121 protein-coding genes, 4 tRNA genes and 1 pseudogene (1 of these 126 running past the window's edge) are annotated in these 109686 nt (G+C 69.1%); 94 read left to right on the top strand and 32 right to left on the bottom strand.

Translation table 11 applies throughout. From position 1 onward, the window contains the following. Window positions 1-572 (bottom strand): annotated as a pseudogene (locus tag ACFT4A_RS09580) (hypothetical protein); the annotation flags it as partial. A gap of 51 nt (window positions 573-623) precedes the next feature. Here ACFT4A_RS09580 and ACFT4A_RS09585 point away from each other — a divergent pair. The 9 genes from ACFT4A_RS09585 (at window position 624) to ACFT4A_RS09625 (ending at window position 9767) form a co-directional block, all read left to right on the top strand. Then, window positions 624-1592 (top strand): NADH-quinone oxidoreductase subunit H, encoded by a 969-nt coding sequence (locus ACFT4A_RS09585; protein WP_382827495.1) that lies wholly within the window; start codon window positions 624-626, stop codon window positions 1590-1592. A 2-nt stretch (window positions 1593-1594) separates the two neighbouring features. After that, the gene (locus ACFT4A_RS09590; protein WP_382827497.1) at window positions 1595-2146 is read left to right on the top strand and encodes a NuoI/complex I 23 kDa subunit family protein; all 552 of its coding nucleotides are present in this window, start codon (window positions 1595-1597) and stop codon (window positions 2144-2146) included. Next, window positions 2143-2757, top strand: coding sequence for an NADH-quinone oxidoreductase subunit J (locus ACFT4A_RS09595; RefSeq protein WP_382827499.1), 615 nt, complete (start codon window positions 2143-2145; stop codon window positions 2755-2757). The genes ACFT4A_RS09590 and ACFT4A_RS09595 overlap by 4 nt, the downstream gene beginning before the upstream one ends. Continuing rightward, window positions 2757-3170, top strand: coding sequence for an NADH-quinone oxidoreductase subunit NuoK (gene nuoK / locus ACFT4A_RS09600; RefSeq protein WP_382827501.1), 414 nt, complete (start codon window positions 2757-2759; stop codon window positions 3168-3170). Before ACFT4A_RS09595 ends, nuoK begins: the two co-directional genes overlap by 1 nt. After that, complete coding sequence (locus tag ACFT4A_RS09605) at window positions 3167-5161, top strand: NADH-quinone oxidoreductase subunit L (RefSeq protein ID WP_382827502.1); 1995 nt, start codon at window positions 3167-3169, stop codon at window positions 5159-5161. Before nuoK ends, ACFT4A_RS09605 begins: the two co-directional genes overlap by 4 nt. Window positions 5162-5167: 6 nt before the next feature. Beyond that, window positions 5168-6742 (top strand): NuoM family protein, encoded by a 1575-nt coding sequence (locus ACFT4A_RS09610; protein WP_382827504.1) that lies wholly within the window; start codon window positions 5168-5170, stop codon window positions 6740-6742. Next, entirely contained in the window at window positions 6739-8262 is a 1524-nt protein-coding gene (locus ACFT4A_RS09615) for an NADH-quinone oxidoreductase subunit N (RefSeq protein WP_382827506.1), read from the top strand. Before ACFT4A_RS09610 ends, ACFT4A_RS09615 begins: the two co-directional genes overlap by 4 nt. A 252-nt stretch (window positions 8263-8514) precedes the next feature. Next, complete coding sequence (htpX, locus tag ACFT4A_RS09620; RefSeq protein WP_382827507.1) at window positions 8515-9378, top strand: zinc metalloprotease HtpX; 864 nt, start codon at window positions 8515-8517, stop codon at window positions 9376-9378. Next, a complete protein-coding gene (locus ACFT4A_RS09625; RefSeq protein WP_376386682.1) occupies window positions 9375-9767 on the top strand; it encodes a YccF domain-containing protein in 393 nt (130 codons plus the stop codon). Before htpX ends, ACFT4A_RS09625 begins: the two co-directional genes overlap by 4 nt. Window positions 9768-9938: 171 nt before the next feature. On the opposite strand, the gene ACFT4A_RS09630 is transcribed toward ACFT4A_RS09625, so the two are convergent. Next, entirely contained in the window at window positions 9939-11216 is a 1278-nt protein-coding gene (locus ACFT4A_RS09630) for an APC family permease (protein WP_382827509.1), read from the bottom strand. Window positions 11217-11409: 193 nt separating this feature from the next. Here ACFT4A_RS09630 and ACFT4A_RS09635 point away from each other — a divergent pair, with 193 nt between their 5' ends. Beyond that, complete coding sequence (locus tag ACFT4A_RS09635; RefSeq protein WP_189728674.1) at window positions 11410-11676, top strand: GlsB/YeaQ/YmgE family stress response membrane protein; 267 nt, start codon at window positions 11410-11412, stop codon at window positions 11674-11676. A gap of 105 nt (window positions 11677-11781) precedes the next feature. On the opposite strand, the gene ACFT4A_RS09640 is transcribed toward ACFT4A_RS09635, so the two are convergent. Beyond that, window positions 11782-12270, bottom strand: coding sequence for a YajQ family cyclic di-GMP-binding protein (locus ACFT4A_RS09640; protein ID WP_215119503.1), 489 nt, complete (start codon window positions 12268-12270; stop codon window positions 11782-11784). A 222-nt stretch (window positions 12271-12492) separates the two neighbouring features. Here ACFT4A_RS09640 and ACFT4A_RS09645 point away from each other — a divergent pair. Together ACFT4A_RS09645 and rox are read left to right on the top strand one after the other, a co-directional pair. Next, window positions 12493-12574: transfer RNA gene (locus ACFT4A_RS09645), tRNA-Tyr, on the top strand. Window positions 12575-12893: 319 nt separating this feature from the next. Further along, window positions 12894-14321: a rifampin monooxygenase gene (gene rox, locus ACFT4A_RS09650; RefSeq protein ID WP_382827511.1), complete on the top strand. Its 1428-nt coding sequence runs from the start codon at window positions 12894-12896 to the stop codon at window positions 14319-14321. A 141-nt stretch (window positions 14322-14462) separates the two neighbouring features. Here the strand turns inward: rox and ACFT4A_RS09655 are convergent, their stop codons facing one another. Beyond that, window positions 14463-16772: an MFS transporter gene (locus ACFT4A_RS09655; protein WP_382827513.1), complete on the bottom strand. Its 2310-nt coding sequence runs from the start codon at window positions 16770-16772 to the stop codon at window positions 14463-14465. A gap of 182 nt (window positions 16773-16954) precedes the next feature. Between ACFT4A_RS09655 and ACFT4A_RS09660 the strand changes: the two genes are divergently transcribed. Beyond that, the gene (locus ACFT4A_RS09660; protein WP_382827514.1) at window positions 16955-17167 is read left to right on the top strand and encodes a hypothetical protein; all 213 of its coding nucleotides are present in this window, start codon (window positions 16955-16957) and stop codon (window positions 17165-17167) included. A gap of 22 nt (window positions 17168-17189) precedes the next feature. Here ACFT4A_RS09660 and ACFT4A_RS09665 read toward each other — a convergent pair whose 3' ends face one another. Then, a complete protein-coding gene (locus tag ACFT4A_RS09665; RefSeq protein WP_382827516.1) occupies window positions 17190-17846 on the bottom strand; it encodes an NAD(P)H-binding protein in 657 nt (218 codons plus the stop codon). A 158-nt stretch (window positions 17847-18004) separates the two neighbouring features. Next, window positions 18005-19267 carry an amidohydrolase family protein gene (locus tag ACFT4A_RS09670; RefSeq protein ID WP_382827517.1) on the bottom strand — a complete coding sequence of 421 codons (1263 nt, stop codon included), beginning with the start codon at window positions 19265-19267 and terminating at the stop codon, window positions 18005-18007. A gap of 239 nt (window positions 19268-19506) precedes the next feature. Between ACFT4A_RS09670 and ACFT4A_RS09675 the strand changes: the two genes are divergently transcribed. The 9 genes from ACFT4A_RS09675 to ACFT4A_RS09715 all read left to right on the top strand — a co-directional run bounded on the left by ACFT4A_RS09675 (window position 19507) and on the right by ACFT4A_RS09715 (window position 24723). Beyond that, a tRNA-Thr gene (locus tag ACFT4A_RS09675) sits at window positions 19507-19579 on the top strand. 46 nt (window positions 19580-19625) lie between these two features. Further along, window positions 19626-19698 (top strand) — tRNA-Met (locus ACFT4A_RS09680). A gap of 89 nt (window positions 19699-19787) precedes the next feature. Further along, entirely contained in the window at window positions 19788-19952 is a 165-nt protein-coding gene (rpmG, locus tag ACFT4A_RS09685) for a 50S ribosomal protein L33 (protein ID WP_003948671.1), read from the top strand. A 100-nt stretch (window positions 19953-20052) separates the two neighbouring features. After that, window positions 20053-20505, top strand: a complete 453-nt coding sequence (locus ACFT4A_RS09690; RefSeq protein ID WP_382827519.1) for a MaoC family dehydratase N-terminal domain-containing protein — start codon at window positions 20053-20055, stop codon at window positions 20503-20505. Between the two features lie 8 nt (window positions 20506-20513). Beyond that, window positions 20514-20942 carry a MaoC family dehydratase gene (locus tag ACFT4A_RS09695; RefSeq protein ID WP_382827726.1) on the top strand — a complete coding sequence of 143 codons (429 nt, stop codon included), beginning with the start codon at window positions 20514-20516 and terminating at the stop codon, window positions 20940-20942. Between the two features lie 116 nt (window positions 20943-21058). Continuing rightward, complete coding sequence (locus ACFT4A_RS09700) at window positions 21059-21613, top strand: TetR/AcrR family transcriptional regulator (protein WP_382827521.1); 555 nt, start codon at window positions 21059-21061, stop codon at window positions 21611-21613. Window positions 21614-21705: 92 nt separating this feature from the next. Further along, the gene (locus ACFT4A_RS09705; RefSeq protein ID WP_382827522.1) at window positions 21706-23142 is read left to right on the top strand and encodes an MFS transporter; all 1437 of its coding nucleotides are present in this window, start codon (window positions 21706-21708) and stop codon (window positions 23140-23142) included. Window positions 23143-23191: 49 nt separating this feature from the next. Beyond that, a complete protein-coding gene (locus ACFT4A_RS09710; protein WP_382827524.1) occupies window positions 23192-23572 on the top strand; it encodes a DUF3291 domain-containing protein in 381 nt (126 codons plus the stop codon). 92 nt (window positions 23573-23664) lie between these two features. Then, window positions 23665-24723: a UDP-N-acetylmuramate dehydrogenase gene (locus tag ACFT4A_RS09715; protein WP_382827526.1), complete on the top strand. Its 1059-nt coding sequence runs from the start codon at window positions 23665-23667 to the stop codon at window positions 24721-24723. Window positions 24724-24736: 13 nt separating this feature from the next. On the opposite strand, the gene ACFT4A_RS09720 is transcribed toward ACFT4A_RS09715, so the two are convergent. After that, window positions 24737-25768, bottom strand: coding sequence for an adenosine deaminase (locus ACFT4A_RS09720; protein ID WP_382827527.1), 1032 nt, complete (start codon window positions 25766-25768; stop codon window positions 24737-24739). A 144-nt stretch (window positions 25769-25912) separates the two neighbouring features. Then, complete coding sequence (locus ACFT4A_RS09725; RefSeq protein ID WP_382827529.1) at window positions 25913-27139, bottom strand: pyridoxal phosphate-dependent aminotransferase; 1227 nt, start codon at window positions 27137-27139, stop codon at window positions 25913-25915. Window positions 27140-27445: 306 nt separating this feature from the next. Between ACFT4A_RS09725 and ACFT4A_RS09730 the strand changes: the two genes are divergently transcribed. The 11 genes from ACFT4A_RS09730 to ACFT4A_RS09780 all read left to right on the top strand — a co-directional run bounded on the left by ACFT4A_RS09730 (window position 27446) and on the right by ACFT4A_RS09780 (window position 41531). Further along, window positions 27446-27518: transfer RNA gene (locus tag ACFT4A_RS09730), tRNA-Trp, on the top strand. Window positions 27519-27626: 108 nt separating this feature from the next. Then, complete coding sequence (secE, locus tag ACFT4A_RS09735) at window positions 27627-27911, top strand: preprotein translocase subunit SecE (protein WP_215119482.1); 285 nt, start codon at window positions 27627-27629, stop codon at window positions 27909-27911. 80 nt (window positions 27912-27991) lie between these two features. Next, the gene (nusG, locus tag ACFT4A_RS09740) at window positions 27992-28819 is read left to right on the top strand and encodes a transcription termination/antitermination protein NusG (RefSeq protein WP_382827531.1); all 828 of its coding nucleotides are present in this window, start codon (window positions 27992-27994) and stop codon (window positions 28817-28819) included. A gap of 161 nt (window positions 28820-28980) precedes the next feature. After that, on the top strand, window positions 28981-29415 hold the full coding sequence (gene rplK, locus ACFT4A_RS09745) for a 50S ribosomal protein L11 (RefSeq protein ID WP_031141270.1): 435 nt from the start codon (window positions 28981-28983) through the stop codon (window positions 29413-29415). Window positions 29416-29491: 76 nt separating this feature from the next. After that, a complete protein-coding gene (gene rplA, locus ACFT4A_RS09750; protein ID WP_382827533.1) occupies window positions 29492-30217 on the top strand; it encodes a 50S ribosomal protein L1 in 726 nt (241 codons plus the stop codon). A 128-nt stretch (window positions 30218-30345) separates the two neighbouring features. Beyond that, window positions 30346-31194, top strand: coding sequence for a hypothetical protein (locus ACFT4A_RS09755; RefSeq protein ID WP_382827535.1), 849 nt, complete (start codon window positions 30346-30348; stop codon window positions 31192-31194). Window positions 31195-31287: 93 nt separating this feature from the next. Continuing rightward, entirely contained in the window at window positions 31288-32121 is an 834-nt protein-coding gene (locus ACFT4A_RS09760) for a DUF1396 domain-containing protein (RefSeq protein ID WP_382827537.1), read from the top strand. Window positions 32122-32442: 321 nt separating this feature from the next. Further along, window positions 32443-32973, top strand: a complete 531-nt coding sequence (gene rplJ / locus ACFT4A_RS09765) for a 50S ribosomal protein L10 (protein ID WP_215119470.1) — start codon at window positions 32443-32445, stop codon at window positions 32971-32973. 114 nt (window positions 32974-33087) lie between these two features. Then, window positions 33088-33477 (top strand): 50S ribosomal protein L7/L12, encoded by a 390-nt coding sequence (rplL, locus tag ACFT4A_RS09770; protein WP_215119469.1) that lies wholly within the window; start codon window positions 33088-33090, stop codon window positions 33475-33477. 574 nt (window positions 33478-34051) lie between these two features. Next, window positions 34052-37537: a DNA-directed RNA polymerase subunit beta gene (gene rpoB, locus ACFT4A_RS09775; protein ID WP_382827538.1), complete on the top strand. Its 3486-nt coding sequence runs from the start codon at window positions 34052-34054 to the stop codon at window positions 37535-37537. Window positions 37538-37631: 94 nt separating this feature from the next. Next, entirely contained in the window at window positions 37632-41531 is a 3900-nt protein-coding gene (locus ACFT4A_RS09780; protein ID WP_382827540.1) for a DNA-directed RNA polymerase subunit beta', read from the top strand. 53 nt (window positions 41532-41584) lie between these two features. Here ACFT4A_RS09780 and ACFT4A_RS09785 read toward each other — a convergent pair whose 3' ends face one another. The 6 genes from ACFT4A_RS09785 to ACFT4A_RS09810 form a co-directional block, all read right to left on the bottom strand. After that, window positions 41585-42535, bottom strand: coding sequence for a M48 family metalloprotease (locus ACFT4A_RS09785; RefSeq protein ID WP_382827542.1), 951 nt, complete (start codon window positions 42533-42535; stop codon window positions 41585-41587). A 56-nt stretch (window positions 42536-42591) separates the two neighbouring features. Then, window positions 42592-43098 carry a Pycsar system effector family protein gene (locus ACFT4A_RS09790; RefSeq protein WP_382827544.1) on the bottom strand — a complete coding sequence of 169 codons (507 nt, stop codon included), beginning with the start codon at window positions 43096-43098 and terminating at the stop codon, window positions 42592-42594. Further along, a complete protein-coding gene (locus ACFT4A_RS09795) occupies window positions 43095-44003 on the bottom strand; it encodes a hypothetical protein (protein ID WP_382827545.1) in 909 nt (302 codons plus the stop codon). The genes ACFT4A_RS09790 and ACFT4A_RS09795 overlap by 4 nt, the downstream gene beginning before the upstream one ends. 20 nt (window positions 44004-44023) lie before the next feature. After that, the gene (locus ACFT4A_RS09800) at window positions 44024-46129 is read right to left on the bottom strand and encodes a hypothetical protein (RefSeq protein WP_382827546.1); all 2106 of its coding nucleotides are present in this window, start codon (window positions 46127-46129) and stop codon (window positions 44024-44026) included. Continuing rightward, window positions 46126-46869, bottom strand: a complete 744-nt coding sequence (locus ACFT4A_RS09805; RefSeq protein ID WP_382827548.1) for a hypothetical protein — start codon at window positions 46867-46869, stop codon at window positions 46126-46128. Before ACFT4A_RS09805 ends, ACFT4A_RS09800 begins: the two co-directional genes overlap by 4 nt. A gap of 123 nt (window positions 46870-46992) precedes the next feature. Further along, the gene (locus tag ACFT4A_RS09810) at window positions 46993-47697 is read right to left on the bottom strand and encodes a Crp/Fnr family transcriptional regulator (protein WP_382827549.1); all 705 of its coding nucleotides are present in this window, start codon (window positions 47695-47697) and stop codon (window positions 46993-46995) included. Between the two features lie 203 nt (window positions 47698-47900). Between ACFT4A_RS09810 and ACFT4A_RS09815 the strand changes: the two genes are divergently transcribed. The 5 genes from ACFT4A_RS09815 to tuf all read left to right on the top strand — a co-directional run bounded on the left by ACFT4A_RS09815 (window position 47901) and on the right by tuf (window position 53085). Continuing rightward, entirely contained in the window at window positions 47901-48422 is a 522-nt protein-coding gene (locus ACFT4A_RS09815) for a DUF1707 and DUF4190 domain-containing protein (protein ID WP_382827551.1), read from the top strand. Between the two features lie 301 nt (window positions 48423-48723). After that, the gene (gene rpsL, locus ACFT4A_RS09820) at window positions 48724-49095 is read left to right on the top strand and encodes a 30S ribosomal protein S12 (protein ID WP_003948652.1); all 372 of its coding nucleotides are present in this window, start codon (window positions 48724-48726) and stop codon (window positions 49093-49095) included. A 2-nt stretch (window positions 49096-49097) separates the two neighbouring features. Next, on the top strand, window positions 49098-49568 hold the full coding sequence (gene rpsG / locus ACFT4A_RS09825) for a 30S ribosomal protein S7 (RefSeq protein ID WP_003992340.1): 471 nt from the start codon (window positions 49098-49100) through the stop codon (window positions 49566-49568). Between the two features lie 39 nt (window positions 49569-49607). Next, window positions 49608-51734, top strand: a complete 2127-nt coding sequence (gene fusA, locus ACFT4A_RS09830) for an elongation factor G (RefSeq protein ID WP_189728729.1) — start codon at window positions 49608-49610, stop codon at window positions 51732-51734. 157 nt (window positions 51735-51891) lie between these two features. Then, entirely contained in the window at window positions 51892-53085 is a 1194-nt protein-coding gene (gene tuf, locus ACFT4A_RS09835) for an elongation factor Tu (protein ID WP_193482362.1), read from the top strand. Here tuf and ACFT4A_RS09840 read toward each other — a convergent pair. The 3 genes from ACFT4A_RS09840 to ACFT4A_RS09850 form a co-directional block, all read right to left on the bottom strand. Next, window positions 53075-53521 (bottom strand): hypothetical protein, encoded by a 447-nt coding sequence (locus ACFT4A_RS09840; protein ID WP_382827552.1) that lies wholly within the window; start codon window positions 53519-53521, stop codon window positions 53075-53077. The genes tuf and ACFT4A_RS09840 overlap by 11 nt on opposite strands. An 86-nt stretch (window positions 53522-53607) precedes the next feature. Next, a complete protein-coding gene (locus ACFT4A_RS09845; protein ID WP_382827729.1) occupies window positions 53608-54474 on the bottom strand; it encodes a helix-turn-helix domain-containing protein in 867 nt (288 codons plus the stop codon). A gap of 202 nt (window positions 54475-54676) precedes the next feature. Next, a complete protein-coding gene (locus ACFT4A_RS09850; RefSeq protein WP_382827731.1) occupies window positions 54677-55141 on the bottom strand; it encodes an ATP-binding protein in 465 nt (154 codons plus the stop codon). A 145-nt stretch (window positions 55142-55286) separates the two neighbouring features. On the opposite strand from ACFT4A_RS09850, the gene ACFT4A_RS09855 reads away from it, so the two are divergent. Next, window positions 55287-56165 (top strand): helix-turn-helix domain-containing protein, encoded by an 879-nt coding sequence (locus ACFT4A_RS09855; protein ID WP_382827553.1) that lies wholly within the window; start codon window positions 55287-55289, stop codon window positions 56163-56165. After that, window positions 56162-56377: a DUF397 domain-containing protein gene (locus tag ACFT4A_RS09860; RefSeq protein WP_382827554.1), complete on the top strand. Its 216-nt coding sequence runs from the start codon at window positions 56162-56164 to the stop codon at window positions 56375-56377. Before ACFT4A_RS09855 ends, ACFT4A_RS09860 begins: the two co-directional genes overlap by 4 nt. 310 nt (window positions 56378-56687) lie before the next feature. Here ACFT4A_RS09860 and ACFT4A_RS09865 read toward each other — a convergent pair whose 3' ends face one another. Further along, window positions 56688-58076 (bottom strand): S41 family peptidase, encoded by a 1389-nt coding sequence (locus tag ACFT4A_RS09865; protein ID WP_382827556.1) that lies wholly within the window; start codon window positions 58074-58076, stop codon window positions 56688-56690. A gap of 142 nt (window positions 58077-58218) precedes the next feature. Here ACFT4A_RS09865 and ACFT4A_RS09870 point away from each other — a divergent pair, with 142 nt between their 5' ends. The 36 genes from ACFT4A_RS09870 to truA all read left to right on the top strand — a co-directional run bounded on the left by ACFT4A_RS09870 (window position 58219) and on the right by truA (window position 83005). Further along, window positions 58219-58740, top strand: a complete 522-nt coding sequence (locus tag ACFT4A_RS09870) for a hypothetical protein (protein ID WP_382827557.1) — start codon at window positions 58219-58221, stop codon at window positions 58738-58740. A 56-nt stretch (window positions 58741-58796) separates the two neighbouring features. Next, window positions 58797-59447, top strand: coding sequence for a hypothetical protein (locus ACFT4A_RS09875; RefSeq protein WP_382827734.1), 651 nt, complete (start codon window positions 58797-58799; stop codon window positions 59445-59447). Between the two features lie 75 nt (window positions 59448-59522). Beyond that, the gene (locus ACFT4A_RS09880; protein WP_382827559.1) at window positions 59523-59996 is read left to right on the top strand and encodes a barstar family protein; all 474 of its coding nucleotides are present in this window, start codon (window positions 59523-59525) and stop codon (window positions 59994-59996) included. 210 nt (window positions 59997-60206) lie between these two features. Further along, on the top strand, window positions 60207-64667 hold the full coding sequence (locus tag ACFT4A_RS09885) for an RHS repeat-associated core domain-containing protein (protein WP_382827561.1): 4461 nt from the start codon (window positions 60207-60209) through the stop codon (window positions 64665-64667). Between the two features lie 4 nt (window positions 64668-64671). Beyond that, a complete protein-coding gene (locus ACFT4A_RS09890; protein WP_382827563.1) occupies window positions 64672-65211 on the top strand; it encodes a hypothetical protein in 540 nt (179 codons plus the stop codon). 507 nt (window positions 65212-65718) lie between these two features. After that, window positions 65719-66027 (top strand): 30S ribosomal protein S10, encoded by a 309-nt coding sequence (rpsJ, locus tag ACFT4A_RS09895; protein WP_003948644.1) that lies wholly within the window; start codon window positions 65719-65721, stop codon window positions 66025-66027. A 17-nt stretch (window positions 66028-66044) separates the two neighbouring features. Beyond that, window positions 66045-66689, top strand: a complete 645-nt coding sequence (rplC, locus tag ACFT4A_RS09900; RefSeq protein ID WP_030839681.1) for a 50S ribosomal protein L3 — start codon at window positions 66045-66047, stop codon at window positions 66687-66689. 7 nt (window positions 66690-66696) lie between these two features. Further along, window positions 66697-67353: a 50S ribosomal protein L4 gene (gene rplD / locus ACFT4A_RS09905; RefSeq protein ID WP_189728748.1), complete on the top strand. Its 657-nt coding sequence runs from the start codon at window positions 66697-66699 to the stop codon at window positions 67351-67353. Then, window positions 67353-67772, top strand: coding sequence for a 50S ribosomal protein L23 (rplW, locus tag ACFT4A_RS09910; RefSeq protein WP_382489362.1), 420 nt, complete (start codon window positions 67353-67355; stop codon window positions 67770-67772). The genes rplD and rplW overlap by 1 nt, the downstream gene beginning before the upstream one ends. Window positions 67773-67810: 38 nt before the next feature. Further along, the gene (rplB, locus tag ACFT4A_RS09915; RefSeq protein WP_030839671.1) at window positions 67811-68647 is read left to right on the top strand and encodes a 50S ribosomal protein L2; all 837 of its coding nucleotides are present in this window, start codon (window positions 67811-67813) and stop codon (window positions 68645-68647) included. A gap of 12 nt (window positions 68648-68659) precedes the next feature. Further along, a complete protein-coding gene (rpsS, locus tag ACFT4A_RS09920; protein ID WP_057607913.1) occupies window positions 68660-68941 on the top strand; it encodes a 30S ribosomal protein S19 in 282 nt (93 codons plus the stop codon). 42 nt (window positions 68942-68983) lie between these two features. Beyond that, a complete protein-coding gene (rplV, locus tag ACFT4A_RS09925; RefSeq protein WP_184591450.1) occupies window positions 68984-69331 on the top strand; it encodes a 50S ribosomal protein L22 in 348 nt (115 codons plus the stop codon). Next, window positions 69331-70155: a 30S ribosomal protein S3 gene (gene rpsC / locus ACFT4A_RS09930; RefSeq protein ID WP_184591448.1), complete on the top strand. Its 825-nt coding sequence runs from the start codon at window positions 69331-69333 to the stop codon at window positions 70153-70155. The genes rplV and rpsC overlap by 1 nt, the downstream gene beginning before the upstream one ends. Before the next feature lie 5 nt (window positions 70156-70160). Then, window positions 70161-70580 carry a 50S ribosomal protein L16 gene (rplP, locus tag ACFT4A_RS09935; RefSeq protein ID WP_382584709.1) on the top strand — a complete coding sequence of 140 codons (420 nt, stop codon included), beginning with the start codon at window positions 70161-70163 and terminating at the stop codon, window positions 70578-70580. Then, entirely contained in the window at window positions 70580-70804 is a 225-nt protein-coding gene (rpmC, locus tag ACFT4A_RS09940; RefSeq protein ID WP_010036720.1) for a 50S ribosomal protein L29, read from the top strand. The genes rplP and rpmC overlap by 1 nt, the downstream gene beginning before the upstream one ends. After that, complete coding sequence (rpsQ, locus tag ACFT4A_RS09945) at window positions 70804-71091, top strand: 30S ribosomal protein S17 (RefSeq protein ID WP_003992363.1); 288 nt, start codon at window positions 70804-70806, stop codon at window positions 71089-71091. The genes rpmC and rpsQ overlap by 1 nt, the downstream gene beginning before the upstream one ends. A 107-nt stretch (window positions 71092-71198) precedes the next feature. Next, on the top strand, window positions 71199-71567 hold the full coding sequence (gene rplN / locus ACFT4A_RS09950; RefSeq protein WP_003992364.1) for a 50S ribosomal protein L14: 369 nt from the start codon (window positions 71199-71201) through the stop codon (window positions 71565-71567). Between the two features lie 2 nt (window positions 71568-71569). Beyond that, window positions 71570-71893: a 50S ribosomal protein L24 gene (gene rplX, locus ACFT4A_RS09955; protein WP_053674523.1), complete on the top strand. Its 324-nt coding sequence runs from the start codon at window positions 71570-71572 to the stop codon at window positions 71891-71893. Next, window positions 71893-72450, top strand: a complete 558-nt coding sequence (gene rplE, locus ACFT4A_RS09960) for a 50S ribosomal protein L5 (RefSeq protein ID WP_003992366.1) — start codon at window positions 71893-71895, stop codon at window positions 72448-72450. The genes rplX and rplE overlap by 1 nt, the downstream gene beginning before the upstream one ends. A gap of 5 nt (window positions 72451-72455) precedes the next feature. After that, window positions 72456-72641 (top strand): type Z 30S ribosomal protein S14, encoded by a 186-nt coding sequence (locus ACFT4A_RS09965; protein ID WP_003948630.1) that lies wholly within the window; start codon window positions 72456-72458, stop codon window positions 72639-72641. A 213-nt stretch (window positions 72642-72854) separates the two neighbouring features. Continuing rightward, on the top strand, window positions 72855-73253 hold the full coding sequence (gene rpsH / locus ACFT4A_RS09970; protein ID WP_030839654.1) for a 30S ribosomal protein S8: 399 nt from the start codon (window positions 72855-72857) through the stop codon (window positions 73251-73253). 24 nt (window positions 73254-73277) lie between these two features. Next, window positions 73278-73817: a 50S ribosomal protein L6 gene (gene rplF / locus ACFT4A_RS09975; protein ID WP_010036705.1), complete on the top strand. Its 540-nt coding sequence runs from the start codon at window positions 73278-73280 to the stop codon at window positions 73815-73817. A 3-nt stretch (window positions 73818-73820) separates the two neighbouring features. Continuing rightward, window positions 73821-74204 (top strand): 50S ribosomal protein L18, encoded by a 384-nt coding sequence (gene rplR / locus ACFT4A_RS09980; protein ID WP_030930487.1) that lies wholly within the window; start codon window positions 73821-73823, stop codon window positions 74202-74204. Between the two features lie 41 nt (window positions 74205-74245). Next, the gene (gene rpsE / locus ACFT4A_RS09985) at window positions 74246-74851 is read left to right on the top strand and encodes a 30S ribosomal protein S5 (RefSeq protein ID WP_164332815.1); all 606 of its coding nucleotides are present in this window, start codon (window positions 74246-74248) and stop codon (window positions 74849-74851) included. Window positions 74852-74853: 2 nt separating this feature from the next. Further along, complete coding sequence (rpmD, locus tag ACFT4A_RS09990; RefSeq protein ID WP_003974250.1) at window positions 74854-75036, top strand: 50S ribosomal protein L30; 183 nt, start codon at window positions 74854-74856, stop codon at window positions 75034-75036. Between the two features lie 2 nt (window positions 75037-75038). Continuing rightward, entirely contained in the window at window positions 75039-75494 is a 456-nt protein-coding gene (gene rplO, locus ACFT4A_RS09995) for a 50S ribosomal protein L15 (protein ID WP_193482350.1), read from the top strand. A 245-nt stretch (window positions 75495-75739) separates the two neighbouring features. Then, on the top strand, window positions 75740-77053 hold the full coding sequence (gene secY, locus ACFT4A_RS10000) for a preprotein translocase subunit SecY (RefSeq protein ID WP_382827566.1): 1314 nt from the start codon (window positions 75740-75742) through the stop codon (window positions 77051-77053). Next, the gene (locus tag ACFT4A_RS10005) at window positions 77053-77715 is read left to right on the top strand and encodes an adenylate kinase (RefSeq protein ID WP_382827568.1); all 663 of its coding nucleotides are present in this window, start codon (window positions 77053-77055) and stop codon (window positions 77713-77715) included. Before secY ends, ACFT4A_RS10005 begins: the two co-directional genes overlap by 1 nt. 132 nt (window positions 77716-77847) lie before the next feature. Next, window positions 77848-78684 carry a type I methionyl aminopeptidase gene (gene map / locus ACFT4A_RS10010; RefSeq protein ID WP_382827570.1) on the top strand — a complete coding sequence of 279 codons (837 nt, stop codon included), beginning with the start codon at window positions 77848-77850 and terminating at the stop codon, window positions 78682-78684. Between the two features lie 169 nt (window positions 78685-78853). Continuing rightward, the gene (gene infA, locus ACFT4A_RS10015) at window positions 78854-79075 is read left to right on the top strand and encodes a translation initiation factor IF-1 (protein WP_003948620.1); all 222 of its coding nucleotides are present in this window, start codon (window positions 78854-78856) and stop codon (window positions 79073-79075) included. Between the two features lie 58 nt (window positions 79076-79133). Beyond that, window positions 79134-79247, top strand: a complete 114-nt coding sequence (gene rpmJ, locus ACFT4A_RS10020; RefSeq protein ID WP_003948619.1) for a 50S ribosomal protein L36 — start codon at window positions 79134-79136, stop codon at window positions 79245-79247. A gap of 197 nt (window positions 79248-79444) precedes the next feature. Beyond that, window positions 79445-79825 carry a 30S ribosomal protein S13 gene (rpsM, locus tag ACFT4A_RS10025; protein WP_189728755.1) on the top strand — a complete coding sequence of 127 codons (381 nt, stop codon included), beginning with the start codon at window positions 79445-79447 and terminating at the stop codon, window positions 79823-79825. A gap of 65 nt (window positions 79826-79890) precedes the next feature. Next, on the top strand, window positions 79891-80295 hold the full coding sequence (rpsK, locus tag ACFT4A_RS10030; RefSeq protein ID WP_003956432.1) for a 30S ribosomal protein S11: 405 nt from the start codon (window positions 79891-79893) through the stop codon (window positions 80293-80295). A gap of 136 nt (window positions 80296-80431) precedes the next feature. Beyond that, window positions 80432-81454: a DNA-directed RNA polymerase subunit alpha gene (locus tag ACFT4A_RS10035; RefSeq protein ID WP_003966937.1), complete on the top strand. Its 1023-nt coding sequence runs from the start codon at window positions 80432-80434 to the stop codon at window positions 81452-81454. A gap of 115 nt (window positions 81455-81569) precedes the next feature. Next, window positions 81570-82070: a 50S ribosomal protein L17 gene (rplQ, locus tag ACFT4A_RS10040; protein ID WP_382827572.1), complete on the top strand. Its 501-nt coding sequence runs from the start codon at window positions 81570-81572 to the stop codon at window positions 82068-82070. Between the two features lie 80 nt (window positions 82071-82150). Further along, window positions 82151-83005 carry a tRNA pseudouridine(38-40) synthase TruA gene (gene truA, locus ACFT4A_RS10045; protein ID WP_382827574.1) on the top strand — a complete coding sequence of 285 codons (855 nt, stop codon included), beginning with the start codon at window positions 82151-82153 and terminating at the stop codon, window positions 83003-83005. 21 nt (window positions 83006-83026) lie between these two features. Here truA and ACFT4A_RS10050 read toward each other — a convergent pair whose 3' ends face one another. After that, window positions 83027-83899 carry a hypothetical protein gene (locus ACFT4A_RS10050; protein ID WP_382827576.1) on the bottom strand — a complete coding sequence of 291 codons (873 nt, stop codon included), beginning with the start codon at window positions 83897-83899 and terminating at the stop codon, window positions 83027-83029. 74 nt (window positions 83900-83973) lie between these two features. On the opposite strand from ACFT4A_RS10050, the gene ACFT4A_RS10055 reads away from it, so the two are divergent. The 4 genes from ACFT4A_RS10055 (at window position 83974) to glmM (ending at window position 87071) form a co-directional block, all read left to right on the top strand. After that, window positions 83974-84321 carry a hypothetical protein gene (locus tag ACFT4A_RS10055; RefSeq protein ID WP_382827577.1) on the top strand — a complete coding sequence of 116 codons (348 nt, stop codon included), beginning with the start codon at window positions 83974-83976 and terminating at the stop codon, window positions 84319-84321. A 214-nt stretch (window positions 84322-84535) separates the two neighbouring features. Beyond that, window positions 84536-84979, top strand: a complete 444-nt coding sequence (gene rplM / locus ACFT4A_RS10060) for a 50S ribosomal protein L13 (RefSeq protein ID WP_215119410.1) — start codon at window positions 84536-84538, stop codon at window positions 84977-84979. 44 nt (window positions 84980-85023) lie between these two features. Beyond that, entirely contained in the window at window positions 85024-85536 is a 513-nt protein-coding gene (gene rpsI, locus ACFT4A_RS10065) for a 30S ribosomal protein S9 (RefSeq protein ID WP_184591418.1), read from the top strand. A 176-nt stretch (window positions 85537-85712) separates the two neighbouring features. Then, a complete protein-coding gene (glmM, locus tag ACFT4A_RS10070; RefSeq protein WP_382827578.1) occupies window positions 85713-87071 on the top strand; it encodes a phosphoglucosamine mutase in 1359 nt (452 codons plus the stop codon). Between the two features lie 98 nt (window positions 87072-87169). Here the strand turns inward: glmM and ACFT4A_RS10075 are convergent, their stop codons facing one another. After that, the gene (locus ACFT4A_RS10075; protein ID WP_382827579.1) at window positions 87170-88093 is read right to left on the bottom strand and encodes a DUF389 domain-containing protein; all 924 of its coding nucleotides are present in this window, start codon (window positions 88091-88093) and stop codon (window positions 87170-87172) included. 32 nt (window positions 88094-88125) lie between these two features. After that, window positions 88126-89094: a type I pantothenate kinase gene (gene coaA, locus ACFT4A_RS10080; RefSeq protein ID WP_359887783.1), complete on the bottom strand. Its 969-nt coding sequence runs from the start codon at window positions 89092-89094 to the stop codon at window positions 88126-88128. A 201-nt stretch (window positions 89095-89295) separates the two neighbouring features. Between coaA and ACFT4A_RS10085 the strand changes: the two genes are divergently transcribed. The 3 genes from ACFT4A_RS10085 (at window position 89296) to glmS (ending at window position 93084) form a co-directional block, all read left to right on the top strand. Next, window positions 89296-90324, top strand: a complete 1029-nt coding sequence (locus ACFT4A_RS10085) for an ATP-binding cassette domain-containing protein (RefSeq protein ID WP_382827581.1) — start codon at window positions 89296-89298, stop codon at window positions 90322-90324. After that, window positions 90321-91130, top strand: coding sequence for an ABC transporter permease (locus tag ACFT4A_RS10090; protein ID WP_382827583.1), 810 nt, complete (start codon window positions 90321-90323; stop codon window positions 91128-91130). The genes ACFT4A_RS10085 and ACFT4A_RS10090 overlap by 4 nt, the downstream gene beginning before the upstream one ends. A gap of 106 nt (window positions 91131-91236) precedes the next feature. Next, on the top strand, window positions 91237-93084 hold the full coding sequence (gene glmS / locus ACFT4A_RS10095) for a glutamine--fructose-6-phosphate transaminase (isomerizing) (protein WP_382827585.1): 1848 nt from the start codon (window positions 91237-91239) through the stop codon (window positions 93082-93084). A 68-nt stretch (window positions 93085-93152) separates the two neighbouring features. On the opposite strand, the gene ACFT4A_RS10100 is transcribed toward glmS, so the two are convergent. Together ACFT4A_RS10100 and ACFT4A_RS10105 are read right to left on the bottom strand one after the other, a co-directional pair. After that, on the bottom strand, window positions 93153-93413 hold the full coding sequence (locus ACFT4A_RS10100) for a hypothetical protein (RefSeq protein WP_382827587.1): 261 nt from the start codon (window positions 93411-93413) through the stop codon (window positions 93153-93155). Window positions 93414-93524: 111 nt separating this feature from the next. Further along, entirely contained in the window at window positions 93525-94199 is a 675-nt protein-coding gene (locus tag ACFT4A_RS10105) for an ankyrin repeat domain-containing protein (RefSeq protein WP_382827589.1), read from the bottom strand. 48 nt (window positions 94200-94247) lie between these two features. Between ACFT4A_RS10105 and ACFT4A_RS10110 the strand changes: the two genes are divergently transcribed. Next, entirely contained in the window at window positions 94248-94619 is a 372-nt protein-coding gene (locus tag ACFT4A_RS10110) for a holo-ACP synthase (RefSeq protein WP_382827591.1), read from the top strand. A 14-nt stretch (window positions 94620-94633) separates the two neighbouring features. Here ACFT4A_RS10110 and ACFT4A_RS10115 read toward each other — a convergent pair whose 3' ends face one another. Beyond that, on the bottom strand, window positions 94634-94906 hold the full coding sequence (locus ACFT4A_RS10115; RefSeq protein WP_382827593.1) for a hypothetical protein: 273 nt from the start codon (window positions 94904-94906) through the stop codon (window positions 94634-94636). 82 nt (window positions 94907-94988) lie between these two features. Here ACFT4A_RS10115 and ACFT4A_RS10120 point away from each other — a divergent pair, with 82 nt between their 5' ends. Next, on the top strand, window positions 94989-95993 hold the full coding sequence (locus ACFT4A_RS10120; RefSeq protein WP_382827595.1) for a BtrH N-terminal domain-containing protein: 1005 nt from the start codon (window positions 94989-94991) through the stop codon (window positions 95991-95993). A 50-nt stretch (window positions 95994-96043) separates the two neighbouring features. Here ACFT4A_RS10120 and ACFT4A_RS10125 read toward each other — a convergent pair whose 3' ends face one another. Then, window positions 96044-97213, bottom strand: a complete 1170-nt coding sequence (locus ACFT4A_RS10125; protein ID WP_382827597.1) for a hypothetical protein — start codon at window positions 97211-97213, stop codon at window positions 96044-96046. Between the two features lie 218 nt (window positions 97214-97431). On the opposite strand from ACFT4A_RS10125, the gene ACFT4A_RS10130 reads away from it, so the two are divergent. The 5 genes from ACFT4A_RS10130 to ACFT4A_RS10150 all read left to right on the top strand — a co-directional run bounded on the left by ACFT4A_RS10130 (window position 97432) and on the right by ACFT4A_RS10150 (window position 102393). Continuing rightward, a complete protein-coding gene (locus ACFT4A_RS10130; protein WP_382827599.1) occupies window positions 97432-98868 on the top strand; it encodes an NAD(P)H-hydrate dehydratase in 1437 nt (478 codons plus the stop codon). 141 nt (window positions 98869-99009) lie between these two features. Continuing rightward, window positions 99010-100179, top strand: coding sequence for an alanine racemase (gene alr / locus ACFT4A_RS10135; protein ID WP_382827601.1), 1170 nt, complete (start codon window positions 99010-99012; stop codon window positions 100177-100179). 122 nt (window positions 100180-100301) lie between these two features. Continuing rightward, complete coding sequence (locus ACFT4A_RS10140) at window positions 100302-101561, top strand: alpha/beta fold hydrolase (RefSeq protein WP_382827602.1); 1260 nt, start codon at window positions 100302-100304, stop codon at window positions 101559-101561. Next, window positions 101530-102048 carry a tRNA (adenosine(37)-N6)-threonylcarbamoyltransferase complex ATPase subunit type 1 TsaE gene (tsaE, locus tag ACFT4A_RS10145; RefSeq protein WP_184591390.1) on the top strand — a complete coding sequence of 173 codons (519 nt, stop codon included), beginning with the start codon at window positions 101530-101532 and terminating at the stop codon, window positions 102046-102048. The genes ACFT4A_RS10140 and tsaE overlap by 32 nt, the downstream gene beginning before the upstream one ends. 177 nt (window positions 102049-102225) lie before the next feature. Continuing rightward, window positions 102226-102393: a hypothetical protein gene (locus ACFT4A_RS10150; protein WP_382827603.1), complete on the top strand. Its 168-nt coding sequence runs from the start codon at window positions 102226-102228 to the stop codon at window positions 102391-102393. Window positions 102394-102415: 22 nt separating this feature from the next. On the opposite strand, the gene ACFT4A_RS10155 is transcribed toward ACFT4A_RS10150, so the two are convergent. The 6 genes from ACFT4A_RS10155 to ACFT4A_RS10180 all read right to left on the bottom strand — a co-directional run bounded on the left by ACFT4A_RS10155 (window position 102416) and on the right by ACFT4A_RS10180 (window position 106827). Then, window positions 102416-102769, bottom strand: coding sequence for a MerR family transcriptional regulator (locus ACFT4A_RS10155; protein ID WP_382827605.1), 354 nt, complete (start codon window positions 102767-102769; stop codon window positions 102416-102418). A 523-nt stretch (window positions 102770-103292) separates the two neighbouring features. After that, on the bottom strand, window positions 103293-103604 hold the full coding sequence (locus ACFT4A_RS10160; protein ID WP_382827607.1) for an SCO5918 family protein: 312 nt from the start codon (window positions 103602-103604) through the stop codon (window positions 103293-103295). A gap of 48 nt (window positions 103605-103652) precedes the next feature. Then, a complete protein-coding gene (locus ACFT4A_RS10165) occupies window positions 103653-103886 on the bottom strand; it encodes a hypothetical protein (RefSeq protein ID WP_382827737.1) in 234 nt (77 codons plus the stop codon). An 87-nt stretch (window positions 103887-103973) separates the two neighbouring features. Further along, window positions 103974-105476: a DEAD/DEAH box helicase gene (locus ACFT4A_RS10170; protein ID WP_382827609.1), complete on the bottom strand. Its 1503-nt coding sequence runs from the start codon at window positions 105474-105476 to the stop codon at window positions 103974-103976. Window positions 105477-105665: 189 nt separating this feature from the next. Next, complete coding sequence (locus ACFT4A_RS10175) at window positions 105666-105869, bottom strand: cold-shock protein (RefSeq protein WP_189725621.1); 204 nt, start codon at window positions 105867-105869, stop codon at window positions 105666-105668. Window positions 105870-106272: 403 nt separating this feature from the next. Continuing rightward, the gene (locus ACFT4A_RS10180; protein WP_382827611.1) at window positions 106273-106827 is read right to left on the bottom strand and encodes a hypothetical protein; all 555 of its coding nucleotides are present in this window, start codon (window positions 106825-106827) and stop codon (window positions 106273-106275) included. A 214-nt stretch (window positions 106828-107041) separates the two neighbouring features. On the opposite strand from ACFT4A_RS10180, the gene tsaB reads away from it, so the two are divergent. The 4 genes from tsaB to ACFT4A_RS10200 are packed head-to-tail and all read left to right on the top strand — an operon-like array spanning window position 107042 to window position 109554. Beyond that, window positions 107042-107695, top strand: a complete 654-nt coding sequence (tsaB, locus tag ACFT4A_RS10185; protein ID WP_382827613.1) for a tRNA (adenosine(37)-N6)-threonylcarbamoyltransferase complex dimerization subunit type 1 TsaB — start codon at window positions 107042-107044, stop codon at window positions 107693-107695. Between the two features lie 11 nt (window positions 107696-107706). Continuing rightward, the gene (gene rimI, locus ACFT4A_RS10190; RefSeq protein WP_382827739.1) at window positions 107707-108198 is read left to right on the top strand and encodes a ribosomal protein S18-alanine N-acetyltransferase; all 492 of its coding nucleotides are present in this window, start codon (window positions 107707-107709) and stop codon (window positions 108196-108198) included. After that, entirely contained in the window at window positions 108191-109300 is a 1110-nt protein-coding gene (gene tsaD, locus ACFT4A_RS10195; RefSeq protein WP_382827615.1) for a tRNA (adenosine(37)-N6)-threonylcarbamoyltransferase complex transferase subunit TsaD, read from the top strand. Before rimI ends, tsaD begins: the two co-directional genes overlap by 8 nt. After that, the gene (locus ACFT4A_RS10200) at window positions 109297-109554 is read left to right on the top strand and encodes a hypothetical protein (RefSeq protein ID WP_382827617.1); all 258 of its coding nucleotides are present in this window, start codon (window positions 109297-109299) and stop codon (window positions 109552-109554) included. Before tsaD ends, ACFT4A_RS10200 begins: the two co-directional genes overlap by 4 nt. A 9-nt stretch (window positions 109555-109563) precedes the next feature. Here ACFT4A_RS10200 and ACFT4A_RS10205 read toward each other — a convergent pair whose 3' ends face one another. Further along, window positions 109564-109686, bottom strand: partial view of a glycoside hydrolase family 3 N-terminal domain-containing protein gene (locus tag ACFT4A_RS10205; protein WP_382827619.1) — the final stretch only. 2184 nt of this gene lie beyond the right edge of the window; the window shows 123 of its 2307 coding nt (coding positions 2185-2307); the start codon falls outside the window, past its right edge; the stop codon is at window positions 109564-109566.

Here is a 109686-nt window from a genome sequence, read left to right on the forward strand (position 1 = left end):
CGTCGTAACCGCACGGCGGGGGAGGGTTCGGCGAGCCAGGCGGCTGCCGGTGCCTCGGAAGCTCCGGCTCCGGCTGGTCCGCGCCGTGCGCGCACTGCGGCCGAGGGCTCGGCGAGCCAGACGACGCCCGGCGACACCTCTCCCTCGTCCCCGGCCACCCCGCGCCGTACCCGTACCGCCGCGGACGGCTCGGCGACCCAGACACCCAGCGGAACGGAATCCCCGGCGACCGGTTCCGAAGCAGCGGCTCCCGGCGCCGAGACGCCGACCACCGGGCAGCCGGAATCTCCCGCCGCCGAGGCCGAATCCCCGGCCCCGTCGGCCGGACCGCGCCGTGCGCGCAGCGCGTCGGAGGGCAGCTCGAGCCAACGCGCCGCGTCCGACCGAGGCGACAGCCAGCCGGGCACGTCTGCCCGCACTCCGCGCAGCTCGGACGCCCCCTGGCACCACGCTCGCCCGGCCTTCGACGAGCCGGAACCGGCACCGGAACCCGAACCGTCGCCCGAGACCGCGCAGGCGCCGGCCTCCGAGTCCTCGGGCGACTCGGAGACCCCCGAGCCCTCAGAGACCACAGAGACCCCAGAGCCCACGGACAACCCCGAAGACCCCGCAGGAGGCACGCGGTGAACGACGCACTCGACGTCACCCTGCGACTCCTGATCGTCTTCGTCGTCTTCCTCACCTTCCCCCTGATCATCGGCCAGACGGAACACAAGGTCATGGCCCACATGCAGGGCCGCCTCGGCCCCATGTACGCCGGCGGCTTCCACGGCTGGGCCCAGCTGGTCGCCGACGGCGTGAAGTTCGCGCAGAAGGAGGACATCGTCCCCGCGGGCGCGGACCGCCGTATCTTCCAACTGGCCCCCGCCGTCGCCCTGCTGCCGTACCTCCTCGTCCTGCTCGCCATCCCCATCGGCCCGGGCGAGGGAGCCGTCGGCCAGGTCATCGACGCGGGCGTCTTCTTCGTCCTGGCCGTCATGGGCGTCGGCGTCCTCGGCTCGCTCATGGCCGGCTGGGCGTCCGCGAACAAGTTCTCCCTCCTCGGCGGCCTCCGCACCGCCGCCCAGCTCCTCGCCTACGAACTGCCGATGCTCCTGACCGCCGCCTCGGTAGCGATGGCCGCCGGCACGGTCTCCCTCCCCGGCATCCTCGACGCCTTCGAGTGGTGGTGGCTGCCCTGGCAGATCGTCGGCGCGGTCGTCTTCTTCGTGGCCGGCCTCGCCGAACTCCAGCGCCCTCCCTTCGACATGCCCGTCGCCGACTCGGAGATCATCTTCGGCGCGTACACCGAGTACACCGGCCTCCGCTTCGCCCTCTTCCTCCTCGCCGAGTACGCCGGAATCGTCGTCCTGTGCGGTCTGACCACCGTCCTCTTCCTGGGCGGCTGGCACGGCCCCTGGGGCGCCGACGGCCTCGGCTGGGTCTGGACCCTGCTGAAGACCGCCGTCCTCGCCTTCCTCGTGATCTGGCTGCGCGTCACCTACCCGCGCCTGCGCGAGGACCAGCTCCAGAAGCTCGCCTGGACCCTCCTCGTCCCCCTGTCCCTCGCCCAGATCGCCCTCACCGGCGTCGTCAAGGTGGTGATCAACTAACCATGGCCCCCATCCCCGGCTCCGGCCTGGCCAAGGGCCTGGCCGTCACCCTCCGCACGATGACGAAGAAGTCCGTCACCGCGCAGTACCCGGACGCCCAGCCCGACCTCCCGCCCCGCACCCGCGGTGTGATCGGCCTGTTCGAGGAGAACTGCACGGTCTGCATGCTCTGCGCCCGCGAGTGCCCGGACTGGTGCATCTACATCGACTCCCACAAGGAGACGGTCCCGGCGGCGACCCCCGGCGGCCGCGAACGCAGCCGCAACGTCCTCGACCGCTTCGCCATCGACTTCGCCCTGTGCATGTACTGCGGTATCTGCATCGAGGTCTGTCCTTTCGACGCCCTGTTCTGGTCCCCGGAGTTCGAGTACGCCGAGACCGACATCCACGACCTCACCCACGAGCGCGACAAGCTCCGCGAGTGGATGTGGACCGTCCCGGCCCCGCCGGCCCTCGACCCCGCCGCGGAGGAGCCGAAGGAAGTCGCCACCGCCCGCAAGACCGCCGAGAAACTGGCGGCCGCCCAGGCGGAACCGCAGGAGGGAGAGTCGTGAGCCTTGCCGCCGAGAGCCACGGCTTCCTTTCCCCGACCGGCGTCGAGATCGCCTTCCTCCTCGTCGGCCTGGTCACCTTCGGCGCCGCGATCGTCACCGTCACCACCCGGCAGCTGGTGCACGCCGCCCTGTGGCTGGTGGTGACCCTCGGCGGCCTGGCCGTCGAGTACCTCCTGCTCACCGCCGAGTTCATCGCCTGGGTGCAGGTCCTCATCTACGTCGGTTCCGTCGTCGTCCTCCTCCTGTTCGGACTGATGCTCACCAGGGCCCCGATCGGCCGCTCCCCCGACGCCGACTCCGGCAACCGCTGGGCCGCCCTCACCGTGGCCCTCGCCGCGGCCGCCGCCCTGGTCTGGGTCGTCGTCGACGCCTTCCGCACGACCTGGATCGACCTGAACGGCCCCGCCGCCGGTTCCACCGAGGCCACCGGCGCGAGCCTCTTCCAGAACTGGGTCCTCCCCTTCGAGGCCCTCTCCGTCCTCCTCCTCGCCGCCCTGGTCGGCGCGATCGTCCTGTCCCGCAAGGCGAAGGCCGACGCGGCGACAGCGCCCGGGACCGCCCCAGCCGATCGCATCCCGGCCGACGGCAGCGACAAGGAAGGCGCCCGCTGATGCACCTCGCCTATCCCGCCGTCCTCTCCGCCCTCCTCTTCTGCACGGGCCTGTACGGCGTCCTCGCCCGCCGCAACGCGATCCTGGTCCTGATGTCGGTCGAGCTGATGCTCAACGCCGTCAACCTCAACCTGGTCGCCTTCGACGTCTGGCTCAGCAAGACCGCCGAGGAGACCCTGCACTCCGGTCAGGCCCTCACCCTCTTCACCATCGCCATCGCCGCCGCCGAGATCGGCATCGGCCTGGCGATCGTCCTCGCCGTCCACCGCAACCGCGGCACCGCGGACATCGACAGGCTCCGCGACACCGCCGAGGGGCACGACCCGGACGATCACGACCCCGACGGCCCCGGCCACGACGCCCTCACGGCCGAGCAGTCCGACGAGGCCCAGAAGGCTGAGGCCACCGCGTGACCACGACCACCCTCGCCGTCCTCGTCCCCCTCCTTCCGTTCCTCGGCGCCGCCGCCGGCCTGCTCCTGGGCCGCGCGGCACCCGGCTTCGTGCGCCCGCTCGCCGTCCTGCCGACCCTCGCCTCCCTGGTGCTCGCCGCGCTGGTCGCCGCACGCCAGGGCGGTGACACGGCCGTCAACGCGGCCACGGAACTCACCCCGACCGGCTCGGTCCCGATCGAACTCGCCCTGCACATCGACGGCTTCGCCGCCCTCGTCGCCGTCGTGGTCGGCCTCGTCGCCTCCTGTGTGCAGATCTACTCGACGGGCTATCTGCGCGGCGACCCGCGCTACCCCTCGTACGCCGCTCTCGTCTCCCTGTTCACCTCCGCGATGTTCCTGGTCGTCTACTCCGGCGACCTGATCGTGCTGCTGGTCGGCTGGGAAGTCATGGGCATCTGCTCCTACTTCCTGGTCGGCCACTACTGGGAGACCCCGGAGGCCCGCGCCGCCTCCCTCAAGGCCTTCCTGGTCACCAAGCTCGGCGACGTCCCCTTCCTCATCGGCCTGTTCGCCCTCGCCACCGACGCCGGCTCCTTCCGCATCACGAAGGTCCTCGGCGCCGTCGCGAGCGGCTCACTCGACCACCCGACGCTGATCGCCCTGCTGCTCCTCGCGGGCGTGGCGGGCAAGTCGGCGCAGTTCCCGCTGCACACCTGGCTCCCCGACGCGATGGCGGGCCCCACCCCCGTATCCGCGCTGATCCACGCCGCGACGATGGTCGCCGCCGGTGTCTACTTCATCGCCCGTCTCCTCCCGGTCTTCGAGGCATCCCAGGCCGCGATGGTCGTCCTCGCCGTCATGGCCGCCGTCACGATGGCCGGCTCGGGGCTCGCCGCGCTCGCCCAGGACGACATCAAGCGCGTCCTCGCGTACTCGACGATCGGCCAGCTCGGCTACATGACCGGTGCCCTCGCCGTCGGCGACCGCGGAGCCGCCGTCTTCCACCTCCTGTCCCACGGCGCCTTCAAGGCGCTGCTGTTCCTCGCGGCCGGCGTGATCATCCACGCCGCCGGCACCAACTCGCTCGCCGCCATGTCCCGCATGCGGAACCTGCGCGACCGCGTCCCCGACGCCTACTGGACGATGACCGTGGCGCTGCTCGCGCTCGCCGCGATCCCGCCCTTCAGCGGCTTCTTCTCCAAGGAGGCCGTCCTCGGCGTCGCCGAGCACGTCGTCACCGGGCCCACCGAGCACGCCCCCGCCGCCGCGGGCTGGATCGTCCTCGTCGCCGGCCTGCTCACGGCCCTGCTCACCGCCGCCTACGCGATGCGCCTGTGGCTGCTCGCCTTCCGGGGCCGGGGCACCGAAGCCCCTGACCACGGCAAGGAGCCGCTGACGATGACCGTCGTGCTGTGGGTGCTGGCCGTCCCGTCCCTGGCCCTCGGCGGATTCGCGTTCCGCGTGCTGCCCGACTGGTTCGACGGCCGTGACCTCGGCCCGACCCTCACCACCTCCGTGCTCGGCACCGGCGTCGCCCTGGTCGGCGGCATCGTCACCTACGGCGCCTGGCGGCACACCACCGCGCTCGCGGCCCGTGTCCCGCTCGGCGCGGTCGCCGCGCACCCCGAGGGCGACGCCGCCCGGGTCGAGGCGGAAGCCATCGCCACCCACGAGCCGGCCTACGGGGACATCGCCTACGCGCCCGACCCCGCCGACCCGGGACGGCTCCTGCTCGGCCCCCTGCACCGGCACGCGGCCGCCGGATTCCACCTGGACGCCGTGTACACGGCGCTCTTCGTCCGCCCGGTCCAGGCCGGAGCGAGCCTCGTCCGGTTCCTCGACCGCGAGGTCGTCGAGACCTATGTACGCGGTGCGGGTGCGCTGCCCCGCTGGCTGGGCGCCGCCGTACGACGCGCCCAGACCGGCAACGTCCAGACCTATGTGAGCGCGCTGCTCGCCGGCACCGTCGTCCTCGCGGTCGCCGCCGTCCTCGTCGCCACGGGAGCGTGAGCAGGCGTGATCGATATCAACGAGTCCGTGATGCAGGTCCTTCTGGCGTTCATCGTCGTCGGCCCGCTCCTCGGCGCCGCCGCGGCTCTCCTGCCGGCTCCGCCCGGGCTGAAGGGGAAGTCACCCGAGCAGGCGGTCCTCCGGCACGGCGTCACCGTCACCGGCGCGGTCCTCATCGCGGCGATCGTCCTCGCGCTCGGCTTCGACCACGACCAGCCGTCGAAGATGCAGGCCAGCACGGACATCAGCTGGATCCCCGCACTCGACGTACGCATCCACCTCGGCATCGACGGCATCTCCCTCCCCCTTCTGGTCCTGAGCGCGCTGCTGACCTTCCTCTGCGCGCTCTACTCGTACTTCAAGAAGCCGGAAGGCCCGCCCCCGAAGGCCTTCGTCGCCCTGCTGCTCGTCCTCGAGTCCGGCACCCTCGCGACCTTCGCCGTCCTCGACCTGCTGCTGTTCTTCCTCGCCTTCGAGATGGTCCTCATCCCGATGTACTTCCTCATCGCCCGCTGGGGCGGTGAGGGCCGGAGCCAGGCCGCCTGGCGGTTCATCCTCTACACGCTGCTCGGCTCCGTGGTCATGCTGCTCGGCCTGCTCCTGATCGGGCTCAAGGCGGGCACGTTCGACATGATGGCACTCGCCACTGACAACGGCCGGTCGCTGACCGCATCCGTGCAGGTCATCGCCGTTTTGTCGATCGGGATCGGGCTCGCGGTCAAGACGCCGATGTGGCCGCTGCACAGCTGGCTGCCCGACGCCCACACCGCCGCGCCGACCGTCGGCTCGGTCCTGCTGGCCGGTGTCCTGCTGAAGATGGGTACATACGGATTCGTCCGGATCCTGCTGCCCATCGCGCCCGACGGCTTCCGCACCTTCGCGCCCTACCTCGCGGCATTCGCCGTCGTCGGCATCATCTACGGATCCCTGGCCTGCCTGGCCCTGGCCAAGCAGGGCGCGAAGGGCGACCTCAAGCGCCTCATCGCCTACTCGTCCGTCGGTCACATGGGCTTCGTCCTGCTCGGCATCGCCACCATGACCCCGACCGGCGTGAACGGCGCCCTCTTCGCCAACATCGCCCACGGCCTCATCACCGGCCTGCTCTTCTTCCTGGTCGGCGCACTGAAGGACCGCACCGGCACCACCGACCTCGACGCCCTCGCCGAGGAGACCGGAGCCGCGCTCTACGGCAAGGCGCCGCGCCTCGGCGGCCTGCTCGCCTTCGCCGCGGTCGCCTCGCTCGGCCTGCCGGGCCTGGCCGGCTTCTGGGGCGAGATGCTGGCACTGTTCGGCGCGTTCCAGCCCGCCGAGGGCCTCAGCCGGCCCGCCTTCCTCACCTTCATGGCGATCGCCGCGTTCGGCACCCTGCTGACGGCCGCGTACCTGCTGATCGTGGTCCGCCGCGTCTGCATGGGCGCCCTGCCCCAGGACGCCCCGAAGCTGGCCGACGTGCGCTCGTACGAGTTCGCGGCCTGGACGCCGCTCGTCGCCCTCACCGTCGTCGCGGGCCTGTGGCCCAAGGCCCTCCTCGGCCTGAGCGACCCGGCCGTCCAGCAGCTCCTCGCAGGAGGCACCCGATGAGCTCCCCGGCCCAGCCCCTGGCCGCGTCGCTGGTCCAGTCCGTCGACTGGCTCGCCATCGCGCCGCCCACCCTCGCGGCGGTCGTCGGACTCCTCGTCCTGGTCGCCGACCTGTTCGTCGCCGAGCACCGCAAGGCGCTGCTCGGCTGGACGTCCGTGGCGGGTCTGGCCGCCGCCACCCTGATGCTGCTGCCCCTCCTGGACGGCGACCGCAGCACCTTCTGCCTGACCGGCGACGCCGGCGTCTGCAGCTACACGGCCGACCGCTTCACCCTGGTCATCCAGTTCCTGGTCCTCGGCGGAGCCCTGCTCACCGCCCTTCTGTCGGTCACCGCCCTGAAGGACGGCCGCAAGGAGCTGCCCGAAGGGGAGTACTGGTTCCTGCTGCTGTCCTCCGCGGCCGGCGCCGCCCTCCTGCCCGCCTCCCGCGACCTCGCGACCCTGATCGTCGCCCTGGAGGTCGCCTCCCTGCCCGCCTTCGCGCTGGTCGGCCTCAAGTACGGCGACCGGAAGTCCTCCGAAGCGGCCCTGAAGTTCTTCCTGTCCTCGGTCACCGCGACCGCGGTCAGCCTCATGGGCATCAGCTTCGTGTACGCCTCCACGGGCACCCTGTACCTCACCCAGGTCGCCGACCGCATCCAGAACGTCGACGGACAGCTCCACACGCTCGCCCAGACCGGCGTCGTCCTCACCCTCGTCGGCTTCGCCTTCAAGACGGCCGCCGTGCCCTTCCACTTCTGGGTGCCCGACACCTACGTGGGGGCGCCCCTGCCCATCGCCGCCTACCTGTCGGTCATCGGCAAGGCGGTCGGCTTCAGCGGCCTGATCCTCGTCACGGTCGTGGCGCTCCCGTCGTACGCCGACCTCTGGGGCCCGGCCCTGGCGGTCCTGGCCGCGCTCACCATGACCGTGGGCAATGTCGGAGCCCTGCGCCAGCAGGCCACGCGCGCGTACAGCGCGGTCCGCCTGCTCGCCTGGTCGTCTGTCGGCCAGGCCGGCTACCTGCTCGTACCGATCGCCGCCGCCGGGTACTCCGGGGACGCCGAGAAGTCCGTCGGCTCCACCGTCGCCTACGCCCTGATGTACGGCGCCGTGAACCTCGGCGCCTTCGCCGTGGCCGCCCTCGTCGGCCGTACGAACTCCCTCAACCGCGTCGCCGACTACCGAGGCCTGTACGCGTCGAACCCGCTGTCCGCCCTGCTCCTGGCGTTCTTCCTGCTCTGCCTCGCCGGACTGCCCCCGGGCATCATCGGCCTCTTCGCCAAGGTCACCGTCTTCGCGGCGGCCGTCGACGCGGGCCTCGGCTGGCTCGCCGTGATCATGGCCGTCAACGTCGTCATCGCGCTGTTCTACTACCTCCAGTGGACGACCCTGCTCTTCCGCGCCCCCGAGGGCGAGCCCGTGCAGCACCGCGTCCCCGCCCCTCTCACCGCCGCGATCGCCCTGACCGGCGTCCTCGGCGTCGTCCTGTCGGGGGCACCCCAGCTCGTCCTGCGCTTCACCGACACCGCCCTCTTCTGAACGACAGCCACTGAACGACAGCCGCTTTCGCCACGCGCGCGTGGGGCACCCGCCTCCCCACGCGCGCGTGCCGCTTCCCGGCGCCGTTCACCCGGACGGCCCATACCCGCCGCCGCACGCACAAGGGAACTAGTGCCCCCCGCCTGGCGTTGACCAGTACGGGAGGGTCCACTGGACGTGACACCACGGCACCAGTGGCACCGCAGATCACCGAGCAAGGGTCCCCCTGCCGCACCACTTGGAGGGCGTACCGTGCACCGCCGGCACAACGGGCTCAGGACCGCAGTCCTCCTCGGGGGACTGTCCGCCCTCATCATCGTCATCGGCAGCTTTTTCGGCCGCATGGGGCTCGTCATCGCCGTCCTGGTAGCGCTGGCCACCAACGCGTACGCCTACTGGAACAGCGACAAGCTGGCACTGCGCGCGATGCGGGCCCGCCCGGTGAGCGAGTTCGAGGCCCCGGGGCTCTACCGCATGGTCCGCGAGCTCTCCACCCAGGCCCGCCAGCCCATGCCGCGTCTGTACATCTCCCCGACGGAGGCGCCCAACGCCTTCGCCACGGGCCGCAACCCGCGCAACGCCGCCGTGTGTTGCACCGAAGGAATCCTGCGCCTCCTGGACGAGCGCGAGCTGCGCGGTGTCATCGGCCACGAGCTCAGCCACGTCTACAACCGCGACATCCTCATCTCGTCGGTCGCCGGTGCCCTCGCCTCCGTGATCATGTTCCTGGTCAACTTCGCCTGGCTGATCCCGATCGGGCGCTCGGACGACGATGACGGCCCCGGCCTGCTCGGCATGCTGCTGATCATGATCCTGGGCCCGCTCGCCGCCTCGCTCATCCAACTGGCCATCAGCCGCTCCCGGGAGTACCAGGCGGACGCCACCGGCGCCCAGCTCACCGGCGACCCACTCGCCCTGGCCAACGCCCTGCGCAAGCTCGAACTCGGCACGAAGCAGCTCCCGCTGCCCCCCGAGCCGCGTATCGAGACCGCCAGTCACATGATGATCGCGAACCCGTTTCGCCCCGGCCAGGGCCTCTCGAAGATGTTCTCCACGCACCCGCCGATGGCGGAACGCATCGCCCGGCTAGAGAAGATGGCAGGTGGGAACCAATGAGGACCATTCTCAACGTCATATGGCTCGTCCTGAGCGGCTTCTGGCTGTTCCTCGCCTACATGCTCGCGGGCCTGCTCCTCTGTATCACCATCATCGGGATCCCGTTCGGCATAGCGGCCTTCCGCATCGGCGTCTACGCCCTGTGGCCCTTCGGGTACACGACGGTCGAGCGCCATGACGCGGGCGCGCCGTCCTGCGTGGGCAACGTGCTGTGGCTGGTGCTCGCGGGCTGGTGGCTGACCCTGGGCCACATCGCCACCGGCATCGCCCTGTGCGTCACGATCATCGGCATCCCGCTCGGCATCGCCAACTTCAAGCTCATCCCGGTCTCGCTGCTCCCGCTCGGCCGCGACATCGTCCGCACGGACGAGCCCTTCACGGCACGCTGACGGCGGGGCGACGCAGCCCGGTTTCCACAGGCCAGGGGTTATCCACAGGCCCGCCCGGCTGTCAGCGGCGGCCCGCATGATGAACCCATGACCGCGATCGAGCAGTTGCCAGGGGAGAGGAGAGCCTGACCAGCACCGGTGGCGGAGTCCTGTCCCCACCGCCTCGCGGTCCTAGGCCCTCCCCGCCCTGGTCCCAGCCCACCGCCGCACTCCATACACAACGGCGCCCACCACCAGCACACCCGCTCCCACGACCACCGAAACCGCCGGCAGCGAGAACGCCAGCACCACGCACCCGGCCAGCCCGACTCCCGCGACCACCCGAGCCACCGGCACCGCCCATGCCGATACGGACGCCGAATCCAGCGTCCACGCCGACGCGTTGGCCACGGCGTAGTACGCCAGCACACCGAAGGAGGAGAACCCGATCGCGCCCCGGACGTCCACCGTGGCGGCCAGGACCGCGACCACCGCACCCACCGCCAGCTCCGCCCGGTGCGGCACCTGGAACCGAGGATGCACGACCGCCAGCGCCCCCGGCAGATGCCGGTCCCGGGCCATGGCCAGCGTCGTCCGCGAGACCCCGAGGATCAGAGCCAGCAGTGAGCCCAGCGCGGCCACGGCCGCACCGACCCGCACCACCGGCACGAGCCAGGGGACCCCGGCCGCCCGCACCGCGTCGGCCAATGGCGCCGCCGCGTCCACGAGACCGTCCGGCCCGAGCACCGAAAGGACAGCCACCGCCACACACGCGTACACCACCAGCGTGATGCCCAACGCCAGCAGAATCGCGCGCGGAATGGTGCGCGCCGGGTCGCGTACCTCCTCACCGAGGGTCGCGATACGGGCGTACCCGGCGAACGCGAAGAACAGCAGCCCTGCCGCCTGAAGCACTCCGCCCGCACCGCCCGAGACCCCGACATCCAGCCGCCCGGCGTCCGCCGCACCGGACACCAGACACCCGACCACCACGGAAGCGAGGACAGCCAGGACCACCGCCACGATCACCCGCGTCAGCCACGCGGACTTCTGGATCCCGCCGTAGTTCACCGCGGTCAGCGCCACCACGGCCGCGACCGCCACCGCATGCGCCTGTCCCGGCCAGACGTACGTGCCCACGGTGAGCGCCATCGCCGCACAGGAGGCCGTCTTCCCGACCACGAACGACCAGCCCGCGAGATACCCCCAGAACTCCCCGAGCCGCTCACGCCCGTAGACGTACGTGCCGCCCGAGGCGGGATACAGGGCGGCGAGGCGAGCCGACGACGTGGCGTTGCAGTAGGCGACGACGGCGGCGACGGCGAGCCCGAGGAGTAACCCGGACCCGGCCGCGTGCGCCGCCGGCGCGAGGGCGGCGAAGATCCCGGCTCCGATCATCGAGCCGAGTCCGATGACGACGGCGTCCCCCACGCCGAGGGTACGGCGCAGTCCGGAACCGGAGGCGTTCATGCGTCGCACCCTACTGATCAGTGCAACCGGCGGTCGTCGCCAGGACGTCCTCCTGACCAAGACGGCGTGACAGCGCGCGGCAAGGACGACGCGCGCGGTGCGCCCGACGTACGACGCACGAGCCCAGCCTGTCGGGAGCAAGATCACATGGCCGGGACAGTGCGAGCACAGTGTGAAAGGGCAGGTTCACGGCATGACCATTATCAGCTGGATCATCCTGGGACTGTTGGCCGGAGCCATCGCGAAGTTCCTGCTGCCGGGGCGCGACCCGGGCGGCCTCATCGGCACGACCCTGATCGGGGTCGCGGGCGCGTTCATCGGCGGCTGGATATCGGCCCGCTGGATGGACCACCCGATCACCAAGGACTTCTACGACGGCACGACCTGGGCCGCGGCGATCGGCGGATCGCTCGTCCTCCTGGTCGCCTACCGCCTCCTGTTCGGCAACTCGCGCAACTGAACGCGCACACCGGATGCGGCCGGCGGACGAGAAGGGTGGACACCGGCAGGTGCCCACCCTTCGTCGTACCTGTGCAGACCGTGAGCCCCGAGGACCCGACCGGACCTACCGGTAGTTCACGAACTGCAGGGCGAAGTCGTAGTCCTTCTCCTTCAGCAGGGCGATGACGGCCTGCAGATCGTCACGGCTCTTGGAGCTGACCCGCAGCTCCTCGCCCTGCACCTGCGCCTTCACGCCCTTCGGGCCCTCGTCGCGGATGGCCTTCGCCACCTTCTTCGCGTTGTCCTGGGAGATGCCCTCCTTGATCGAAGCGAAGATCTTGTACTCCTTGCCGGAGAGCTGGGGCTCGCCCGCGTCCAGAGCCTTCAGCGAGATGCCGCGCTTGATCAGCTTGGACTGGAAGACGTCGAGGATCGCCTTCACCCGGTCCTCGGAGTTCGCCTCCATGAGGATCTGCTCACCGGACCACGAGATCGAGGCGCCCACGCCCTTGAAGTCGTAGCGCTGCGAGATCTCCTTGGCGGCCTGGTTGAGTGCGTTGTCGACCTCCTGCCGCTCGACCTTCGAGACGATGTCGAAACTGGAGTCGGCCATGTCCTGTGGCTCCTTGTATCGGGGTGCGTATCGTGCGTACCGGCGTACGTGGGCGGCCGCCGGTCCCGTTCAGGTCCCGGGCCGCATCCGGACAAGCCTAGCCACCCCCCGCCCTCCGGGCGCCGATCAATCGGGTGGCGAAGCACCCCTCCACATCAGGTATTGTTTACGTCGTTGCCACGGAGCGCCGCCGAAAAGCGGCTCGACGGGCAGCGAACCCCCGGCGGTGTGCCCGAGCGGCCAAAGGGAGCAGACTGTAAATCTGCCGGCTCAGCCTTCCCAGGTTCGAATCCTGGCGCCGCCACACTGGGGAGAACCCCCTTCCTCTGCGGAAACGCAGCGGAAGGGGGTTTTCGTATGTGGTGCCGCAGAGGCGGCGCCCTCGCAGCAGGGTGATGCGTCTCTCACTCGGCGGCTACGGCACGGAGGGCAGTGAACGCCTGTGGCGGCTGCGGGAGTTCGGGCGGCGAGCGGCGTGGCCCGTCAGGCAAACGAAAGGCAAGGAGTCACGTACTCCTTGCCACTCTCAACGTATAGCGCGCGGGGGGCCTTGCGGCAAGCCCCCGGCTCTGTCGCAGAATCTTCGGCCTGGAGCCAGAAACAGGCGAAAAATGGGGTTCTCCGTGATTGATGTGATCATTGTCGGCGGTGGACCGACCGGCATGATGCTGGCCGCCGAGCTGCGGCTGCACGGCGTGCACGTGGTCGTGCTGGAGAGGCTGGCGGAGCCGACCGGGCAGTCTCGCGCGCTCGGCATCCATGTGCGCAGCATCGAGCTGATGGACCAGCGCGGTCTGCTGGAGCGGTTCCTCCCGCTCGGCCGGAAGCACGTGACCGGAGGGTTCTTCGCCGGTATCGGCACGTCGTGGCCCGACCGGCTGGACACCGCGCATTCGTACGTGCTCGGCATCCCGCAGAGCGTCACCGAGCGCCTGCTGACCGAGCACGCCATCGAGATCGGCGCCGAGATCCGGCGGGGCCGCGAGCTGGTCGGGCTGAGTCAGAACGACGACGGTGTGACAGCCGAACTGGCCGACGGCACCCTGCTGCGCTCGCGCTACCTCGTCGGCTGTGACGGCGGACGTAGCACCGTGCGCAGGCTGCTCGGCGTGGGCTTCCCCGGAGAGCCCGCCCGGCACGAGACGCTGCTGGGCGAGATGGAGACGGCGATGCCGCCGGAGGAACTGGCGGCCGCGGTGGCCGAAGTCCGCAAGACCCAGTGGAGGTTCGGCGCCATGCCCCTCGAAGGCGGGGCGTACCGCGTCATCGTGCCGGCCGCGGGGGTGGCCGAGGACCGCACGGTTGCGCCGACCCTGGAAGAGTTCAAGGAGCGGCTGCGGCATTTCGCGGGCACCGACTTCGGTGTGCACTCGCCGCGTTGGCTGTCCCGGTTCGGCGACGCCACGCGGCTGGCCGAGCGCTACCGCGTCGGCCGGGTGCTGCTGGCCGGCGACGCGGCGCACATCCACCCGCCGACCGGCGGGCAGGGGCTCAACCTCGGGATCCAGGACGCGTTCAACCTCGGCTGGAAACTGGCCGCCGAGGTGCGTGGCTGGGCACCGGACGGGCTGTTGGACAGCTACCAGACCGAACGGCGTCCGGTGGCCGCGAACGTGCTGGACAACACCCGTGCGCAGATGGAGCTGTTGCTCTCCGAGCCGGGGCCCCGGGCCGTGCGCCGGCTGATCGAGGAACTGATGGGCTTCGAGGAGGTGAACCGGTACCTGATCGAGAAGATCACCGCGATCGCGGTCCGCTACGACTTCGGCGACGGCCATGAACTCCTCGGCCGGCGGCTGCGGGACGTGACGCTGAAGCGGGGTCGCCTCTACGAGCTGATGCGCGGCGGCCGAGGGCTGCTGCTCGACCAGACCGGCCGGCTGTCGGTGGCGGGCTGGGCGGATCGGGTCGACCACGTCGTCGACCTCAGCGAGGAACTGGACGCGCCCGCGGTACTGCTGCGACCGGACGGCCATGTGGCCTGGGTCGGCGAGGACCAGCAGGAGCTCCTCGCCCGACTGCCGAGGTGGTTCGGCGCGGCGACGGCCTGAGCGCGTCCTGATTGCCTGGACACGGGCGGCGGCTCACTCACATGAACTGAGCGACCTCAGAGGGCGGCGGCCCACCCGGCACTACGGCAACCGGCCGAGCACGCCCCGCGTCCCCCAAAAAAAGAGCCACCACCCCGCCCCCTACTCGCTCCCGTCCCCGTGGACCAACTCGATGTCATGGTCGTCCACACCGGCCCCCGAGACCGACACCGACGCCGCCTGCGGCGGATACCCCGTCGCGATGACCGTGTACGCACCGGTGTCCAGGTCGGAGAACGCGTACGCCCCGTCGACGCCGGTCCGGGTCGTGGCGACGACGTTGCCCGCGGCGTCCACCAGCGTCACCCGCGCGTCGCTCAACGGCGCGCCCCCTCCGCGCACCGTGCCCCGCACCTGCGCGCCGGGCCGCAGTTCGAGCTCGACCCGCGTGGTCCCGGCTCCGCCGATCTCGACGATCCGGGCCAGCGGCCGGTGCTTGGGGGAGTTGACCGCGAGGGTCACCGGGCCCGGCACCAGGTCGGTGACGGTGAACTCGCCCAGCGCATCGGTCCGTCCGGTGGCCCGTACGTCCCCACGCACGTCCGTCACGATGACCACGGCCTCGGCGACCGGAGTCCCGCTGTCCGCCGACCGCACCACACCGGCGAGCCCGCTGGTGCCGCTCAGCAGCACGTCGTACGCCACCGGCTCACCGGCCACGACGATCGTGGAGACCTGCGGCTGGTAGCCCTCCGACGAGGCGATCAGGACGTAGGAACCGGCGTCGGGAGCGTCCACGCCGTACGAACCGTCACCCCGCGAGACCGACCGCCCGAGCTGCTTGCCGCCGAGCGAGATCAACGTCACCGCGGCCCCGCCGACCGGCACCCGCTCGGCACCCAGAACACGCCCCTGCACGGGAATCCCAGCCCTGCCACCGGAAGACCCGACCACCTCGACGTCTGCGACGGCCGGCTCACCCGAAGCCACCTCCTCGGCCCCCGGCACTTCCGAAGCCACCCCCGCGCCCCCCGGCACCTCCACTGCCCCCACCTCCACCCGCTGCCGCGGAATGAACGACGCCACCACGAAGGCGAGCAGCGCGGCCCCGGCCCCGATGGCCAGGACGACCTTGAACCCGTTCTGGGACGGCAGGGCGGTCTGCCCGAAGGGCGTCGTCATCTGGGCCAGCATCACCCCGGCCACCGCGCTGGCCGTCGACGTACCGATGGACCGCATCAGCGTGTTGAGACTGTTCGCCGCGCCCGTCTCCGACGCCGGTACCGCGCTCATGATGAGCGCGGGCATCGAACCGTACGTGAAGCCGATACCGGCACCGATGACGCAGGTGACGAGCACGAAGTGCCACAGTTGCGACATCAGCACGATGTTCAGCCCGTACCCGGCGGCCACGATCAGCGCGCCGACCATCAGGGTGATCTTCGGGCCCTTGGCCTTGGACAGAGCTGCGGAGACCGGGGCCGTGGCCATCATGACCAGGCCTGACGGGGCCATCGTCAGGCCGGCGACGAGCAGCGACTCGCCCAGCCCGTACCCGGTCGCCTCAGGCAACTGCAGGAGCTGCGGAATGACGAGGGACATCGCGAACATCGCGAACCCGACGGCGATCGAGGCGAGGTTGGTGACCAGGACCTGACGGCGTGCGGTGGTGCGCAGGTCGACCAGCGGCTGCCCGACGCGCAACTCCCACCAGCCCCACACCAGCAGCACGACCACGGCCGCCGCGAACAGACCCAGGGTGGTGCCGCTGCTCCAGCCCCAGTCGGCGCCCTTGGAGATCGCCAGCAGCAGGCACACCAGCCCCACGGCCATGCCGACGCCGCCGACCAGGTCGAAGCGCCCGCCGGTGCGCACCTCCGACTCCGGCACGATGGCCGGCACCAGCACGAGGGCGACGGCGCCCAGTCCGGCCGAGGCCCAGAACAGCACGTGCCAGTCGAAGTTGTCCGCGATCAGTGCGGCGGCCGGCAGTCCGAGGGCACCGCCGACGCCGAGGGAGGCGCTCATCAACGCCGTGGCGGAGCCGAGCCGTTCGGCGGGCAGCTCGTCCCGCATGATGCTGATGCCGAGCGGGATCACGCCGGACGCGAGGCCCTGCAGCGCCCGTCCCACGATCATCGGGGCGAGCGCGTCGCTGAGCGCGGCGGTCACCGAGCCGGCCACCAGCATGACGAGGCTGATCAGGAGCATCCGGCGCTTGCCGTACATGTCGCCGAGCCGGCCCGTCATCGGGGTGGCGACGGCCGCGGCGAGCAACGTGGCGGTGACGGCCCAGGCGGCGTCCGACGCCGAGGCGTTCAGCAGCCGGGGGAGCTCCGGGACGATCGGGATGACCAGGGTCTGCATCAGCGAGACCACGATCCCGCCGAAGGCCAGGACCACGACGACGGAGTTGGCCCGTGGCGCCGCGGGCTTCCCGACGTCGGCGGGTCGGGGAAGGGCAGGGGACATGGCCGGGCCTCCGTAGGGGGCGTCAGGGGCAGCGCGACCCGCCAAAACTAAGTCAATTGATTGACTTAAGCAACCGGAATCAGGGTGAGGGCCCAGTAGAGAGTGAGGGCCCGCTAGAGGAAGGAGCAGGCACGGGGCAGGGGACAGGCATACTCGCGCCGCCCACGCGGCACACTGGCCCCATGTCCTCCCGCCGCAGAATCTGCCCCGAGTGCCGCCGCGAGATCGCCGTCGTCGCGGGGCGGTACGCGCGCCACGACCCGCCGGGCGCCCGGGAACACGGCGAACTCACCTCGTGCCCGGGCTCCCGGCGGCAGGCCCTGGTCGGCGCGGAGCAGCCGTCCCTGGACGGCTACGCGGTGCCGGACTTCCCGGGCCAACTTCCCCTGTTCTAGGGAGACTCCGCCCCGGAAGGCGTCAGTTCCCGGCCACCGACTTCACCGCCACGGACACCGGCGCCGGTCCGCTGATCAGCTCCAGGGTGAGCCCGGCCGTCGCGGCGGTGTCCACCAACTCCGCCAGTACGGCGGCCACGTCGTCACGCGGAATCGGCCCGCGACCCGTACGCGCCTCAAGCCGGACGAGACCGGTGCCGGCGTCGTCGGTGAGCCGCCCCGGCCGCAGGATCGTCCAGTCCAGGGCCTTCAGGCCACGCACGTACGCGTCCGCCTCGCCCTTGGCGCGCAGATACACGTCGAAGATCTCGTCACCCTCGTGCCGCGGGTCGGCACCCATGGACGACACGACCACGAGACGCCGTACGCCCGCCTTCACCGCCGCGTCCGCGAAGAGGACCGCCGCGGCCTTGTCCACCGTGTCCTTGCGGGCCGTCCCGCTGCCCGGACCCGCGCCGGCCGCGAAGACCGCCGCGTCGGCACCCCGCAGCCGGTCCGCGACCTCGTCCACGGACGCCGACTCCAGGTCGAGCACGACCGGTTCGGCACCGGCCTCCCGCAGATCGTCGGACTGTTCGGCCTTGCGGATGATCCCCGCGACCTCGTCCCCGCGCGCGGCGAGCAACCGCTCCAGCCGCAACGCGATCTGACCATGACCACCAGCGATGACAATGCGCATGCCTTCGACCGTACGCCCGGACGCCCGCGTCCGCCCCACGACTTCGCCCACGCCCCCACCGACCCACGCCCTACGACAAGCCCTCAAGGCCCCCGGCCTCACGACAGGGCCCCGGCCCCACGACAAGGCCCCGGCCCTACGACGACAGGCCCCCGCCCCTACGACACCTCCCCCCGCCCCTGCCGCGGCAGCCCCAGTTCCGCCGAAGCCGCCGAATCGCAGTACTCCCGGACCGCGCTGGTCCGCGCCACCACGCGCCCCCGGTGCACCACCACCCGGCTGTACGCCAGCGAGAGCGCCCCCGCCAGCCGGTCGCCGCGCACCGCGAGCAACTCGGCCGGGAAGCCCGCCTCCACGCGCACCTCGGGCAGCCCCAGCACCGCCCGCGCCGACCCGCTCACCGCGTCGTACGCCTCCTCGGGCGCCAGCCCGTAGCGCGAGGCCAGCAGGAACGCCGCCTCCAGCGGGTCGCCGCGCCCCACGGGGTTCGACACGTCCCGCAGTGCCCCGCTCCCGGCGGCCACCCGCACCCCGGCCGCGCGCAGCAGCCGTACCGGAGCCGCGCCCCGCCGGTCCACGCCGCCGCAGCCGCCCTGCGGCAGGCACACCACCGCCACCCCGGCCGCCGCGAGCTGGTCGGCGGTCCGCGAGGCCACCTCGGTGGGCAGCCGTCCCAGGTCGCCGCACGGGCTCAGGGTCACGCCGGGACGCAGCCCGCCCGCCATCGCCGCGAGCCGGGCCAGCCGCGCCGGATCCCCGGCGTCCGTGTGCAGGTCGACGGGGCAGCCGTGCTCGGAGGCCACCTCCAGGACCGCCTCCACGTAGCCCGTCGGGTCCGGGTCGAGATCGGGCCGCCCTCCTACCACCGAGGCGCCCATCTTCACCGCGTCCCGCAGCACCGCCAGCCCGTCCGCCCCGGCCACTCCGGTCAGTACCCGGGGCATCGCCACCGTCGTCAGCTCGGCCAGCCCCCGCAGGGCCCGCCGCGCCTGCAACACCGCCTCCAGCGCGCCCAGTCCCTGGACATCCCCCACGCGCACATGGGCCCGCAACGCCGTCGCCCCGTGCCCGAGCTGGAGCAGCGCGGCCTCGGTCGCCCGGCGCTGCACGTCCTGCGGCTCGTCGGAGACAGGGCCCTCGGCGTCGGCCGACAGGGCCGTGTCGGCGTGGGCGTGCGGTTCGGCCGGGGCCGGCAGGAGCAGATAGCCGCCGAGGTCCACCCGCGCCCCGCACGCGCGCGTGCCGCCCGCCGCCAGGCTGCCGGCCGTCCCGACCGCCTCGATGTGCCCGCCGCCCAGCCGTACGTCCACGGTCCGGCCGTCGGTGAGCCGCGCTCCGCACAGCAGCAGCGACGACGGGTCGGCCGGACCCGGCGAGGACGACGACGGGGGCGGTGGCGGCTGCGGCCGGCTGTCGGGCATCGCACTCCAGGGGCTCGGGCTTGCGCACGGGAGGACGCATGATCACGCAGAGTGAGTCGAGCCTAGGACGGCCTCCCGCCCATGGCGCGGAGGAGCGCAATAGTCGTACCGGTGTGGCCCGCTGTGCGGAGGGGAAGGCGCGCGCGAGGCCGTCGGCGGGACGGTCGCGGCGCCCGCGGCGGGTACCCCGAAACGGATTTGGGTGAACGGCTGCAGACCGTGTAATGTCTTCATCGCTCGCCCCAATAGCTCAGTCGGCAGAGCGTCTCCATGGTAAGGAGAAGGTCAACGGTTCGATTCCGTTTTGGGGCTCTGGTGTGTGAGGTTCCCGTCGCGAGGCGGGATCCGATCGCATCACAGCGGTGTAGCTCAGTCGGTAGAGCAAGCGGCTCATAATCGCTGTGTCACCGGTTCAAGTCCGGTCACCGCTACTGACAGTAGCCGATTGCGGGGTCGGTCCTTCGATCGGCTACTCTTCTATGCGTTAAACCATCCCATCCGTTCGTCAAGGAGCACTCACGTGGCTGCCACCGACGTCCGCCCGAAGATCACGCTGGCCTGCGTGGAGTGCAAGGAGCGGAACTACATCACCAAGAAGAACCGGCGTAACAACCCGGACCGTCTTGAGATGAAGAAGCACTGCCCGCGTTGCAACGCGCACACCGCGCACCGCGAAACGCGATAAAACAGGCTCGTACACGAGGCCGCTCCCGAGTGATCGGGGGCGGCCTCGCGTCGTTGAAGGACCCGTACCGGTCAGTAGAGCAACCAGGAGGTGCCGAGCCATGGCGCTCGACCAGTCCTTCGTGGGGCGGACGTACCCGCCCACCGCGCCCTACGAGGTGGGCCGGGAGAAGATCCGTGAGTTCGCCGAGGCGGTCGGGGACGCCAACCCGGCGTACACGGACGTGGAGGCGGCCAAGGAGCTCGGCCACCCCGATGTGATCGCGCCGCCGACCTTCGTCTTCTCGATCACCTTCAAGGCCGCCGGCCAGGTCGTCCAGGACCCCCAGCTCGGCCTGGACTACAGCCGGGTGGTGCACGGCGACCAGAAGTTCGCCTACCGCCGCCCCGTCCGCGCCGGCGACCGGCTCACGGTCACCTCGACCATCGAGGCCGTCAAGTCCCTCGCGGGCAACGACATCCTGGACATCCGCGGCGAGGTCCACGACGAGGCCGGCGAGCACGTCGTGACCGCCTGGACCAAGCTCGTGGCCCGCGCGGCCGAGGAGGCGTGAGCGATCCCATGACGGCGAAGATCTCCTACTCCGACGTCGAGGTCGGCACCGAACTGCCCGCGCAGACCTTTCCCGTGACCCGCGCGGACCTCGTCCAGTACGCGGGCGCCTCCGGCGACTTCAATCCGATCCACTGGAACGAGAAGTTCGCCAAGGAGGTCGGCCTGCCGGACGTCATCGCGCACGGCATGTTCACCATGGCCGAGGCGATCCGCGTGGTCACCGACTGGGCCGGCGACCCGGGCGCGGTCGTCGAGTACGGCGTCCGCTTCACCAAGCCGGTCGTCGTCCCGAACGACGACGAGGGGGCCGTGATCGAGGTCGCCGCCAAGGTCGCGGCCAAGCTCGACGACAACACCGTCCGAGTGGACCTGACGGCGACCAGCGCGGGACAGAAGGTGCTGGGCATGTCTCGGGCGGTCGTGCGGCTGGCCTGAGCCGGCGAGACGAGTGACGGGTAAGGGGCGCTCTCCATTGCGGGGCGCCCCTTGCGCGCGTACGGAGTCGGCGATGTGCCCTTGCGTAGTTAGTGATTGAGTACTAACTTAATTCCATGGCCAGGATGAGTGCGGAGGAGAGGCGCGAGAGTGTCATTCGCGCGGCGATGACCGAGTTCGCCCGCGGCGGCTATCACGGCACGTCGACCGAGGCGATCGCCCGGCGGGTCGGTGTCTCGCAGCCGTATCTCTTCCGGCTCTTCCCCGGCAAGAAGGCGATCTTCCTGGCGGCGGCCGAGCGGTGCGTCGAGGACACCATCCGGATGTTCGCGGAGGCGGCCGACGGGGTGGAGGGTGATGAGGCCCGCCACGCCATGGGTGGTGCGTACATCAAGGCCATTTCCGAACAGCCCGAGCGGCTGATGATGCAGATGCAGATGTACCTCGCCGTGGCGGCCGCCGAGGAAGAGGGGGACCGTGAATTCGGCGAGGCCGTGCGCACGGGCTGGATGCGGCTGTGGGACACCGTCCACCTGCCGCTGGGTGCCGACGCCAGCGAGACGACGACCTTCCTGGCCCAGGGCATGCTCATCAACTGCCTGGCGGCCATGGGCTTCCCGGCTGATCACCGGGTCTGGGCGGGGTTGAACCCGCCGGCGCCCGACAGCTGACAAGGAAGGGCGAGGATGCCGGGCCTTTTCATGACCCAGAAAGTTAGTAATCAATAACTAATCGATCAAGCGAACCATCCCTTGGGGGAGCGATGTCACAGCAGACCGCACGCCGCGGGGGAGCCGCCTGGGCCCTCGTCATCACCAGCGTCGCCGGATTCATGGCGGCCCTCGACAACCTCGTCGTCACGACCGCCCTGCCCTCCATCCGCGAGGACCTCGGGGGCGGCCTGCACGACCTGGAATGGACCGTGAGCGCGTACACGCTCACCTTCGCCGTCCTGCTGATGTTCGGCGCGGCCCTCGGCGACCGCTTCGGCCGCCGCCGGCTCTTCATAGCGGGACTCGCCGTCTTCACCGGGGCCTCCGCCGCCGCGGCCATGGCACCCGGCATCGACTCCCTCATCGCTGCCCGCGCGGTCCAGGGCGCCGGCGCGGCCGTCATGATGCCGCTCACGCTCACCCTGCTGACGGCCGCCGTACCCGCGGCCAAGCGCGGTATGGCGTACGGCATCTGGGGCGCCGTCAACGGGCTGGCCGTCGCCTCCGGACCGCTGGTCGGCGGCACCCTCACCGAACACATCTCCTGGCAGTGGATCTTCTGGCTGAACGTCCCGCTGGGCCTGGCCCTGCTGCCGCTCGCCCGGCTGCGCCTCGCCGAGTCCCGCGGCACCGGAGCCCCGCTGGACATCCCCGGCACGCTGCTCGCCAGCGGCGGTCTCTTCGGCATCGTCTACGGCCTGGTCCGCGGCCCCGTGGACGGCTGGACCGGCTCGCTGGTCCTGACGGGCCTGTTCGCGGGCACCGCACTGCTCGCGGGCTTCGTCCTCTACAGCACCCGCGCCAAGAACCCCATGCTCCCGATGCGGCTCTTCCGCTCCCGGGCGTTCTCCGGCATCAACGCGGCGAGCCTGCTGATGTTCCTCGGCATGTTCGGCTCGATCTTCCTGCTCAGCCAGTACATGCAGGGAGTCCTCGGCTACTCGCCCACCGAGGCGGGCCTGCGGATGCTGCCCTGGACCGGTATGCCGATGCTGGTCGCCCCGATCGCCGGCATCCTCGCCGACCGCATCGGAGGCCGCCCGGTCGTCGCCGCCGGTCTGTTCCTGCAGGCCCTGGGCCTCGGCTACATGTCGGTCGTGGCCACGGCGGACGCCTCCTATACCGCGCAGCTGCCCGCCCTGATCGTCAGCGGCATCGGCATGGCCCTGTACTTCGCCCCCGCCGCGCACCTGGTGATGTCCAGCGTCCGGCCCCAGGAGCAGGGCATCGCCTCCGGCGCGAACAACGCCCTGCGCGAGGTGGGCGGAGCGCTCGGCATCGCCGTCATGGCGTCGATCTTCGCGGCCCAGGGCGGCTACGAATCCGGCCAGGCCTTCGTCGACGGCATGCGGCCCGCCCTGGTGACGGGCTCGGCGGTGGTCGGCCTCGCGGGCATCGCGGCCCTGCTCATCCCGACCCGGCGGCGCACCGAGCGACAGGAGGCCGCCGCCGAACCGGCGCCCGTCCTGGAGACCGCTTCCCACTGACACCCATGGATCCGACGACCAGATCCGACGACCCGAAGGAGGAACGGCCGTGCCCACCCTTCCCTGGACCGTCCCGAACACCCCGCCCGACGACACCGAGGTGCTCGTCTTCGCCTCCCGCTTCGAGACCCGGACCCTGTGGGGAGCGCTGAAGTTCCTCGCCGGCACGCCCGCCGTCTGGCGGCAGGTGAGCCGGAGCCCGGGCGCCTACGGGGCCACCCTGAAGGCGCAGCCCCTCAAGCGGACCTTCTGGACGCTGTCCGCCTGGGAGTCGAAGGCCGCGCTCAACGACTTCGTCCGCTCGGGCGCCCACGGGCCGGCCTCCCGGGGCCTCGCCCCGCAGATGGCCGACGCGGCGTTCACCACCTGGAAGGCGAAGAGCGGCGAGCTCCCGCTCTCCTGGTCCGAGGCGATGCGACGCCTGTCCTGACAGCCACGCGCGCGTGCGGCCGACTTCCTCGCGAAGGCGGTCGCACGTACGCGTGCCCGAGCCCGTCAGTGCCGTCTCGTACTCTTGAGCCCGTGCAGGAACTCCACGACGCCCCCCTCGCCCCGCTGACCACCTTCCGGCTGGGCGGTCCCGCGACCCGGCTGATCACCGCGACGACGGACGACGAGGTGATCGCCGCCGTCCGCGAAGCCGACGAGGCGGGCACCCCCCTGCTGCTCATCGGCGGCGGCTCGAACCTGGTCATCGGCGACAAGGGCTTCGAAGGCACCGCCCTCGTCATCGCCACCCGGGGCTTCTCCCTCGACGGCACCCGGCTGGAGCTGGCGGCCGGCGAGGTGTGGACCGACGCCGTCGCCCGCACGGTGGAGGCGGGCCTCGCCGGCATCGAGTGCCTGGCCGGCATCCCCGGCTCGGCGGGCGCGACCCCCATCCAGAACGTCGGGGCGTACGGCCAGGAGGTCTCCTCGACGATCACCGAGGTCGTCGCGTACGACCGCCGGACCGGCGAGACGGTCACCCTGGCCGACGAGGACTGCGCCTTCTCCTACCGCCACAGCCGCTTCAAGTCCGACCCGGAGCGCTTCGTGGTGCTGCGCGTGCGCTTCTCCCTGGAGGACGCCGGCGGCCTCTCCGCCCCCCTCAGGTACGCCGAGACGGCCCGCGCCCTCGGCGTCGAAGCCGGCGACCGCGTCCCGCTCGCGTCGGCGCGGGACACGGTGCTCAAGCTGCGCGCCGGCAAGGGCATGGTCCTGGACGCCGACGACCACGACACCTGGTCGGCCGGCTCCTTCTTCACCAACCCGATCCTCACGGACACCGACTTCGCGACGTTCCGCGCGCGCGTGAAGCAGCGCCTGGGCGACGACGCCGAGCCGCCCGCCTACCCGGCGGGTGAGGGCCACACCAAGACGTCCGCCGCCTGGCTGATCGACAAGGCGGGCTTCACCAAGGGCTACGGCGACGGCCCCGCCCGCATCTCCACCAAGCACACCCTGGCGCTCACCAACCGGGGGAGTGCGACCACGGAGGACCTCCTCACCCTGGCCCGCGAGGTCGTGGCCGGAGTCCACGAGGCCTTCGGCATCACGCTGGTCAACGAGCCGGTGACGGTCGGGGTCAGCCTCCAGTAGGAGCGGCCGGGCGCTAGGACAGCAGCCAGTCGTCCACGCCCGCCAGGAGCTTCTCCTTCACGTCCTCCGGTGCGGCAGACCCCCGGACCGACTGCCGGGCCACCTCCGCCAGCTCCGCGTCCGTGAACCCGTTATGCTGCCGCGCGATCTCGTACTGTGCCGCCAGCCGGGACCCGAACAGCAGCGGGTCGTCCGCGCCCAGAGCCATCGGGACACCCGCCTCGAACAGAGTCCGCAGGGGGACGTCCTCCGGCTTCTCGTAGACACCGAGCGCCACGTTCGACGCCGGGCACACCTCACACGTCACACCCCGGTCGGCCAGCCGCTTCAGCAGCCGCGGGTCCTCCGCCGCCCGGACCCCGTGCCCCAGCCGGTTCGCGCCCAGGTCGTCCAGACAGTCCCGCACCGACGACGGGCCCGTCAGCTCACCCCCGTGCGGCGCCGACAACAGGCCGGCCTCCCGCGCGATAGCGAACGCCCGGTCGAAGTCCCGCGCCATCCCCCGTCGTTCGTCGTTCGAGAGCCCGAAACCGACCACGCCCCGGTCCGCGTACCGCACCGCCAGCCGGGCCAGGGTGCGCGCGTCCAGCGGGTGCTTCATCCGGTTCGCCGCGACCAGCACCCGCATACCGAGCCCCGTGTCACGCGACGTCGTCTCCACCGCGTCGAGGATGACCTCCAGCGCCGGGATCAGACCCCCCAGCAGCGGTGCGTACGACGTCGGGTCGACCTGGATCTCCAGCCACCCCGAGCCGTCCCGCAGATCCTCCTCCGCGGCCTCCCGCACCAGCCGCTGGATGTCCTCCGGCTCCCGCAGGCACGAGCGCGCCGCGTCGTACAGCCGCTGAAAGCGGAACCAGCCCCGCTCGTCCGTCGCCCGCAGTCTCGGCGGCTCCCCGCTGACCAGCGCCTCGCTCAGCGCGTCGGGCAGTCGCACCCCGTACTTGTCGGCCAGTTCCAGCACGGTCGAGGGCCGCATCGAGCCGGTGAAGTGCAGGTGCAGATGGGCCTTCGGCAGTTCAGAGACATCACGTACACGCTCCATCCCAGGATCCTGCCGTATGCCTCAGCCGTCCCGACAGCGTTTTCCCCGAACGTGGTCTTGCTCGCACGCCCACACGACAAAGCGGGCCGCTCCCCAGCACAAGGGGAACGGCCCGCTACCAGCTACTCACGTGAGTAGCTGGTGTCAGTCCCTGGCCTCCGCCAGCAGCTTCTGGATCCGGCTCACGCCCTCGACGAGATCCTCGTCACCCAGCGCGTACGACAGCCGCAGGTACCCGGGCGTGCCGAACGCCTCGCCGGGCACCACCGCGACCTCGGACTCCTCCAGGATCAGCGCGGCCAGCTCGACCGTGTCCTTGGGCCGGCGCCCGCGGATCTCCTTGCCGACCAGACCCTTCACCGACGGGTACGCGTAGAACGCGCCCTCGGGCTCCGGGCACACCACGCCGTCGATCTCGTTCAGCATCCGCACGATCGTCTTGCGGCGCCGGTCGAAGGCCTCACGCATCTTCGCGACCGCGTCCAGGTCGCCGGAGACGGCGGCCAGCGCCGCCACCTGCGCCACGTTGGACACGTTCGACGTGGCGTGGGACTGCAGGTTCGTCGCGGCCTTGACCACGTCCTTCGGGCCGATGATCCACCCGACCCGCCAGCCGGTCATCGCGTACGTCTTCGCGACACCGTTGACCACGACGCACTTGTCGCGCAGCTCGGGCACCACGGCCGGCAGCGACACGGCGGACGCGTCGCCGTAGACCAGGTGCTCGTAGATCTCGTCGGTCAGCACCCACAGGCCGTGCTCGGCGGCCCAGCGGCCGATCGCCTCGGTCTCGGTCTCGCTGTACACCGCGCCCGTCGGGTTGGAGGGCGACACGAAGAGGACCACCTTGGTCTTCTCCGTACGGGCCGCCTCCAGCTGCTCCACGGACACCCGGTAGCCGGTCGTCTCGTCGGCGACGACCTCCACCGGGACACCCCCGGCCAGCCGGATCGACTCCGGGTACGTCGTCCAGTACGGCGCGGGCACGATGACCTCGTCGCCCGGGTCGAGGATCGCGGCGAAGGCCTCGTAGATGGCCTGCTTGCCACCGTTGGTGACGAGGATCTGCGACGCGTCGACCTCGTAGCCCGAGTCGCGCAGCGTCTTCGCGGCGATCGCGGCCTTCAGCTCCGGCAGACCGCCGGCCGGCGTGTAGCGGTGGTACTTCGGGTTCTTGCAGGCCTCGATCGCGGCCTCGACGATGTAGTCCGGGGTGGGGAAGTCGGGCTCACCGGCGCCGAAGCCGATCACCGGCCGCCCGGCGGCCTTGAGGGCCTTGGCCTTGGCGTCCACGGCGAGGGTGGCGGATTCGGAGATCGCGCCGACTCGGGCGGAGACCCGGCGCTCGGTGGGAGGGGTTGCAGGGCTCATGGGCCCCATCGTTTCAGACCGGAAACGCTCGCGGCACGGGGGTTTCACAGACTGAACAACGTCGGGCAAACCCCTGAACAACAGTACGGATCGGCCGCCCGGCCTGGGCGATCTTCAGCCTCGGGCCCGCCGCCCGCCCCCCGTCCCGGGGGCGATCTTGCGCCAACAAGGCCTGCCGCGGGCCCTTTCTGTTCGACGACCGGCCGCGGAGCACGTACACTCTCACCTCGTTGGCCTTCAGCAGGCCGCGCCCGTTCGGTGCACACCAGGCATCCGGATGGATGCGGTACGTTGGGGGACACACAAAGGGTCGTAGCTCAATTGGTAGAGCACTGGTCTCCAAAACCAGCGGTTGGGGGTTCAAGTCCCTCCGGCCCTGCTACACACACCTTCGCCAGGATGTGTGCGCATGTACGTACAGCAATGCACCGCCGTGCGGCTCAGACCGGGCGCGGCACGGCCACGACCCGGAATCAGGTGAGGACGAGTGACGGACGCCGTGGGCTCCATCGACATGCCTGATGCCCAGGATGAGGCGCCGGAGTCCAAGAAGGGCCGCAAGGGCGGCAAGCGCGGCAAGAAGGGCCCGCTGAAGCGCCTGGCCCTCTTCTACCGCCAGATCGTCGCGGAGCTGCGCAAGGTCGTCTGGCCGACGCGCAACCAGCTCACGACGTACACGACCGTGGTGATCATCTTTGTCGTCATCATGATCGGCCTGGTCACCGTGATTGACTATGGACTCAGCAACGCCGCCAAGTACGTGTTCGGCTGAGCAGCCCGCGAAGAGCGCCGAGGTACCCGGCGCTCCTTTCGCATGTTCCACCCCTATGTATCCAGGAAGAAGCAGCCACCGTGTCTGACCCGAACGTGAACGACGCCATCGAGCCTGTCGAGTCCGTCGAGGACGAGCTCGACACCGTCGAGGGCGCGGACAGCGAGGACACCGAGACCTCCGCCGAGGTCGAGGCTGCCGACGCCGTCGCGGACGACGCCGCCGAGGCGGAGACCGAGGACGACGAAGAGGCCGCGGAAGAACTCGTCGAGGAAGAGCCCGAGGACGACCGCGACCCGATCGAGAAGCTCCGCGAGGAACTGCGGGTCCTGCCCGGCGAGTGGTACGTCATCCACACGTACGCCGGTTACGAGAACCGCGTGAAGACCAACCTCGAGCAGCGCGCCGTCTCCCTGAACGTCGAGGACTACATCTTCCAGGCCGAGGTGCCGCAGGAAGAGGTCGTCCAGATCAAGAACGGCGACCGCAAGACGATCAAGCAGAACAAGCTCCCGGGCTACGTCCTCGTCCGCATGGACCTGACGAACGAGTCCTGGGGCGTCGTCCGCAACACCCCCGGCGTCACCGGCTTCGTGGGCAACGCCTACGACCCGTACCCGCTGACCCTGGACGAGATCGTCAAGATGCTCGCCCCGGAGGCCGAGGAGAAGGCCGCCCGCGAGGCCGCCGAGGCCGAGGGCAAGCCGGCCCCGCAGCGCAAGGTCGAGGTCCAGGTGCTGGACTTCGAGGTCGGCGACGCGGTCACCGTCACCGACGGCCCGTTCGCCACGCTGCAGGCGACCATCAACGAGATCAACCCGGACTCGAAGAAGGTCAAGGGCCTCGTCGAGATCTTCGGCCGCGAGACGCCGGTCGAGCTCTCCTTCGACCAGATCCAGAAGAACTAGCGGACACCAGCTTCCGAGCAGGTCAGGCAGGCTCCAGAAGCCTGCCTGACCTGCTCGGTTTTTGGCCGCACATGGATACCCGTTATCGTTGTGCGGTATGCCTCCAGCCGGATGATCCGGTTCGGAGGCTGGAAAACTCTCACTAGGACCCGGAGAGAGCAATGCCTCCCAAGAAGAAGAAGGTCACGGGGCTCATCAAGCTCCAGATCCAGGCCGGTGCCGCCAACCCGGCCCCGCCGGTCGGCCCCGCGCTGGGCCAGCACGGCGTCAACATCATGGAGTTCTGCAAGGCCTACAACGCCGCGACCGAGTCGCAGCGTGGCTGGGTCATCCCGGTGGAGATCACGGTCTACGAGGACCGTTCCTTCACCTTCATCACCAAGACCCCGCCGGCCGCCAAGATGATCCTGAAGGCCGCGGGCATCGAGAAGGGCTCGGGCGAGCCGCACAAGACCAAGGTCGCGAAGATCACGCGTGACCAGGTCCGTGAGATCGCCACGACCAAGATGCCCGACCTCAACGCCAACGACCTGGACGCCGCCGCGAAGATCATCGCCGGCACCGCCCGTTCCATGGGCGTCACGGTCGAGGACTGAGCCCCAACTCCATCAGCAGAAGTGGCAGGGCCCGCTCGGCCCGGACCACGACTCCTAAGAATCCACAGGAGCAGTAGTGAGCAAGCGCAGCAAGTCCCTTCGCGCTGCGGACGCCAAGATCGACCGGGAGAAGCTCTACGCCCCGCTCGAGGCCGTCCGTCTCGCCAAGGAGACCTCCACGACCAAGTTCGACGGCACCGTCGAGGTCGCCTTCCGTCTGGGTGTCGACCCGCGCAAGGCCGACCAGATGGTCCGTGGCACCGTGAACCTCCCGCACGGCACCGGTAAGACCGCCCGGGTCCTGGTCTTCGCGACCGGTGACCGTGCCGAGGCCGCACTCGCCGCGGGCGCCGACATCGTCGGCTCCGACGAGCTGATCGACGAGGTGTCGAAGGGCCGTCTGGACTTCGACGCCGTCGTCGCCACCCCGGACCTCATGGGCAAGGTCGGCCGCCTCGGCCGCGTGCTCGGCCCGCGTGGTCTGATGCCGAACCCGAAGACCGGCACCGTCACCCCCGATGTCACCAAGGCTGTCAACGACATCAAGGGCGGCAAGATCGAGTTCCGCGTCGACAAGCACTCGAACCTGCACTTCATCATCGGCAAGACGTCGTTCGACGACACCAAGCTGGTGGAGAACTACGGCGCGGCGCTGGAGGAGATCCTCCGTCTGAAGCCGTCCGCCGCCAAGGGTCGCTACATCAAGAAGGCCGCCATCAGCACCACGATGGGCCCCGGCATTCCGGTCGACTCCAACCGCACCCGCAACCTCCTCGTCGAGGAGGACCCGGCCGCGGTCTGAGCCTGACGGCTCGCCCAACCGGTCACGGGCCCCGCACCTCTTACAGGTGCGGGGCCCGTTCCCTTTTCCGGTACGTACGCCGGTGGCCTGGGTTAACGTGCGGGAACCGGATACGAACGGGGGGACGTATGCAGGGCACGACCGTGCGCCGCGTGGGCCTGGTGCTCGCGGTGGCGACCGCGCTGACGGGTTGTACCTTCTCGGACTCCTCCGACCGCCCCGGCAAGGACGACCGTGCCGCGCGCTCCACCTCCCTGGCGGCCCTGCGCTCCGCCGAACGGGCCACCGCACGGGCCGAGTCCGCCCGGGTCGAGTCCACGACGAGCATGGGCTCGCTGATGTCCATGACCGCCGACGGCACCCTCGGCTGGGGCGACGGCATCACCGGCACCCTCACCATCACCTACACCGGCGGCACGATCGCCGACACCATGCGCAGGCTCGGCACCACCTCCATGGAGGCCCGCTACCTGCCCGACGCCTACTACGCGCGCATGGGCGACAAGTTCGCCGAGCAGACCGACGGCAGACACTGGATCCGGTACGCGTACGACGACCTCGAAGCACTCGCCGGCGGCTCCGGCGCCCACCTCGGCGACCAGATGCGCGCCACCACGCCCAACCAGTCCGTGAAGCTCCTGCTGGCCTCCGGGGACGTCAGAAAGGCCGGCGAGGAGACCGTGCGCGGCCGGGCCGCCACGCACTACTCCGGCACCGTGGCCGCGGCGGACGTCACCGACGACGGCCTCAGGAAGCAGCTGACCGAGGCCGGCGTCACCACCGAGACCGTCGACATCTGGATCGACGAGCGGAATCTTCTCGTCAAGAAGGTGGAGAAGGCGCGGATGACCTCCGGCCGGATGACCCAGACCGCGCACTACCGCGACTACGGCGTACGGGTCCGGGCCCAGCGCCCTCCGCTGTCCGACACCGGGGACTTCGAGGACCTGATGCGGAAGAAGACCGGTACGCCCTGAGGCGGCCGTGAATTCGGATAGATCACTTGTGCCCCTCTGGGATAGGCTCACCGCCTTGCTGTGAAGCAATCATGTATTCCTTGGGGGGAATCAATGAGGACATCCATACCCGCCGCCGGGCTGGGCGCGCTGCTTCTCGCCGCCGGTGCGGTCGGCTGCGGATCCGAGCAGTCGCCGGAGATGACGCCCGCGGCCGCCGTCGCCAAGGCCGCGAAGAACACGGAGGACATCACCTCCCTCCGGTACCGCCTGAGCGGCACGACCCCGGGCGAGGGCCGGGTCAAGGGCGAGGCGTCGATGCGCATGAAGCCCACCATCGCCATGAGCATGAAGATGACGGCGCCCGACAAGGGAGCCACCGAGGCCGTGGAGATCCGCCTCGTCGACAAGGCCATGTATCTCGGTGGGGGAGCCGAGATGGCCAAGGAGATGGACGGCAAGAAGTGGCTCAAGTTCGACCTGTCCGGGTCCGAGGCCGGCAAGGAACTGGACCAGATGGGCAGCAGCGGCACCAGCCAGGCCGAGCAGAACCCGGCGGCCGAGTCCGCCTTCCTCACGGGCGCCGAGGACGTGAAGAAGGTCGGCTCCGAGAAGGTCGACGGCGTCGAGACGACCCACTATTCGGGCACGGTCACCCTCACCGACCTGCGCGCCTCGCTCAAGGACGCCAAGGCGGACACCCGCAAGCAGCGTGAGAAGAGCATCAAGCAGTACGAGAAGCTCGGCGTCGACAAGCTCACGATGGACATGTGGATCGACGGCGACGACCACACCAAGCAGTTCCGCATGAAGGGCGACGCCGACAAGGGCCCGCTCGACATGACCATCACCTTCCTCGACTACAACAAGCCGGTGGACGTCCAGGCGCCGCCCGCCAAGGAGGTCGCGGACCTCGCCGGCATGTTCAAGGAGCTGGAGCAGGGCTGATCCGCCCCGCTCCGACCGTCGTACGGACGGAGCCGTACGGGCGGATTTGCTTGACGGCGATCCGTTCCCGTACCCTCCTGTAGAAGCCAAAGACCGCTGGTCGTTACCGCGTGCTCGGAAGAGGGCGCGGTGGCCGAAGGATCCGCTGAACGGCGGACGACCCGCGCAGGTGACACTGGAAGAGCTCCTGGAGTTCGCCGCCGAGTGCGGAGGGACAACCGGTTGAGCTACGCCCCGTGCGCTTGCGCCGGGGCGTTTCGTTTTCCCCAGTCCTCCTTCGGGTCCGCGCGGTCCGAATCACCCGGAAGGAGGCCGAGGCTCATGGCGAGGCCTGACAAGGTCGATGCCGTCGAGGAGATGCGGGACAAGTTCCGCAACTCCAACGGTGCCGTCGTTACCGCGTACACCGGTCTCACCGTGGCGCAGCTGCAGCAGCTGCGTCGTTCACTCGGTGAGAACGCTAACTACCGTGTGGCGAAGAACACGCTGACCAAGATTGCGGCCAATGAGGCCGGGATCAACACGATCGACGACCTCTTCACGGGTTCGTCGGCCGTCGCCTTCGTGACCGGTGACCCGGTCGAGGCGGCGAAGGGTCTCCGTGACTTCGCCAAGGACAACCCGAACCTCGTCATCAAGGGCGGTGTCCTTGACGGCAAGGCGCTGTCCGCCGACGACATCAAGAAGCTTGCGGACCTCGAGTCCCGCGAGGTTCTGCTCTCCAAGCTGGCCGGTGCCATGAAGGGCAAGCAGTCGCAGGCTGCCTCTGTCTTCCAGGCGCTGCCGTCGAAGCTCGTCCGCACCGTGGACGCGCTCCGTGCCAAGCAGGACGAGCAGGGCGGTGCCGAGTAACTCGGCTCGCATCCCGGCCCCCGCTGCCTGAACGCGGAGGCCGTCGCGGGCCAGACGTACGCCCGCCTCACATGTACATCCGGCACCTGCCGATTTAGTGGAAGGACCGCCATCATGGCGAAGCTCAGCCAGGACGACCTGCTCGCCCAGTTCGAAGAGATGACCCTCATCGAGCTCTCCGAGTTCGTGAAGGCCTTCGAGGAGAAGTTCGACGTCACCGCCGCCGCTGCCGCGCCGGTCGTCGTCGCCGGTGGTGCCGCTGGTGGCGCCGCCGCCGAGGCCGTCGAGGAGCAGGACGAGTTCGACGTCGTCCTCACCGGCGCCGGCGACAAGAAGATCCAGGTCATCAAGGTCGTGCGTGAGCTGACCTCCCTCGGCCTGAAGGAGGCCAAGGACCTGGTCGACGGTGCGCCGAAGCCGGTTCTGGAGAAGGTCACCAAGGAGGCCGCCGAGAAGGCGAAGGAGTCCCTCGAGGGCGCCGGTGCCTCCGTCGAGGTCAAGTAAGACCTCTCGGATCCGCCAGGATCCACGACACGTCCTCCTGGGCGTGTAACGCGTAAGCGCGGAAGAGCGATCATCCATCCGGGTGGTCGCTCTTCGGCGTTCCCGGGGTCCGGCCACGGTTGCCTTGCACCCTCAGTGACGGGGGGTATGGTGATCTTCGTTGTGTCTCCGGGCGGCTCCGGTTCGGGCAGGGGGGGCCTTGACGAACCGCACGCAGCGCGCAATTCTCAGGACGCGTCGTCACAACGATCCGTATCCGAGGCATGGATCGACGACGAAGAGGGCAGTATCAACGTGCGTTGAGGGCAGCGCCTTGTCGCAGGAGTGGAACAACGAGGGTCAACACGGGCGTGAAAACCCGGACTGGACATCAGTGTGCCAAGTGGCTACACTGACCCTTTGCGCTGCCTGTTAGCTGTCCCCTGCCCGTCACCAGGGGTCTGCCCTCGCCCGAGCATCGACGACAAGACCTGTCTGACCTGGCCTTTCGGCCGGACCGACTCAGCTTGTCTCTGTGTACGGGAGAGGGGCCGGTACGCGCGTAGTGAGTCCGAGCCCTCGGAAGGACCCCCTCTTGGCCGCCTCGCGCAACGCCTCGACCGCGAATACGAACAACGGCGCCAGCACCGCCCCGCTGCGCATTTCCTTTGCAAAGATCAAGGAGCCTCTCGAGGTTCCGAACCTGCTCGCGCTGCAGACCGAGAGCTTCGACTGGCTGCTCGGCAACACCGCTTGGCAGAGTCGGGTCGAGGAGGCTCTGGACAACGGTCAGGACGTCCCCACCAAGTCCGGTCTGGAGGAGATCTTCGAGGAGATCTCCCCGATCGAGGACTTCAGCGGGTCGATGTCGCTGACCTTCCGTGACCACCGCTTCGAGCCGCCGAAGAACTCGATCGACGAGTGCAAGGAGCGCGACTTCACGTTCGCGGCCCCGCTCTTCGTCACCGCCGAGTTCACGAACAACGAGACCGGCGAGATCAAGTCCCAGACCGTCTTCATGGGCGACTTCCCGCTCATGACGAACAAGGGCACCTTCGTCATCAACGGCACCGAGCGTGTCGTGGTGTCGCAGCTGGTCCGTTCGCCGGGTGTCTACTTCGACTCCTCCATCGACAAGACGTCCGACAAGGACATCTTCTCCGCCAAGATCATCCCGTCCCGGGGTGCCTGGCTGGAGATGGAGATCGACAAGCGCGACATGGTCGGTGTCCGCATCGACCGCAAGCGCAAGCAGTCCGTCACCGTCCTGCTCAAGGCTCTCGGTTGGACGACCGAGCAGATCCTCGAGGAGTTCGGCGAGTACGAGTCCATGCGCGCCACCCTGGAGAAGGACCACACCCAGGGTCAGGACGACGCGCTGCTCGACATCTACCGCAAGCTGCGTCCGGGCGAGCCCCCGACCCGTGAGGCCGCGCAGACGCTGCTCGAGAACCTCTACTTCAACCCGAAGCGCTACGACCTCGCCAAGGTCGGCCGCTACAAGGTCAACAAGAAGCTGGGCGCGGACGCTCCGCTCGACGCCGGCATCCTGACCGTCGAGGACGTCATCTCGACGATCAAGTACCTGGTGAAGCTGCACGCGGGCGAGACCGAGACGGTCGGCGACAGTGGCACCTCGATCGTCGTCGAGACCGACGACATCGACCACTTCGGCAACCGCCGTCTGCGCAGCGTCGGCGAGCTCATCCAGAACCAGGTCCGTACGGGTCTGGCGCGTATGGAGCGTGTCGTCCGCGAGCGGATGACGACCCAGGACGTCGAGGCGATCACGCCGCAGACCCTGATCAACATCCGGCCGGTCGTCGCCTCCATCAAGGAGTTCTTCGGCACCAGCCAGCTGTCGCAGTTCATGGACCAGAACAACCCGCTGTCGGGTCTGACGCACAAGCGTCGTCTCTCGGCTCTGGGTCCCGGTGGTCTGTCCCGTGAGCGGGCCGGCTTCGAGGTCCGTGACGTGCACCCCTCGCACTACGGCCGCATGTGCCCGATCGAGACGCCCGAAGGCCCGAACATCGGTCTGATCGGCTCGCTCGCCTCCTACGGCCGGGTCAACGCGTTCGGTTTCGTCGAGACCCCCTACCGCAAGGTGTTCGAGGGCCAGGTCACCGACGAGGTCGACTACCTGACCGCCGACGAGGAAGACCGCTTCGTCATCGCGCAGGCCAACGCGCCGCTCACCGACGAGCTCCGCTTCGCCGAGGCCCGCGTGCTGGTCCGCCGTAAGGGCGGCGAGGTCGACTACGTCACCGGCGAAGACGTGGACTACATGGACGTCTCGCCGCGCCAGATGGTGTCGGTCGCGACCGCCATGATCCCCTTCCTGGAGCACGACGACGCCAACCGTGCCCTCATGGGCGCGAACATGATGCGTCAGGCCGTGCCGCTGATTAAGTCCGAGGCCCCGCTCGTCGGTACCGGCATGGAGTACCGCTCCGCGGCCGACGCCGGCGACGTGGTCAAGGCCGAGAAGCCGGGTGTGGTCCAGGAGGTCTCCGCGGACTACATCACCACCGCCAACGACGACGGCACGTACATCACGTACCGCCTGGCCAAGTTCGCCCGCTCCAACCAGGGCACCTCGGTCAACCAGAAGGTCATCGTCGGCGAGGGCGACCGGATCATCGAGGGCCAGATCCTCGCGGACGGTCCGGCCACCCAGCAGGGCGAGATGGCGCTGGGCAAGAACCTGCTCGTGGCGTTCATGCCGTGGGAGGGTCACAACTACGAGGACGCGATCATCCTGTCGCAGCGCCTCGTGCAGGACGACGTCCTCTCCTCGATCCACATCGAGGAGCACGAGGTCGACGCCCGTGACACCAAGCTCGGCCCCGAGGAGATCACCCGGGACATCCCGAACGTCTCCGAGGAGGTCCTCGCCGACCTCGACGAGCGCGGCATCATCCGCATCGGTGCCGAGGTCATCGCCGGCGACATCCTCGTCGGCAAGGTCACGCCCAAGGGCGAGACCGAGCTGACGCCCGAGGAGCGCCTGCTGCGCGCGATCTTCGGTGAGAAGGCCCGTGAGGTCCGTGACACCTCGCTGAAGGTGCCGCACGGCGAGACCGGCAAGGTCATCGGCGTCCGCGTCTTCGACCGCGAGGAGGGCGACGAGCTTCCCCCCGGTGTGAACCAGCTGGTGCGCGTCTACGTCGCGCAGAAGCGCAAGATCACCGACGGTGACAAGCTCGCCGGCCGTCACGGCAACAAGGGCGTCATCTCGAAGATCCTGCCGATCGAGGACATGCCGTTCCTGGAGGACGGCACCCCGGTCGACATCATCCTCAACCCGCTCGGTGTGCCGTCCCGAATGAACCCGGGTCAGGTCCTGGAGATCCACCTCGGCTGGCTCGCCAGCCGCGGCTGGGACGTCTCCGGTCTCGCGGACGACTGGGCGCAGCGCCTCCAGGCCATCGAGGCCGACAAGGTCGAGCCCGGCACCAACGTCGCCACCCCCGTCTTCGACGGTGCGCGTGAGGACGAGCTGGCGGGTCTGCTGAACCACACGATCCCGAACCGCGACGGCGAGCGCATGGTGCTCCCGACCGGTAAGGCGCCGCTGTTCGACGGCCGCTCCGGCGAGCCGTTCCCGGAGCCGATCTCGGTCGGCTACATGTACATCCTGAAGCTGCACCACCTGGTCGACGACAAGCTGCACGCCCGTTCGACCGGTCCGTACTCGATGATCACCCAGCAGCCGCTGGGTGGTAAGGCCCAGTTCGGTGGCCAGCGCTTCGGTGAGATGGAGGTGTGGGCGCTGGAGGCTTACGGCGCCGCGTACGCCCTCCAGGAGCTGCTGACCATCAAGTCCGACGACGTCACCGGTCGCGTGAAGGTCTACGAGGCCATCGTCAAGGGCGAGAACATTCCCGAGCCCGGCATCCCCGAGTCCTTCAAGGTGCTCATCAAGGAGATGCAGTCCCTGTGCCTCAACGTGGAGGTGCTGTCCTCGGACGGCATGTCCATCGAGATGCGCGACACCGACGAGGACGTCTTCCGCGCTGCGGAGGAGCTTGGCATCGACCTGTCCCGGCGCGAGCCGAGCAGCGTCGAAGAGGTCTGACGGGAGTTCGGAGGCCTTCGTCATGAAGGCCTCCGGCCCCAGGACCCCCGTATCAGACCCCATGACTTACAACCCTGAGAGGGATTGACGCATAGTGCTCGACGTCAACTTCTTCGACGAGCTCCGGATCGGTCTGGCTACCGCTGACGACATCCGTCAGTGGAGCCACGGCGAGGTCAAGAAGCCCGAGACGATCAACTACCGCACGCTCAAGCCCGAAAAGGACGGACTCTTCTGCGAGAAGATCTTCGGTCCGACCCGGGACTGGGAGTGCTACTGCGGCAAGTACAAGCGTGTCCGCTTCAAGGGCATCATCTGTGAGCGCTGTGGCGTCGAGGTCACCCGCGCCAAGGTGCGTCGTGAGCGGATGGGCCACATCGAGCTGGCCGCGCCCGTCACGCACATCTGGTACTTCAAGGGCGTCCCGAGCCGGCTGGGCTACCTGCTCGACCTGGCTCCCAAGGACCTCGAGAAGGTCATCTACTTCGCGGCGTACATGATCACGTACGTCGACGAGGAGCGCCGTACGCGCGACCTGCCCTCGCTGGAGGCTCACGTCTCCGTCGAGCGCCAGCAGATCGAGCAGCGCCGCGACGCCGACCTGGAGGCCCGCGCCAAGAAGCTCGAGACCGACCTGGCCGAGCTGGAGGCCGAGGGCGCCAAGGCCGACGTGCGCCGCAAGGTGCGCGAGGGTGCCGAGCGCGAGATGAAGCAGCTGCGTGACCGTGCGCAGCGCGAGATCGACCGTCTCGACGAGGTGTGGAACCGCTTCAAGAACCTCAAGGTCCAGGACCTCGAGGGCGACGAGCTGCTCTACCGCGAGCTGCGTGACCGCTTCGGCACGTACTTCGACGGCTCGATGGGTGCCGCGGCGCTGCAGAAGCGCCTGGAGTCCTTCGACCTCGACGAGGAGGCCGAGAAGCTCCGCGAGATCATCCGCACCGGCAAGGGCCAGAAGAAGACCCGTGCGCTCAAGCGCCTGAAGGTCGTCTCCGCGTTCCTGCAGACCAGCAACAGCCCCAAGGGCATGGTGCTCGACTGCGTGCCGGTCATCCCGCCGGACCTTCGCCCGATGGTGCAGCTGGACGGTGGCCGCTTCGCGACCTCCGACCTGAACGACCTGTACCGCCGTGTGATCAACCGGAACAACCGACTGAAGCGCCTTCTCGACCTCGGTGCGCCCGAGATCATCGTGAACAACGAGAAGCGCATGCTCCAGGAGGCCGTCGACGCGCTGTTCGACAACGGCCGTCGTGGCCGTCCGGTCACCGGTCCCGGTAACCGCCCGCTGAAGTCCCTCAGCGACATGCTGAAGGGTAAGCAGGGCCGCTTCCGTCAGAACCTGCTCGGTAAGCGTGTGGACTACTCCGCGCGTTCCGTGATCGTCGTCGGTCCGCAGCTGAAGCTGCACCAGTGCGGTCTGCCGAAGGCGATGGCGCTGGAGCTCTTCAAGCCGTTCGTGATGAAGCGCCTGGTCGACCTGAACCACGCGCAGAACATCAAGAGCGCCAAGCGCATGGTCGAGCGCGGCCGCACGGTCGTGTACGACGTGCTGGAAGAGGTCATCGCGGAGCACCCGGTTCTACTGAACCGTGCGCCCACGCTGCACCGCCTCGGCATCCAGGCCTTCGAGCCGCAGCTGGTCGAGGGCAAGGCCATTCAGATCCACCCGCTCGTCTGCACCGCGTTCAACGCGGACTTCGACGGTGACCAGATGGCCGTGCACCTGCCGCTCTCCGCGGAGGCGCAGGCCGAGGCCCGCATCCTGATGCTGTCCTCGAACAACATCCTCAAGCCCGCCGACGGCCGTCCGGTGACGATGCCGACCCAGGACATGGTCCTCGGTCTGTTCTTCCTCACCACCGACGGCGAGATGCGCGACCTCAAGGGCGAGGGCCGTTCCTTCGCCTCGGTCGCCGAGGCGATCATGGCCTTCGACGCGGGCGAGCTGTCGCTCCAGTCGAAGATCGACGTCCGCTTCCCGGTGGGCACCATCCCGCCGCGTGGCTGGATGCCGCCGGCGCGTGAGGAGGGCGAGCCCGAGTGGCAGCAGGGTGACAGCTTCCGGCTGAACACCACCCTGGGCCGCGCGCTCTTCAACGAGCTGCTGCCCGAGGACTACCCGTTCGTCGACTACGAGGTCGGCAAGAAGCAGCTCTCCGAGATCGTCAACGACCTCGCCGAGCGCTACCCCAAGGTCATCGTGGCGGCGACGCTCGACAACCTGAAGGCGGCCGGCTTCTTCTGGGCGACCCGTTCCGGCGTCACCGTGGCCATCTCCGACGTCGTCGTTCCCGAGGCGAAGAAGGAGATCGTCCGCGGGTACGAGGCGCAGGACGAGAAGGTCCAGAAGCAGTACGAGCGCGGTCTGATCACCAAGGACGAGCGCACGCAGGAGCTCATCGCGATCTGGACCAAGGCGACCAACGAGGTCGCCGAGGCGATGAACGACAACTTCCCGAAGACCAACCCGATCTTCATGATGGTGAACTCGGGCGCACGAGGCAACATGATGCAGATGCGTCAGATCGCCGGTATGCGTGGTCTGGTGTCGAACGCGAAGAACGAGACGATCCCGCGTCCGATCAAGGCGTCGTTCCGTGAGGGTCTGTCCGTGCTGGAGTACTTCATCTCCACGCACGGTGCCCGTAAGGGTCTGGCGGACACCGCTCTGCGTACCGCCGACTCGGGTTACCTGACCCGTCGTCTGGTCGACGTCTCCCAGGACGTCATCATCCGCGAGGAGGACTGCGGCACCGAGCGCGGTCTGAAGCTGCGGATCGCCTCGAAGGACGAGGCCGGTGTCCTGCGCAAGGCCGAGGACGTCGAGACCAGCGTCTACGCCCGCATGCTCGCCCAGGACGTCGTCATCGACGGCAAGGTGATCGCGCCGGCCAACGTGGACCTGGGCGATGTGCTCATCGACCAGCTCGTGCACCACGGTGTCGAGGAGGTCAAGACCCGCTCGATCCTGACCTGCGAGTCGCACGTCGGCACCTGTGCCATGTGCTACGGCCGTTCGCTGGCCACCGGCAAGCTGGTCGACATCGGTGAGGCGGTCGGCATCATCGCCGCCCAGTCCATCGGTGAGCCCGGTACCCAGCTGACGATGCGTACCTTCCACACCGGTGGTGTGGCCGGTGACGACATCACCCAGGGTCTGCCGCGTGTCGTCGAGCTCTTCGAGGCCCGTACCCCGAAGGGTGTCGCCCCGATCTCCGAGGCCTCCGGCCGCGTGCGGATCGAGGAGACCGAGAAGACGAAGAAGCTCGTCGTCACCCCGGACGACGGCAGCGACGAGACGGCGTTCCCGATCTCGAAGCGTGCCCGTCTCCTGGTCAGCGAGGGCGAGCACGTCGAGGTGGGCCAGAAGCTCACCGTGGGTGCCACCAACCCGCACGACGTGCTGCGCATCCTGGGTCAGCGTGCCGTCCAGGTCCACCTGGTCGGCGAGGTCCAGAAGGTCTACAACTCGCAGGGTGTGTCGATCCACGACAAGCACATCGAGATCATCATCCGGCAGATGCTCCGCCGCGTGACGATCATCGAGTCGGGCGACGCCGAGCTGCTGCCCGGCGAGCTGGTCGAGCGCTCGAAGTTCGAGACCGAGAACCGTCGTGTGGTCCAGGAGGGCGGTCACCCGGCCTCCGGTCGTCCGCAGCTGATGGGTATCACCAAGGCCTCGCTGGCGACGGAATCCTGGCTGTCGGCCGCCTCCTTCCAGGAGACGACCCGAGTTCTGACGGACGCGGCGATCAACGCCAAGTCCGACAGCCTCATCGGCCTCAAGGAGAACGTCATCATCGGTAAGCTCATCCCGGCCGGTACGGGTCTGTCCCGCTACCGCAACATCCGGGTCGAGCCGACCGAGGAGGCCAAGGCCGCGATGTACTCGGCCGTCGGCTACGACGACATCGACTACTCGCCGTTCGGCACGGGCTCCGGCCAGGCCGTTCCGCTGGAGGACTACGACTACGGTCCGTACAACCAGTAAGCGAGTCGCTTGAGTCGAGGGCGGTCACCTTGGGGTGGCCGCCCTTCGGCGTGTCAACGCCGGCTGTCGAGATGGGCCTGCAGGCGGTGGAGCCTGGTGTGCACATCGGGGTGGGAGTCGAGCAGTCGCGCGATCATTCCGCCCTTCGAGAAGGCGGGGCCCGGGACGCCGGCCGTGACCTCCCGGTCGCGCTCCTGGTGCAGTACGGCCATCAGCTGGGGCGCGAAGCCGAGCCCCGCCGCGTGCTCGTCGGCCCGCAGTTCGGACCGCCGGGAGACCGCGGCCACCAGGTAGGGCGTCGCCAGCGGCAGGAAGATCAGCCCGTACGTGGCAGTCGCCAGCGCGATCAGGAGGGCCCCGGCGACGCCGATCACCACGGCGGCAGCGCCCGTCGGGAGCAGGCCCAGCCGGGTGCACAGCAGGCGCAGCAGCCGCCAGGCGAGCCGGGCCGGCAGCGCGTACCAGAGGGACAGCAGCGAGGCCCACGCGTGTCCCCGCGTGTGATGCCCCAGTTCGTGGGCGAGGACCCCGGCGAGCTGGGCGGGTGTCAGGGTCCGCAGCGAATGACTGGTCACGCCGACGATGTGCCCGGCCGCCGCCAAGGCGTTGATCTCGTCGCTCTCCTCCATCCAGAGCTGATAGGCGTTCGCCTCCACTCCGGCCCGGGCGGTCACCTCGTGCCAGACGGGCCGCAGTCGCCTGTCCTCCTCCGGTGTGGGGTAGCGCAGGCCGAACAGCCACCGGGCCAGGAGCCGCTCGCACGGCCGGTGGAAGACCAGGGCCCCGCTCAGCACCCAGCTGCCGAAGAGCAGCCACCAAGGCAGATGGATCAGGTGGCTCAGGGCGTACGACACGACGAAGACGACGGTCAGGCTGGCGGCGACGTGGGGGAGGTGCAGCGCCAGCGAGCCGAGAGCGGTGAGGTCCGCCCCGCGTCGGCGGGCGGCTATGTGGATCCGGCCGGGGCGACGGGTGAGGTCGTCGTCGGGGACCGGTGCGGACATGGGCATGGGCCTTCCTTCCCGTGTGGGGGGGGAGGGGGGGATAGAGGGGGCGTGGGTCAGGCGAGGAGCATCGATCCGGGCAGCAGGGCCGCCGAGCAGCCGAACGAGAGCAGTCCGGTCCGGATCCAGAAGTGCTTGCGTGCGGCGATGGCACTCGTGTCGGCGAGGGCGAGCAGAAGGCCCCGAGCGGGATCGCGGCCGGTGTCCGCGAGGGCTGCGGTGAGCAGCCCCTCGCGTGCGGCTCGTCGTACGTCGCCGAAGTAGGTGAGCGGGCTGCCGGGTGTCCAGCGGCTGCCCTGGTAGCGGGGCATGACGGCCAGCAGCAGGGCGAACAGCGCGACGACCAGCGACGCCGCCCCGGCCCACCACAGCAGGGCGGCGGGCGCCGGGAGCCGGTCGGGAGTCCAGCCGCGGTTGGCGAGGAGTGCGGCGAGCATGCCCCCCGAGATGCCGAGCGCGCCGACGAGCACGGTGGCCTTGGCGTCGGCACGGGCGATCTCGCCGCGGAGGTCGGCGAGCAGTTGGGCGCCCGCCCGCACATCGGGATCGTCCGGGGGGTTCATGTGCCGGAATCCGGATCGTCCTCGGGTGTAGCGGACGGGTCGGTGGTCTTCAGGATGGCCTTCATCCGCTCGGCGATGAGCTTGTGGGGCTCGTCGAGCTGGTAGCCCTCCAGCTGTTTGTTGTCCAGGGCCTGGTTGATCAGGTTCACCTGGGTGTCCAGCAGCCTGTTCTGGCCCGACTGGAGGTGTTCCAGGACGAGCCGGGTCTCATCGGGGTGCGCCGCCAGGTGCAGGGCGAGCGCGGCGGCGCCGCCCTTGGCCAAGGTGCGTTCGTAGAACCTGATCTGTTCGGCCCTGCGCTCGGCCTCGTACGTGTCGCGGAGCCGGGTCGCCTCGTGCTCCGGCTGCGCGGCCTCCACCTCGTGCCGGGCGGTCCGCAGGCGGTCCTGGTGGGATCGCTCGGTGGCGTCGCGGCGCAGGCGTACGGAGCAGGTGACGTGCAGGCCCTGGGCCCGGCCGAGCGAGGGCTCGTCCCGCACCGCCCGCTGCACGGCCCGTTCCGCCTCGGCACTCGCGTCGATGGGGTGACGGCGGCCGGCGTCCCGCATCAGCGGCAGCAGCTCCCGTGTGAGCAGGCCGGGTACGTCCCGCTCCTGGCTGCGGACGAAGAGCGCCGGGTGGGTGACCCGCCAGCCGACGTCGGCCGTGACCTCGAACTCGAAGCTGTCGACCAGGCTGGGCAGGGGCACGGTCAGCTCGAAGGCGTGCGGGTCGGTGTCCACCTCGTACACGGCGACGTACCGCCGCGTGGACGCGGGACGGTCGGGCGGTGGGAAGGTCTCGTACGCGCCCTTGCGGGTCACACACACCAGGGCGTGGTCGATGCGGCCCATGAAGCGCCGGCCGCCGATGTGGAAGCGCGGTAGCTGCCAGACGGTGCGGACGGGGTCGGTCTCGTGTTCCATGGTCGGCCTCCGAAGGCAGGTCAGTCGAGGGCGAGGCGTTTGCTCAGCCGGTCCGCGGCCGGGGTGACGGCTCCTCTGGAGTCGCGGACCGTGCCCAGCAGATGGCCGACGCGCCGCCGGTTGGTGGGCGTGGTGACGAGGGCGCCGAGCAGCGAGGCGAGGGCCGACTCGGTCTCCGGGGCGTCGTCGGCCGCGCGCACCCAGCCGCGCAGGACGCCGAGGGCCTTCGGGTTGTGCGTCCGGTCGGCGAGCAGCGCGTCCCAGAAGTCGGCCAGCTGCCGGGCGGCCGTGGGATCCTCGGCCGCCGCGGCCCGCGCGTACCAGGACAGGACGGGCGCGCGGTCGCTGTCGTCGTCCTTCGTCTGCTTGCAGGCCTGGAAGAAGGCGAGCAGGGCATGCGGGCGGACCATCCGGTCGGTGCGGCGGAGTTCGGTCAGGGCGGCCAGTACGGGGTCCCGTACGGCGAGGAGGAGGAGTTCGAGGGCGTCGGCGAGCTGCCGGGCCTCCTCCGGTGGCTCCCCGTCCTCCTCGGCGCTCGCGGCCTCGGCGGGCGGTGGCCTGTGCATGGCGTCCACGAGTGCCGCCAGAGTCTCCTCGTGGTGCACCGGCCCGAGGAGGCCGTAGGCACGGATGGCCGTCCAGCGGCGGCTCTCGACGTCCCCGATGCACCAGTCGCGCAGGATCCGGGAGACGGCCGGCACCTCCAGGAGCTGGGTCATGGTGAGGGCGTTGGCCGCGGTCAGCCAGGCATGCGGCTTGCGGCTGTCCGCCCATGGCTCGATGAGGTGGGCCATGGCGGACGACAGATCGGCCTTGGCCAGCAGCGCGGCGGCCGACGCCGCCCGGGTCCGCACGAGGGGACGGCGGTCGTCGGCCAGCTTGCGGATCCACTCCGCGAAGGCCGGGCGCGCGGACGGGTGGAGGTTCCACACCTCCTCCAGCAGCATCGGAGCCGTCCGCTCGTCCTGGAAGGCGGCGCAGAAGCTGCCCTTCAGAGGACCCCACTCGGTGACCTCCGCGGTCACATAGCCGTCGGCGTGCGCGAGCCGGAGCCGCTCCTTGCGGGAGCTGCCGAAGACGGGGATGGGCGGTCGGGTGTTCGGATTCTGAATGTCGTGCAGGCGTACGAAGAGGCCGTCGGCGAGCTCGGCCGTCACCGCGTACGGCGCCTTGTCGAAGACGGCGAGGGAGACGAGGAACGCCTTGTCGATCAGCTCTGGCTTCTCCTCGGTGAGCCAGCGGGTCACCTGGGTCGCCACAGCCGTCTCGCCGAACGCGGCGAGCTCCACCTCGTCTATCTCACCGCGATGGTGTGCGACGAGCCGCAGCGCGAACTGCCTGATCTCCTCGGGCCGGTGGTGCCGAGTGAGGAACTCCTTCACCGCTGTCAGTCCGCACAGCTCCGGCCAGGCGGACTCACCGGTCGCCGGCGTGACATGGGCGTGCAGCAGGTCTTCGGCCGACGGCGGCTCCCACCGTACGGAGGGCAGGTCGCCCAGCGCCGCCGAGGGCTCGACGGTGATCACCAGACGGGCACGGGCGCGCTCCAACCGTTCCCGAAGAGAGTGCAGTTGGGCCTCGCGCAGGGGCCGGTTCCGACTGACCGGCAGATCGCACAGGACGTATCCGGCCGAGGGGTCCACCTGGTCGGCCAGCTCCGGGAACGACGCGGGGGGATCGAGGGAACGCAGCCGCTCGGCGCCCAGCCGGTGCAGCAGCATCAGCGCGGCGGTACGGCGGCCTGTCTCGCGTCCGCCGGACAGGATGACGAGCCTGTCGTCCCGCAGGCGTTTCAAGGCCTCGTCGAAGCTCTGGCAGCCCCGGAAGACGACCTGTAGTTCTTCGATCTCCCCGTGCGGTACCGGCCCGGACAGCGGGAGGGGCGTCTCGGCCCGGCCTCCGAAGTGGAAGTGCTGGTCACCGAAGTGCGTGCCGCCCGCCTGGCCGAACTGGTCCCGGGCGACGAGGGTGGAGACGAAGTCCGGGGCGTGCGCGATCAGGTCCCGGCGCGCGGCCCACGCCTCCTGCCTCGGCTGTTCCTCGGCAGCCTCGTCCCGCTCCTTCTTCTCGCCGTCCTGCCCTTCGGCCGGATTCGCCGCGTCGGCCGGATTCTCCTCCTGGCTCATCGGCGCTCGTCCCGGGCCCGGCCGGTGAAGTCGAAGTGCTGTCCGCCGTGGAGTGTGCCGCCTGCCTGACCGTACTGATCGCCGTAGATCTGGACGTCGGAACGCCGGGAGGCGGGCGCGTCCGGGCCCTCGGCGTCGGACGGAGCTTCCGGGGGGTTCGGCGTGCTGTTGCCCGCCTCCCCGTGCACCCAGGCCACCGTCGGCCCCTCCTTCGTCCCCACCGTCACCCGGTGGAACTCCTCCGGACGCACGCCCAGTGGGCCGTGCCGTACCACCCCCTGGTAGATCCCTTCCGACACGCACAGCACGCAGTCGGACTCGCGCTGCTTCAGGGCGTCGCGCAGGGGGTCGGAGTTCAGCAGGCGGACCGCGTGATTGAGGTCGGAGCCGACCCAGCCGTCGAGTTCGTCGACCGCGACGTAGCCGGAGGACAGGACGATGCGCAGCCGCATGCGGGCGCTGGTCGCCAGGAGGCGGTTCTTGTTGTGGAGGAGGGCGGGGGTCTCGGTCAGAAGTGTCTTGATCAGGGCGGGTACGGGGACAGCGGTATCGATCAGCTCCATCACGGAGTCGCCGCGGTCGGCGCGCAGCCGGGCCGTCTCGTCGACGGCGGCGTCGAGCAGGGTCGTGTCGACGACGTCGTACAGGACGCGGCGCAGGAACGCCTGCTCCACGTCGTCGCGTGAGCCGTACTGCTCGATGTCGAAGAGGAGGATCGTGCGGTACACGGGGTCGGTCATGGCTGCCTCTCGCGCGTCGGTGTCCGTCGTCCAGCACGATGGCGGGTCGCGGGCGAGCGTCGGAGGGCCGATGACACGGACGGAATGTGACCGTGTGCATGGAACGGTGGCCAGGGATGTGCGTCAGGCGGAGGCGTCGCCGGCGATGCGGCGCAGCACGTCGGGGCGGAGTACGACGATGCGGCGGCGCCGGGTGGCGACGACCTGCCGGTCCCGCAGCTCTTTGAGGAGCCGGGCCACCGCCTCGCGCGAGGAGCCCACGGAACCGGCGAACTCCTGCTGGCTGAGCCCGATGGTGAGTTCGATGCCCTCGTCCGTCCGGCTACCGTGTGTGCGCACCAGTTCGAGAAGCAGGACGGCCAGCCGCTCGCGCACGCTCAGCGCGGCCCATTCCAGCCGGCGGCGGTCGGTCGAGCGCTGCCGGTCCGTGGACAGGCTCAGCAGGCGCAGCGCCACCCGGGGGTTGTCCGAGACGAACACGGTGAAACGGTTCTGGTCGATGACGACCGCCTCGACCGGCTCCAGGGCCGTCACGGTCGCCGAACGGCCGCGACCGCTGAGGGCCGCGCCCTCGCCGATGATGTCGCCGGGGCCGCGCAGGGCGAGCAGAGCCTCGTAGCCGTTGGCCGCGATCGCTGTGACCTTGGTCCAGCCGTGCAACAAGAGCAGGACGTGGGCCGAGGGCTCGTCCTGGTGCAGGATCACGCCGCGGGCCCGGTAGCCGAGGGGGCGGCCGATGGCGAGCAGGGCGGCGCGGTCCTCCCGCTCCAGCCGGGCGAGGAACGGGACACTGTCGTCGTCCCACGCGCGTGTCTGCCCCCCGGTCATTCCGCCGCCCCCCGCGTGCACCTGTGCCGATACCTGCCCTGTACAGGCGTCGTACTGGCGTCAACGTACTGGAAACGACCATGGAGGAAACGGGCGTGATTCGGCCGCGTGGCTGACGAGCGGCGCCTTGCCCCGGTGCACCGATGCCGGAAGCGTCCCTTCGGCGCATCATGGAAGAACTCAGCCTCCCGCGGAGGTACTCCGTGTCGCAGCCGCCCTACCCCTCCTGGCCCCCCTGGCAAGGCCCCGCCGCCCCGTCGATGCTCGCGTCGCACGCCGATCGGGAGCGGGCCGTGGACGTGCTCAGGGCCGGGTACGGCGAGGGGCGGATGGAGCGGGACGAGTTCGAGAAGCGGGTGGCGCGGGCGTACGGGGCCCGGACCGTGGGGGAGCTGGCGCTGCTGGTGGCGGATCTGCCGCAGGGGCCGGTGCCGCACTCGACGGGCGCCGTGCCCGTGGCGCGGACGTTTCTGCCGGTGCCGCGGCCGCCGACGAACGGGAAGGCGGTCGCGGCGGGCGTGTGCGGTCTGCTGTGTGTGCCGACGATGGGGCTGACGGGGATCCCGGCCGTCGTGCTGGGGCATGTGGCGCGGGCCGAGATCCGCAGCCGGGGCGAGCTGGGGGACGGGCTCGCGCTGACCGGGCTGGTGCTCGGATGGTTGTCCACGGCAGGCTGGGCACTCGTCCTGGTGTTGCTGACGGTGGTGTCCATCGCGGCGGGCTGAAGGGTGGGCTGACCGGCGGGTGAACGGCCTGGGGTCTTGACATGCTCCGCATAACCATGCGGGCGGTTCCCATTTGTTTTGACCGCAGCGAATGCGATAGGTACGCTCAGACCTTGTGCCTGGGGTGTGCCCTGGCTCTCGTGCGTGCCATCAACCGCATCGCGAGCTGTTACCGGCCACCGCAATCTGCGCTTCTTTCTGCCTCGCGGCGGGAGTCCGCGGGATTCGACACACCCGACCGCGTGGGTCGGCGACGTTCCAGGTTAGCTTCACCATTCGGCACACAGAAACCGGAGAAGTAGTGCCTACGATCCAGCAGCTGGTCCGTAAGGGCCGGCAGGACAAGGTCGAGAAGAACAAGACGCCCGCACTCGAGGGTTCCCCTCAGCGTCGCGGCGTCTGCACGCGTGTGTTCACGACCACCCCGAAGAAGCCGAACTCGGCCCTGCGTAAGGTCGCGCGTGTGCGTCTGACCAGCGGGATCGAGGTCACCGCTTACATTCCGGGTGAGGGACACAACCTGCAGGAGCACTCCATCGTGCTCGTGCGCGGCGGCCGTGTGAAGGACCTGCCGGGTGTTCGCTACAAGATCATCCGCGGCTCGCTCGACACCCAGGGTGTCAAGAACCGCAAGCAGGCCCGCAGCCGCTACGGCGCCAAGAAGGAGAAGTAAGAATGCCTCGTAAGGGCCCCGCCCCGAAGCGCCCGGTCATCATCGACCCGGTCTACGGTTCTCCTCTGGTGACCTCCCTCATCAACAAGGTGCTGCTGAACGGCAAGCGCTCCACCGCCGAGCGCATCGTCTACGGCGCCATGGAGGGTCTGCGTGAGAAGACGGGCAACGACCCGATCATCACGCTGAAGCGCGCACTGGAAAACATCAAGCCGACCCTCGAGGTCAAGTCCCGCCGTGTCGGTGGTGCGACGTACCAGGTTCCGATCGAGGTCAAGCCCGGTCGTGCCAACACGCTCGCGCTGCGCTGGCTCGTCGGTTACTCCCGCGCCCGTCGCGAGAAGACCATGACCGAGCGTCTGCTCAACGAGCTTCTCGACGCCTCCAACGGCCTCGGTGCCGCTGTGAAGAAGCGCGAGGACACCCACAAGATGGCCGAGTCCAACAAGGCCTTCGCGCACTACCGCTGGTAGTCGCTACCCACATCGAGACCGAGAGAAGACTGAAGCCTTATGGCTACCACTTCACTTGACCTGGCCAAGGTCCGCAACATCGGGATCATGGCCCACATCGACGCGGGCAAGACGACCACCACCGAGCGGATCCTGTTCTACACCGGCGTTTCGTACAAGATCGGTGAGGTCCACGACGGCGCCGCCACGATGGACTGGATGGAGCAGGAGCAGGAGCGTGGCATCACGATCACGTCTGCTGCGACCACCTGTCACTGGCCGCTCGAGGACAACGACTACACCATCAACATCATCGACACCCCGGGTCACGTCGACTTCACCGTCGAGGTGGAGCGCTCCCTGCGCGTGCTCGACGGTGCCGTGACGGTGTTCGACGGTGTCGCCGGCGTTGAGCCGCAGTCCGAGACGGTGTGGCGTCAGGCGGACCGCTACGGCGTTCCGCGTATCTGCTTCGTCAACAAGCTCGACCGCACGGGTGCCGAGTTCCACCGCTGCGTCGACATGATCACCGACCGCCTGGGCGCGCAGCCGCTGGTCATGCAGCTGCCGATCGGTGCCGAGGCGGACTTCAAGGGCGTCATCGACCTCGTGACGATGAAGGCCCTGGTCTGGTCGGCCGAGGCGACCAAGGGCGAGATGTACGACACCGTCGACATCCCGGACACCCACGCCGAGGCTGCCGAGGAGTACCGCGGCAAGCTGCTCGAGGCCGTCGCCGAGAACGACGAAGAGCTGATGGAGCTGTACCTGGAGGGCACCGAGCCCACCGTGGAGCAGCTCTACGCCGCGATCCGTCGTATCACCATCGCGTCCGGCAAGAGCGACGGCACCACCGTCACCCCCGTGTTCTGCGGCACCGCGTTCAAGAACAAGGGCGTTCAGCCCCTGCTCGACGCGGTCGTGCGCTACCTGCCCACCCCGCTCGACGTCGAGGCCATCGAGGGCCACGACGTCAAGGACCCGGAGCAGGTCATCGCGCGCAAGCCGTCGGAGGACGAGCCCCTCGCCGCGCTGGCGTTCAAGATCATGAGCGACCCGCACCTCGGCAAGCTCACCTTCGTCCGCGTGTACTCCGGCCGCCTGGTGTCCGGCACCGCCGTGCTGAACTCCGTGAAGGGCAAGAAGGAGCGCATCGGCAAGATCTACCGCATGCACGCGAACAAGCGTGAGGAGATCGAGTCGGTGGGCGCCGGTGACATCGTCGCCGTCATGGGCCTGAAGCAGACCACCACCGGTGAGACGCTGTCCGACGACAAGAACCCGGTCATCCTGGAGTCCATGGACTTCCCGGCGCCGGTCATCCAGGTCGCCATCGAGCCCAAGTCGAAGGGTGACCAGGAGAAGCTGGGCGTCGCGATCCAGCGCCTGGCCGAGGAGGACCCGTCCTTCCAGGTCCACACCAACGAGGAGACCGGCCAGACCATCATCGGTGGTATGGGCGAGCTTCACCTCGAGGTGCTGGTCGACCGCATGAAGCGCGAGTTCAAGGTCGAGGCCAACGTCGGCAAGCCGCAGGTCGCCTACCGTGAGACGATCCGCAAGGCCGTCGAGCGCGTCGACTACACGCACAAGAAGCAGACTGGTGGTACCGGCCAGTTCGCCAAGGTGCAGATCGCGATCGAGCCGATCGAGGGCGGCGACGCCGCGTACGAGTTCGTGAACAAGGTCACCGGTGGCCGCATCCCGAAGGAGTACATCCCTTCGGTGGACGCCGGTGCGCAGGAGGCCATGCAGTTCGGCATCCTCGCCGGCTACGAGATGACGGGCGTCCGCGTCACGCTCATCGACGGTGGCTACCACGAGGTCGACTCCTCCGAGCTCGCGTTCAAGATCGCCGGTTCGCAGGCCTTCAAGGAGGCCGCGCGCAAGGCCAGCCCCGTGCTGCTCGAGCCGATGATGGCCGTCGAGGTCACCACGCCCGAGGACTACATGGGTGAGGTCATCGGCGACATCAACTCCCGCCGTGGCCAGATCCAGGCCATGGAGGAGCGGGCCGGTGCCCGCCTCGTGAAGGGCCTGGTGCCCCTCTCGGAGATGTTCGGCTACGTCGGAGACCTCCGCAGCAAGACGTCGGGTCGCGCAAGCTACTCGATGCAGTTCGACTCCTACGCCGAGGTTCCCCGGAACGTCGCCGAGGAGATCATCGCGAAGGCCAAGGGCGAGTAACGCACCGCGTCTACACGCCGTAGGCTTGACTCCGGAGCCTTGAGGGGCATTCCGTCACAATCATGGCGAGAATGCCCCGGGGCCCGGGCTTTCCAGCAAAGATCATCCTGGCGCCGATGAGTAAGGCGTACCAGAACCACTCCACAGGAGGACCCCAGTGGCGAAGGCGAAGTTCGAGCGGACTAAGCCGCACGTCAACATCGGCACCATCGGTCACATCGACCACGGTAAGACGACCCTCACGGCCGCCATTACCAAGGTGCTGCACGACGCGTACCCCGAGCTGAACGAGGCCTCGGCCTTCGACCAGATCGACAAGGCTCCCGAGGAGCGCCAGCGCGGTATCACGATCTCGATCGCGCACGTCGAGTACCAGACCGAGACGCGTCACTACGCCCACGTCGACTGCCCCGGTCACGCGGACTACATCAAGAACATGATCACGGGTGCGGCGCAGATGGACGGCGCCATCCTCGTGGTCGCCGCCACCGACGGCCCGATGCCGCAGACCAAGGAGCACGTGCTCTTGGCCCGCCAGGTCGGCGTTCCGTACATCGTCGTCGCCCTGAACAAGGCCGACATGGTGGACGACGAGGAGATCCTGGAGCTCGTCGAGCTCGAGGTCCGTGAGCTGCTCTCCGAGTACGAGTTCCCGGGCGACGACGTTCCCGTCGTCAAGGTCTCCGCTCTGAAGGCCCTCGAGGGCGACAAGGAGTGGGGCAACTCGGTCCTGGAGCTCATGAGCGCCGTCGACACCGCGATTCCGGAGCCGGAGCGCGACGTCGACAAGCCGTTCCTGATGCCGATCGAGGACGTCTTCACGATCACCGGTCGCGGTACGGTCGTCACCGGCCGTATCGAGCGTGGTGTCCTCAAGGTCAACGAGACCGTCGACATCATCGGCATCAAGACCGAGAAGACCACCACCACGGTCACCGGCATCGAGATGTTCCGCAAGCTGCTCGACGAGGGCCAGGCCGGTGAGAACGTCGGTCTGCTGCTCCGCGGCATCAAGCGCGAGGACGTCGAGCGCGGCCAGGTCATCATCAAGCCGGGCTCGGTCACCCCGCACACCGAGTTCGAGGCGCAGGCCTACATCCTGTCCAAGGACGAGGGTGGCCGCCACACGCCGTTCTTCAACAACTACCGCCCGCAGTTCTACTTCCGCACGACGGACGTGACCGGCGTGGTGACCCTCCCCGAGGGCACCGAGATGGTCATGCCGGGTGACAACACCGAGATGAAGGTGGAGCTCATCCAGCCCGTCGCCATGGAGGAGGGCCTGAAGTTCGCCATCCGTGAGGGTGGTCGCACCGTGGGCGCCGGCCAGGTCACCAAGATCAACAAGTGAGTCTTCGGACTGGCTTGAGGGTCAACTGACCTGAGTGGCTCGAAGGGGCCCGTACGACTTCGGTCGTGCGGGTCCCTTTGCCGTGCCCGCACTCGCGGACTGCCTTTATGGCTTCGTCCAGGACAGCACTCAGTTCATGCAGCGCCTCCTGGGCGACGGCCGGGTCCTCGTGTTCCAGGTTGGTCTTCGCGTGGGCGTAGCGGGTGGACAGGTCGGGCCGTCGGGCGATCTCGATGTCCCGGGCCCAGGCCAGCACCCAGCTCTGCACCGGGCTGAGGGACTGCCATTCGACAGCCTTGGCGAACGCGTCGTCCTTGGTGGCCTGCATCTCTCCCAGACGGGCCGGATCGACGGTGGCGAGAGCCGCGCGCAGGGCGTCAGGAGTCTGCTGAGGGCGGGGGGCCAGCTCAGGTCCGTGGTCTGACTGCGTGCTCATCGTGTCCACCTCCGAGGAGTGCCCCGGCCTGGCTATCCCGCCCGGGTGTCGAGGGAACGCGGCGATGTGGGCGGCAGATGCTCTCCTCATGCTGCTCCCGGAAGCTCGGTTCGGTCGGATCGGCAATCGCGGCAGTGGCCCGGGGCCGGTGCGCGGAAGGCTCTGTCGCAGGTGTCGCAGGTCTGGAGGGGGTGCCGGGCGGGCGGTGGGGGTGCCGCCGGTCGCGCGAAGGGCGGCGGGGGCGGTAGCTGGGCCGTGAGGCGGTGGGCCAGGAGGGCGGCCGGGCGGCGGAGGGGCTCGGGTGGGAGGTCGGTGGTCATGGCGTGGCGTACGGCGGTGGGGGTGACGTCTCGCTCCAGCCAGGCGGCGACGCCGGGGGCGAGGTGGGCGGTGTCGTCGGCCGAGAGCAGGAGGCGGGGGTCCTCGCGGCGGAGGCCGGTGAGGAGGTCGGTGGCCTGCTGGAGGAGGGCGGGGGCCGGGCAGGCCGGTCGCGGTACGGCAGGCAGGGTCTTGCCGCCGGGCGACCCCGTCCGCTGCCCCGGAGCCGGACGCGGAGCCTCTGCACCCCTGTGACCTGGCTGGTTGCAGGAGGTCGTACGGGTGATGATCCGGCCGTCGGGTACGCGTACGCGCTCGCGGCGCAGGTAACCGTGGGCTTCCAGCTCTTTCAGAGCGGCGGCGATACGGGTCGTGCCCTCGGGGAAGCGCGCCGCGAGGGACTTGATGTCGATGCGGGCGCCGACGGGCAGCGACTGGATGTGCGTGCCGAGCCCGATCGCGAGCAGCGACAGCTCCGGGTGCTGGGCGAGGTGGTTGCCGATCACCGTGAAGCGGGTGGTGTGGCGGGTGTGGTCGTGCACCAGGCCGGAGTGGGGATGCCGCCGGTTCGGGTGCTTCTTTGCGGCAACCCGGGTGTGGGCGTGCGAGGGCACGTTAGGGTTCTGCGTATCCATCAGGAAGTTGTTGCCTTCCTCGGTGGTCAGGCCCTCGCACTGGGATTGCCGTCCCGGCGAGGGCCGTCGCATGTCTGCGGTTGTGTTGCGCTGAGCGTAGGGCAGGCAATGGCCCCCGACGCCAGTCGAGTTGGTGATGTTCACCCACGCGGGTGAGGCCGCTCGGCGGCCGGGAGGAGGGGTGGGGCTTGGTGGGGTCCTTTCACCTATGTGTTCCTTCTGGGAAGCCGCCCGCGCCACCGAAGTCCAGGTTCTTGGGATCCGGTACGAGGCCGATCTCGGCCCAGACGGTCTTGCGCGGCGGGAGCCCGGCGGTGGTGCCCCAGCGGTCGGCGAGCGCCTCGACGAGGCGCAGGCCCCTGCCCGCCTCGGACAGCACCGGCAGACGGTCGCCGCGCGTGTCCGTCACCTCGATGCGGAGCGTGTCGGCGACGACGTAGAGCAGCAGGCGGAAGTCACGACCGGGGACGCGGCCGTGCGTCACGGCGTTGACCGACAGCTCCGCGACGACCTGCCTCGCCGGGTCCAACGGGATTTCCCAGGAGCGCAGTTGCTCGACGGCCAAGAGGCGGGCCAGACGGGCACCGCGCGGGGTCGGCGACAGCTGGAGGCTGAAGTTGCGGACGGGTGTGGTGAGTTCAGTGGATCGCTGCTTCACGTCACTCAGAGTGGCGGTGCGCGCTTATCGTGAACAGTGACTCAGCGGGTGCGTACGGTGACTGTCCGGAGCTTGTCAGGCGGTGTCCGGGCTGTCGGGGCCGGGCGTACGGGCAGGGCGCAGGGCACGGTCGTACGACGGCGGAAGGTGCGGGATGACGGCGGTCGAGGCGGACTCGGGGCGGCTCAAGGGCGAGGCGGACGAGCCGGGTTGGGAGGTGGACCCCGACGACGAGTGGGGCGTCGCCGTCATCGCGACCGTCGGACGGCAGCTGAAGCTGCGGCGGGAGGCGGTGGGGATGCGGGCCGGCGAGTTCGGGACGGCCGTGGGGTACGGCGAGGACATGGTCTACAAGATCGAGGGCGGGAAACGGATCCCTCGGCAGGACTATCTCGTCAGGGCGGATGAGGTGCTGGGGGCGGGTGGGCTGATTGCGGCGACCTGGGAGGACGTGAAGAGGGTTCGGTATCCCCGGAAGGTGCGCGAGCTGGCCAAGTTGGAGGGGCAGGCGGTGGAGATCGGGGTGTACGAGAGCATCAGCATCAACGGCCTGTTGCAGACCCCGGAGCATGCGCGAGCCCTGTTCGAGTCCTGGCAGCCCGCGTATGCGCCTGAAGAGGTAGAGCGTCTGGTGGGTGCCCGTATGGCCCGGCAGTCCGTGTTCGACCGGTCGCCCGCGCCGTCGCTCAGCTTCGTCCAGGAGGAGGCGACGCTGCGACGCCCGGTCGGGGGCACAATGGTCTGGCATCGGCAGCTTGAGCGTCTGCTGGAGGTGGGGCGCTTGCGTAACGTCAGGCTTCAGGTGATGCCGACGAGCAGCGAGGCCCATCCCGGTCTGAACGGGAGGATCGAGGTGCTGAAGTTCGGGGACGGCACTGCGGTGGGCCGGTCCGACGGCGCGTTCGCCGGCAGGCCGACCTCCGACCCGAAGCACATCAGGATCCTCGACCTGCGCTATGGCACCATCCGAGCTCAGGCCCTTCCCCCACGGGAGTCGCTGGCCTTCATCGAGCAACTGCTGGGAGAGACATGATCCGCAACGCTGAACTGGCGTGGTTCAAGAGCAGCTACAGCAGTGGCCCTGATGGCGACTCCTGCGTCGAGGTCGCGATAGCCCCCCACACCATCCACGTCCGTGACTCGAAGCAGGACCACGGCCCCCGACTGGCGCTCTCCCTCACCACCTGGGCGGGATTCGTGTCGGGAGCCGCCAAGTTGGCCCAACTGGAGCCTTCCGGCCACTAGCCCGCCCCATTCGCGGCCCCCCAACGACCCATCCGCTCCACTCCCCGCTTCCGCCGCCGAACCACCCGGCGTGCATGCGAAAAGCAACCGCGCGCCCGTTACGCAGAGCGGCAACGCAGGCAACCGTTGGGGCCGAGGGACCTGGGCCACCCGCGTTTCAGGGCCGCTCGCTCGCTTCTCCCACGTGCTTCCGCGGCCCGGGTCAAGGGTCGGGCGAAGGCCGATCGGCGGAGCCGACGCGAAGCGCCCTTGAGGCGGGTCGTGGAAGCACGACACTGGCAAAGAAGCGGGCGGCCCGACAGCGTCATGGTCAACGCCCCGCTGAAGCCCGACTCCGCAGCTCAGAGACAGCCCGGTCGAACGCGGAGTCCTTCTTCTCCTCGAACTCCTCCTTCGTGAACACCGGCTCCGAGAGGTGAGGCGGGATGCCGGAGCCGTCGTAGGTCCGGCCCGACCGGTTCAGGAACTCCTCGTTCGGGAGGATCGCGGTCATGCCGTTGGGCAGGTCGCGTTCCAGGACGTCGGAGAAGACGCCCTGGGTGGACCGGCCGATGCGCACGGTGTGGCCCGGCCGGTCGATCAGGGCCTGGGTGAAGGTCTCGCCGGCGCTGACAGTGGAGCCTCCGGTCAGCACGGCGATGGGTCCGGTGTAACGGGGCCCGTCGGCCGGTACGACCCGGATCGGCTCGGGCCGGGTGTGCCTGCCGGGGTCGCTCGGATGGTTCCGGGCGCGCTTGGCGTAGGCGACGTAGGGCGTGTCCGTCAGCCGCTCGGCGATCCGAATCCCGAGGGCGTCGGAGCCGCCGCCGTTGATGCGCAGGTCGATGATCAGGCCTTTGAGCCGCTGGGTGCGGTCCTTGGTGAGGACGGTGTCCAGGGCCTTGTCGAGTGCGGCGACGTGGGCGGCGTACGGGGCGTCCTCGGAGGTGTAGCCGGCGAACCCGGAGATACGGAGATAGCCCTGGCCGGCGCTCCCGGGCAGGTCGGCGTAGGTGATACGGCCGTTCGCGAAGTCCTGGCGGTACGGGGCTCCCTTGAGATCGCGCTCGACGACGAACTTCTTTACCTTGGTGTCCAACGCCTCCGTGGGCATCTCGGTGCCCGGGCGGACCTGGGCGAAGACACTGTCCCCGTCCTCGACGGCGACATGGGCGTCGTAGAGAGGCCGCACCATGTCGCTGAAGATCCCGAAGAGTTCCTCGCGGGTGGTGTCCTTGTGCACCTTGGCCCGATACCGGTCCCGGACGTCCTGCCAGTCGATGCCCTTCGCGGCGAAGAAGGGGTAGTTCTCGGCGAAGGAGTGCCAGAAGACGTCGAAGGAGGTGCGGGGATCCTTGGGCGTGGGGCGGCTGCAGTCGGCGGGCAGTTCCTTGATCCGCCGGAGTGCGCGATGGCCGACGGAACTGTCCGTACCGAGGCTGGCACGGTCCCGGCCCGGACCGGGGCGGACGGTCAGTACGGTGCCGTCTTCGGTCGTGTACACGCCAGGGCCGGTCCTCCGCGAGGCCTCGCCCTCGATACAGCTGACGGACGTCGTCTGGAACTCCTGGAGGGTGTCACCGTCGAGGGAGAGGACGGTGCCGTAGCCGTCCATGCGCCAGACGCCGTCGATGCCGGGCCTGCCGGAGCCGGCGGTGGCGGGCGCTGCCGCTGCCGCTGCTAGGGCCAGGGTGAGGACGGTGGCTGTGACGGTTCGCATGATCGGTTCCCCCGTTGCGTGGTCGTGTACCTCCTACGGTGCCCGGGGGAGCGGGGGCGGGCCATCCGGCGGGCTGGTGGACGGGGGTGGGGACAGCCCCCTCTTCCGCTAGTCGGCAGCTGTCGTGCCGTGACACTGGAGCATGACTTCAGAACCGGCGCCTCGCGATGACCACCTCGACCTGGACGCGATCGAGGAGCTGTGCGTCGCCTCGACTCCGGATCCGGTATTGGCCGCCACCGCCAGGGAGACGGTGCCGCTGCTCGTGGCGGAGATCAGGCGCCTGCGCTGGCTCGTCTCCTTCGGGGCGTGCGATACGGCCGGCACCACGGGCACGGAGTTCGTGCTGGCGCTCAACGAGGAGATGCTGGCGTACTTCCGCGAGATGGCGGACGTACTGGTGGAGCACATCGGTATCTCCCGTGCGGAGGCGGTCGCGAGGATCAACGCGGTGTACGGGACGCGGGAGTCGGTCAGCTGGGGTGTGGGACTCCTGGGCCACGAGCTGCCCGAGTACTGGGCCTACGGGGTCTACTACGGCCCGGATGACCAGCACCGCGTCCCGAAAGGATGCCCCACCGCGGACGCGGACATCGACTTCAGCACACACCCCGTACGCCCCGCACCACCGAAGGACTCGCCGTTCTGGACGCTGGAGGAGTAAGTGGCACGATGTGCGCACAGGTGATCGAGCGAACAGCGAACGGGGAGGCCGGCGTCATGGCCCGCTACATGGAGACACTGACCGTCGAGCGGGGCGGTTTCCGGATCAAGGTGCCGGAGTCGTGGTGGGAGTTCGACGTACGGCCGGAGTCGCGGGACGACTCGATCCGCCGCATGGTCAGCGAACGCGTGCAGCAGCGCCCGGAGTTGGAGCAGTACCGCGGCACCTACGTCGACTTCCTCCAGAAGGCCGCTGCCGATGCCTGGAAGTCGGGCGCGCTGTACTGCGGCTGCATGGCGGAGAACTTCGGCGGCGATACGCCGATAACCGGCTCGGTGACCGTCTCCCTGGTCGGCGGCCGCAACGAGCGGGGCGAGCCCCTCTCGAACGACCCCTCTGTCATCGCGAGCCAGCTGGCGGTCAAGGAGGCCAAGCGGGAGGGCGACTCCTGGCGCAAGGTGACGACCGTCGACATCCCGGGGGTCGGCCCGGCCGCGCGCACCCACGGCATCGAGGACATCGCCGTACCCGGCGACGCCCTCAACCGCACCATCCGCGCTGTGCTGATGCAGACGTACATCCCCGTGCCGGGCCAGGAGGGCAAGGTCGCCCTGGTCGCCGGCAGCAGCCAGGTTCTCGACCTCGCGGACTCGTTCTTCGACATCTTCGACGCGATCACGTCGACGTTCCGGTTCACGGAGGCGTGATGAGGTATGACCGGTGTTGACATCACAGGGACATCGAAGCCCTGGGTCATCTTCGTTTCGCGAGGAGATACCAGCATGCAACGGCAACTGTCAGGGCTGGAGGCGAAGGGAGGGCGCGTCCACCACTTCGACTCCCGCGACCTGATCACCGAGGAGGGGATCTATCGCTCGTTCGCGGAGGTGCTGCAGTTCCCCGGCTACTTCGGGAGCAACTGGGACTCTGTGGTGGACTGCCTGGATGACCTGTGCGGTGCGGTAACGGGCGGAGTCGGGATCGCGGGCGTGATCCATGACGCGGATCGAGTGCTCGAGGCGGAACACTTCCCCCTGTTCGTGTCAGTCCTTTGCCAGGGCGCCGACCGTGCGAATTCGGCGGTGGATCTCGATGGGTTTCCCCTGGACCGTCCTGCGATCGCCGAACACTTCGTCTTCGAGTTCCGTCAGTTCGATCGCGAGAAGGTAGCGCTGCGCATCGAACAACCTGACCTCACCGTCACTACCGGGGGCTCGTTCGTCGCGGCCGCTCTCAACCCCCAGAGGTGGCACTGAAGTCGCGGCGAGCGGGCCGTGCGCGGGCGTCGTCCGTGATGTGGAAGCTCATGTTTCCGTCGAACGGTTGTGCCTTGTAAGTTTACGTGTGCATACGGTTGTTGACGTGGATGTGCGTGGCACGGGGGTTGCGGTATGGCGGGGCACAGGCCGGCGGACTGGCATGTCCTGGACTTGGACAAGGACCCGACGCCTGGAGATCCGCAGCGGGTGCGCACGCTTGCGAAGCAGTTGCACGACTTCGCCGATGACGTCTCCGACGCGCTCCGCTTGGTCAAGGGCATGGCGGGCGAGGGCACGCTCCTGGAGTGGGCGGGCAAGTCGGCGGATGTCTTCAAGGAGGACTTCGCGGATGTCCCGAAGAACCTCAAGAAGCTGAAGAAGTCGTATGAGATGTGCGGCGACGCGCTCTCCGATTTCTGGCCGAAGCTGGAGAGGGCCCAGTCGCTGGCGGACAAGGCCCTCATCAAGGGCCGTGAGGCCCGTGACAGCCTTTCCTCGGCCCAGTCGAAGCTGACCTCGGCCGACTCGTGGGTCACCCGGGCCGGCAAGGAAGCGGACAAGTACAAGGACGACCCCACCGGCAGCAAGTCGGATGCCGACCAGCCGGACGAGGCCAAGGTCCGCGCCGCCACCCGCGATGTGCAGCACGCCAAGTCGGCCCAGTCGAAGGCGCAGTCGGATGTGTCCGACGCTCAGGACGCTCTTGCCGCGGCGAAGAAGATGGCCGCGGACGCCCGCACGATGCGCGACGAGGCCGCGCGCGAGGCGAAGTCGAAGATCGACGAGGCGTCCGACGCCGGTATTCAGAACCGGTCGTGGTGGGAGGAGGTCGGCGACTGGTTCACCGACAACTGGGACAGCATCGTCGCCGCCTGCAAGATCGTCGTAGCGGTTGTCGGCATCGTGGCGATGATCATCGGTGGGCCGATCCTGGGCGCGATCGTGCTGATCGCCGCCGCTGTCGTCCTCGCCGACACGCTCTACAAGTATTCCAAGGGGCAAGCGTCCCTATGGGACGTGGGCTTGGCGGCCCTGGACTGCATACCCGGCATGAAGGGCCTGACCACTCTCGGCGGCCTCGCCAAGGGCCTGAAGGCTTTCGGCAAGACCGGTCTCAAGGGCATGGCGCTTGGGGCCAGGGGGCTCGGCAAGAGCACCCGAGCCCTCGGTCGCCAGATGAAGAAGCTGGTCACCTGCGGCGACCCGATCGACATGGCCTCCGGCCAGATGGTCATGTCCGAAACGGACCTCATACTGGACGGTGTCCTTCCACTGGAACTGGAGCGTCACCACCGCACGGGTCTCCGATCCGGCCGCTGGTTCGGACCCGCCTGGGCATCGACCCTGGACCAGCGCCTGATTCTCGAACCCGAGGGCGTCCGCTTTACCACCACCGATGGCATGATCCTCAGCTATCCCGTGCCGGAAGAGGGAATTCCCGTTCAGCCGGTCGAGGGTCCACGTTGGGCATTGGAGTGGGACGGCTCGAACGGCGGGAGCATGATCGTGCGCCAGCCGGACTCAGGCCTGGCTCTTCATTTCCGGCCGTTGCCTGGCCGCTCGGCCGCAGAACTCCCCTTGGTCAGGGTCGACGATCGCAACGGCAACACGATCGAGGTGATGTACGGGCCCGAGGGAGCACCGCAGGAGGTCACGCACACGGGCGGCTACCGCGTCGGGGTGGCCACAGACCTTGGGCGGATCACGGCGTTCACCCTGCTCAGTGACCCCGAGCAGCCGATTCTCCTGCGTTACGCGTACGACGCCGACGGCAACCTCACGGAGATCTACAACTCCTCCGGTCTGCCGCTGAAGCTCTTCTACGACGACCAGCGTCGCATTACCGGTTGGGAGGACCGCACCGGAACCTGGTACCGCTACATGTACGACTCCGAGAGCCGCTGCACCCATACCACCGGCACCGAGGGCATCCTCGACTACACCTACGTCTACGACACGGAGAATCACACCTCCGTGGCGACGAACTCCCTCGGCCACAGCACCACGTACATCTTCAACGACGCCTACCAGCTCCTGGACGAGACCGATCCGCTCGGGCATACGACGACCCGGACCTGGGACCGCTACGACAACCTGCTCTCCGTCACCGACCCGCTCGGCAGGACCACTGCCCACGAGTACGACGAGGCGGGCAACGCCATTCGGGTCGAGCACCCCGACGGCAGTTTCGCTGCGTACGCATACGACCCAGACGGCAGGCTGATCTCGGCCACCGAACAGGACGGTGCGCGGTGGCAGTACGTGTACGACGACCGCGGAAACGTCGTCGCGATCACCGACCCGGCAGGCGCGAGCACCGGCTACGTATATGACGAGCGCGGCGCGGTGGCCTCGGTCACCGATGCCCTCGGCCACGAAAGCCGGGTACGCAGCAATGCCGCGGGCCTTCCGACGACGGTGGTCTCTGCGCTGGGTGCTGAGACCCGGTTCGCGTACGACGCGTTCGGCCGTGTCTGTGAGGTCGTCGAGCCCGACGGTGCAGCGACCGCAGTCGGTTGGACCACCGAGGGACGTCCGGCACGGCGGGTGTATCACGACGGCTCCACCGAGAGCTGGACCTACGACGCCGAGGGCAATGCCCTCACTCACACCGACGTGCGCGACCAGGTCACGCGGTTCGAACCGGCCCCCTTCGACAGACCCGCGGTCCGGATCGCCCCGGATGGCAGCCGGACCGAGTTCACCTACGACACCGAACTCCGGCCGATACGCGTCCGCAACGCCCTCGGCCGGACATGGAGGTACGAGTACGACCTTCTCGGCAACGTCGTCCGGGAGACTGACTTCAACGGTCGGGCGATCAGCTACCGCTACGACATCGCGAATCGGATCATCGAGCGCACAAATGGCGCGGGGCAGAGCGTCCGATACCGCCATGACCCTCTCGACCGGGTGATCGAGCAGCTGGACTCGGAAGGTCGTGTCACGTCCTACGAGTACGACCAGGCCGGAGGCCTCATCCGGGCGGTCAACCAGGATGCCGAGCTTCGCTTCACGTACGACGCGCTAGGCCGCGTCCTGACGGAGAGCTGCAACGGCCGGTTGCTGACCAACGCGTACGACGCCGTGGGCCGCCGAGTACGACGGCGAACCCCTGGCGGGGCGCTCAGCGAGTGGCGATACGACGCCGCTCATCAGCCGATCGAATTGCGCGGCTCGGGTCGGACAGTGGGATTCGGATACGACGCGGCAGGACACGAGGTCTTGCGTTCCCTGCCGACGGGAGCGTCCCTGCTCCAAGAGTGGAGCACTACCGGCCACCGGCTGCGGTCCCAAGCCGTGCGGATAGCCGGAGCGGCAGGGCTCGGCGTCGATCGGCGCTACTCCTATCGGTCCGACGGTCTCCCCAGCAACGTCACCGACTCCGACACGGGTGCCGTTGCGTACGAACTCGACCCCACGGGACGGGTGACCTCCGTCACTGCCACGGACCGGCGCGAGACGTATGCCTATGACGTGCTGGGCAACCTGATCCACTTCGAGGTGCCCGTCACGGCCGGCAACCGCAACGTCGGCGCTCAGGGGCAGATGACCTACAGCGGCACGCTGGTACAGTCCGCCGGCCGGTCCTGGTACGAGCACGATGCCCAGGGACGCGTGGTCCGCCACACGCGTGCCCTCCTGTCAGGGGGGTCCCGCACCTGGCTCTTCACCTGGGATGCGGAGGACCGCCTGCGCACCGTCACCACCCCGGACGGCCGCCACTGGCGCTACCGCTACGACCCGCTGGGCAGGCGCATCGCCAAGGAGCTCCTCTCCGCTGAGGGCGCGGCTGTGGTCGTCGAGCGCACGAATTTCGTGTGGGACGGAACTCGGCTGGCCGAGGAGGACTGCTCACGCATGGGAGGGGAGGGCGAGAGCCACGTCACCACCTGGGACTGGGAACCGGGTGGCGACCGACCCCTCGTACAGCGCACCCGGTCCGGGGAGCGCTCGGCCGACGACGCGTGGGTGGACGAGAGGTTCTACTCCATCGTCACTGACCTCGTCGGTACGCCCACCGAACTCGTCGACGAAACAGGGCACACGGCCTGGCGTTCCCACCACACCCTCTGGGGCTTGCCATTGCAGGGCCCGTCGCCAGGCTCGGTCGACTGCCCGTTGCGCTTCCCGGGCCAGTACTTCGATGCCGAGACGGGGTTGCACTACAACCACCACCGTTACTACGACCCCGCAACGGCCCGGTACCACAGCCCCGACCCGCTCGGTTTGGAGCCGGCACCGGATCACCACGCCTACGTCGCAAACCCGCTCGTGTGGATCGACCCGCTGGGCCTCGCGCCCTCGTGCAAGGCGGTCATCCGGCATTACACGGACAAGAACGGCTACAACAAGATCATGGGTGGCGGCGGCAAGGACGGCATCACTCTCAAGGTTCCCAGAAACACCAAGAGTAAGAACGCTGCAGCGGTCTACGTCACGCCCATGAGCCCCGCCGACATCGCCAAGAAGCCCGGTGGCTTCAAGTCCTACCTCGGTCTGACCAAGGAAAAGAGCGAGTACATGATCGAGTTCGAGGTCGAGAAGAAGCTCTTCTCGGGGCGTCTCAGGGGTGGCCGGGAGCATATCTGGTTCTCGAACAGCGACGTGGCCATCCCCCGTGACGCGATCAGGTACCACGGTCCGACATCGGGTTGGAAAGCCTGAGGCGATGTACACGCCGCAGCCCCATCACACCACCGAGGAACTCCCAATGGATCTCACAGGTCACTCGACCGACTTCGTCGTGGACACGTCGTTCCCTGAGGGCATGCGCCGCTTCGTCCGACTCGGGCAGCAGCGGTGGCCAGGCCTGTTCCTCTACGGGGAGCCGCTCTCACCTGGCGCCCCGGCGGATTGGCGGTTGCCTGAGCCGGATGATGATGGCTTCTCGGGCATCGTCACCTTCTCTTCCGGCCAGGAGATGGAGGACTTCTGGGAGGAGCATGGCTACGCCCTCGACGCCGCGGGGCAAGGGCCGTACGCCGTCTTCTACCGCCATCATGCGCAGCAGCTCCACGCGACGACGGTCTCCGGAGTCCATGTCTCCTCTCCCGAGGCCGCCGCGGCGGTCGAAGGGACGGGGCTCTTGCTGTCCGAGTACTACGCTGTCAGCCTCGTCACCCCGGAGGACCCGGACATCGATCGTTTCTCCAGGAGTGTCGTGAACGACTTCGTGGCATCCTTCCGCGGGCCCACATCTGCCATGTAGGCCTGCCGTGGCGTGCCGACACGTGGTTGGGAGACGACCGCCGCACAAGTCGGTGGCGCTGTCGGCGACGGCCCGCCCGGCCTCGCGTTTGACCTACGTCACCCCCGGGGTATTCTCCTCAGCTCGATTGGCGCAGCCCCCGCCCCCTATGGCAGACTGTCCGAGTTGCTCGGTCGAGTGTTGATGCTGCGCGCCTCCCGCCGGGGGGACCGGAAGCGAGTCCCACAGTACTCGTCGCCCCAACTGCCATACGGCAGCGCTGAGGCGGACGTACGGGAATCTTTCGGGAAGTGTCAGTGCGGCACCGGCCAGGCACCCGGTGGGCCTTTCGCCCCCGGCTCGCGGTTCCGGCAGGGCCGTGTGCAATCCCGCAGGGATGTTCGAACAAGGGGCATCCGTGTCAGCGAGAGTGCGACACGCCCGACCGCGTGGGTCGGAGGAACGAAGGCAGCAGAAGGAATCCACCGGGTTCCAGAGCGTTACGAGAGACAGGACTACTGAGTAGCCATGGCGGGACAGAAGATCCGCATCCGGCTCAAGGCCTACGACCACGAGGTCATCGACTCCTCGGCGAAGAAGATCGTCGAGACGGTGACTCGCACTGGTGCGTCGGTCGCGGGCCCGGTGCCGCTGCCCACTGAGAAGAACGTGTACTGCGTCATCAAGTCGCCGCACAAGTACAAGGACTCGCGCGAGCACTTCGAGATGCGCACGCACAAGCGCCTGATCGACATTCTCGACCCGACCCCCAAGACCGTTGACTCTCTGATGCGACTCGACCTCCCGGCCGGTGTCGACATCGAGATCAAGCTCTGAAGGCCGGTGATCTGAGAATGGCTAAGCAGATCAAGGGCATCCTGGGCGAGAAGCTCGGCATGACGCAGGTGTGGGACGCGAACAACCGTGTTGTTCCGGTCACCGTCGTCAAGGCCGGCCCCAACGTCGTCACCCAGGTCCGCACGAACGACGTCGACGGCTACGAGTCCGTCCAGATCGCGTTCGGCGAGATCGACCCGCGCAAGGTGAACAAGCCCCTCAAGGGCCACTTCGCCAAGGCCGACGTCACTCCCCGCCGCCACCTCGTCGAGATCCGTACCGCTGACGCCAGCGAGTACACCCTCGGCCAGGAGATCACCGCCGAGGTGTTCGAGGCCGGCCTCAAGGTCGACGTGACCGGCAAGAGCAAGGGCAAGGGCTTCGCCGGTGTCATGAAGCGTCACAACTTCAAGGGCCTCGGCGCCGGACACGGCACCCAGCGCAAGCACCGCTCCCCCGGTTCCATCGGTGGCTGCGCCACCCCGGGCCGCGTGTTCAAGGGCCTCCGCATGGCGGGTCGCATGGGCAACGAGCGTGTCACCACCCAGAACCTGACCGTCCACGCCGTTGACGCGGAGAAGGGTCTGCTGCTCATCAAGGGCGCGGTTCCCGGTCCGAACGGCGGCCTCGTCCTGGTCCGCACCGCGGCCAAGGGGGCCTGAGGTACCGATGAGCACTGTTGACATCCTTTCGCCTGCAGGCGAGAAGACCGGTAGCGTCGAGCTCCCCGCGGAGATCTTCGGCGTGGAGAAGATCAGCATCCCGCTGATCCACCAGGTCGTCGTCGCGCAGAACGCCGCTGCCCGCCAGGGCACGCACAAGACCAAGCGTCGCGGTGAAGTCCGTGGTGGCGGCAAGAAGCCGTACCGCCAGAAGGGCACCGGCCGCGCCCGTCAGGGCTCGACCCGCGCGCCGCAGTTCGCCGGTGGTGGCGTCGTGCACGGTCCCGTGCCGCGCGACTACTCGCAGCGGACCCCGAAGAAGATGAAGGCTGCCGCTCTGCGTCACGCCCTCACCGACCGGGCCCGCCACAACCGCATCCACGTCGTCTCCGGCGTCATCGAGGGTGAGAACCCGTCGACGAAGGCCGCCAAGTCGCTGTTCGGCAAGATCTCGGAGCGCAAGAACCTGCTCCTGGTCGTCGACCGTGCCGATGAGGCCGCGTGGCTGTCCGCCCGTAACCTGCCCCAGGTCCACATCCTGGAGCCGGGCCAGCTGAACACGTACGACGTTCTCGTCTCGGACGACGTGGTCTTCACCCAGGCCGCCTTCGAGTCCTTCGTGTCCGGCCCGAAGGCCAATGACACCGAAGGGAGCGAGGCCTGATGGCTATCCGTCACCCCGCTATTGCCTCCAAGGCGGCGAAGAAGGCCAAGGCCGCGCGCGTCGCCAAGGCGCGCCGCCACGCCGCCGAGGGCAAGAACACCGTCGAGACCCCGCTGAGCAAGTCCTTCACGGACCCCCGTGACGTGCTGCTCAAGCCGGTTGTCTCGGAGAAGAGCTACGCGCTCCTCGACGAGGGCAAGTACACGTTCGTCGTCGCCCCGAGCGCCAACAAGACCCAGATCAAGCAGGCCGTCCAGGCGGTCTTCTCGGTCAAGGTCACCGGGGTCAACACGATCAACCGCCAGGGCAAGCGCAAGCGCACCAAGACCGGTTTCGGTCAGCGTGCCGGCACCAAGCGCGCGATCGTGACCCTTGCCGAAGGCGACCGTATCGACATCTTCGGCGGTCCGACCGCGTAAGCGGGTCGGATCGTCCGATATCGGACGAGGACTGAGAAATGGGAATCCGCAAGTACAAGCCGACTACGCCGGGCCGTCGCGGCTCCAGCGTCGCCGACTTCGTCGAGGTCACGCGGTCCACGCCGGAGAAGTCGTTGGTCCGCCCCCTGCACAGCAAGGGTGGCCGTAACAACTCCGGTCGTGTGACCGTCCGCCACCAGGGTGGTGGCCACAAGCGCGCCTACCGCGTGATCGACTTCCGTCGTCACGACAAGGACGGCGTGCCGGCGAAGGTCGCGCACATCGAGTACGACCCCAACCGCACCGCGCGCATCGCGCTGCTGCACTACGCCGACGGCGAGAAGCGCTACATCCTCGCCCCGCGCAACCTGCAGCAGGGTGACCGCGTCGAGAACGGTCCCGGGGCCGACATCAAGCCGGGCAACAACCTTGCCCTGCGCAACATCCCGGTCGGTACGACGCTGCACGCCATCGAGCTGCGTCCCGGCGGCGGTGCGAAGTTCGCCCGCTCCGCCGGCGCCTCGGTGCAGCTGCTCGCGAAGGAGGGCTCGATGGCCCACCTCCGCATGCCGTCCGGTGAGATCCGCCTGGTCGACCAGCGCTGCCGCGCCACGGTCGGCGAGGTGGGCAACGCCGAGCAGAGCAACATCAACTGGGGTAAGGCGGGCCGTAAGCGCTGGCTGGGCGTTCGCCCGACCGTGCGTGGTGTGGTCATGAACCCGGTGGACCACCCGCACGGTGGTGGCGAAGGCCGTACCTCGGGTGGTCGTCACCCGGTGTCCCCCTGGGGCAAGAAGGAAGGCCGTACTCGTTCGCCCAAGAAGGCGTCGAACAAGTACATCGTCCGCCGCCGCAAGACGAACAAGAAGCGCTAAGGACGGGTTGAGATGCCTCGTAGCTTGAAGAAGGGGCCCTTCGTCGACGACCACCTGATCAAGAAGGTGGACGCTCAGAACGAAGCCGGCAGCAAGAACGTCATCAAGACCTGGTCCCGTCGCTCCATGATCGTGCCGGCGATGCTCGGCCACACGCTCGCGGTGCACAACGGCAAGACCCACATTCCGGTGTTTGTCACCGAGTCGATGGTCGGCCACAAGCTCGGCGAGTTCTCGCCGACGCGCACCTTCCGGGGTCACGTCAAGGACGACCGGAAGTCGAAGCGCCGCTAAGCGCGGGGTGGAATGACCATGACAGACACTGGAAGGACAACCATGGACGCCAGGGCCCAGGCGCGGTACATCCGCGTCACGCCCATGAAGGCCCGCCGAGTGGTGGACCTCATCCGTGGCCTGAACGCCACGGAGGCTCAGGCGGTCCTGCGTTTCGCCCCGCAGGCCGCGAGCGTGCCGGTCGGCAAGGTGCTGGACAGCGCCATTGCCAACGCCGCGCACAACTACGACCACACCGATGTCGACAGCCTCTTCATTTCCGAGGCCTACGTCGACGAGGGCCCGACCCTGAAGCGGTTCCGTCCGCGTGCCCAGGGCCGTGCCTACCGGATCCGCAAGCGGACCAGCCACATCACCGTGGTCGTCAGCAGCAAGGAAGGAACCCGGTAATGGGCCAGAAGGTAAACCCGCACGGGTTCCGGCTCGGTGTCACGACCGACTTCAAGTCGCGTTGGTACGCCGACAAGCTGTACAAGGACTACGTCAAGGAAGACGTCGCCATCCGTCGGATGATGACGTCCGGCATGGAGCGCGCCGGCATCTCGAAGGTGGAGATCGAGCGCACCCGTGACCGTGTGCGTGTGGACATCCACACCGCGCGTCCGGGCATCGTCATCGGCCGCCGTGGCGCCGAGGCCGACCGCATCCGCGGTGACCTCGAGAAGCTCACGGGCAAGCAGGTCCAGCTGAACATCCTCGAGGTCAAGAGCCCCGAGACGGACGCTCAGCTGGTTGCCCAGGCCGTCGCCGAGCAGCTCTCCTCCCGCGTCTCCTTCCGTCGCGCCATGCGCAAGAGCATGCAGGGCACGATGAAGGCCGGCGCCAAGGGCATCAAGATCCAGTGCGGTGGCCGCCTCGGTGGCGCCGAGATGTCCCGCTCGGAGTTCTACCGCGAGGGCCGTGTGCCCCTGCACACGCTCCGCGCGAACGTGGACTACGGCTTCTTCGAGGCCAAGACGACCTTCGGCCGCATCGGTGTGAAGGTCTGGATCTACAAGGGCGACGTCAAGAACATCGCCGAGGTCCGCGCCGAGAACGCTGCTGCCCGTGCGGGTAACCGCCCGGCCCGCGGCGGTGCCGACCGCCCGGCCCGTGGTGGCCGTGGTGGCGAGCGGCGCGGTCGCAAGCCGCAGCAGGCTGCCGGTGCCGAGGCCCCCAAGGCCGAGGCTCCCGCGTCCGCCGCTCCGGCTGAGAGCACCGGAACGGAGGCCTGACCGAAATGCTGATCCCCCGTAGGGTCAAGCACCGCAAGCAGCACCACCCCAAGCGCAACGGCATGTCCAAGGGTGGCACGCAGGTTGCGTTCGGCGAGTACGGCATTCAGGCCATGACCCCGGCGTACGTGACGAACCGGCAGATCGAGGCAGCTCGTATCGCCATGACGCGTCACATCAAGCGTGGCGGCAAGGTCTGGATCAACATCTACCCGGACCGCCCGCTCACGAAGAAGCCCGCCGAGACCCGCATGGGTTCCGGTAAGGGTTCTCCGGAGTGGTGGATCGCCAACGTCAAGCCCGGACGCGTGATGTTCGAGCTGTCGTACCCCAACGAGAAGATCGCGCGCGAGGCCCTGACCCGTGCGGCCCACAAGCTGCCGATGAAGTGCAAGATCGTCAAGCGCGAGGCAGGTGAAGCGTGATGTCGGCCGGTACCAAGGCGTCCGAGCTGCGCGAACTGGGCAACGAGGAGCTGCTGAACAAGCTCCGCGAGGCCAAGGAAGAGCTGTTCAACCTCCGCTTCCAGGCGGCGACGGGCCAGCTCGAGAACCACGGCCGGCTGAAGGCCGTCCGTAAGGACATCGCGCGGATCTACACCCTGATGCGTGAGCGCGAGCTGGGCATCGAGACGGTGGAGAGCGCCTGATGAGTGAGAGCAACGTGACTGAGCAGACTGCAGAGGCCCGCGGCTTCCGCAAGACCCGTGAGGGTCTCGTCGTCAGCGACAAGATGGACAAGACCGTCGTCGTCGCCGTCGAGGACCGCGTCAAGCACGCGCTGTACGGCAAGGTCATCCGCCGTACCAACAAGCTCAAGGCGCACGACGAGCAGAACGCCGCGGGTGTCGGCGACCGTGTCCTCCTCATGGAGACCCGGCCGCTGTCCGCGACGAAGCGCTGGCGCGTCGTCGAGATCCTCGAGAAGGCCAAGTAATCCCGCCTAGGGGGACCCCCTAGGCATCGTTCCGCCAGGCTCGGCAGGGGCCGACCTCGCAAGAGGAGAGCCCCTGCCGGGAACCGGCAGACAACCAGGAGATAGACGTGATCCAGCAGGAGTCGCGACTGCGTGTCGCCGACAACACGGGTGCGAAGGAAATCCTCTGCATCCGTGTGCTCGGTGGCTCCGGTCGCCGCTACGCGGGTATCGGTGACGTCATCGTCGCCACCGTCAAGGACGCGATCCCCGGCGGCAACGTGAAGAAGGGTGACGTCATCAAGGCGGTCATCGTTCGCACCGTCAAGGAGCGCCGCCGTCCGGACGGCTCGTACATCCGCTTCGACGAGAACGCCGCTGTCATTCTGAAGAACGACGGCGACCCTCGTGGCACCCGTATCTTCGGCCCGGTCGGCCGTGAGCTGCGCGAGAAGAAGTTCATGAAGATCATCTCCCTCGCGCCGGAGGTGCTGTGAGCATGAAGATCAAGAAGGGCGACCTGGTCCAGGTCATCACCGGTAAGGACAAGGGCAAGCAGGGCAAGGTCATTGCCGCTTACCCGCGCGACGAGCGTGTCCTGGTCGAGGGTGTCAACCGGGTCAAGAAGCACACCAAGGCAGGTCCGACGGCTCGCGGTTCGCAGGCCGGCGGCATCGTCACCACCGAAGCGCCGATCCACGTCTCCAACGTCCAGCTGGTCGTGGAGAAGGACGGCAACAAGGTCGTGACCCGCGTCGGTTACCGCTTCGACGACGAAGGCAACAAGATCCGCGTTGCCAAGCGGACGGGTGAGGACATCTGATGACGACCACCACCAGCCCGCGTCTGAAGCAGAAGTACCGTGAGGAGATCACGGGCAAGCTGCGTGACGAGTTCAAGTACGAGAACGTCATGCAGATCCCCGGTCTCGTCAAGATCGTGGTCAACATGGGTGTGGGCGACGCCGCCCGCGACTCCAAGCTGATCGAGGGTGCCATCAAGGACCTCACCACGATCACCGGTCAGAAGCCGGCCGTCACCAAGGCCCGCAAGTCCATCGCGCAGTTCAAGCTGCGTGAGGGCCAGCCGATCGGTGCCCACGTCACGCTCCGTGGCGACCGCATGTGGGAGTTCCTGGACCGCACCCTGTCGCTCGCGCTGCCGCGCATCCGCGACTTCCGCGGCCTGTCCCCCAAGCAGTTCGACGGCCGTGGCAACTACACCTTCGGTCTCACGGAGCAGGTCATGTTCCACGAGATCGACCAGGACAAGATCGACCGCACCCGGGGTATGGACATCACCGTGGTGACCACGGCGACCAACGACGCTGAGGGCCGTGCGCTCCTTCGTCACCTCGGCTTCCCCTTCAAGGAGGCGTGAGCGAGATGGCGAAGAAGGCTCTGATCGCTAAGGCTGCTCGCAAGCCCAAGTTCGGTGTGCGTGGCTACACCCGCTGCCAGCGCTGTGGCCGCCCGCACTCCGTGTACCGCAAGTTCGGCCTGTGCCGCGTGTGCCTTCGTGAGATGGCTCACCGTGGCGAGCTGCCGGGCGTGACCAAGAGCTCCTGGTAATCCCCCTTTTAGGGATTCCAAGGGCTCTCGGTAAGCAATGGGCGCGTCAGGCGCCCTCCCCTTCATGGCTTAGGCTTGGAGGGTTGGGCGCCTGACGGTCGCCCGTACGACTTACTACGCCGTAGGTCCACCGCGCCGCACCCGTCCCGTCTCGGATCGGGGAGAGGGATGGCGCACCAGGAAACCCCGGCGAGAGAGGCCGAAGGCCAATTCATGACCATGACTGATCCGATCGCAGACATGCTGACGCGTCTGCGGAACGCGAACTCGGCATACCACGACTCCGTGACGATGCCGGCGTCGAAGATCAAGTCGCACATCGCGGAGATCCTCCAGCAGGAGGGCTTCATCACGGGCTGGAAGGTCGAGGACGCCGAGGTCGGCAAGAACCTCGTTCTCGAGCTGAAGTTCGGCCCGAACCGTGAGCGCTCCATCGCGGGCATCAAGCGGATCTCCAAGCCCGGTCTCCGGGTGTACGCGAAGTCCACCAACCTGCCGAAGGTTCTGGGCGGCCTGGGCGTGGCCATCATCTCCACGTCCCACGGTCTCCTGACCGACAAGCAGGCGCAGAAGAAGGGCGTGGGTGGGGAAGTCCTCGCCTACGTCTGGTAGTTCGGGAACGGAGGAGAGACAGCAATGTCGCGTATCGGCAAGCTCCCCATCCCGGTTCCCGCCGGCGTGGACGTCACCATCGACGGCCGTACGGTCGCGGTCAAGGGCCCCAAGGGCGAACTGACCCACACCGTCATCGCGCCGATCGACATCGCCAAGGCCGAGGACGGCACCCTTCAGGTGCTCCGGCCCAATGACGAGCGGCAGAGCAAGGCCCTGCACGGCCTGTCCCGCACGCTGGTGGCGAACATGATCACCGGTGTGACCCAGGGATACGTCAAGAAGCTCGAAATCAGCGGTGTCGGCTACCGCGTCGTGGCGAAGGGCTCCAACCTGGAGTTCTCCCTCGGCTACAGCCACCCGATCCTGGTCGAGGCCCCCGAGGGCATCACCTTCAAGGTGGAGTCCCCGACCCGTTTCTCGGTCGAGGGCATCGACAAGCAGAAGGTCGGCGAGGTTGCGGCCAACATCCGCAAGCTGCGCAGGCCCGACCCGTACAAGGCCAAGGGCGTCAAGTACGAGGGCGAAGTCATCCGCCGCAAGGTCGGAAAGGCGGGTAAGTAAGCCATGGCATACGGACAGAAGATCCTTAAGGGCGACGCCTACAAGCGCGCCGCGATCAAGCGCCGCCACATCCGGATCCGTAAGAACATCAACGGAACGGCGGAGCGTCCGCGTCTGGTCGTTACCCGCTCGAACCGCCACATCGTGGCCCAGGTGATCGACGACATCAAGGGTCACACCCTTGCGTCGGCGTCCACCCTGGACACCTCGATCCGCGGTGGCGAGGGCGACAAGTCCGCGCAGGCCAAGCAGGTCGGCGCCCTGGTCGCCGAGCGCGCCAAGGCCGCCGGTGTCGAGGCCGTCGTGTTCGACCGTGGTGGTAACCAGTACGCGGGGCGCATCGCCGCCCTGGCGGACGCCGCCCGCGAGGCCGGGCTCAAGTTCTGAGCCGGTTCCGTAGCTAGCGGAAACAGAGAGAGGTAATTCCAATGGCTGGACCCCAGCGCCGCGGTGGCGGTGCCGGTGGCGGCGAGCGGCGGGACCGGAAGGGCCGTGACGGCGGCGCTGCTGCCGCCGAGAAGACCGCGTACGTTGAGCGCGTAGTCGCGATCAACCGCGTCGCCAAGGTTGTGAAGGGTGGTCGTCGCTTCAGCTTCACCGCGCTGGTCGTGGTGGGCGACGGTGACGGCACCGTGGGTGTCGGATACGGCAAGGCCAAGGAGGTGCCGGCCGCCATCGCCAAGGGTGTTGAGGAGGCCAAGAAGCACTTCTTCAAGGTCCCCCGCATCCAGGGCACCATCCCGCACCCCATCCAGGGTGAGAAGGCTGCCGGCGTCGTGCTGCTCAAGCCCGCGTCGCCCGGTACCGGTGTTATCGCCGGTGGTCCGGTGCGTGCCGTGCTCGAGTGCGCCGGTATCCACGACGTGCTGTCGAAGTCGCTCGGCTCCGACAACGCGATCAACATCGTGCACGCGACCGTGGAGGCCCTCCGTGGTCTGCAGCGTCCCGAGGAGATCGCGGCCCGCCGTGGTCTGCCCCTCGAGGACGTCGCCCCCGCGGCTCTTCTCCGTGCGCGTGCCGGGGCGGGTGCGTAATCATGGCGCAGCTCAAGATTACGCAGGTCAAGTCCTACATCGGCAGCAAGCAGAACCACCGTGACACCCTGCGCTCCCTTGGTCTCAAGGGCATCAACACGCAGGTCGTCAAGGAGGACCGCCCCGAGTTCCGCGGCATGGTGCACACCGTCCGCCACCTCGTGACGGTCGAGGAGGTCGACTGATCATGGCGGAGAACAACCCGCTCAAGATCCACAACCTCCGTCCCGCCCCGGGCGCCAAGACCGCCAAGACCCGTGTCGGTCGTGGTGAGGCGTCGAAGGGTAAGACGGCCGGTCGTGGTACCAAGGGCACGAAGGCCCGTTACCAGGTTCCGGAGCGCTTCGAGGGTGGCCAGATGCCCCTCCACATGCGTCTCCCGAAGCTGAAGGGCTTCAAGAACCCGTTCAAGACGGAGTTCCAGGTCGTGAACCTGGACAAGCTCGCCGCCCTCTACCCCGAGGGTGGGGAGGTCACCGTTGCCGACCTGGTCGCCAAGGGTGCCGTCCGCAAGAACAGCCTCGTCAAGGTCCTCGGCCAGGGCGAGCTCTCCGTGGCGCTGCAGGTGACGGTCGACGCCGTCTCCGGCTCCGCCAAGGAGAAGATCACCGCCGCCGGCGGTACCGTCACCGAGCTCGTCTGAACACCACAGGCGTCTTGATGACCTGAGCGATCCCGACCGGGGATACCCCACATATGGGGTATCCCCGGTTGGTCGTTCCTAGGGCGGCAGTCCCGCCGGTAAGGTGGCCTGCACTGCCCTCTTTTCACAGGGTGCTTCACTTCGGGCACTCTGAGCGGCAGTTGACCGTTACCTATGTCGTTGTTCCCATTGGACTCTCAGACCGTCACCCTTGACGCAGTTGCGCGGGGGTCGCAGGAGGCACCGTGCTCACCGCGTTCGCCCGGGCGTTCAAGACGCCCGACCTGCGCAAGAAGCTGCTCTTCACGCTCGCCATCATCGTGGTCTACCGGGTCGGAACCCACGTCCCGATCCCAGGTGTCGATTACCGGAACGTCCAGACGTGTATCGATAACGCCCAGGCCAACCAGGGTCTCTTCGGTCTGGTCAACATGTTCAGTGGCGGCGCGCTGCTGCAGATCACCATCTTCGCGCTGGGCATCATGCCGTACATCACGGCGAGCATCATCCTCCAGCTGCTGACCGTGGTGATCCCGCGCCTGGAAGCCCTGAAGAAGGAGGGCCAGGCAGGTACGGCGAAGATCACGCAGTACACCCGTTACCTGACGATCGCCCTCGCCATCCTTCAGGGCACCGGCCTCGTCGCCACCGCCCGCAGCGGCGCCCTGTTCCAGGGGTGCCCGGTGGCCAGCCAGATCGTCCCGGACCAGTCGATCTTCGTCACCATCACCATGGTCATCACGATGACCGCCGGCACGGCGGCCGTGATGTGGCTCGGTGAGCTCATCACCGACCGCGGCATCGGCAACGGCATGTCGATCCTGATGTTCATCTCGATCGCCGCCACCTTCCCGTCCGCCCTGTGGGCCATCAAGAAGCAGGGCTCCCTGGCCGGCGGCTGGATCGAGTTCGGCACCGTCATCCTCGTCGGCCTGGTCATGGTCGGCCTGGTCGTCTTCGTCGAGCAGGCCCAGCGCCGCATCCCGGTGCAGTACGCCAAGCGCATGATCGGCCGCCGCTCCTACGGCGGTACGTCCACGTACATCCCGCTCAAGGTGAACCAGGCGGGTGTGATTCCCGTCATCTTCGCCTCGTCGCTGCTCTACATCCCGGCCTTGATCGCCCAGTTCGCCGGTGGAAAGTCGGAGTGGAAGACCTGGATCGAGCAACACTTCGTCAAGGGCGACCACCCGTATTACATCGTTTCGTACTTCCTGCTGATCGTTTTCTTCGCCTTCTTCTACGTGGCGATCTCGTTCAACCCCGAGGAAGTCGCCGACAACATGAAGAAGTATGGTGGCTTCATCCCGGGCATCCGGGCTGGCCGACCGACCGCTGAGTACCTCAGCTACGTACTCAACCGGATCACCTGGCCGGGTTCGCTGTACCTGGGTCTGATCGCTCTCGTGCCGACGATGGCGTTGGTTGGTTTCGGGGCAAACCAGAACTTCCCGTTCGGCGGGACCAGCATCCTGATCATCGTGGGTGTCGGCCTCGAGACCGTGAAGCAGATCGAGAGCCAGCTCCAGCAGCGCAATTACGAAGGGTTCCTCCGCTGATGCGTATCGTCCTCGTCGGGCCGCCGGGCGCCGGTAAGGGAACGCAGGCCGCGTTCCTGGCCAGAAACCTGTCGATCCCGCACATCTCCACGGGCGACCTGTTCCGGGCCAACATCAGCCAGCAGACGGAACTCGGCAAACTGGCGAAGTCCTACATGGACGCGGGCAACCTGGTGCCGGACGAGGTCACCATCGCCATGGCGAAGGACCGCATGGAGCAGCCGGACGCCGAGAACGGCTTCCTGCTGGACGGCTTCCCCCGCAATGTCTCGCAGGCCGAGGCGCTCGACGAGCTGCTCGAGACCGAGAGCATGCAGCTCGACGCGGTGCTGGACCTGGAGGTCCCCGAGGACGAGGTCGTCAAGCGGATCGCCGGCAGGCGCGTCTGCCGCAACGAGTCGGCGCACGTCTTCCACGTGACGTACAAGCCCGCCGCCAAGGAGGGCGTCTGCGACGTCTGCGGCGGCGAGCTGTACCAGCGGGACGACGACTCCGAGGAGACCGTCCGCACGCGGCTGGAGGTCTACCACACGCAGACCGAGCCGATCATCGACTACTACAAGGCCCAGGGCCTGGTGGTCACGATCTCCGCGCTCGGCAAGGTGGAGGACGTCACGACACGCGCCATGGAGGCGCTGAAGCGTGACGAGGGCGACAAGTAGTCGTTCGTACGCAGCCACGGCCGCGGTTCCCCTCGGGGAGCCGCGGCTGCTGTGTGGGGCGGGGTCGCCGGCGCCGCCCCTTATCGTTGAAGGCGTTCATTCTCTCTCCGGTCCAGAAAGGCCGTAGTCCCCATGGTGCAGATCAAGACCTCCGAGCAGATCTCCAAGATGCGCGAGGCGGGCCTGGTCGTCGCCGCCATCCACGCGGCGACCCGTGAAGCCGCCGTGCCGGGGGCCACGACGAAGGATCTGGACCAGGTCGCCCGCAAGGTGCTCGCCGAGCACAACGCCAAGCCGAACTTCCTCGGCTACGGCGGCTTCCCGGCGACGATCTGCACGTCCGTGAACGAGGTCGTCGTCCACGGCATCCCGTCCGACGACCTCGTCCTCAAGGACGGGGACGTCATCTCCATCGACTGCGGCGCGATCATCGACGGCTGGCACGGCGACGCCGCCTACACGGCCTTCGTCGGCTCCGGCCACTCCCCGGAGCTGGTCGAGCTCTCCCGGGTGACCGAGGAGTCGATGTGGGCCGGCATCGCGGCCATGAAGCAGGGCAACCGGCTGGTCGACGTCTCCCGGGCCATCGAGACGTACATCCGCCGCCAGCCCAAGCCCGGCGGTGGCAAGTACGGGATCATCGAGGACTACGGCGGCCACGGCATCGGCACCGAGATGCACATGGACCCGCACCTGCTGAACTACGTCGACCGGCGGCGCGGCAAGGGCCCGAAGCTGGTGCCGGGCTTCTGCCTCGCCATCGAGCCGATGGTCTCCCTGGGCACCCCGAAGACGGAGGTCCTCCAGGACGACTGGACGGTCATCACCACCGACGGCACCTGGTCCTCGCACTGGGAGCACTCGGTCGCGCTGACCGAGGAGGGGCCGCTGGTGCTGACGTCTCCCGACGCGGGCAAGGCGAAGCTCGCCGAGCTGGGCGTCGTCGCTGCTCCGGATCCGTTGGGCTGAGCGCCTGCGCCCCTGGAGGGGCGCTTAAAGATCTGTCTGCCGGGGCAGACTTTCTCGATTCGTGTTTCCGAGGGCCCTGACGTAGACTGACTCGTCGGCTCTGGTGCACCCGCATGCCTGCATGCGCTCGCTCGGAGTCGATCAAGGTAGTCGATTCGAAGGGCGAAGCGTGGCCAAGAAGCAAGGTGCCATCGAGATCGAGGGCACTGTCGTCGAGTCTCTTCCGAACGCCATGTTCAAGGTCGAGCTCCAGAACGGCCACCAGGTCCTGGCACACATCAGCGGCAAGATGCGCATGCACTACATCCGCATCCTCCCTGACGACCGGGTCGTGGTGGAGCTGTCTCCGTACGACCTGACGCGTGGCCGGATCGTCTACCGCTACAAGTAGATCTTGCCCCGCATCTCGCTTCGGCGAGGTGGTGGCACTGACCCGGAGAACCTCACTAATGAAGGTCAAGCCGAGCGTCAAGAAGATCTGCGACAAGTGCAGGGTGATCCGCCGTCACGGCCGGGTCATGATCATCTGCGACAACCCGCGCCACAAGCAGCGCCAGGGCTGATCGACAGCGGATCGCACCCTCTGCATCCATCGCAGGGATTCGCGCGACGCGAGCTGAATATGTTCATACGCAGGACCCGGGCGGACACTGTGCGCCTGACACCCCTGGTTCGGAGGCCGGGGACCCAGTTCGTACCTCATACGGCGGCTGGGATTCGGTTCTGTGGAAGACCTCCGACAAGTAACTGGAGCCATTGAATGGCACGCGTTTCCGGTGTCGACATCCCGCGCGAAAAGCGCGTGGAGGTCGCCCTCACCTACGTGTTCGGCATCGGCCGGACCCTCGCGCAGCAGACGCTGGCCGCCACCGGCGTCGACCCGAACACCCGCGTTCGCGACCTCTCCGAGGAGCAGCTCGTCGCGATCCGCGAGTTCGTGGACAACAACATCAGGACCGAGGGTGACCTCCGTCGTGAGATCCAGGCCGACATCCGCCGCAAGGTCGAGATCGGCTGCTACCAGGGTCTGCGTCACCGCCGCGGCCTGCCCGTCCGCGGTCAGCGCACCAGCACCAACGCCCGCACCCGCAAGGGCCCGCGTCGCGCCATCGCCGGCAAGAAGAAGCCGGGCAAGAAGTAGTCCGCAGCGGACGCCTGTCCACGGTCTTCGCTGTAGGACCGACCACCTCCCGTAGGAGTTAAGAGATGCCCCCCAAGGGACGTCAGGGCGCTGCCAAGAAGGTGCGCCGCAAGGAAAAGAAGAACGTCGCTCACGGCCACGCGCACATCAAGAGCACGTTCAACAACACGATCGTCTCGATCACGGACCCCTCGGGCAACGTGATCTCCTGGGCCTCCGCCGGCCACGTCGGCTTCAAGGGCTCGCGCAAGTCCACGCCGTTCGCCGCGCAGATGGCCGCCGAGTCGGCTGCCCGCCGCGCCCAGGAGCACGGCATGCGCAAGGTCGACGTCTTCGTCAAGGGCCCGGGCTCCGGTCGTGAGACCGCGATCCGCTCCCTGCAGGCGACCGGCCTCGAGGTCGGCTCCATCCAGGACGTCACGCCGACCCCGCACAACGGCTGCCGTCCGCCCAAGCGCCGTCGCGTCTGATCTTTCGCAGATCGCTGACGCAGGCCGCTTGGTCTGAGGTTTTCGGGCGGTATGGCTCTTAGGGGCCATATCGCCCGTACCCTTGTTACACCTCAGGGCGTCAAATAGCGGGCGCCCCTGACAGAAGGATCCACACATGCTGATCGCTCAGCGTCCCTCGTTGACCGAAGAGGTCGTCGACGAGTTCCGCTCCCGGTTCGTGATCGAGCCGCTGGAGCCGGGCTTCGGTTACACCCTCGGCAACAGCCTCCGTCGTACGCTCCTGTCGTCGATCCCGGGTGCGGCGGTCACGTCCATCCGTATCGACGGTGTCCTGCACGAGTTCACCACCGTGCCGGGCGTCAAGGAGGACGTCACCGACCTGATCCTCAACATCAAGCAGCTGGTCGTCTCCTCGGAGCACGACGAGCCGGTCGTGATGTACCTGCGCAAGCAGGGCCCGGGTCTGGTCACCGCCGCCGACATCGCGCCGCCGGCCGGTGTCGAGGTGCACAACCCCGACCTGGTCCTCGCCACGCTCAACGGCAAGGGCAAGCTGGAGATGGAGCTGACGGTCGAGCGCGGCCGCGGCTATGTCTCCGCCGTGCAGAACAAGCAGGTCGGCCAGGAGATCGGCCGGATCCCGGTCGACTCGATCTACTCGCCGGTGCTCAAGGTCACGTACAAGGTCGAGGCCACGCGTGTCGAGCAGCGGACCGACTTCGACAAGCTGATCGTCGACGTCGAGACCAAGCAGGCCATGCGTCCGCGTGACGCGATGGCGTCGGCCGGTAAGACCCTGGTCGAGCTGTTCGGTCTCGCCCGTGAGCTGAACATCGACGCCGAGGGCATCGACATGGGTCCGTCCCCGACGGACGCCGCCCTGGCCGCCGACCTGGCGCTGCCGATCGAGGAGCTGGAGCTCACCGTTCGGTCGTACAACTGCCTCAAGCGCGAGGGCATCCACTCCGTGGGTGAGCTCGTGGCTCGCTCGGAGGCCGACCTCCTGGACATCCGTAACTTCGGTGCGAAGTCCATCGACGAGGTCAAGGCGAAGCTGGCCGGCATGGGCCTGGCCCTCAAGGACAGCCCGCCCGGGTTCGACCCGACCGCCGCCGCCGACGCCTTCGGCGCCGACGACGACGCGGACGCGGGCTTCGTGGAGACCGAGCAGTACTGAGTCTCTGCTTCCGGGGTTCGCGTGAGCGGACCCCGGATCTCTGACAGACAACCGTCTGCTCAGATACTGACCCCGGTACCTGATACGGCCGGGGCAGACACCTAGGAGAAACACCATGCCGAAGCCCACCAAGGGTGCCCGTATGGGCGGCAGCGCCGCGCACGAGAAGCTCCTCCTCGCGAACCTCGCGAAGGCGCTGTTCGAGCACGGTCGCATCACCACCACCGAGGCGAAGGCCCGCAAGCTGCGGCCGTACGCCGAGCGTCTGGTCACCAAGGCGAAGAAGGGCGACCTTCACAACCGCCGTCAGGTGCTCCAGATCATCACGGACAAGAGCATCGTCCACACGCTCTTCACCGAGATCGGCCCGCGCTACGAGAACCGTCCGGGTGGCTACACCCGCATCACCAAGATCGGTAACCGCCGTGGCGACAACGCGCCCATGGCTGTCATCGAGCTGGTCGAGGCGCTGACGGTGGCGCAGGAGGCGACCGGCGAGGCCGAGGCCGCGACCAAGCGTGCGGTCAAGGAAGACGCCCTCAAGAAGGACGAGGCCGTCGAGGCCAAGTCCGACGAGGCCGCCGAGGCTCCCGCCGAGGAGTCGAAGGACGCGTAAGCGTTCTGCCGTAAGGCGTTGGCGGGTCCGTTCCTCTGTGAGGAGCGGGCCCGCCTTTGTGTTGCTGAGAGGATCTGTGCGTGAGTGATGAAGCAGCTGCCGGGTTCGTTCGTGTCCGGCTTGATCTGTCGTACGACGGGAGTGAGTTCTCCGGGTGGGCCAAGCAGGCCGGGGGGCGGCGGACCGTGCAGGGGGAGATCGAGGACGCCCTGCGGACCGTGACGCGGTCGCGGGAGACGTACGAGCTGACCGTGGCGGGGCGTACCGATGCCGGGGTGCATGCCCGGGGGCAGGTCGCGCATGTCGATCTGCCGGTCGAGGTCTGGGCCGAGCACCATCAGAAGCTGCTGAAGCGGCTCGCCGGGCGGCTGAGCCGGGACGTACGGGTCTGGGCCCTCAGGGAGGCGCCCAGTGGCTTCAACGCGCGGTTCTCGGCCGTATGGCGGCGGTACGCGTACCGGGTCACCGACAACCCCGGAGGCGTCGACCCGCTGCTGCGCGGCCATGTGCTGTGGCACGACTGGCCGCTGGACGTCGAGGCCATGAACGAGGCCGCGCGCCGGCTGCTCGGGGAGCACGACTTCGCCGCCTACTGCAAGAAGCGGGAGGGCGCGACGACGATCCGTACGCTCCAGGAGCTGAGCCTCGTCAGGGGCGGCGACGGGATCATCACCGCGACCGTGCGGGCCGACGCCTTCTGCCACAACATGGTGCGCTCGCTCATCGGGGCGCTGCTGTTCGTGGGCGACGGGCACCGGCCGCCGGACTGGCCGGGGAAGGTGCTGGCGGCCGGCGTGCGGGACTCGGCCGTGCACGTCGTACGGCCGCACGGGCTGACGCTGGAGGAGGTCGGTTACCCGGCCGACGAACTGCTCGCCGCGCGCAACAAGGAGGCGCGGAACAAGCGGTCGCTGCCGTCGGCCGGGTGCTGCTGACCGGTGACGGGCCCGTGGGGCCTATTCGTTGGCCGCGGCCGATGCCTGGGCCTCGCCGCGGCGGCGGATCTGGTTGAACGTGAACCGGGCCAGGTCGTCGCCGGTCCTGAAGACCGCGGTGTCCTTGGGTGTCACGTCCTCGCCGTTGGTGAAGCCGGCGTTGGTGAAGTAGGCGTAGCGGCCGTAGGCGTTGCCGGTCGTGCGGCAGACCCCGGACTCGCAGAAGCCCTTCACCCCGCCGCCGGAGAGCGACTTGACGTAGCTCTTCTTGGTGGTCTGGCTCTTGGCCTTGACCGCCTGGGCCTCGGTGTCGAAGACCGCCACGCCGACCGTGACGGCGATGCCGTCCTTGGAGTAGGTGACTCGTATCAGGCGCGTGCAGTCGTTCGCGGTGAGGGCCTTGGGGAGGGTGCCGCCGGCCGCCGAGCCGCAGCTCTTCGTGTCGGCCGTGGGGCCCTTCTTGTAGACCGTCTCGCCGATGGTCAGCTGGGTGCCGGGGAAGAGGATGTCCGGGCCGAGCGGGGCCTTGTCCTTCTTCGCGCTGGCCACGAAGTCCTTCGGGTCCAGCGGGGGCGGTGCGCTGGTCGGGGCGAAGGACGGGCCCGAGGGCGAGCCGCTCGGGATGTCCGCCGAGGGCAGGGAGGCCGGGTTGTTCGCCTGGTTGTCGCCGTTGGCCGAGACCACCGCCACGGCGACGGCCGCACCGATCGCGACGGTGGCGAGCGCGCCACCGCCGACCAGCAGCAGCCGGCGACGTTTGTTACGTGACTCGGACGCCTCGGCGAGCGCGGCCCAGTCCGGAGACTGGCCACCGCCCCCGCTGTTCCAGGGCTGCTGCGACTGCGGTTTCCAGGGATCCCACTGGGACTGGGGTCCCCCCTGCCCATAGCTCATGGGGCGCATCTTAGACGGGACATGGGGTGTGCTGGTCCGCCTGGATCGGCCTCGCAGCCCCTAGCGTTCCTCCCATGCGGACGGGCAAAGGCGACATCTCCGGGTGGTTGGGGCGACTCGCGAGCGGGAGCCTGTGGGTGGGGTTCGTGCGGGGGCGGGTTCTGGTGCTGGTGGCCGTGGCGGTAGCGGTGTGCCTGCTGTCGTGGCCGTCGGCCTGGGTGCCCGCCGGGTTCGCGGTGCTGCGGGCCTGCCGTCGTCCGCGCGGTGGCGGTTCCGTGCTGCGGTGGGGCGCCGCGGTGGCCGTCGATGCGCTGCTGTCGTCGGTGTTTCCGTATGTGCGGCCGGTTCGGGGCAGAGCTCTGAGGAGGGCTGTCACCCTGTGTGCGGGCCTGTGCGTCTGCGTGTTCGATCGTCGACGGTGATCCCGCGTTTTGACCCTTGTGGTGTGCCCCGGTATTCTGCTTGTTCGTTGTGTATTGGCTTGCTCATTCTCACGGGACGGGCCCTTACACCGGTCCGCCGGGCCGATGACCAGCGACCAGCACGCGGTTTGCGTCACCGCAGTGCGGTCTAGGCTGTCGTGATCGTTTCGGTGACCTGTTCAGGACCATTCACTCGAAGCGAAGGCTACGAACCGTGCGTACGTACAGCCCCAAGCCCGGCGATGTGACGCGCCAGTGGCACGTCATCGACGCCCAGGACATTGTCCTGGGTCGTCTCGCCACCACCGCAGCGACCCTCCTCCGGGGCAAGCACAAGCCGATCTACGCCCCCCACGTCGACGCTGGTGACTTCGTCATCATCATCAACGCGGACAAGGTGCACCTGTCCGGCAACAAGCGGACCCAGAAGATGGCGTACCGCCACTCCGGTTACCCGGGTGGTCTGCGCTCCGTCCGTTACGACGAGCTGCTGGACAAGAACCCCGAGAAGGCCGTCGAGAAGGCCGTCAAGGGCATGCTCCCCAAGAACTCCCTGGGCCGTCAGATGCTCTCGAAGCTGAAGGTCTACAAGGGTGACCAGCACCCGCACGGCGCGCAGCAGCCGCAGCCGTACGAGATCACCCAGGTCGCGCAGTAAGTCCGGCCACACCCCCTAAGACTGAACAGAATCTGAGGAGCATCGTGGCCGAGACCACTGCCGAGCAGCCGCTCGAAGAAGTTGACATCGACAGCTACACCACCGAGTCCGAGGTTCCGGTGGAGGGTGAGTACACCTCCGAGTCCCTCGCCTCGCGTTTCGGTGAGCCCCAGCCGGCCGCCGGCCTGGGCCGTCGCAAGAACGCCATCGCCCGTGTCCGGATCGTCCCGGGCACCGGCAAGTGGAAGATCAACGGTCGCACCCTCGAGGACTACTTCCCGAACAAGGTGCACCAGCAGGAAGTCAACGAGCCCTTCAAGGTGCTCGAGCTCGACGACCGCTACGACGTCGTCGCCCGCATCTCCGGCGGCGGTGTCTCCGGTCAGGCCGGTGCGCTCCGTCTCGGTGTCGCCCGTGCGCTGAACGAGGCGGACGTCGACAACAACCGCGGCCCGCTGAAGAAGGCCGGCTTCCTCAAGCGCGACGACCGTGCGGTCGAGCGCAAGAAGGCCGGTCTCAAGAAGGCCCGCAAGGCCCCGCAGTACAGCAAGCGCTAATCGCGTCCGCTGTCTTTGCAACGATCGCCCCGGCGGCACGAATGGTGCCGCCGGGGCGGTTCGTTTACACAACCCCTACCGGCCCCGGACAGTCTCAGGGATGTACTTCAGGGATGTACTAGGGAAGTACTTGGGGATGTGAGCCGCACTCTCACAGCAATTCGGAGGACACCACAGTGGGACGACTCTTCGGCACTGACGGCGTGCGCGGTGTCGCCAACGCGGATCTGACGGCGGAGATGGCCCTGGGCCTCTCCGTGGCCGCGGCGCACGTACTGGCCGAGGCGGGCACCTTCGAGGGGCACCGCCCGACCGCGGTCGTCGGGCGTGACCCGCGCGCGTCCGGGGAGTTCCTGGAGGCCGCCGTGGTCGCGGGCCTCGCCAGCGCCGGTGTGGACGTCCTGCGGGTCGGCGTGCTGCCGACCCCGGCGGTGGCGTTCCTGACCGGAGAGCTCGGCGCCGACCTCGGTGTGATGCTCTCCGCGAGCCACAACGCCATGCCCGACAACGGCATCAAGTTCTTCGCCCGCGGCGGGCACAAGCTCGCCGACGAGCTGGAGGACCGGATCGAGTCCGTCTACGAGGAGCACCGCACCGGCGCCCCGTGGGAGCGGCCGACCGGGGCCGGGGTGGGCCGCGTCCGGGAGTACGGCGAGGGCTTCGACCGGTACGTCGAGCATCTGCTGGGCGCCCTGCCGAACCGGCTCGACGGGCTGAAGGTCGTCCTCGACGAGGCGCACGGCGCAGCCGCCCGGGTCTCGCCGGCGGCGTTCCAGCGGGCCGGTGCCGAGGTCGTCACGATCGGGGCCGAGCCGGACGGGCTCAACATCAACGACGGGTGCGGCTCCACGCACCTGGGCAAGATCAAGGCCGCCGTCGTCGAGCACGGGGCCGACCTCGGCATCGCGCACGACGGTGACGCCGACCGCTGCCTCGCCGTGGACCACACCGGCGCGGAGGTGGACGGCGACCAGATCCTGGCCGTGCTCGCGCTGGCGATGCGGGAACGCTCCGCTCTGCGGTCCGAGACGGTGGTCGCCACGGTGATGTCCAACCTCGGGTTCAAGCTGGCCATGGAGCGCGAGGGCATCCGGCTGGTGCAGACCGCTGTCGGTGACCGGTATGTGCTGGAGGAGATGAAGGAGCACGGGTTCGCCCTCGGGGGCGAGCAGTCCGGGCATGTGATCATCCTCGACCACGCGACGACCGGGGACGGCACGCTGACGGGGCTGCTGCTGGCGGCTCGGGTGGCCGGGAGCGGGCGTTCGTTGCGGGAGCTGACGGCTGTCATGGAGCGGCTGCCGCAGGTGCTCATCAATGTGCCGGATGTCGACCGGACGCGGGTCGGGTCTTCTGCGGAGTTGTCGGTGGCGGTTGCCGATGCGGAAGCCGAGCTCGGGGCTACCGGGCGGGTTCTGCTTCGGCCGTCCGGGACCGAGCCGTTGGTCCGGGTGATGGTGGAGGCTGCTGATATCGAGCAGGCTCGGGCTGTGGCCGGGCGGCTTGCTGATGCCGTGAAGTCCGCGTTGGGGTAGTTGGGCTTTGCGGTTCGGGGTGGGGGGTTCTGTTGTGGGCGGGCTGCGGCTGCGTCGTGGCTTGTCGCGCAGTTCCCCGCGCCCCTGAGGGCATTAGCTCACCGGCGTTGTTTGGCCCAGAGCCACTTCTGTGCCAGCAGGGTCAGGGTCCCGGCCAGCAGGATCCCCGCGAGGTTCAGCAGGAGTTGTTCTGTTGAGCGCAAGGTCTGGTTGGTGTCGCCGTAGATGAGGGCCACCGCCGCGTTCGCCGCGGCCGGGACCGTCGTTACGGAGATGGCTACGCCCACCAGGGCTCCGGACTTCGCCGAGGTCAGGGAGAGGGTGCCGGCGATGCCGGCCAGGACCGCCACGACGAAGGAAAACCAGTCGGGGGCGTAGATGAAGCCGGTGTTGGGGCGGTCGGCTTCCAGTTGGGCCTCGGTGAACAGTCCGACGGCGTTCATGAAGAGGCTGAAGCCGACCGTCACCGTCATCGCCACCGCGAAGCCCACCAGCAGGGCGATCAGGGAGCGCAGGGCCAGGCGTGATCTGCGGCGGACGATCGCGGTGCAGATGCCGGCGAGGGGGCCGAACTCCGGGCCCACCGCCATGGCGCCCACGATCAGGATCGCGTTGTCCAGGACCACACCGCAGGCCGCGATCATCGTGGCCAGCGTGATGAAGGCCAGGTAGGTGACGGAGAGCGTCGACTCCTCGTGCGTCGCGTCGCTCAGGTGCTCCCACAGGACCGCGTCCGCGCCCTCGCCGGGTGCGTCGGCCTCGGCCTTCTCGGCCCGCTCGGACAGGGACAGGTCGATGGTCTCGACGGCGATGGAGCCGCTGGTGTCGATGCCCAGTTCCCGCAGGCCGGTGAGGAGTTCGTCGCCCGCCTCGCGGGCCACGTCGCACATGACGACGTCCCCGGAGGGGTTGCGGGCGGTGTCCGGCAGTACGACGAGGTGGGTGGTGCCGACCGTCTTCTCGATCAGCAGCACCACTTCGTCGGTCTTCTCGGACGGCGTGATCAGGCGCAGGTGGAGCATGGCGCCTATCTAACCGGCCTTTCCCCCGGGCGTCACAGCTTGCGCAGGCTGAGCCGCTGCACCTTGTGGTCGGGGCCCTTGCGGACGACGAGGGTGGCCCGGCCGCGGGTGGGGGCGATGTTCTCGACCAGGTTGGGCCGGTTGATCGTGCGCCACATCGTCTGCGCGTAGTCGAGGGCCTCCTCCTCCGAGACCTGGGTGTACTTGCGGAAGTACGAGGACGGGTTCTGGAAGGCGGTCGCGCGCAGCTTGCGGAAGCGGTTGAGGTACCAGCGCTCGACGTCCTCGACGCGGGCGTCGACGTACACGCTGAAGTCGAAGTAGTCGGCGAGGCCGACCCGGGTGCGGCCGTCCTTGCCGGGCAGGGCGGGCTGGAGGACGTTCAGGCCCTCGACGATCAGGATGTCGGGGCGGCGGACCGTGAGCTTCTGGTCCGGGACGATGTCGTAGATGAGGTGGGAGTAGACCGGGGCCGTGACCTCGTCCTTGCCGGCCTTGATGTCGGCGACGAAGCGGGTCAGGGCGCGGCGGTCGTAGGACTCGGGGAAGCCCTTCCGCGACATCAGGCCGCGGGCCTGGAGCTCCTTGGTGGGCAGCAGGAAGCCGTCGGTGGTGACCAGCTCGACGCGCGGGTGCTCCGGCCAGCGGGAGAGCAGGGCCTGGAGGAGGCGGGCGACGGTGGACTTGCCGACCGCGACCGAGCCGGCGACTCCTATGACGAACGGGGTGCCGGACTGGGAGCCCTGTTCGCCCAGGAACGTGTTCAGGGCGCCTCTGAGGCCGTCCGTGGCGCCGACGTAGAGATTGAGGAGTCTGGACAGCGGGAGGTAGATGTCCCGCACCTCGTCGAGGTCGATGACATCGCCGAGACCGCGCAGCTTCTCGACCTCCTCGGCCGTCAGTGGCAGCGGCGTCTTGTCACGCAGCGCGCTCCACTCGGCTCGGGTGAGGTCGACGTAGGGAGTCGCCTCCGGCCGCTGCCGGTGGGCGCTCCGGGGCATCGAGGAGACCGGAGAGATCACAGTCCATTGTTACGGGCGTACGAACGGACCGTGAGGTGGGATCCGTCACGCGAGGTATTCGCCATGATTCGCCCTTGTTCATTGGGAGAAAAACTGACACAGGCGGAATGTCAGTGGTGTGCGTCACAGTTGTGGGAGGAGTGGGCCCGGTCCGGGGTCCATGAACGCCTGGGGGTACCCATGACGTATGCGATAGAGGCGGAAGGCCTGGTCAAACGGTTCAAGGAGACCGAGGCGCTGGCCGGCGTCGACCTGGCGGCCCGCAAGGGCACGGTGCTCGGGCTGCTGGGGCCCAACGGTGCCGGGAAGACGACCGCGGTGCGGATCTTCGCGACACTGCTGCGCCCGGACGGGGGCAGGGCCCGGGTGGCCGGCCACGACGTGATCCGGGAGGCCGGGGTCGTACGCTCCCTCGTCGGGCTGACCGGGCAGTACGCGGCGGTGGACGAGAACCTCACCGGCACGGAGAACCTGCTGCTCATCGGCCGACTGCTGGGTCTGTCGCGGCGGGACGCGAAGGCGCGGGCGGGTGAGCTGCTGGAGCGGTTCCAGCTGACGCACGCGGCCGGGCGGGCGACGAAGACCTTCTCGGGCGGGATGCGCCGGCGCCTGGACCTCGCGGCCAGTCTGGTGGGGCGGCCCAGCATCCTCTTCCTGGACGAGCCGACCACGGGTCTTGATCCACACAGCCGCGGTGAGCTGTGGGATCTGCTGCGCGGCCTGGTCGCGGACGGGGCGACGGCCCTGCTGACCACGCAGTATCTGAACGAGGCCGATGTGCTCGCCGACGACATCGTGGTGATCGACAAGGGCCGGGTGATCGCCGAGGGCACGCCGGACCGGCTGAAGGCGCAGGTCGGCGGGCAGGTGCTGGAGCTGCGGCCGATCGTGGGGAAGGATCTCGCGCGGGCGCACGCGCTGGTGGCCGGGGCCGCCGGGCCGGAGGCGCGGATCGAGGGCGAGATGGTCACCGCCCCGGTGAAGGACCCCGAGCTGATGCCGGCCGTGGTGCGCGCGCTGGACCGGGAGGGGATCGCGGTGGGGGAGCTGGCCCTGCGGCGCTCCTCGCTCGACGAGGTCTTCCTCGCGCTGACCGGGCATCGCGCCGAGCCGGGCGAGCCCGAGGGGAACGGCGGGGCCGCCGTCCATGACGACGGAGAGAACGCCCGTGACGACGACGGGCTGGAGAAGGCGGTGAGCCGGTCATGACCGCGACCACGCTGACCCCGCCGGTCACCGCGTCGGGCCGGGTGCCGCCGCTCGCCGGGATGCGGCAGACCTTCACGATGGCCTGGCGGAGTCTGGTCGCCGTCAAGCACAACCCGCTCGAACTGGTCGACTACAGCATTACGCCGATCATGTTCGTGTTCCTCTTCACCTATGTGCTGGGCGGGCAGATGGCCGGATCGCCCGAGGCGTATCTGAAGTACGCGCTGCCCGGGATCATCGTGCAGAACACCCTGTTCATGACGATGTACACGGCGATGGCGCTCAACACCGACCTCACCAAGGGCGTCTTCGACCGGCTGCGCAGTCTGCCGATCGCGCGGTCCGCGCCGCTGATCGGCCGGATCACCGCGGACCTCGCCAAGCACCTGTGGGCCCTGCTGCTGATGATCGGCCTCGGCCTGGCACTCGGCTTCCGCATCACCGGCGGATTCGGCGGGTTCCTGCTCGGCGCGCTGCTGGTGACCGTGTTCGCCGCGGCCGTGTCCTGGAGCGCGGTGCTGATCGGGATGCTGGCGGGCGACGCGGAGAAGGTGCAGGCGTTCGCCTTCACCCTCATCTTCCCGATCACCTTCACCAGCAGCGCGTTCGTCGTCGTCGACACCATGCCGGGGTGGCTCCAGGCATGGAGCGACGTCAATCCGGTCACGCATCTGTCCGACGCGTTCCGGGGGCTGCTGCTGGGCGGGGCGGTGGCGGAGCCGGTGATGTGGTCGTTGGTGTGGGCCGCGGGGATCGCGGTGGTGTTCTATCCGTTGGCCATGCGGGCTTATCGGGCGAAGGTGTGAGGGCAGGCGCCCGTTTGCGGTCCGGCGTTCGTACGGTGGTGGGAATTTCCGATTTCGGGCACGCAGCGGCCTGTTCGGCACGGAAATCGACCTTAAGCTGCCGCCCATGTGTGGAATCGTGGGATACGTGGGGCCGCAGTCCGCGCTCGAGGTTGTGATGGCCGGGCTGAAGCGGCTGGAGTACCGGGGGTACGACTCGGCGGGTGTCGCCGTGCTGGCCGATGGTGGGCTGGCGGCGGCGAAGAAGGCCGGGAAGTTGCTCAATCTGGAGAAGGAGCTGGACGGCAGGCCGCTGCCGACCGGTGCGACGGGGATCGGGCACACCCGGTGGGCCACGCACGGCGGGCCGACGGACTCCAACGCCCACCCGCACCTCGACAACGCGGGCCGGGTCGCCGTCGTGCACAACGGCATCATCGAGAACTTCGCCCTGCTGCGGGCCGAGTTGGAGGAGCGGGGCCACGCGCTGGGCTCCGAGACGGACACCGAGGTCGTCGCGCATCTGATCGCCGAGGAGTTCTCGTCGTGCGCGGATCTCGCCGAGGCGATGCGGCTGGTGTGCCGGCGGCTGGAGGGCGCCTTCACGCTGGTCGCGGTGCATGCCGACGAGCCGGACGTGGTGGTGGGCGCGCGGCGGAACTCGCCGCTGGTGGTGGGCGTTGGAGAGGGCGAGGCCTTTCTCGCCTCGGACGTCGCCGCGTTCATCGCCCATACGCGGTCGGCGATCGAGCTGGGACAGGACCAGGTGGTGGAGCTGCGCCGGGACGGCGTGACGGTGACCGGGTTCGACGGACTGCCTGCCGACGTCCGGTCGTACCACGTCGACTGGGACGCGTCGGCCGCGGAAAAGGGGGGCTATGACTACTTCATGCTCAAGGAGATCGCCGAGCAGCCCAAGGCGGTCGCCGATACGCTGCTGGGCCGGATCGACGGCTCCGGGTCGCTGACCCTGGACGAGGTGCGGATTCCCCAGGGGGTGCTGCGGGAGATCGACAAGGTCGTCATCGTCGCGTGCGGTACGGCCTTCCACGCCGGGATGATCGCCAAGTACGCCATCGAGCACTGGACGCGCATCCCGTGCGAGGTGGAGCTGGCCAGCGAGTTCCGGTACCGGGACCCGATCCTGGACGCGCAGACCCTGGTCATCGCCATCTCGCAGTCCGGCGAGACCATGGACACGCTGATGGCGCTGCGCCACGCCCGTGAGCAGGGCGCCAAGGTCCTGGCCATCTGCAACACCAACGGCTCGACGATCCCGCGCGAGTCCGACGCGGTGCTGTACACGCACGCCGGGCCGGAGGTCGCGGTCGCGTCCACCAAGGCGTTCCTGACGCAGTTGGTGGCCTGCTATCTGGTCGCGCTGTATCTGGGCCAGGTGCGCGGCACCAAGTGGGGCGACGAGATCCGGGCCGTGATCCGCGACCTGTCCTCGATCGCCGGTGCGGTGGAGCAGGTCCTCGGGACCATGGAGCCGGTGCGGGAGCTGGCCCGTTCGCTCGCCTCCAAGGACACGGTGCTGTTCCTGGGGCGGCATGTCGGGTATCCCGTGGCGCTCGAGGGCGCGCTGAAGCTCAAGGAACTGGCGTACATGCACGCCGAGGGGTTCGCGGCGGGGGAGTTGAAGCACGGTCCGATCGCCCTGATCGAGGAGGACATGCCGGTGGTCGTCGTGGTGCCGTCGCCGCGAGGGCGGTCCGTGCTGTACGACAAGATCGTGTCCAACATCCAGGAGATCCGGGCGCGAGGGGCTCGGACGATCGTCGTCGCGGAGGACGGGGACGAGGCCGTGGTGCCGTACGCCGATCACCTCATCCGGATTCCCGTCACGCCGACTCTGCTGCAGCCGCTCGTCGCGACGGTGCCGCTTCAGGTGTTCGCGTGCGAGCTGGCGACGGCTCGTGGCAACGACGTGGACCAGCCTCGGAACCTGGCGAAGTCGGTGACGGTGGAGTGAGAGTGGGGGCGAACGGCTGAGTTCCGTTCGCCCCTGGGTCAGCCGGTCAGGCCGTCAGATGCTCAGGCTCAGATGGGCAGGCAGGTCGCGGGGACCCAGCCTTCCTTGCTGGTGCCGTTGGGGCCGCCGAAGCAGACCCCGCCCTTCTGGCCCTTGCCCCAGGTGCCGAGAGCCGTGGCGCTCGACTTGGGCTTCACGTTGGTCAGCGCGCTGCCGCAGTCCGGCTTCGTCGCCGAGGCGGCGGTGCCGGCGGTGGCGACGGCGCCCGTGAGGGCCGTGCCGATGAGGGCCGCAGTGGTCAGTGCGGTGCCCAGGGACTTCCACTTCATGGTCTGCGTTCTCCCGTGAGGGAGTTCAGACTTGGGGGTGTCCGCTCGGAGTTCGGCGCGGAGGGCTTCCGTGAAGCGACTGAAGGTTGCTGCCGGGAACGTGCGGGGCCCTCAGTACGGGAAGCTCCAAGGCGCCGGCGGTCTGGGACTGTAGGGGAGCTTGGTCCAGCCGTCGGGGGTCACTTGGTAGAAGTCCCCGTTGTCGGCGTCCATCCGCGAGCTGCCGTGCACATGCACGGTGTCCGCGTGGAGGCGGTAGTGGAAACCGCCCATCATGCCGACCACCCGGAAGAAGATCCGCACGTCCAGACCCTCCGTCAGGGGAGACAGCGGTGGCAGCAGGTGCTCGATCTTGTCGAAGCAGCTGCCGGTGCGCTCCCGCAGCATCGCGTGGAAGTGGTGCTCCAGCGTGTCGGAGGGGGAGGGGAGCCGCCGCACCGCGACCGGCTCCAGGAGTTCCAGCAGGTGTGTGTGGCCCCGCTCCCGTGCGACATCCATGGGGAGCCGTCCGTCCCGGGTGCGCTGCGTGCGCCAGGCGCCGTGCGCGATCAGCCGGGAGACGACGGTCACGCCGGCACCGTGCCAGGCGGCCTGGTGCAGCGGGGCGAATCCACTGCGGTTCCCGGGCCGGGCGAGATTGACGTACCCGGGATTCTCCTCCAGCTCCCCGAACAGGCCGTCCCAGTCGGCGTCCCGGGCCCTGTCCGAGAACCGGTCCCGAGCCTTCAGGTACCAGTCCCCGTAGCGGTCGCGGTCGGTGAGGCCGTCCCAATCCATGTTGATCATGCTAGTCAGCGCGAGGAAACGCCGTGGCGTCACCGTAGGGTGCTGCGCATGAGCATCATCGGGGTCGGGATCGACGTCGCCGAGATCGAGCGGTTCGGCGCGTCCCTGGAGCGTACGCCCGCGCTGGCCGAGCGGCTGTTCGTGGAGCGGGAGTTGCTGCTGCCCAGTGGGGAGCGGCGGGGGGTCGCCTCTCTCGCTGCGCGGTTCGCCGCCAAGGAGGCGTTGGCCAAGGCGCTCGGTGCCCCGGCCGGGCTGCTCTGGACGGACGCCGAGGTGTACGTCGAGGACAGTGGGCGGCCCCGGCTGCGGGTGACCGGGACCGTCGCCGCGCGGGCCGCCGAGCTCGGAGTGCGGTCCTGGCACGTGTCCCTGAGCCATGACGCCGGGGTGGCCTCGGCGGTTGTCATCGCGGAGGCGTGACATGGGCCGGTGGGTCAGTACATCGCCCACAGCAGGGTGACGGTGCCGATGAAGCCCGCCGCGCCCAGCGCCGTGCCCGTCGCCGCCGGCCACAGCCGGCCCGTGCCCCTGCGGGCGTAGTGGATGCCCATCGCGCCGAACGTGATGGCCAGCGCACCGGCCATCACCGTCCAGGGGATCAGGAACGCCCATGTGCCCACGGCGGAGAAGGCGCCGAGGACGAGTGCCGTGGGGCCAAGGGCGGTGGCGGGTGTGTCGGTTGCCGTGGACGCGGTGGATCCGGCCATGGTCTGGCCTCCCGTCGGAGAGCGACTTTTTGAACGAGTTCAAATCGTACGTCGATCGTAACGGACTCCCGGGAGGCTCGGCATGGCCATGGTGGAAGGCATCGACACCCGCGGTGCGCAGCACTGCGAGACGACGGCACTGGGAGTGCTGCTGCGGCACCAGGGCATCGATCTGTCCGAGCCCATGCTCTTCGGCCTCGGCTCCGGCCTGTCCTTCGTCTACTGGGACAGCAAGAACATGGGCTTCCCGTTCCTCGGAGGGCGGGTCAAGCCCTTCGAGCTCACCAGGAACCTGGCCGACAGGCTCGGGCTGGGGCTCGTGGTGCGGGAGACCGGATCCGCCCGCAAGGGATGGGAGAACGTGGCGGCGGCCATCGACGCCGGTCGCCCCGTCGGGCTGCAGCTCGACAGCTACCATCTGGACTACTTCACCTCGAAGGTGCACTTCGGCGGCCATGTCGTCGCCCTGTACGGCTACGACGAGCAGGACGCCTACCTGGTGGACACCGTTCAGCAGGGCGGGGCCGTGTCCACCAGCCTGGCCGGCCTTGCCCGGGCCAGGGCCGCACGCGGGCCGATGACCGCCCGGCACCGGTCCTTCGTTCTGACCGCCCCGGGGAAGCCGCCCGCCCCGCGGGACCGGATCGTTCCCGCCATCACCGCCTGCGCGGACGCCTTTCTCGGCCCGCCCATCGCCAACCTCGGTCACCGGGGCATCGACAAGGCCGGGAAGCTCCTGCCCCGCTGGCTCCAGCGCACCGACACCCCCCAGCGGGACCTGCCGCAGGCCGCCACCCTGATGGAGAAGGCCGGCACCGGAGGTGCCCTGTTCCGCAACCTCTACCGCGACTTCCTCGCCGAATGCGCCGAGTGGATCGACAGCGGGCATCTCCGCACCGGGCACAGGCTGTACTCCGAGGCGGCCGCGCTGTGGACGGATGTCGCGGCCCTGATCGCGCGAGCCGGCGAGTCGGGCGATGAGGAGTGTCTCGTGCGGGCGGGCGCCGTCCTGTCCGACGTCGCGCGCATCGAGCGCGACGCCATGCGGGCGCTGAGCGGGCTGCGCGGTGAAGCCCCCGCCGGGTGAGGGCGAGGGCTCCGCCGGGTGAAGGCGAGGGCTCCGCGGACGGGCGGGCGTCAGCAGATCGACTGGCTGCTGTTCACCCGCGTGATGTTGCGGAACGTCGTGTTCTCGCCGCACGGGCTTTCCCTGATGGCCGAGTTGGTGACCGTCAGGTTCTGGACGGTGATGTCCTTGTTGTTCGGGAACTCCGAGCGGGCGGCCAGGCGCAGTTCGCCGCCGCCCGTGATCGTGCCGCTCTGGGCCGCCAGATTGACGTTGTAGCAGTTCTCGATCAGGACCGAGTTGTTGCCGGTATTGGACAGCGTCACCTTGTTGATCGTCGCCCCGCCGCTCTCCGAGACGCAGAACACGCCGCGTCCGCCGCCCCGGGCGATGACCTCGCCGACGCGGATGTTGGTGGGGTAGCCGCTGCCGACCCGGCCGTTGCGGTTGGCCATGCGGAAGGCGGCGTAGCCGGTGCCGGTGCCGGCGTTCTCCGCGTCGACCTTGGTGACGTTGGCGTTGATCGTCTGGTTGAGCAGCAGGCCGGACTCGCCCACGTTGCGGGCGGTGACCGTGCCGACGGTGAGGCCGTCGACGCCGTAGGTCTCGACCGCGTGGCTGGACGCGCCGGAGACATAGACGTTGTCGATGCGGACGTTGCGCGTCCACTGGCTGGTGTCGCCGCGGTTGTCGATCCGGACGCCCAGGCCGCGGGAGAGGCGCATGTCGATCTGGCCGAGCACCACGTTCTGGACGTTGCGCAGGAAGATGCCGTAGAGCGGGGTGCCGGTGAGCTTGAGGTTCTGCACCTCGATGTCGCGTGTGCCGCGGGAGTAGACCGGCGCCTGGTCGCCCGAGCCGCTGCCGGTGACATCGATCGTGCCGCAGACGTCGAGGACGGTGTAGCTGGGGAGCGAGATGCGGGAACCCGCCGGGATCGAGCCCGAGCCGCGGACCACGACCCGCTCCTTCGCGGTCCGGCCCGAGGTGAGGCTGTTGACGGCGGCCTGGACGGCGGCGCGCAGGTCGGTGCCGGTGTAGACCGTGCTGCCGCCGCGCCGGGCGGTCCAGTTGGCGCCGTTCTGCACGGCCTCCGCCTGGAAGGAGCCGTCTCCGCAGGCCGCCGCTCGCGTGGGGGCGGCGGCCGAGGTGGTGGCGGCGGCGGGAGCGGTCAGGGTGCCGGCGGCGGTGAGGAGGGCGGTGGCACCGGCGGCGGCGAGGAAGGCGGATCTGCGTCCCATGGGGGGCCTCGGTTTCGTCGGACGTGGGGGGTGTGCAAGCGCTTTCTGCGCCTGCGGCCGGTGAGTCTGGCAAAGGGCGTGCACAGCGTCAATGGGTCTGGTGGGCCTCGCAGTTGGGCGGGACGCGGCACGGTTGTGAGGCGTCCGAGGTACGGCGGGTTCGCCCGTGCGCGAGTTGCGCGGGAGTGGCCGGGCGGTCGTACGGGAAACTCGACCGCATGCGGAGTGCGTACAGCGTGGAGACGGTCAGGACCGCCGAACGGGAGCTGATGGCGCGGCTGCCGGAGGGGGCGCTGATGCAACGCGCCGCCGCCGGACTCGCCGCCGCCTGCGCCGACCTGCTCGGACGGGTGTACGGCAGCCGGGTCGTGCTGCTGGTCGGGAGCGGCGACAACGGCGGTGACGCGCTGTACGCCGGGGCCCGGCTGGCCCGGCGCGGGGCCGGAGTCACCGCCGCGCTGCTCGCGCCGGAGCGTGCGCATACGGCGGGGCTCGCGGCGTTGCGGCGGGCCGGGGGCCGGGTCGTGGAAGCCGGTGGCGGTGGCGTCGAGGAGCTGATCGAGCGGGCGGACCTCGTCCTCGACGGCATCGTCGGGATCGGCGGGAAGGGCGGGCTGCGGCCGGACGCCGTGCCGCTGGCCGCGGCCGCCGGGCGGGCGCGGGGCGCCGTGGTCGCCGTCGATCTGCCGAGCGGGGTGGACGTCGACACCGGGCAGGTGCGCGGCGTCGCCGTCCGGGCCGATCTGACGGTGACGTTCGGGACGCACAAGCCGGGCCTGCTGATCGACCCGGCGCGGGAGTACGCCGGGTCGGTGCGGCTCGTCGACATCGGCCTGGAGCTGCCGGTCGAGCCGGACCTTGAGGCGTTGCAGCACGCGGACGTGGCGCGGCTGCTGCCGGTGCCCCGGGCCGAGAGCGACAAGTACCGGCGGGGTGTCGTCGGGATCGCCGCCGGGTCCGCGCGCTACCCGGGCGCCGCCGTACTGGCCGTCTCGGGGGCGTTGCGGGGCGGGGCCGGGGCCGTGCGCTACGTCGGGCCGGCCGGGGACGCCGTCATCGCGCGGTATCCCGAGACGCTCGTGTCGGACCGGGGGCCGAAGCACGCCGGGCGGGTGCAGGCGTGGGTCGTCGGGCCGGGGGCCGGGGACGACGCGGCGACGGTGGGGGAGGTGCTGGCGGCGGACGTGCCGGTGCTGATCGACGCGGACGGGTTGCGGCTGGCCGACGCGGAGGCCGTACGGGGGCGGAGGGCGCCGACGCTGATGACGCCGCATGCCGGTGAGGCGGCGGCGCTGCTCGGCGTGGAGCGCGGGGAGGTCGAGGGGGCCCGGCTGGCGGCGGTTCGGGAGCTGGCGGGGCGGTACGGGGCGACCGTGCTGCTCAAGGGGTCCACGACGCTGGTCGCCGACTCGGGGGGCGGGGCGGTGCGGGTGAATGCGACGGGGACGTCCTGGCTGGCCACGGCGGGGAGCGGGGACGTGCTGTCCGGGCTGGCGGGGTCGTTGCTGGCGGCGGGGCTGTGCGCGGTGGACGCCGGGAGTGTGGGGGCGTATGTGCACGGGCTCGCCGGGAGGCTGGCGGCGGACGGGGCGCCGGTGGGGGCGCATGACGTGGCGGACGCGGTTCCGGTGGCGTGGCGGAATGTTCTTGGGTGAGGGAGTGGGTGCGGTGGGGGCCCACGGGGTGAGGGTGCCCCCCGCTTCGGCCCGGACGGCCACGTCCTCGAGTGCCGGACGGGCTGACATTGCGGGGCCGCTGCCCCGGCAGTGCCGGGCCGCTCTGAGACACTGTTCGCGATGAGCGAGAGAACAGCCCCGCGGACCGCGCCCCTGCGGGCCCGCGCCGAGATCGATCTGGCCGCCCTGCGGGCCAATGTGCGGGCCCTGCGCGCCCACGCGCCGGGCGCGGCCCTGATGTCCGTGGTGAAGTCCGAGGCGTACGGCCACGGGGCTGTGCCGTGCGCCCGCGCCGCCGTCGCCGCGGGGGCGGACTGGCTGGGCACCGCCACGCCCGAGGAGGCCCTCGCCCTGCGGGCCGCCGGGCTGCCGGGCCGGATCATGTGCTGGCTGTGGACGCCCGGCGGGCCCTGGCGCGAGGCGATCGAGGCCGACCTCGACGTGTCCGTCAGCGCGATGTGGGCGCTGGACGAGGTCACCGCGGCGGCCCGGCTCGCCGGACGGCCCGCGCGGGTGCATCTCAAGGCCGACACCGGGCTCGGGCGGGGCGGCTGCCAGCCCGGCGACGACTGGGCCCGGCTGGTCGACGGGGCCCTGCGCGCCGAGGCCGAGGGACTCCTGCGCGTCACGGGGCTCTGGTCGCACTTCGCCTGCGCCGACGAGCCCGGCCATCCCTCCATCGCCGCCCAGCTCACCCTCTTCCGGGAGATGGTCGCGTACGCCGAGGAGCGGGGCGCCCGGCCCGAGGTCCGGCACATCGCCAACTCGCCGGCCACGCTCACGCTCCCCGAGAGCCACTTCGACCTGGTCCGCACCGGCATCTCCACCTACGGCATCTCGCCCAGCCCCGAGCTCGGCACGTCGGCCGACTTCGGGCTGCGCCCGGTGATGACGCTGTCCGCCTCGCTCGCCCTGGTCAAGCACGTACCGGGCGGGCACGGCGTGAGCTACGGCCACGGGTACGTGACCCCCGGCGAGACCACCCTCGGCCTCGTCCCGCTGGGCTACGCGGACGGCATCCCGCGGCACGCCTCCTCGGCCGGACCGGTCCTGGTCGAGGGCAAGTGGCGCACGATCGCGGGACGGGTCGCCATGGACCAGTTCGTGGTGGACCTGGGCGGCGACGCGCCCGCGGCGGGCGCCGAGGCGGTGCTCTTCGGGCCCGGGGACCGTGGTGAGCCCACCGCCGAGGACTGGGCCCAGGCGGCCGGAACCATCGCCTACGAGATCGTGACGCGGATCGGAACGCGCGTTCCTCGCGTCTATGTGAATGAGGAACAGGACGGGTAACTCGCACAGGGAGCCGTCACGCGAGAAACAACAGGCACCCTGACAACAGTGGCACCAACGGCATCACCCGGCCGTCCCATGACAACGAACCTGATCAGCACCCCGGCGAAGAGGAGCGGTACGTGAGCGAGAGCAGTGCGGAGGCCGTAGCGAACGCAGCCTCCGCGGCCGTCGCGGCCTCCGCCGCGGGGGCCGCGGGAGGCTGGCGGCGGGCGACCGGCATCGCCGGCGTCGCGATAGGCGTGGTGGCCGCGGGCGCGGCCGCCGGTGTCGCCCTGGAACGGATGACGGTCGGCCGGGGCATGCGCCAGAAGGCCCGGCTCGCCCTGGACTCGGCGGGACCCTACGGCTCGCTGCGCGGCATGCCCGGCAAAGCGCTCGCCGACGACGGTACGGAGCTGTACTACGAGGTCGACGACATCGACCCGGAGGCCGCCCCCGCCGCCATCGGCCCGCGCCGCCGACGGCTCTTCGGCCGCAAGGCACCCGCGCCCGTCACGGTCGTCTTCAGCCACGGCTACTGCCTCAGCCAGGACTCCTGGCACTTCCAGCGGGCCGCGCTGCGCGGTGTCGTACGGACCGTGCACTGGGACCAGCGCAGCCACGGCCGGTCCGCGCGGGGCGTGGCACAGGCGCGGGACGACGAGCCGGTCACCATCGAGCAGCTGGGACGCGACCTCAAGGCCGTCATCGACGCGGCCGCCCCCGAGGGACCGATCGTGCTGGTCGGCCACTCGATGGGCGGCATGACGGTGATGGCGCTGGCCGACCAGTACCCCGAGCTGATCAGCGAGCGGGTCGTCGGGGTCGCCTTCGTGGGGACGTCGTCGGGGCGGCTCGGCGAGGTCAACTACGGACTCCCGGTCGCCGGCGTCAACGCGGTGCGGCGGGTGCTGCCCGGCGTGCTGAAGGCGCTGGGACAGCGGGCCGACCTGGTGGAGAAGGGGCGCCGGGCCACCGCCGACCTGTTCGCCGGGATCATCAAGCGGTACTCCTTCGCGTCCCGGGACGTCGATCCGGCCGTCGCCCGGTTCGCCGAGCGGATGATCGAGAGCACGCCGATCGACGTGGTCGCCGAGTACTACCCGGCGTTCAACGACCACGACAAGACCGAGGCGCTCGGGTGCTTCGCCGACATGCCGGTCCTCGTCCTGGCCGGGGTGCAGGATCTGGTCACGCCCAGTGAGCACAGCGAGGCCATCGCCGATCTGCTGCCGGACGCCGAGCTGGTGCTGGTGCCGGACGCGGGGCATCTGGTGATGCTGGAGCACCCGGAGGTGGTCACCGACCGCCTCGCCGACCTGCTCACCCGCACGGGTGCCGTGCCCGCAGGGGCTACCGTGAAGGGCTATGGAAGCACCAGCACCGCACAGCCCGGCTGAGCCCGGATCCGTCCAGATCGTCGTCACGTCCCCCGAGCAGATGCGGGAGCTGGGCCGCCGGCTCGCGAAACTGCTGCGCGCGGGTGACCTGGTGATGCTCAGCGGAGAGCTCGGGGCGGGCAAGACGACACTGACCCGTGGGCTGGGGGAGGGGCTCGGCGTGCGCGGGGCCGTCACCTCGCCGACCTTCGTGATCGCCCGGGTGCATCCCTCGCTGGGCGACGGGCCGCCCCTGGTCCATGTCGACGCCTACCGGCTCTCCGGCGGGCTCGACGAGATGGAGGACCTCGACCTCGATGTCTCGCTGCCCGAGTCCGTGATGGTCGTGGAGTGGGGCGAGGGCAAGGTCGAGGAGCTGACCGAGGACCGGCTCCAGGTCGTCATCCACCGCGCGGTGGGCGACACGACCGACGAGGTCCGGCAGATGACGATCACCGGTGTGGGCGAACGCTGGGCGTCGGCGGACCTGAGCGTGCTCGCCGCGTGAGTCCGTGAGCCGCGTGAGTTCCTGAGCCGCGTACGGCGCGGTGTGCGGTCTTTTGATGAACGTTCCGACAAGACGTCGGCAAGATGTTGCGTTCGGCGTCTTGTGCGTGGTCACATGGTATCCAGTCCGTGGTTAGGTGAACCTAACTTCGTTGCCCCGGCCCTTCGGGAGGCGTCCATGTCGGCTACAGAGAGCAAGGGGCAGCCGCAGCCGTTCGCGGTCGCCGGGGTGTCCATGCGTGACCTGCTGGCGGCCGGCGAGGCGGCGGCCCTGGTCTCCACACCCCCGCGCGCTCCCGAGCCGGATTTCTCGGAGCGGGCCCCCGTGCACCGCGAAGCGGCTTGAAACTTGTGTCCCGGGCGGGTGCTCAGCCGGGATCGGGAGCGGAACCGTCGGGCGCTTCGTGCCCGGCGCGGCGGCGGTACTCGGCGTTGATGCGCTGAGCTTCCTCGAGCTGGTCCTCGAGGATGACGATGCGGCACGCGGCGTCGATCGGGGTGCCTCGGTCGACGAGTTCGCGGGCGCGCGCCGCGATCCGCAACTGGTAGCGGGAGTACCGGCGGTGTCCGCCCTCCGAGCGCAACGGAGTGATCAGCCGGGCCTCACCGATGGCTCGGAGGAAGGCCGGGGTGGCGCCGAGCATCTCGGCGGCCCGCCCCATCGTGTACGCGGGGTAGTCGTCGTCGTCCAGACGATTACTGAGTGGGGTATCTGCTGTCATGTCACCTCGATGTGCCCAACGCGTCGAGGGGCCCTGGTGCCGTACGGCACCAGGGCCCCGAAGGAAATTCAACACCATCTGTCGGCCCTCATGCTGTGCCGACCTTCTGTTTTCCGCTACCGGCCCTGAAGCAGGGGGGTGCGGGGATCGCGGTGCGTGACCGGGGACCACCTTCCAATCCGGGGTCTTGCGGTACCCGGGCCGAGTGCTCCTCGGGCCGGGCGATCCTGATGGCGTCTGCTCCTCCGTCCTTCCTCTGAACCAACCACTGGGCGAACTGGTACTGCGGAACTACTCGAGTACTGCACCCGCCAGTTCATGTCTGCCGGGTTCGCTCGACCTCGTCTACAAGAAAAATGCTAACCGAGCCAAAGCTCAATGTCTACTCTGGCAAGAGTAGATTTTCGCTCCCTGGAGGCGAAGACTGCCTGTGGCCGACGGGCGTGAGACGGCGATGAGGGCCCTGCCGACGCGCGTCGGCAGGGCCCTCATCGGGATCTTGGTGGCGGTAGCCCGCCCTTCCTCATACCTCCAGGGGCGGGGCGCCGAGCAGTGCCGACGCCGTCTGGAGCGGAGTGGAGACCTGCGCGGCCGCGGTCTTGACGTGGTCGTGGCAGGTGAAGCCGAGACGGGTCATGGCCCGGAGGACCTCGCCGCTGGTGAAGTCGCGGCGGTCCTGCCGGGTGATGACCTCGCCGACCTGCTTGACGGGGTAGCGGCGGCGGCCGATGGCCACGAACTCAGCCGTGACGAGTTCGGGTGTGACGCCCTTCATCGAGGCCAGCACTCCGCTCTTGGTCAGGTCGAACGGGTACCGGGCGATGACACAGCGCATGAGGCCCCCACGGGGAGAAGGAGAACGGGCTGATCGGGCCGAGGCGGATCAGTGGGAGAGGGTGAGGACGACGTCCCGTAGACGGATCCGGTCCGTGTACGTGGCACTGCCGCGGTGCACGGCGAGTTCGGCCCGGGTGACCGAGCCCGTGCACTGGTCGTCCGCGTCGCACAGGAAGAGGTACTCGACCCGGGCGCCGGCCATGACGGACAGCGCGACCTCTACGGTCATGTCGTCCCGGACCCGGAGGCCGGACGCGGCCATGTCGTCGGCCAGGGCCATGAGGGAGAGATCCGCCTGGTGTCGTCGTGCCTGAACCTGTGTCAACGCTGCCTCCTCGGAGATGGGTGAGCTCTTGATCGACGCGCTCTAGGCCGTCGGGTCGAAGGCGGACCGCTGCGGCCTGCGCCGCCCGGCTCGCCCGGTGGCGCGCCCCTGGGCGGGACGGTCGTGGCGGCCTCGGGACGAGGCAGCCGCGGAAGACGCGGCGCGGCGGGGGCGGGGCACGGCGGGCGGGGTGATGACGACGGGGACACCGGAGGGGGCCTGGGCGCCCGTGATGCGGCTCAGTTCCGCTTCACCCGAACGTACCGCGGTGATCCGGGGAGTGATGGCGGCCGAAGCCATCAGCCGGCTCATGCCGCGGCGCTGGCCGGGGGTCACGAGGGTGACGACGCTGCCGGACTCGCCGGCGCGGGCGGTACGGCCGCCGCGGTGCAGGTAGTCCTTGTGGTCGCTCGGCGGATCCACGTTGACGACCAGATCGAGGTGGTCGACGTGGATACCACGGGCCGCGACGTTGGTCGCCACCAGCACCGTCACATGTCCGGTCTTGAACTGGGTGAGGGTCCGGGTGCGCTGGGGCTGGGACTTGCCACCGTGCAGCGCCGCGGCTCGGACACCGCTGTTCAGCAGATGTGTGGTCAGCCGGTCCACGGCGTGCTTGGTGTCCAGGAACATGATCACCCGGCCGTCTCGCGCCGCGATCTCGGTGGTTGTCCGGTACTTGTCCGCTTCGTGCACGTGGAGCACGTGGTGCTCCATCGTGGTGACAGCGCCCGCTGACGGGTCGACGGAGTGGACCACCGGATCCGTCAGGTAGCGGCGGACCAGCAGGTCGACGTTGCGGTCCAGGGTGGCCGAGAAGAGCATCCGCTGCCCTTCGGGACGCACCTGGTCGAGCAGGGCGGTGACCTGGGGCATGAAGCCCATGTCGGCCATCTGGTCGGCCTCGTCGAGGACGGTGATGGCGATGTCGTCCAGTCGGCAGTCACCACGATCGATGAGGTCCTTGAGTCGTCCCGGCGTCGCGACGACGATCTCCGCCCCGGCCCGTAGCGCACCGGCCTGCCGGCCGATGGACATCCCGCCGACCACGGTCGCCAGCCGCAGCCGCACGGAACGGGCGTACGGGGTGAGCGCGTCGGTCACCTGCTGGGCCAGCTCGCGGGTGGGGACGAGGATCAGGGCGAGCGGCTGCCGTGGCGCCGCGCGCCGGCCCACCGTGCGGGCCAGCACCGCGAGGCCGAAGGCGAGGGTCTTGCCCGACCCGGTGCGGCCGCGGCCGAGCACGTCACGTCCGGCGAGGGAGTTCGGCAGGGTCGCCCCCTGGATGGGGAACGGTACGGTCACGCCCTCGTGGCCGAGCGCGGCCAGCAACGGCGCCGGCAGGGCGAGGTCGGCGAACGACTCGACGGCGGGCAGCGCGGGCGTGATCGTCTTCGGCAGTGCGAACTCGCCCTGGCGTGCGGCCGGTCGGCGCTCGTAGCCGTTGGAACGCCGCGGCGCTCCCGAGCGCTGGGCGGCAGCACCCCGGGAGCGGTCATAGGTGCGGGTCGAACGGGTCGTGCGGTCGGTGCGTGCGCGGTTCAAGCGGAACCTTCCTCGATGTGGGCACTTAGGCACGTAGCAAGGAATTTCCGCAGCAAAGTGAACGGCGCAGAGAATCGCGAGAACGAGCCGGAGATGATGGGCGGCGAGTCGACGCCCTGAAATGCAGCGAGCTGGGGCCCGCACCCCAAGGTGCGGGCCCCAGCTGCGAAGTATGCGTTGCCGCCGGTGTCAGGCGGGAACGATGTTCTCGGCCGTCGGGCCCTTCTGGCCCTGCGCGATGTCGAACGACACCTTCTGGCCTTCCTGGAGCTCGCGGAAGCCCTGGGTGGCGATGTTCGAGTAGTGGGCGAAGACGTCGGCGCCGCCGCCGTCCTGCTCGATGAAGCCGAAGCCCTTTTCCGCGTTGAACCACTTCACGGTGCCAGTAGCCATGTCATTTCTCCTTCGGAGACGATGTGTCGGAATTCGCCCTGTGCGGATTCCGCGTCGCCGTGCTGATTAACCGTCGGAAAATGAACCTTCTGGCAACCACACCTGCAACTGAGATCGACATTAGCACGGCGGTATTGGCCCTGTGCGGTCGAAAATTCCGATCCGGTCTGCGGTTGAGGAATACTCGCAGCGGACCGCAGCTATTTCTCACGTCACGGATACAGATATTGGTTCCGCACGGGTGAAGTGTTCCTGCCGATCACTTCCGGCGCAGCGCCATGACCTCCGTCGATGATCCATGTGCCGCTCCCGTCATCATGGACGGACGGGCTGACGGCGAGCGCGCTGAGACCCCCGCTGTCGCGATGAAGGTCACATCGCTCTGTCCTGTGCGGTCACCGCACTAGCGGACCACGACGACCCTGCGGCCGATCGTCGCGAACGTCCACATCGCGTCGCCGTTCACGCGTGACTCGCGGATGCCGCCCGTGCGGACCTTCGGGTCGGGGGTGGCGGTCGAGCCGGGCACGGCCGCGCTGAAGCCGATGACCACGCCGTCCACGCTGGTGAAGCGCACGACGTGCTCGACGGGGATGCCGTCGGAGCCGGTGATCGCGTTGGAGCGGGACGTCACCGAGTAGCTGCCCGGGGCCGGATCCACCGCGCTCGGGTCGACCTCGAACGTGCGCGTGACCACCTCGTCCGTGCCGACCAGCCACACCCGGTCGCCGCCCAGGGAGTACACGACCCTGGCGCCTTTGCCGGAGCCGCCGGGCAGCGCGGAAGGGTCCTTCTTGGTCCGGGGCGCTTTCGAGGCGCCGGCCTTCGGTGAGGCACCCGCCTGCGGCCTGCCCGGACCGGCCGGGGCGGTCGCCGACGCCTGGTAGGCCAGATAGCCGACCGACGCGAGGGCCGCGGCGGTGAGCCCGGCCACGATTCCCGAGCTGCTGACTGCCACCGGCGGCCACCTCCGCGTCGTACGTCCCTGCCGTGACGGTAGGTGACGGTAGCAGCAGGTGACGGCCTGGCAGGTGCGCCTCACGCCGGGCCGGGGCCCGTGTCGAACGTCCCGCGTGCCGCGCGATGCCGGGCACGTCGCGGTCGCGGAGCCCGCTCGGTGGGCGCAGGGCAAGGCGTCCGACACCGGCCCCGCGGAGCCGTAGGCTGTTTGCGTGCTCTTGCTCGCTCTGGATACCGCCACACCCGCCGTCACCGTCGCGCTGCACGACGGCCGCGACGTCATCGCCTCGTCGAGTCAGGTGGACGCGCGACGGCACGGGGAACTGTTGCTGCCGGCGATCGACCGGGTGCTCGCCGAGGCCGGCCTGAAGCTGGACGCCGTCACCGGGATCGTCGCCGGCATCGGTCCGGGCCCGTACACCGGGCTGCGCGTCGGGCTGATGACCGCCGAGACCTTCGGGCTGGCGCTCGGCGTCCCCGTGCACGGCGTGTGCACGCTGGACGGCCTCGCCTTCGCCGCCGATCTGGAGGGCCCGTTCGTCGTGGCGACCGACGCCCGCCGCAAGGAGGTGTACTGGGCGCGCTACGCCGACTCCCGCACCCGTCTCACCGACCCGGCCGTCGACCGGCCCGCCGACATCGCCGAGCAGGTCAAGGGCCTGCCCGCGGTCGGCGCGGGCGCGCTGCTCTACCCCGACACGTTCCCCAAGGCGCACGAGCCCGAGCACGTGTCCGCCGCCGCCCTCGCCCGGCTGGCCGCCGAGAAGCTGGCCGCGGGCGACGAGTTCCCCGCGCCCCGGCCGCTGTATCTGCGCCGCCCGGACGCCCAGGTCCCCAAGAACTACAAGGTGGTCACCCCCAAGTGACCGAACCCGTGATGTGTGCGCTGCGTGAGATGCGCTGGTGGGACATCGACCCCGTGCTCGAACTGGAACGGAAGCTGTTTCCCGAGGACGCCTGGTCGCGCGGCATGTTCTGGTCCGAACTGGCCCACGCCCGCGGGCCGGAGGCGACCCGGCGGTACGTGGTCGCCGAGGACGGCGGCCGGATCACCGGGTACGCCGGACTCGTCGCCACCGGTGAGCAGGGCGACGTCCAGACCATCGCCGTCGCCCGGGACCTGTGGGGCACCGGCCTCGGCGGGCTGCTGCTGGCCGAGCTGCTGCGCGCGGCGACCGCCTTCGAGTGCGCCGAGGTGATGCTGGAGTGCCGCGTCGACAACGTCCGCGCGCAGAAGCTCTACGAGCGCTTCGGCTTCGAACCCATCGGCTTCCGGCGCGGCTACTACCAGCCCGGGAACGTGGACGCCCTGGTGATGCGCCTCACCGACCCTTCAACTTCCGTACAAGGAACCGAGATCAATGGCTGACGAACCACTCGTCCTCGGCATCGAGACCTCCTGCGACGAGACCGGCGTCGGCATCGTCCGCGGCACCACTCTGCTGGCCGACGCCATCGCCTCCAGCGTCGACGAGCACGCCCGCTTCGGCGGCGTCGTCCCGGAGGTCGCCAGCCGCGCCCACCTGGAGGCGATGGTCCCCACCATCGACCGCGCCCTGAAGGAGGCGGGCGTCAGCGCCCGCGACCTCGACGGCATCGCCGTCACCGCCGGCCCCGGCCTCGCCGGTGCCCTGCTGGTCGGCGTCTCGGCCGCCAAGGCCTACGCGTACGCGCTCGGCAAGCCCCTGTACGGCGTCAACCACCTCGCCTCGCACATCTGCGTGGACCAGCTCGAACACGGTCCGCTGCCCGAGCCGACCATGGCGCTGCTCGTCTCCGGCGGCCACTCCTCGCTGCTGCTCTCCTCGGACATCACCTCCGACGTCCGCCCGATGGGCGCGACCATCGACGACGCGGCCGGCGAGGCCTTCGACAAGATCGCCCGGGTGCTGAACCTCGGCTTCCCGGGCGGCCCGGTCATCGACCGCTACGCGCGCGAGGGCGACCCGAACGCGATCACCTTCCCGCGCGGCCTGACCGGCCCGCGCGATCCGGCCTACGACTTCTCCTTCTCGGGGCTGAAGACGGCCGTGGCCCGCTGGATCGAGGCCAAGCGGGCGTCGGGGGAGGAGGTCCCGGTACGGGACGTGTCGGCCTCCTTCCAGGAGGCGGTCGTGGACGTGCTGACCCGCAAGGCCGTCCGGGCCTGCAAGGACGAGGGCGTCGACCACCTGATGATCGGCGGCGGTGTGGCCGCCAACTCCCGGCTGCGCGCCCTGGCCCAGGAGCGCTGCGAGGCGGCCGGGATCCGGCTGCGGGTGCCGCGGCCCAAGCTGTGCACGGACAACGGGGCGATGGTCGCCGCGCTCGGCGCCGAGATGGTGGCCCGGAACCGGACCGCGTCGAGCTGGGACCTGCCGGCCGACTCCTCACTGCCGGTGACGGAGCCTCATGTGCCGGGCAATCACCAGGGCCACGACCACGGCCACGACCATGTGCACGAGGTCAGCAAGGAGAACCTCTACCCGTGACGGTCGCCCTGATGTGGGAGGCGCGGGCCGTGCCCGGGCGCGGCGAGGAGCTGCTGGCCTGGGCACGCGCCCAGGAGCTGCCCCGCGAGCCGCTGCGCCGGGAGACCCTGCGCGCCCCCCAGGACCGGGTCCTCGTCCTCACCTGGTGGGACGCCCCGTACGACGCCGAGCTGCCGGAGCTGCCCGAGCCCGACGGGGAGTTGGTGACCCGGGCCGTGCACCGGTGGCGCTTCGAGTCGGTGGGCGTGGACTGAGCGGCCCGGTCACCCCGCGCCGCTGACTTCCGTATCGCAGCGCAGCCGCCGGTCGGTGCCGAGCACCCGGACCGGGCCCGTGAGAGTGATGCGCGCGGTGTGCCGTACGTCCGCGCTCGATGCCGCCAGCCG

This window comes from Streptomyces sp. NPDC057099 (assembly GCF_042671245.1).
In the GTDB taxonomy this organism is placed as follows: domain Bacteria; phylum Actinomycetota; class Actinomycetes; order Streptomycetales; family Streptomycetaceae; genus Streptomyces; species Streptomyces purpurascens.

What these genes read in the sequence shown, in the direction of transcription:
- ACFT4A_RS09660 (WP_382827514.1), top strand. Translation starts at nt 16,955, where the DNA reads ATGTCCTCCCGCCGCAGAATCTGCCCCGAGTGCCGCCGCGAGATCGCC.
- rplC (WP_030839681.1), top strand. Translation starts at nt 66,045, where the DNA reads ATGGCTAAGCAGATCAAGGGCATCCTGGGCGAGAAGCTCGGCATGACG.
- ACFT4A_RS09805 (WP_382827548.1), bottom strand. Translation starts at nt 46,869, where the DNA reads ATGACCGACCCCGTGTACCGCACGATCCTCCTCTTCGACATCGAGCAG.
- rplR (WP_030930487.1), top strand. Translation starts at nt 73,821, where the DNA reads ATGGCATACGGACAGAAGATCCTTAAGGGCGACGCCTACAAGCGCGCC.
- ACFT4A_RS09625 (WP_376386682.1), top strand. Translation starts at nt 9,375, where the DNA reads ATGAGGACCATTCTCAACGTCATATGGCTCGTCCTGAGCGGCTTCTGG.
- rimI (WP_382827739.1), top strand. Translation starts at nt 107,707, where the DNA reads ATGTGTGCGCTGCGTGAGATGCGCTGGTGGGACATCGACCCCGTGCTC.
- ACFT4A_RS10120 (WP_382827595.1), top strand. Translation starts at nt 94,989, where the DNA reads ATGGCCATGGTGGAAGGCATCGACACCCGCGGTGCGCAGCACTGCGAG.
- ACFT4A_RS09630 (WP_382827509.1), bottom strand. Translation starts at nt 11,216, where the DNA reads ATGAACGCCTCCGGTTCCGGACTGCGCCGTACCCTCGGCGTGGGGGAC.
- nuoK (WP_382827501.1), top strand. Translation starts at nt 2,757, where the DNA reads ATGCACCTCGCCTATCCCGCCGTCCTCTCCGCCCTCCTCTTCTGCACG.
- rpsS (WP_057607913.1), top strand. Translation starts at nt 68,660, where the DNA reads ATGCCTCGTAGCTTGAAGAAGGGGCCCTTCGTCGACGACCACCTGATC.
- ACFT4A_RS09875 (WP_382827734.1), top strand. Translation starts at nt 58,797, where the DNA reads ATGGCCCGCTACATGGAGACACTGACCGTCGAGCGGGGCGGTTTCCGG.
- ACFT4A_RS10055 (WP_382827577.1), top strand. Translation starts at nt 83,974, where the DNA reads ATGCGGACGGGCAAAGGCGACATCTCCGGGTGGTTGGGGCGACTCGCG.
- ACFT4A_RS09690 (WP_382827519.1), top strand. Translation starts at nt 20,053, where the DNA reads ATGGCGCTCGACCAGTCCTTCGTGGGGCGGACGTACCCGCCCACCGCG.
- rpmD (WP_003974250.1), top strand. Translation starts at nt 74,854, where the DNA reads ATGGCGCAGCTCAAGATTACGCAGGTCAAGTCCTACATCGGCAGCAAG.
- rpmC (WP_010036720.1), top strand. Translation starts at nt 70,580, where the DNA reads ATGTCGGCCGGTACCAAGGCGTCCGAGCTGCGCGAACTGGGCAACGAG.
- ACFT4A_RS09845 (WP_382827729.1), bottom strand. Translation starts at nt 54,474, where the DNA reads ATGGATACGCAGAACCCTAACGTGCCCTCGCACGCCCACACCCGGGTT.
- ACFT4A_RS10165 (WP_382827737.1), bottom strand. Translation starts at nt 103,886, where the DNA reads ATGGCCCTGGCCGACGACATGGCCGCGTCCGGCCTCCGGGTCCGGGAC.
- rplW (WP_382489362.1), top strand. Translation starts at nt 67,353, where the DNA reads ATGGCTATCCGTCACCCCGCTATTGCCTCCAAGGCGGCGAAGAAGGCC.
- ACFT4A_RS10085 (WP_382827581.1), top strand. Translation starts at nt 89,296, where the DNA reads ATGACGTATGCGATAGAGGCGGAAGGCCTGGTCAAACGGTTCAAGGAG.
- ACFT4A_RS10155 (WP_382827605.1), bottom strand. Translation starts at nt 102,769, where the DNA reads ATGACAGCAGATACCCCACTCAGTAATCGTCTGGACGACGACGACTAC.
- ACFT4A_RS09665 (WP_382827516.1), bottom strand. Translation starts at nt 17,846, where the DNA reads ATGCGCATTGTCATCGCTGGTGGTCATGGTCAGATCGCGTTGCGGCTG.
- ACFT4A_RS09785 (WP_382827542.1), bottom strand. Translation starts at nt 42,535, where the DNA reads ATGTCCGCACCGGTCCCCGACGACGACCTCACCCGTCGCCCCGGCCGG.
- ACFT4A_RS09790 (WP_382827544.1), bottom strand. Translation starts at nt 43,098, where the DNA reads ATGAACCCCCCGGACGATCCCGATGTGCGGGCGGGCGCCCAACTGCTC.
- rpsQ (WP_003992363.1), top strand. Translation starts at nt 70,804, where the DNA reads ATGAGTGAGAGCAACGTGACTGAGCAGACTGCAGAGGCCCGCGGCTTC.
- rplL (WP_215119469.1), top strand. Translation starts at nt 33,088, where the DNA reads ATGGCGAAGCTCAGCCAGGACGACCTGCTCGCCCAGTTCGAAGAGATG.
- ACFT4A_RS10075 (WP_382827579.1), bottom strand. Translation starts at nt 88,093, where the DNA reads ATGCTCCACCTGCGCCTGATCACGCCGTCCGAGAAGACCGACGAAGTG.
- rpsM (WP_189728755.1), top strand. Translation starts at nt 79,445, where the DNA reads ATGGCACGCGTTTCCGGTGTCGACATCCCGCGCGAAAAGCGCGTGGAG.
- ACFT4A_RS10090 (WP_382827583.1), top strand. Translation starts at nt 90,321, where the DNA reads ATGACCGCGACCACGCTGACCCCGCCGGTCACCGCGTCGGGCCGGGTG.
- rplX (WP_053674523.1), top strand. Translation starts at nt 71,570, where the DNA reads ATGAAGATCAAGAAGGGCGACCTGGTCCAGGTCATCACCGGTAAGGAC.
- ACFT4A_RS09855 (WP_382827553.1), top strand. Translation starts at nt 55,287, where the DNA reads ATGACGGCGGTCGAGGCGGACTCGGGGCGGCTCAAGGGCGAGGCGGAC.
- rpsH (WP_030839654.1), top strand. Translation starts at nt 72,855, where the DNA reads ATGACCATGACTGATCCGATCGCAGACATGCTGACGCGTCTGCGGAAC.
- ACFT4A_RS10005 (WP_382827568.1), top strand. Translation starts at nt 77,053, where the DNA reads ATGCGTATCGTCCTCGTCGGGCCGCCGGGCGCCGGTAAGGGAACGCAG.
- ACFT4A_RS10110 (WP_382827591.1), top strand. Translation starts at nt 94,248, where the DNA reads ATGAGCATCATCGGGGTCGGGATCGACGTCGCCGAGATCGAGCGGTTC.
- ACFT4A_RS09635 (WP_189728674.1), top strand. Translation starts at nt 11,410, where the DNA reads ATGACCATTATCAGCTGGATCATCCTGGGACTGTTGGCCGGAGCCATC.
- ACFT4A_RS09615 (WP_382827506.1), top strand. Translation starts at nt 6,739, where the DNA reads ATGAGCTCCCCGGCCCAGCCCCTGGCCGCGTCGCTGGTCCAGTCCGTC.
- ACFT4A_RS09880 (WP_382827559.1), top strand. Translation starts at nt 59,523, where the DNA reads ATGCAACGGCAACTGTCAGGGCTGGAGGCGAAGGGAGGGCGCGTCCAC.
- rpsE (WP_164332815.1), top strand. Translation starts at nt 74,246, where the DNA reads ATGGCTGGACCCCAGCGCCGCGGTGGCGGTGCCGGTGGCGGCGAGCGG.
- rplJ (WP_215119470.1), top strand. Translation starts at nt 32,443, where the DNA reads ATGGCGAGGCCTGACAAGGTCGATGCCGTCGAGGAGATGCGGGACAAG.
- ACFT4A_RS09800 (WP_382827546.1), bottom strand. Translation starts at nt 46,129, where the DNA reads ATGAGCCAGGAGGAGAATCCGGCCGACGCGGCGAATCCGGCCGAAGGG.
- ACFT4A_RS10130 (WP_382827599.1), top strand. Translation starts at nt 97,432, where the DNA reads ATGCGGAGTGCGTACAGCGTGGAGACGGTCAGGACCGCCGAACGGGAG.
- ACFT4A_RS10150 (WP_382827603.1), top strand. Translation starts at nt 102,226, where the DNA reads ATGTCGGCTACAGAGAGCAAGGGGCAGCCGCAGCCGTTCGCGGTCGCC.
- rplO (WP_193482350.1), top strand. Translation starts at nt 75,039, where the DNA reads ATGGCGGAGAACAACCCGCTCAAGATCCACAACCTCCGTCCCGCCCCG.
- alr (WP_382827601.1), top strand. Translation starts at nt 99,010, where the DNA reads ATGAGCGAGAGAACAGCCCCGCGGACCGCGCCCCTGCGGGCCCGCGCC.
- rplE (WP_003992366.1), top strand. Translation starts at nt 71,893, where the DNA reads ATGACGACCACCACCAGCCCGCGTCTGAAGCAGAAGTACCGTGAGGAG.
- ACFT4A_RS10160 (WP_382827607.1), bottom strand. Translation starts at nt 103,604, where the DNA reads ATGCGCTGTGTCATCGCCCGGTACCCGTTCGACCTGACCAAGAGCGGA.
- ACFT4A_RS09890 (WP_382827563.1), top strand. Translation starts at nt 64,672, where the DNA reads ATGTACACGCCGCAGCCCCATCACACCACCGAGGAACTCCCAATGGAT.
- ACFT4A_RS09695 (WP_382827726.1), top strand. Translation starts at nt 20,514, where the DNA reads ATGACGGCGAAGATCTCCTACTCCGACGTCGAGGTCGGCACCGAACTG.
- rplV (WP_184591450.1), top strand. Translation starts at nt 68,984, where the DNA reads ATGGACGCCAGGGCCCAGGCGCGGTACATCCGCGTCACGCCCATGAAG.
- ACFT4A_RS09840 (WP_382827552.1), bottom strand. Translation starts at nt 53,521, where the DNA reads ATGAGCACGCAGTCAGACCACGGACCTGAGCTGGCCCCCCGCCCTCAG.
- rplB (WP_030839671.1), top strand. Translation starts at nt 67,811, where the DNA reads ATGGGAATCCGCAAGTACAAGCCGACTACGCCGGGCCGTCGCGGCTCC.
- fusA (WP_189728729.1), top strand. Translation starts at nt 49,608, where the DNA reads ATGGCTACCACTTCACTTGACCTGGCCAAGGTCCGCAACATCGGGATC.
- rpsJ (WP_003948644.1), top strand. Translation starts at nt 65,719, where the DNA reads ATGGCGGGACAGAAGATCCGCATCCGGCTCAAGGCCTACGACCACGAG.
- rpmJ (WP_003948619.1), top strand. Translation starts at nt 79,134, where the DNA reads ATGAAGGTCAAGCCGAGCGTCAAGAAGATCTGCGACAAGTGCAGGGTG.
- ACFT4A_RS09810 (WP_382827549.1), bottom strand. Translation starts at nt 47,697, where the DNA reads ATGACCGGGGGGCAGACACGCGCGTGGGACGACGACAGTGTCCCGTTC.
- ACFT4A_RS10035 (WP_003966937.1), top strand. Translation starts at nt 80,432, where the DNA reads ATGCTGATCGCTCAGCGTCCCTCGTTGACCGAAGAGGTCGTCGACGAG.
- ACFT4A_RS10050 (WP_382827576.1), bottom strand. Translation starts at nt 83,899, where the DNA reads ATGAGCTATGGGCAGGGGGGACCCCAGTCCCAGTGGGATCCCTGGAAA.
- ACFT4A_RS09965 (WP_003948630.1), top strand. Translation starts at nt 72,456, where the DNA reads ATGGCGAAGAAGGCTCTGATCGCTAAGGCTGCTCGCAAGCCCAAGTTC.
- ACFT4A_RS09860 (WP_382827554.1), top strand. Translation starts at nt 56,162, where the DNA reads ATGATCCGCAACGCTGAACTGGCGTGGTTCAAGAGCAGCTACAGCAGT.
- ACFT4A_RS09655 (WP_382827513.1), bottom strand. Translation starts at nt 16,772, where the DNA reads ATGTCCCCTGCCCTTCCCCGACCCGCCGACGTCGGGAAGCCCGCGGCG.
- ACFT4A_RS09755 (WP_382827535.1), top strand. Translation starts at nt 30,346, where the DNA reads ATGCAGGGCACGACCGTGCGCCGCGTGGGCCTGGTGCTCGCGGTGGCG.
- coaA (WP_359887783.1), bottom strand. Translation starts at nt 89,094, where the DNA reads ATGCCCCGGAGCGCCCACCGGCAGCGGCCGGAGGCGACTCCCTACGTC.
- ACFT4A_RS09870 (WP_382827557.1), top strand. Translation starts at nt 58,219, where the DNA reads ATGACTTCAGAACCGGCGCCTCGCGATGACCACCTCGACCTGGACGCG.
- ACFT4A_RS09720 (WP_382827527.1), bottom strand. Translation starts at nt 25,768, where the DNA reads ATGGAGCGTGTACGTGATGTCTCTGAACTGCCGAAGGCCCATCTGCAC.
- ACFT4A_RS10175 (WP_189725621.1), bottom strand. Translation starts at nt 105,869, where the DNA reads ATGGCTACTGGCACCGTGAAGTGGTTCAACGCGGAAAAGGGCTTCGGC.
- ACFT4A_RS10125 (WP_382827597.1), bottom strand. Translation starts at nt 97,213, where the DNA reads ATGGGACGCAGATCCGCCTTCCTCGCCGCCGCCGGTGCCACCGCCCTC.
- ACFT4A_RS10100 (WP_382827587.1), bottom strand. Translation starts at nt 93,413, where the DNA reads ATGAAGTGGAAGTCCCTGGGCACCGCACTGACCACTGCGGCCCTCATC.
- ACFT4A_RS09590 (WP_382827497.1), top strand. Translation starts at nt 1,595, where the DNA reads ATGGCCCCCATCCCCGGCTCCGGCCTGGCCAAGGGCCTGGCCGTCACC.
- ACFT4A_RS09760 (WP_382827537.1), top strand. Translation starts at nt 31,288, where the DNA reads ATGAGGACATCCATACCCGCCGCCGGGCTGGGCGCGCTGCTTCTCGCC.
- map (WP_382827570.1), top strand. Translation starts at nt 77,848, where the DNA reads ATGGTGCAGATCAAGACCTCCGAGCAGATCTCCAAGATGCGCGAGGCG.
- ACFT4A_RS09705 (WP_382827522.1), top strand. Translation starts at nt 21,706, where the DNA reads ATGTCACAGCAGACCGCACGCCGCGGGGGAGCCGCCTGGGCCCTCGTC.
- ACFT4A_RS09795 (WP_382827545.1), bottom strand. Translation starts at nt 44,003, where the DNA reads ATGGAACACGAGACCGACCCCGTCCGCACCGTCTGGCAGCTACCGCGC.
- rplK (WP_031141270.1), top strand. Translation starts at nt 28,981, where the DNA reads ATGCCTCCCAAGAAGAAGAAGGTCACGGGGCTCATCAAGCTCCAGATC.
- glmS (WP_382827585.1), top strand. Translation starts at nt 91,237, where the DNA reads ATGTGTGGAATCGTGGGATACGTGGGGCCGCAGTCCGCGCTCGAGGTT.
- rplF (WP_010036705.1), top strand. Translation starts at nt 73,278, where the DNA reads ATGTCGCGTATCGGCAAGCTCCCCATCCCGGTTCCCGCCGGCGTGGAC.
- ACFT4A_RS09670 (WP_382827517.1), bottom strand. Translation starts at nt 19,267, where the DNA reads ATGCCCGACAGCCGGCCGCAGCCGCCACCGCCCCCGTCGTCGTCCTCG.
- rplQ (WP_382827572.1), top strand. Translation starts at nt 81,570, where the DNA reads ATGCCGAAGCCCACCAAGGGTGCCCGTATGGGCGGCAGCGCCGCGCAC.
- tsaD (WP_382827615.1), top strand. Translation starts at nt 108,191, where the DNA reads ATGGCTGACGAACCACTCGTCCTCGGCATCGAGACCTCCTGCGACGAG.
- ACFT4A_RS09865 (WP_382827556.1), bottom strand. Translation starts at nt 58,076, where the DNA reads ATGCGAACCGTCACAGCCACCGTCCTCACCCTGGCCCTAGCAGCGGCA.
- tsaE (WP_184591390.1), top strand. Translation starts at nt 101,530, where the DNA reads ATGGAAGCACCAGCACCGCACAGCCCGGCTGAGCCCGGATCCGTCCAG.
- ACFT4A_RS10115 (WP_382827593.1), bottom strand. Translation starts at nt 94,906, where the DNA reads ATGGCCGGATCCACCGCGTCCACGGCAACCGACACACCCGCCACCGCC.
- ACFT4A_RS09640 (WP_215119503.1), bottom strand. Translation starts at nt 12,270, where the DNA reads ATGGCCGACTCCAGTTTCGACATCGTCTCGAAGGTCGAGCGGCAGGAG.
- rpsC (WP_184591448.1), top strand. Translation starts at nt 69,331, where the DNA reads ATGGGCCAGAAGGTAAACCCGCACGGGTTCCGGCTCGGTGTCACGACC.
- rpsK (WP_003956432.1), top strand. Translation starts at nt 79,891, where the DNA reads ATGCCCCCCAAGGGACGTCAGGGCGCTGCCAAGAAGGTGCGCCGCAAG.
- ACFT4A_RS10105 (WP_382827589.1), bottom strand. Translation starts at nt 94,199, where the DNA reads ATGATCAACATGGATTGGGACGGCCTCACCGACCGCGACCGCTACGGG.
- rplD (WP_189728748.1), top strand. Translation starts at nt 66,697, where the DNA reads ATGAGCACTGTTGACATCCTTTCGCCTGCAGGCGAGAAGACCGGTAGC.
- ACFT4A_RS09725 (WP_382827529.1), bottom strand. Translation starts at nt 27,139, where the DNA reads ATGAGCCCTGCAACCCCTCCCACCGAGCGCCGGGTCTCCGCCCGAGTC.
- rplP (WP_382584709.1), top strand. Translation starts at nt 70,161, where the DNA reads ATGCTGATCCCCCGTAGGGTCAAGCACCGCAAGCAGCACCACCCCAAG.
- ACFT4A_RS09700 (WP_382827521.1), top strand. Translation starts at nt 21,059, where the DNA reads ATGGCCAGGATGAGTGCGGAGGAGAGGCGCGAGAGTGTCATTCGCGCG.
- rpsG (WP_003992340.1), top strand. Translation starts at nt 49,098, where the DNA reads ATGCCTCGTAAGGGCCCCGCCCCGAAGCGCCCGGTCATCATCGACCCG.